The following is a 115,343-nucleotide window of genomic DNA, read 5'->3' as shown; positions in this document are numbered from 1 at the left end:
CGCCCTGATGGTTGAACATCACCTGGAACAGCGGGTTGTGGCTCGACTGTCGATCCGGTGCAAGCGCATGCACCAGTTGCTCGAACGGCAGATCCTGATGCGCTTGCGCGCCCAACGACGCCTGTTTGACCTGGGCCAGCAATGCCTTGAAGGGCATGTTGCCCTGCACCTGAGCGTCCAGCACCTGGGTGTTGACGAAGAAGCCGATCAGGCCTTCGGTTTCGACCCGATTACGGTTGGCCACCGGCACGCCGACGCGGATATCCGCCAGACCGCTGTAGCGATGCAGCAAGGCCTGGAACGACGCCAGCAAGACCATGAACAAGGTCATGCCTTCACGCTGGGCCAACTGTTTCAGACGTTCGCTCAGCTCGCTGCCAATGCTCAGATCCAGACGCGCGCCGCGATGACTTTGCACCGCCGGACGCGGACGATCCGTCGGCAATGGCAGAACTTCGCCGCCATCGCCCAGACGCTCGGTCCAGTACGCCAGTTGCCGCTCCAGCTCACCGGCCTCCATCCACTTGCGCTGCCAGATCGCGTAATCGGCGTACTGGATCGGCAAAGCCGCGAGGTTGGCTGGCTGGCCACTGCTGCGCGCGGCGTAGAGTTTGACCAGATCATCGACCATGATCTGCGCCGAAGCACCGTCGCAAATAATGTGATGTTGGGTCAGCACCAGCACATGATCATCCGGCGCGATTTGCAGCAGCTTGACCCGCAGCAACGGGCCTTGTTGCAGGTCGAACAGCGTGGCGATTTCAGCGTCGATCAACGCCTTGAGGCCTGCATCGTCGGGCGGCGTGTCCAGCACCTGCGGAGTCAGCGGCAGACTAAGTCGCGGCTGGACTACCTGAATCGGGCCGTCCGCGCCATCGACAAACACCGTGCGCAGCACTTCATGGCGTTCGAACAAGGCATCGAAACTGCGCTGCAATGCCGACAGATCAAGAGCACCGCGCAAACGCAACGCCGTCGGCACGTGGTAAGCGGCGCTGTGCGGGTCGAGTTTCCAGAGGAACCACTGACGCTCCTGCGCGAACGACAAGCCAATCGTTTCGAACTCATCGCGCACCGGTGGAATCGGCAACGCCGCAAAGCTCATGTTCTTGCTCTGCATTTTTTGCAGAAACGCTTGCCGTTGGGCGAGCGGCAAACGGATGAATCGCTGAACCAGAGACAGGTTATCGAGCTGAGTCATTTTCAAAGGGTCTCCAGGTCTGCCAGGAAATCATGCATCTCACTCAGGTCTTCGCTGGAGTGAGGGGTCAGGTGAACAGCCAGTTGTTCGGCGTACTCGCGCAGCGATGCGGTGCGGAACAGCAGATCCAGCGGCACCGCCGCCCCTTGCTCCAGTTGCAGGCGCGCGGTGGCCTGAGTCGCCAACAGTGAATGTCCACCCAGTTCAAAGAAGTTGTCGTCGCGCCCTACCCGGTCGAGTTTGAGCACGTCTTGCCAGATGGCGGCGACGCTGTGTTCCAGCGCCCCATCCGGCGCCACGTAGGCGCGCAGCAATTGGTTGGCGTCCGGCAGCGGCAGCGCCTTGCGGTCGAGCTTGCCGTTGGGGGTCAGCGGGAAACGTTCCAGCAGCATCCAGTGCGCCGGCATCATGTAGTCGGGCAGTAACGGTGCCAGCACCGATTTCAATGCGTCGCGCAGGGCTGCGAGCTCGGCTTCCTGTGGCTTCGCCGCAATCAGGTAGGCCACCAGTTGCAAGCCACCCGGCCCTTCCTGTGCCACCACCGCAGCTTCGCGAATCGACGGCTGCGCCAACAGGCAGGCTTCGATTTCACCCAGCTCGATGCGAAAGCCCCGAATTTTCACCTGATGGTCGACGCGCCCGAGGTACTCGATCACCCCGTCAGCGCGATAACGCGCCAGGTCACCGGTGCGATACAGCCGCGCACCGATGCCGAACGGATCGGGCAGGAAGCGCTCGGCGGTCAGCGCCGGCCGCTCGTGATAACCCCGCGCAAGACCATCGCCACCGATCAGCAATTCACCGATCACACCGGCCGGGTTTGGCGCAAAGTGTTCGCCGAGAATGTGCAGCGTGGTGTTGGCAATCGGCCCACCAAGGTAAGGCTGGCGCTGCTCGGCCGTCAGTTGATAAGCCGCTGACCAGATCGTCGTTTCCGTCGGCCCGTAAAGGTTCCAGACTTGCCCGGCGACCTCGAGCAGACGTGCGGCCAGATCCTCGGCCAGCGCTTCACCACCACACAGGCATTTACGCCCTGCAAGCCGCGCAGCCTGTGGATGATCAAGCAACATTCGCCAGGTCGACGGCGTCGCCTGAATCACGCTGACCTGTTGTTGATCGATGATTTGCAGCAGCGCCTGCGGGTCGTGCGCACTCTGCTTGTCCACCAGCACCACGCAAGCCCCGCTGAACAGCGCGCCGTACAACTCGAGCCCGAAAATATCGAAGGAGAACGTGGTCAGCGACAGCACGCGGTCAGTCGCCACAAGCCCCGGCTCACGGGCCATGCTCGCGACAAAATTGACCAGTGCCGCGTGGCGCACCATCACGCCTTTCGGCTTGCCGGTCGACCCCGATGTGTAGATCGCATAGCTGAGGTTATCGCCGTCGACCGCCACCTGCGGATTGGCCGCCTGTGCAGCGCTGATCGGCTCTTCGAGGGAGCCCGGCACCAGCGTCTGCACACCGGCCGGAATTGGCAGCACTTGCAGCAACGACGCCTGAGTCAGCAACAACTGCAAACCGCTGTCTTCGATCATGTGCGCCAAACGATCGCTCGGGTACTGCGGATCCAGCGGCACGTAAGCGCCACCGGCCTTGAGGATCGCCAGCAAGCCGACGATCATCTCCACGCCGCGCTCCAAAGCGATGCCGACCAGACGATCCGGGCCAACCCCTTGGGCAATCAGGCGATGGGCCAGACGGTTGGCCTGCGCATTCAGCTCGGCGTAAGTCAGACATTGCTCACCGAACACCAGCGCTGTCGCGTCAGGCGTCTGGCTGGCGCGCGTTTCGATCAATCGGTGGATGCAGCGCGACTCGGGCCAAGGCGCTGCGCTGGCATTCCACGCCAACAGTTGCTGATCGGTTTCGGCGGCGTCGAGCAGGTTCAATTCACCCAGTGCACGTTCGCTGCCGTCGATCATTTGCAGCATCAAGCGTTGCAGGTGCAGGCCCATTTGCTCGACCGAAGCGGCCGTAAACTGTGCGCATTGATAGCTGAATTGCACCGCCAGCTCGGCAGCGAGGCTGACCGACAGCGTCAGCGGATAGTTGGTTTGTTCCAGATTATCCACGGCACCGAAACGCAGGCCTTGCAGCGAGCTCTGTTCCAGCGCCTCGGAAATCGGGTAGTTCTCGAACACCAGAATAGTGTCGAACAGCGCCTCACCGCCCAATCCCGCCCAGCGCTGAATGTCGAACAACGCGGTGTGTTCGAACTCACGCAATGCAAGGTTCTGCGCCTGTACGCCGTGCAACCAGTCGCCGAGGCGCTGCTCCGGACGCGGGCTGGCGATGACCGGCAAGGTGTTGATGAACAGCCCGATCTGCTGTTCTACACCAAGCAGATCCGCCGGACGCCCCGACACCGTCGCGCCGAACGCCACGCAGGATTTGCCGCTGTAACGTTGCAACAGCAGCAGCCAGGCCGCTTGCACCAGCGTGTTGACCGTCACTTTCGCATCGCGGGCAAAGTCGCTCAAACGCTGAGTCTGTTCCGAATCCAGCTGCACCCGATGCTGCGCATAAGCGTGAGGCTCGACGTTTTGCGTCGGCGCCGCAAACACCTGCGCCAGACGCACCGGCTCATCCAGTTCACGCAATTGCTGGAGCCAGAAGGCTTGCGCGGCACCGGCGTCCTGTTTTTGCAACCAGCCAATGTAATCGCGATAACGCCCACTCGGCCGCGCCACCGCTTCACCGCTGTAATGCTGCAACACTTCGCCGAGCAACTGCGCGCTGCTCCAGCCGTCCATCAGGATGTGATGGTTGGTGTAAATCAAGTGATGACGATCGGCAGCAATGCGCACCAAGATCAGACGCAGCAACGGTGCCGCGCTCAGATCCAGACCTTGCGCGCGCTCGTCATCGGCGAGGGTTTGCAGCGTCGCGTCCAGATCAGCCTGCGCGCTCCAGTCGAGCACGCGGAATGGCACGTCGAGATGACGCTGCACAACTTGAACGGGTTGATCCAGATCGCCCTGCCAGAAGAACCCGGTGCGCAGAATGTCATGGGCATCGACCACCGCTTGCCACGCTGCGCGGAAGCGCTGCGGATCAACGCCGTCGACGTCCAGACGCATCTGGTTGATGTAGTCGCCACCGCCCTGTTCGAGCAGGGTGTGGAACAGCATGCCCTGCTGCATCGGCGACAGCGGGTAGATGTCATCGACGGACTGCGGCTGTTGCACCAGCACGTCGAGTTGCGCCTGCGTCAGCGTCGCCAGCGGGAAGTCCGAAGGGGTCACGCCACGATTGGCGCTGTCGCAGCAATGCGCGATCAGTGCGGTGAGTTCTTGCAGGTAATCGTCGGCCAGACGCTGGATCGTCGCCGGGTGGAACATCTCGCTGCTGAACGTCCAGCTCAGGTCGAGTTCGCCGCCGAACACCTTGCCATCCAGCGCCAACGGGCTGCCCAGCGGGCCGGTCATGTTGACTTCTTCGCCGCCGGACTCGCTGGTCGGCACGAACAAGGCGTCGTCGCCGGCATCGAAGCTGCCGTCGAACTGGCCGAGGTAGTTGAAGGTCAGGCGCGGTTTCGGCAAGGCTTGCAGCGCTTGCTGTGCAACGGCGTCGCCAAGGTGCGCGAGGGCACCGAAACCGATGCCTTTGTTGGGGATCGCGCGCAGTTGCTCCTTGATCTGCTTCAGCGAAGCGCCAAGGTCGGCGACCGGCGCCAATCGCGCCGGGAACACGCTGGTGAACCAGCCAACGGTGCGGGTCAGGTCAACGTTGTCGAACAGGTCTTCGCGGCCATGCCCTTCCAGTTGCACCAGCACACTGTCGTCACCCGTCCAGCGCACCATCACCCGCGCCAGCGCGGTCAGCAGCAGGTCGTTGACTTGCGTGCGGTAGGCCGCCGGGGCTTCCTGCAACAGCTGACGGGTCAGGGTTTTGTTCAGTTGCGTGCGGATCGATCGCGCCTGATTGTGTTGCTGACCGGCGTGCGGGTTGTCGCAAGGCAACTCAGTCGAGGCGCCTTGCAGTTGTTGTTGCCAGAAACCCAGCTCGGCCTGCAGCGGCGCGCTCGCGGCGTAGTCTTGCAGCGCCTCGGCCCAGGCTTTGACGGCACTGGTTTTGGCCGGCAGTTGCACAGTCGCACCCGCCAGAATCTGCCGATAAGCGCTCTGCAGATCTTCGAACAGAATCCGCCACGACACGCCGTCGACCACCAAGTGGTGAACCACCAATAACAAGCGTTGAGTGCCATCGGCGAGGTTTGCCAGCACCGCGCGGATCAGCGAACCGTCACTCAATTGCAGGCTGCGCTGAGCCTGATTGCCCAGCACCTCAAGCGCCGCCAGATCGGCGACCTCGACTTGCCACAGCACGGTTTCGCCCGCTTGCGTCGCGACATCGCGGTACTGCGCCGACCAGCCTTGCGCCTGTTCGGCAAAGTCCAGACGCAGACTGTCGTGATGCGCTACCAGTGCGTCCAGTGCTTGTTCGAGCACTTGCGCGTCGAGTGCCTGGTTCGGTTTGAGCATCACCGACTGGTTCCAGTGATGACGATCCGGAATCGGCTGGGCGAAGAACCATTGATGAATCGGCAGCAGCGCCGTTGCACCGGTCACCGGTTGTTGATCGATCAGTTGCAGCGGCTCGCCGGTTTGCACCACGGCGGCCAGCGCCTGAACGGTCTGGTGTTGGAACAGATCTTTCGGGGTGAAGCGCAAACCGGCCTGACGCGCACGGCTGACCACTTGAATCGAGATGATCGAATCGCCGCCCAGCTCGAAGAAGTTATCGCTGAGGCCGACGCGTTGCAGCTTCAACACGTCCTGCCAGATGGTCGCCAGTTGCTGCTCCAGCGCGCTTTGCGGCGCGACATAGACTTGCTGCAATTGGCTGACATCCGGCTTCGGCAGGTTCTTGCGATCGAGCTTGCCATTCGGGGTCAGCGGCATGCGCTCCAGACGCAAAACGTAGGCTGGTACCATGTGCGCCGGCAGCGTGGCCTTGAGTTGTTCACGCAGTTGCTCGGCGAAATCTTCGCGCGGCGAGTCGCTGACCACGTACGCGACCAGGCGTTTGCTGCCGGCGCTTTCCTGCGCCACGACCACCGCTTCGCGCACGCCATCAAGGGCTTGCAGACTGGCTTCGATCTCGCCGAGTTCGATGCGGAAGCCACGGATTTTCACCTGATTGTCGATACGTTCCAGGTAGTCGAACGTGCCGTCAGCGCGCTGGCGCACCAAGTCGCCGGTGCGATACAGCACGCCGCCGCTACGGCTGAACGGGTCAGCGACAAAACGCTCGGCGGTCATCGCCGGGCGGTTCAGATAACCCCGCGCCACACCACTGCCGCCCAGATACAACTCACCGGCCATGCCTTGCGGCAGCAGGTTCAGATCAGCGTCCAACACATAGGCGCTGCGATCACCGATGCGGCTGCCGATTGGCGCGTACGCGGCGCCACACGGCTCGTCGCGACCGGCCTTCCAGATCAGCGGCGTGACCACGGTTTCGGTCGGGCCGTAGCCGTTGATGATGTACTCGGGATTCAGCGCACGCTTGACCCGTTCAAAACTGGCGTTCGGTACCGCATCGCCACCGAAGCAGTAGATACGCACCTTGGGCGGATTGCCGACGCGCTCGGCGTGTTCGGCCAGTTGTTGTAGGTACACCGGCGGGAACGCGACCACGGTCACCCCGTGTTCAATCATCGCGTTGTAGGTCTGCTCCGGCGTCCACAAGCTGTCGTCGCGAATCAGCAGCGAGCCGCCGTGGGTCAGGCTGGTCAGCCAGCGCTCGTGGGCGCCGTCGAAGGCGAACGACATGAAATGGAATTCGCAATCGCTGTCGCGCATTTCATAGCGCTCACCGATTGCCAGACAGTGCATGGCCAGCGGGCCGTGGCTGACGCTGACGCCTTTCGGGTTGCCGGTGGAACCCGAGGTGTAAATCACATACGCAAGGTTGTGCGGATCCAGCGCCACGATCGGGGCCTGCGCCGGGTGCGCGCTGAGGTCGAGGTGATCGAGTTCCAGCACGGTCAGGGTGTCAGCGATCGGCAATTGCGCCGTCACCCGCGAATCGGTCAGCAGCAGCGCCAGACCGGAATCCTCCATCAGATACGCCAGCCGCTCGCGCGGGTAACTGGTGTCCAGCGGCACGTAAGCGCCGCCGGCCTTGAGCACCGCCAGCAGCGCGACAATCAAACCTTCGCTGCGCGGCAGCGCGACACCGACGCGCACTTCGGCGCCAACGCCACGTGCCACCAGCTCATGAGCGAGACGGTTGGCGCGGGCATCGATGTCGCCGTAGCTGAAGTGTTGGCCGTCGAAAATCACTGCGGTGCGATCCGGCTGTTGCGCCGCCAAGCGCGCGTAACGATGATGCACAGCGAGTTCGACCGGGTACGCCTGCGGCTGGTTTTCGAGGATCTGCCGCGCATGTTCGTCAGCGCTTGCCAAGGCAATTTCACCGAGGCGGCGTTCGGCGGATTCAGCGAATTGCTCCAGCAGATGCAGCAGTTGCGCGCTGAGACGCTCGACAGTCGCGACACTGAAATGCGTCTGATCAAAACTCATGTGCAGCGCGAGGGTTTCGCCCAGTGTCACGCCCAACGTCAGCGGGTAGTGCGTCTGATCCTGGTTGGCCACTTCGCCGAACACCACGCCTTGCGCGGTGCCGTGTTGCAGCGCTTCGGAAATCGGGAAGTTTTCGAACACCAGCAGCGTGTCGAACAACGACTCGCCGCCCTGCCCGGCCCAACGCTGAATGTTCGCCAGCGGCGTGTGTTCGAACTCGCGCAGGCTGAGGTTCTGCGCCTGCACCGCCGCCAGCCATGCGGCTACGCTTTGATCCGGACGCGAACCGGCGATCACCGGCAAGGTGTTGATGAACAAACCGACTTGCTGCTCGATGCCAACCAGTTCCGCCGGACGCCCGGCGACGGTGGTGCCAAACGCCACGCAAGCGCTGCCGGTGTAACGCTGCAACAACAGCAGCCACGCGGCTTGCACCAAGGTGTTGGCGGTGACTTTCTGCTGCCGGGCAAACTCGTTCAGGCGTTGCGTACGCGCTGCATCGAGCGCGTAATGCTTGAGCGCATGCCCGCGCTCGGCACGCACCTCACCGCCACCCGCCGCGGCTTGCGCCAGCACGGTTGGCTCATGGAAGTCGGCCAGTTGTGCCAGCCAGAACGCTTCGCTGACGGCGCCGTCCTGACGTTGCAGCCACTGGATGTAATCGGCGTAACGGCTCAGCGGACGCGGCGGTTGCTGGCCGGCATAACGCTGCAGCACTTCGCCGAGCATCTGCGCGCTGCTCCAGCCGTCCATGAGGATGTGGTGGTTGGTGAAGATCAGGTGATGACGCTGATCGGCGATTTGAATCAGCGTTACGCGCATCAGGCCGGCCGCGGTCAAATCGAAGCCCTGCGCCAGATCGGCAGCCGTGAAATCCTTCAGTGCCTGAGCGATGTCAGGGCGCGCGCGCCAGTCGAGCAAGGCGTACGGCAACTCGAGACGACGATGGATGATCTGCAGTTGTTCCTGCAATTCACCCTGCCAGATAAAGCCGCTGCGCAGGATGTCGTGGGCGTCCATGGTCGCTTGCCACGCCGCACGAAAACGCTCGGGGTCGAGGCCGTCGACATCGACGCAGAGCTGGTTGATATAAGTGCCGGTGCCCTGTTCGTACAAGGTGTGGAACAGCATGCCCTGCTGCATCGGCGACAGCGGATAAATGTCTTCGATGCCGGCGGCTGGCACTGCGATCGCATCCAGTTGTGCCTGAGCGATGTGCGCCAGCGGGAAGTCCGACGGCGTGATGCCCATGCTTTCCGGCAGGCAGCAATGGCTGATCAGCGCTTGCAGTTCAGCAGTGTATTCGTCGGCCAGACGGGCGATGGTCGCCTCGTTGAACTGCTCGCGGCTGAACGTCCAGCGCAGGTCGAGTTCACCGTCGTACACCTGGCCTTCGACGCCCAGCCAGTTGTCCAGCGGCGCATCGAGACTTTGCTCCAGCCCGGCGCGCTCACCGGCCGGACTGAACAGTGCGCCCTCTTCGGCATCGAAACTGCCGTCGAACTGGCCGAGGTAGTTAAAGGTAATGCGCGGCAGCGGCAGCGCTTTGAGCGAGGCTTGCGCCGCGTCGTCGCCGAGGTAACGCAGCACGCCAAAACCGATGCCTTTGTGGGGGATCGCGCGCAGCTGTTCTTTGATCTGCTTGATCGCGTCCGCCAGCGAATCCGCCGGGGTCAGGCGCACCGGGAACAGGCTGGTGAACCAGCCGACAGTGCGGGTCAAGTCGACGTCGTCGAACAGGTCTTCGCGACCGTGACCTTCCAGTTGAATCAGCGTGTCGGCGTGCCCGCTCCAGCGGCAGATCACCCGCGCCAGCGCCGTCAGCAACAAGTCGTTGACCTGCGTGCGATAAGCCGCCGGCGCCTGTTGCAGCAGTTGCTGGGTGAAAGTTTTGTCGAGGCGACTGTGCAGCACCTGAGCGTGGCGACTTTGCAAGCTGCCCTGCGGGTTATCGCACGGCAGATCCAGCGCCGCGCCGTCGAGTTGTTGCTGCCAGAAACGCAACTCGCCCTGCACCGCGTCAGTCGCGGCATGGGCTTGCAGATGTTCGCCCCAGGCTTTGTACGAACTGGTCTTGGCCGGCAGTTTGATGCTCGTGCCTTGCACTGCTTGCTGATAAGCCTGTTGCAAATCTTCGAGCAGAATCCGCCACGAAACACCGTCTACCGCCAAGTGATGCACGGCCAGCAATAGACGCTGACTGCCATCGGCGACGGTCGCCAGTACCGCGCGCAACAGTGGGCCGTTTTGCAGGTTCAGGCTTTGCTGGGCCTTGGCGTATAGCGCTTGCAGATCATCAGCGTCGAGACGGTCAGCCGTCCACAACAGCTCAGGATCCGTCGCGACCGGCGCCACTTCTGCACGCCAACCCTCAGCGCTTTCGACGAAGCGCGACCGCAAAGCATCGTGCTGCACCAGTAAGGCATTCAGCGCTTGCAACAGCGCCTCGGCATTCAGAAGTTGATGACTGCGCAGCAGCACTGCCTGGTTCCAGTGGTGACGCTGAGGAATGTCGTCGGCGAAGAACGTCTGCTGGATCGGTAGCAGCGGCAACTCACCGCTGAGCGGGCCCTGATCGATACTTACAGCGACGTTGCCTTGCTGGGCGACGCTGGCCAGACCTTGCACGGTCTGGTGCTGGAACAGGTCGCGCGGGCTGAAATGAATCCCGGCCTGACGCGAACGGCTGACCACTTGAATCGAGATGATCGAGTCACCGCCCAACTCGAAAAAGTTGTCGGTCAGACCGACCTGTTCGAGCTTGAGCACGTCCTGCCAGATGGCTGCGATTTTCTGTTCCAGCGCACTGCGCGGCGCGACAAACGCTTGCTGCATCTGGCTGGCGTCCGGCGCCGGCAGTGCTTTGCGATCGAGTTTGCCGTTCGGACTCAGCGGCAATGCACCGAGGAACAACAGCTGCGTCGGCACCATGTAATCCGGCAGGCTGTCCTTGAGTTGCGCTTTGATCGCTTCGCGCGCGGCACCTTGGGCTTCGGTTGAAGCGGCAACCACAGCGGTGTCTTTCGGCACCACGTACGCCACCAGTTGCAGGCTGCTGCCGCCCTGCACCGCCAGCACCACGGCTTCTTTGACGGCATCGAGTTCTAGCAGACGTGCTTCGACTTCGCCCAGTTCGATACGGAAGCCACGGATTTTTACTTGATGGTCAACGCGGCCAACGTATTCGATCTGGCCATTGGCGTTGAAACGCGCAAGGTCGCCGGTGCGGTAAAGACGCGCACCCGTGGTGGAAAATGGATCTGGGACAAAACGTTCAGCGGTCAGATCCGCGCGCTGGAAGTAACCCCGCGCCAGCAACTCACCGCCAATCAGCAGTTCACCAACCACGCCAATCGGCGTCGGCTGAGCGTCAGCATCCAGCAGATAGGCATGACGTCCCGGCAATGGCTGACCTATCGGCATGGTCAGTGGCAACGGCTGACGACCGAACACGTAATCGCTGCAATCCAGCGTGGTTGCGGTGACGGTGGCCTCAGTCGGGCCGTAGGTGTTGAGCAACTTGACGTGCTCCAGCCCTGCCAGGCGCCAGGCCTGCACACCTTCCGGCGGCATTGCTTCACCACCGCTGTGAACCTGACGCAGCGCGGCGTAATCACGCGGGCCGGCGGCGGCGAATTCCTTGGCAATCATGTTCCAGTAGGCAGTGGTCAAGTCCATGACCGTGATGCCGTGCGCGACGATATTTCGGTACAGGGTTTCGCTGTCCCAGACTTCGTTGCCGCGCAGCACCACCGAGGCGCCGCAGGTCAGCGGGCCAAACAGTTGCTCGCCGAAGGCATCGAAGTTGAACGTGGCAAATTGCAGCGCGCAATCGGCGGCGCTCAAGGCGTAGTAATGCTGCGAAGCGAAGGCGTGTTTGCTCAGCGCACCGTGGCTGATGCCGACGCCTTTAGGGCGGCCGGTGGAGCCCGACGTGAACATCACATAGGCGAGGTTATCAGCCCACACCGCGCGTTGCGGATTGCTGTCGTCGGTAAATTCCCACGCTTCGGCTTGATCGAGGCACAGGCTGCGCACGTTGTGCGGCACCGGCAGACGTTCGAGTAAATGGCTTTGCGTCAGCAGCAAACGACTGCCGCTGTCTTCGATCATGCACAGCAAGCGGTCGCGCGGGTATTGCGGATCCAGCGGCACATACGCGCCGCCAGCCTTGAGCACGGCGATAATGGCAACGATCAGCTCCAGCCCGCGATCAACCGCAACGCCGACCAGCACTTCCGGGCCGACGCCCTGCACCAGCAATGTGCGAGACAGACGATTGGCGCGGGCGTTGAGCTGTGCATAAGTGAGTTGCTGACCGTCGAAAATCAGCGCGATGGCATCAGGTGTTTGCGCGGCCTGCGCTTCGAACAGCTCATGCACCGGGCGCTCGCTCGGCCAGGTCGTGTCGTGACGCCCCCAGTCCTGAGTCAGTTGCTCAAGCTCCTGCGCTTGCAGCAAACCGATCTCGCCGACCCGTTGCTGTGGATCGCTGACGATGCTGTGCAGCAGATGTGTCCAGTGCCGCGCCATGCGTTCGATGGTTGCGCCGTCGAACAGGTCGCTGGCGTAGGTGAACGCAGCGTGCAACTGGCCGCCCTTTTCGTAGGTGTCCAGGCTCAGGTCGAACTGGGTGCTGCGACTTTCCCATTCGATCACGCCGAGTTCCAGACCGCTGCCGACCTTGAGGGTGGTGACGTCAGCGACTTCCGGCTGGTGGTTGTACATCACCTGGAACAGCGGGTTGTAACTCAGGCTGCGCTCCAGTTTCAGCGCCTCGACCAGCCGTTCGAACGGCAGATCCTGATGCGCCTGAGCACCGAGCGCGGTTTCCTTAAGCGCGCTGAGCAGATCCGCGAATGGTGTCTGGCCATCCAGTTGCACGCGCAGAACCTGAGTGTTGACGAAGAATCCGATCAGGCCTTCAATCTCGCGGCGATTACGATTGGCGATGGGCACACCGACGCGCAGGTCGGTCTGCCCGGTGTAACGGTGCAGCAGAATATTGAAGGTGCCGAGCAACAGCATGAACAGCGTGACGCCATGCTGCCGGGCGACGCCGCGCAATTGCTCGACCAGCGCCGCCTCCACTACGTGCTCATGGCGACGGCCGCGATTGCTCGGCAGAACCGGGCGCGGACGGTCGAGCGGCAGTTCCAGCACCGGATGCTCGTCACCCATTTGCGCCAGCCAGTAATCGAGTTGACGCTGCTGCTCACCCGCCTCCAGCCAACGCCGCTGCCACAGCGCGTAATCGCTGTACTGCACCGGCATCGGCGCCAGCTCGGCCACGTGCCCCTGATCGTGAGCGTCATAGAAGCGGCAGAATTCGTCGATCAACACGTTCATCGACCAGCCGTCGGAAACGATGTGGTGCAGGGTCAGCAGCAGCACGTGTTCCTGCTCGGCCAGATGCAACAGACGCACGCGCAGCAGTGGGCCGTTGGCCAGATCGAACGGCAGCAGCGATTGCTCTTCGGCTGCTGCTGCTACGCGCCATTCGCGTTCGGCAGCGGGTAAATCGCTGAGGTCGACGCGCTGGATCTCCAGCGGTCGTTGCAGCGGCACTTGCAGCAGGCTGTCGTCGGGCTGCTGCTGGAACACCGTGCGCAAGGTTTCATGGCGCTCGATCAGGCTGGCGAACGCTTGCTCCAGCGCCGGCTGATTCAGCCGCCCGCTCAGGCGCACCGCCGCCGGCAGGTTGTACGCGCCGCTCTGCGGATCCAGATGCCAGAGAAACCACATACGTTGTTGGGCATAAGACAGCGCCTGCCGATCCTCGGCCTCGACCCCGGCCGGAATCGGAAACCGCGAAAAATCCACCCCTTCCCCCTGCAAGGCAGCGAGGAACATCTGGCGCTTTTCCAGGGGCAACCCGATAAACCGGCGAGCGAGTTTCAGGGAGTCTTCTGCATTCATTTCTTGGCATCCGGATCAGTAGGCAGGCAGCACAAAGGCACGTCGTCCCTATAAAACGAATGCAGACCGGAAAAATTAGCGATTGAGAACAACTATCAGGCGGGAGGTACAGCGGGATTTCAAACCGCTCCTGTAGGAGCTGCGGCACGCTGCGATCTTTTGATCTTGATCTTTAAAATCAAAAGATCGCAGCGTGCCGCAGCTCCTACAGGAATGGGGTCAGGCGGTGGCGGCCATGGCGTGGCGGCGATGGTGTATGTCGAGCTGGTCTTTGATCACCTTGAGCACTTTGGCTTCGTGCTCATGGATGAAAAAGTGCCCGCCGGCGAGCATGTCTACGGAGAAACTGCCCGAGGTTTCCTTGCTCCAGCCGATCAATTGCTCGGTGGTGGCGCGGTCAGCCTTGCCGCCGAGCACGTGCACCGGGCAGTTGAGCAGTGGTCGCTGCTGCGGCTCGAATTTGCCGCACAGCAGAAAATCGGCGCGCAGGATCGGCAGGGTCAGGCTCATCAACTCGTCATTGGCCAGCACTTCTTCGCTGGTGCCATTGAGCGTGCGCAGTTGCTCGATCAGTTCGGCGTCGGTCTTGGCGATGGCAAATCCGCGATCGTAGTCGGCGCGCTGGGTCGGCGCCGCCGTGCCGGACGCGAACAACGCCACCGGCTCAGGGCAACCCAGGGCACGCAGCGCATGGGCCATTTCGCAGGCCAGCAACGCACCGAGGCTATGACCGAACAACGCATAAGGCGTCTTCAATGTTGGCTGTAACTCCCTGGCCAATTGCATGGCCAAGGCGCGCATGTCGGTCTGCAGCGGCTCGTCAAAGCGCGCACCACGCCCCGGCAGCTCCACCGGTTTGAGCTGCAGCCATTGCGGCAACTTCGGCCGCCAGCGGCTATAGACCATCGCACTGGCACCGGAATACGGCAGGCACAGCAAAGTCAGCTGGGTCACCACACTTCCCTCAAAAAATTCGTCTGTAGAGAGAAACGGTTCACTGTCCGGGCAAATTAGTCGACGCCGGCTAAATCGCCCACACAGGTGCTCGTTAACCGTTCAGATAAAACCAATAACGAGGGTTCACCGTGGATCTGCAGAGCATCCTGAGCAAACTGTTCGCCAATGCCGGCGCCGTCGGCATTGAAGGTGTTTTCCAATTCGTTTTTAGCCCGCAGCTGGCTTATTGGTCTGAGGTTAAGGCCAGCAGCCGCACCGAGGTCGGCCGCCATCCGAGCCCGGACGTGACCATCGAAGTCGCTGAAAAGGATTTCCTCGGGATCATGGCCGGCATGGCCAACGTCGAGGAACTGTTCGCCAGCGGTCGCTTGAAGATTGGCGGCAACATGGGGCTGGCGACGATGCTGCCGCAGATCATCGACCATGCTCGAAACGGTGGCGGTGCGGTCGCTGAAAAAGTCGACATGAACAAGCGCTATCCGACACCGCCGCGCTTCAGCGAAAAGCTCACCGCCAGCCTGCCGCCCCAGGTCAACGTCGAACGGCGTGCCCGCGAGGAGCTATCGGTGACTGAGTTCAAAAGCCGTTATTTGCCCCACGGCATTCCCGTGGTGATCAGCAACGCATTGCACGACTGGCCGCTGTTCAAACTCAGCCGCGAAGAATCGCTGGTGCATTTCGCCGAGCTGCAAGGCATCACCCGCCATGGCGATTACGTGAAGAAAACCTTCTCCACCAAACGGGATTTTCGTTCGACGTCGATGGCCGATTTCATCGCTTCGCTGGACAGTCCGGCGGTCAAAGGTGCGGACGGTGAGCCGCCCGCCTACATGGGCAACAACATCTTGCCGGCGGCGTTGATGCAGCAGATCAAGTACCCGGCCTACTTCGATACGTCGCTGTTTATTCCGCCGCGAATCTGGATCGGGCCCAAGGGCACACTGACGCCGCTACACCGCGACGATACCGATAATTTGTTCGCGCAGGTGTGGGGGCAGAAGACCTTCACCCTCGCCGCGCCGCATCACCGTGAAGCCCTGGGCACGTGGTCGACAGCACCGGAGGGTGGACTGGATGGCTGCGATTTCAACCCGGATGCGCCGGACTATCAGCGCTTCCCCAAGGCGCGCGACGTGAAGTTTTTGCGGGTGACGCTGGAGGCTGGTGATTTGCTGTTCTTGCCGGAGGGCTGGTTCCATCAGGTGGAATCGGTGTCGACGTCGTTGTCGGTGAATTTCTGGGTGAATTCGGGTCGGGGGTGGTAACCCAACAATCCACGCCTCTTACACCGTACTTGTGGCGAGGGGATTTATCCCCGTTGGGCTGCGAAGCAGCCCCTAATCCATGCAACTCATTTTTCCAGAAGTACCGAGCCCTCTGACTTCGGGGCTGCTGCGCAGCCCAACGGGGATAAATCCCCTCGCCACAAAGGCTCCCCCAACCATCCAGAGATCGCGGGGTTATTTAAGGTGGCGATAACTTTGCACGGCTGAGCCAAGCACCACCGCGCCCGCCGCAATCGCCAGCCAGAACCCGCTGCGCGCGCCAAAGGCATCCACCAGTGCGCCAGAACCCGCCGCACCAATCGCCACGCCGATACTCAACCCCGTCACCAGCCACGTCAGGCCTTCGGTCAACTTGGCCGGCGGCACGATGCGTTCAACCAAAGCCATCGCCACAATCAATGTCGGCGCGAAGAACAAACCAGCGACAAACACCGCCATGGCCAGCCCGACGATATTGCTCGCCAACAACAGCGGCAACGTCGTCACCGCCGTCGCCACGCCGCCGTACAAAAACAAGCGTGGCAGCGGCAGTTTCGAGCGCATCGCACCAAACGCGATGCCGGCCATGCACGAGCCAATCGCGTAAACCGACAAGACAATGCTCGCCGCCGCCGGCTGCCCCTGCTGCTGGGCAAACGCGACGCTGACCACATCGACCACGCCGACGATGATGCCCATGGCGATCATCAGCGCCAGCAACAATTGAATGTCCGTCGAACGAATGATCGAACCCTGATGCTGCGACTCACGCGGATGCACCGCCGGTTCAGTGCTGCGCTGAGCCACGAATGCGGTCACACCAATCGCCAGCGCCAACAACGCCGCCAACGGCCCGGCCTCGGGGAAGACCGCGACGCACAGACCAACTGAAAGCGGCGGGCCGACGATAAAACACACCTCATCCAGCACCGATTCCAGCGCGTACGCGGTCTGCAATTGCGGCTGACCGCGATAGATTTCGGTCCAGCGCGCCCGCACCATCGCCGACATGCTCGGCATGCAACCGGCCAGCGCGGCAAATACAAACAGCGTCCAGACCGGCGCCTGCAAGCGGGTGCACAGCAACAGCATCAACAGCGCCCCGCCGCCAATCAACGCCGACACCGGCAGAATCCGCCGCTGACCAAAACGGTCGACCAGCCGCGACACCTGCGGCGCGCAAAACGCCGTGGCCAAGGCAAACGTCGCCGCCACGCCACCGGCCAGCGCATAACCACCCTTCAACTGCGAAAGCATGGTGATCACGCCGATACCCGTCATGGAAATCGGCATGCGCGCGATCATCCCGGCCAGGACAAAATTTCGTGCGCCGGGGGCGTTGAACAATTCGCGGTAGGGGTTTGCCATCGGTTACAGCCTCATCAAGGGCCGCCAAGTTGCCATAGGGTCGGGTGGCGTGGAAGCAGGGAATTGTTGGTGGAATGTGAAGGCTTCGCAGCTCATCCCGAGCGCCGTTGGCACCTCGATCATTCGTCGCAAAACCGTGCGCACCTGTCAGGTCTGACAGGTGCGCTTCTCGGGCAAAAAGCGCTTTTATAAACGCTGCTCAATGACAACGACTGATCGCTTCCACCGCCGAAGGAGTTCGCCATGAATCAGTCCACGAACACAGCTCTATCGCGCGCCGCCGTACCGCCCTTTGTTGTCCGCACACTTGTTTGCCCGCCCCCGACACGCATTGATGAAGCGCTGGGCCGGGACGTCAACAAGCGTCTGATGGCATGGATAAAGCGCATAGGTATCTTTGCCGGCAAACAGGAAAAAATTTGCGCGAGCGACTTTGGGCGCTACGCAATGTTGTGTCATGCAGACACCGATGATCCCGACAGATTGCTACTGGCAGCGCAATGTTTCGCGGCGTTGTTCGCGGTGGACGATCATTATTGCGACGATCAATCGTTGGGTGGCTGCCCCGAAAAAGTCGCCGAGAAGTTGTCATTTGCCGTCACCGGAATAGACCCGGTCTACTTGCCTCCCCCCTACAAAAAAGAACTCCTGCAACAGCAAAGGAACGATCCCGTGTTGAGAGGATTGCTCGCGTACATGAAGCGGGTTGCACACTTCTGCACACCCTCGCAGGTCGCCCGCGTGCGACAAATCATCATCGCCATGTTTGTCGCCATGGCGGCCGAGGGGCCATGGCGTCTCTATGGCACAAAGCCAACCATCGCCGAATATCTGGCCAGCCGGCAGGTCAACAGTTTTTGGCCTTGTCAGGTGCTGATCGATCCCATCGGCGGCTATGAGGTGCCGGCCAATGTCTACGCCAAGCCAGAGATGCAACGCGTTTGCGCACTGGCGTCCCTCGCCACCACGCTGCTCAACGACTTGTATTCGGCTTACAAAGAACACCTCAACGAAACGGGCGATTTCAAACTGCCCTACTTGCTGGCGGCCAAACATGACTGCTCGCTGCAGGAAGCCATCGACAAAACTGCGGATATTCATGATGCGGTCATGCGCGAATACGTGGCGCTGGAACAACGGCTACTGAAAGGAGCCGACCCTTTAGTGCGGCGTTACCTGACAGGTTTGACCACGTGGATTGCGGGCAACCAGGAATGGCATAAACACAGCGCGCGGTATCGTATTCAGGCGTGAGGAAGGTCAAAAGTCCTGTAGGAGCTGCGGCACGCTGCGATCTTTTGATCTCGCCTCTGAACTCTCAACGCCCCAGACCAGTCAGCTAAATAGGCCCTCACTCAAGGCGCGCCATCGCATGCACATCTCCCTCACCGGACAAGTAGCCCTGATCACCGGCGCCAGTTCCGGCATCGGCCACGCGGCCGCCAAAGCCCTCGCCGCGGCTGGTGCTGCGGTGGTCATCAATTACAACCGTCAATCAGAGCCCGCTGAAGCACTGGCCCGGCAGATCATCGCCGACGGCGGTCAGGCGCTGGCCATCGGTGCCGATGTCTCGAAGGAAGCCGACGTCGAACGACTGTTCAGCGAGACCCTCGATGCCTTCGGCTCACTGGACATTCTGATCGCCAACTCCGGGATGCAGAAAGACGCGCCGGCGGTGGATATGTCGCTGGACGACTGGAACGCGGTGATTGGCGTCAACCTCACCGGGCAGTTCCTTTGCGCCCGCGCCGCGCTGCGGATTTTCAATCGTCAGGGCGTCCGCGAAGGCGTCTCCCGCGCCGCCGGCAAGATCATCCACATGAGTTCGGTGCACCAACGCATTCCTTGGGCCGGCCACGTCAATTACGCGGCGTCCAAGGGTGGCGTCGATCAGTTGATGCAAACCCTCGCGCAGGAAGTCAGCCATCAACGCATTCGCATCAACGGCATCGCGCCGGGGGCGATTCGCACGCCGATCAATGCGGCGGCAACGACCGGCGATGCTGAACAAGAGCTGCTTAAACTGATTCCTTACGGCCGTATCGGTGATGTCGAAGATGTCGCCAACGCGGTGGTTTTCCTCGCTTCCGACGCCTCCGATTACATCGTTGGCACCACCCTGTTTATCGACGGCGGCATGAGCCTCTATCCGGAGTTTCGCGGCAATGGCTGAGCATCACCTGGAACGACAAAGCCCTATCGACGCCCACGGCATCATCGGCGACATGCGCAGTGCAGCGCTGGTCAACGATCGCGGCAGCGTGGATTTTTTCTGCTGGCCGGAGTTCGACAGTCCATCGATTTTCTGTTCTTTACTGGACACGCCCGAGGCAGGGATCTTCCAGATCTCGCCGGATTTGCCCGATGCGCGTCGCGAACAGATCTACCTGCCCGACACCAATGTTTTGCAAACCCGCTGGCTGAGCGAACGTGCGGTGGTGGAAGTCACCGATCTGCTGCCGGTGGGCGACAGCGAGGATGATTTGCCGGTGCTTATCCGTCGGGTTCGTGTGGTCAGCGGCGAGGCGACTTTTCACGTGCGCTGCGCGGTGCGCCACGATTATGCGCGGGCCGACACACATGCGCGGATGGATGAGCAAGCGGTGATTTTCAGCGCCGAAGGTCAGCCGTCACTGCGCTTGGCTTCGGATCAAGCGCTGCAGATAGACGCCAATGCAGCGGTCGCTTCATTCACCTTGAAGCAAGATCAAACCGCCGCATTCCTGCTCGGTGGCGAAGACGATCCACGCTTCGAGGAAGGCGCCGCGCAACTGTGCATGGAGCGCACGCTGAAGTTCTGGCGCGACTGGCTTGGCCAGTCGATCTATCGCGGGCGCTGGCGAGAAATAGTCAACCGCTCGGCCCTCGCGCTCAAGCTGCTGACCTCGCGCAAACACGGCGCCATCCTCGCTGCTGCGACCTTCGGCCTGCCGGAAACACCGGGCGGCGAGCGCAATTGGGACTACCGCTACACGTGGATCCGCGATGCTTCGTTTACGGTCTACGCGTTCATGCGACTGGGCTTCGTCGGCGAAGCCAACGCCTACATGGGCTGGCTGCGCGGACGGGTCAGCGATTGCCACGGGCAACCGATGAAACTCAACATTTTGTACGCCATCGACGGTCAGCAGGAGTTGCCGGAAACCGAACTGGATCATCTGTCCGGGCACGGCGGCGCAAAACCGGTGCGTATCGGCAATGGCGCTTACGACCAGATCCAGCTCGACATCTTTGGCGAGCTGATGGACGCGGTGTATCTAGTTAACAAGTACGGTGACGCGATTTCCCACGAAGGCTGGAAGCATGTGCGCGAAGTGGTTGATCAGGTCTGCGAAACCTGGCAGACCACCGATGTCGGCATCTGGGAAATGCGCGGCGAACAGCACCACTTTCTGCATTCACGATTGATGTGCTGGGTGGCGCTGGATCGGGCAATTCGTCTCGCCTCGAAACGCTCGCTGCCGGCACCGTTCGCGCAATGGGATCAGACCCGGCAGGCGATCTACGCCGACATCTGGGACAACTTCTGGGACGAAGAGCGCGGTCATTTTGTCCAATACAAGGGCGGCACCGCGCTCGACGGCTCGATGCTGTTGATGCCGCTGGTGCGTTTCGTCAGTGCCAAGGATCCGCGCTGGTTGTCGACCCTTGAAGCGATTGAAAAACATCTGGTGCGCGACGGCATGGTTTATCGCTATCGCAACGATGACGCCAATATTGATGGACTGTCCGGCACCGAAGGCGCGTTCGCCGCGTGCTCATTCTGGTACGTCGAATGCCTCGCCCGCGCCGGGCAGGTGGAAAAGGCGCACCTGGAGTTCGAGCAATTGCTGAGATACGCCAATCCGCTGGGGCTGTACGCTGAAGAGTTCGACAGCCATGGGCGGCATCTGGGCAACACGCCGCAAGCGCTGACGCACTTGGCGTTGATCAGCGCGGCGAGTTTTCTGGATCGCAAGTTGAATGGGGAAAAGAGTGAATGGCAGCCGTGATGTTCGACGGGGGCTGTAGGAAGTTCCCCCATGCTTGTAGGACTGAAACGCAAAAACTGATGTTTCACCACCCCCTGTGGCGAGGGGATTTATCCCCGATGGGCTGCAAAGCAGCCCCAAAACCTTCCAACTCATTCCCCCAGAAGTAACGAGTTTTCTGACTTTGGGGCTGCTGCGCACCCCATCGGGGATAAATCCCCTCGCCACAAATTCGCATGGCTATGGACTACAGGAGCTCAACATCCGCCGCGTCATCCCTCCCCTACACCCCGCACTCACACCCTGAAATACCCTGTTGCCAGCCGTTACATCCCCCCCTACCATCAAACCCAACGGGCACAGCGGAGCTGTCCAACAAAACCCGAATTTCAAGGAACCGGAATGACCCAACACGTCCAGCGCCCCATCACCTCGCCGCTGCGCAGCGGCCTGACCCGCACCCAACTCTGGGAAGACGCCGACAAAGGCCTGATCAAATGCTGGGAAATCGGCCGCCAACGCGCCACCCGCTTCCCCGACCTCGTCGACAAATGCCTCGCCAACGAACTCCCGGTACTCGGCTGGAAAGGAGGCATCAGCCGCAGCCTGAAAAAACTCGAAAAATTCGGCTCACTGAAATACCTCGCACAGTGGCAAGGATTGCGTGGGGAGGATCTGGATATTGACCTGGGTGAGGAACGCGCGCTGACGTGCTCGCGGACGAAAATGGTGGTGACGTTTACGCCGGATCGGACGAAGTATTTCAATCAGGTGGCGGAAACTGAGGCTTAAGGAGAAGCATCGATGGTCGATTTACATCAGGAATTTCAAAACAGCCGTTTCTTTCACGAAGCGCGGATCGACAGGCGTTCGGCGGATGCGCTTGCAGGTGTTGCTGCAGGGCTTGCCGCCGACGGAAAGATTAACCAGCAGGAAGCCGAGTTTCTAAAAACCTGGATCGAAACGCACTTGGTGCACCTGGAAGATCCAGTCGTAAATATTCTCTACAGGCGTCTTGAAGGCATGCTTAGCGATGGCGTGCTGGATGCCGACGAGTCTGTGGAATTGCTGGAGACACTTCACCAACTCGCCGGTCTGTCAGTGGGCGCAGCACAAACCTTCAGCATGCCCAACAACCTGCCGCTCGATAATCCAGCCCCGCCGCTGGACTGTGCCGATCGCGTTTTTCTGTTTACCGGTGTTATGGCTTACGGGCCGCGCAAAGCGTGTGAATCATTGATCGTAGAACGCGGCGGACTGATTGGTGCAGGTGTCAGCAAGAAAATCCACTATCTGGTGATCGGCAGCATCGGCAATGAACAGTGGCTGCACAGCAGCTATGGTACGAAGATCAAAAAAGCCGTTGAGCTAAGAGACAGCGGCGTGCCGATCGCCATCATCAGTGAAGATCATTGGCAGAAGGTGCTGTTCGGATAACAGGAGCCCGGTATGAGTGGAAAAGCGATTCTGTTGTGCAAAACCGCCAGCCTGACCATTGCCTATGAGGTGCATGGCCCGGAAACCGGTGTGCCCGTGATCCTGCTTCACGGCTTCCCCTATTCCCCTCGCGCTTACGACGAGATCGCGCCGCTCCTCGCCGCTCAGGGTTACCGAGTCATCGTTCCGTACCTGCGCGGTTACGGGCCGACTCGCTTCAACGATGCAAAAACACTGCGCTCAGGCCAGCAAGCCGCACTCGCTCAGGATTTGCTGGATTTGATGGATGCACTCTCCATCGAACAAGCCACGCTCTGCGGTTATGACTGGGGTGGTCGCGCGGCATGCATCGTCGCGGCGTTATTCCCGGAACGAGTGCGCGGGCTGGTGACCGGTGATGGCTACAACCTGCAGGACATCCCGAACTCGATTCGACCGCTGGATCCCGAGACCGAACATCGGCTCTGGTATCAGTATTACTTCCACACGCCACGTGGCGTTGAGGGCCTGAAGCAAAATCGCCGGGAGTTTTGTGAATTGCTATGGAAGCTGTGGTCACCGACCTGGTCGCGCAGCGGCGAGCGTTATCCCCTGAGTGCGCCAACCTTCGACAACCCTGATTTCGTTGACGTGGTGATCCACTCCTATCGCCATCGCTTTATGTATGTCGCGGGAGATTCGGCGCTTGAGTCGATGGAAGTTTTGCTGACTCGACAACCGGCCATTAGCGTGCCGAGCATTTCTTTGTGCGGTGCCGACGACGGTGTCGGCCCTGCACCACAAGAGGATGAAGACGCGGAGCATTTCACTGGTTTTTATGAGCGGCGCGTGTTGTCCGGTGTCGGGCATAACATTCCCGAAGAAGCCCCCGAACAAACCCTCAAGGCATTACTGGATCTGTTGCAGCACTGACCGAAAACCGCTCGCGATATGCCTGCGGCGTCACGCCGATGGCGCGCAGGAAACTGCGGCGCAATGTCTCTTCACTGCCAAACCCGCAATTGGCGGCGATGCGTTTGACCGGCAAACCGGTGTCACTGAGCAATCGCCGCGCTGTCTCGACGCGGATCAATTCGATCGCCCGCGCCGGGGTCTGGCCGGTGTCGGCGCGGTAGTGGCGGACGAAGCTGCGTTCGCTCATCCCGGCTTGCTCGGCGAGGGTCGGGATGCCGAGGTCGCAGGTGAGGTTTTCGGCGATCCACGCGTGCAACTCATCAAAACGATTGCCCTGATTTTGCAGCGACAAGGTCACGCTGAATTGCGATTGCCCGCCCGGGCGTTTGAGGAACACCACCAAGTGCCGGGCAACGTCCAGCGCGATGTCGCTGCCGAGATCTTCTTCGACCATCGCCAGTGCCAGGTCGATACCAGCGGTGACACCGGCGGACGTCCAAACGGGGCCGTCGTTGATGAAGATCGGATTGGCCTCAACTTGCAGCTTCGGATGTTGCTGGGCCAATTGTTCACAACGAGTCCAGTGCGTAACCACGCGGCGACCATCCAGCCAGCCACTCGCCGCCAGCAGAAACGCGCCGGTACACACCGACGCTACCCGCCGGCATTTCGCCGCATGCTCGCGCACCCAATCCACCAGCGGCACGTCTTCGGCCGCAGGATAAATGCCCCAACCGCCGGCGATGATCAACGTGTCGCTCGCCTCTTGCGGCAACGGTTCGGCCAATACCGCCAGCCCCGCCGACGACATCACCGCCCCGCCGCCACTGGCGATCACCGTTGGTGCATAGGGAATCGGCAAGCCGCGCTGGCGGGCGATGTCGTTGGCCGAGGCGAACACTTGCAGCGGCCCGGTGACGTCGAGGATCTGCATGTTGGCAAACGCGAGTACGTGAATGGCTTTGGGCATTTGGCGTAATTCGTGGGGTTATTGGCGTATGCGCCAGAACCTACGCGCCTACAGTGAAGCCGTCCACCCCTTTTCATGGAGCAAGAACGATGACGCTGCAGATCGGTTTTCTGTTGTTTCCGCAGGTTCAGCAACTCGACCTGACCGGGCCTTATGACGTGCTCGCCTCGCTGCCGGACGTGCAGGTGCATCTGATCTGGAAGGATCTGATGCCAGTCACCGCCAGCACCGGTTTGCTGCTGAAACCGACCACGACATTTGAAGATTGCCCGGATCTGGATGTGATTTGTGTGCCGGGTGGTGGCGGTGTCGGCGTGTTGATGGAGGATGAAGCGACGCTGGAGTTCATCAAGCGTCAGGCTGCTCAGGCGAAATACGTCACGTCGGTGTGCACCGGGTCGCTGGTGCTGGGGGCGGCGGGATTGTTGAAGGGTAAACGCGCGACCACGCACTGGGCGTATCACGATCTGCTGCCGACGCTGGGGGCGATTGCGGTGAAGGATCGCGTGGTGCGTGACGGCAACCTGTTTACCGGTGGCGGGATTACGGCGGGGATTGATTTTGCCTTGGTGTTGGCGGCGGAACTGGTGGGTGCGGATACCGCGCAACTGGTGCAGTTGCAGCTGGAATATGCGCCGGCGCCGCCGTTTAATTCTGGCAGCCCGGAGACGGCGCCGAGCGCTGTTGTCGATGAGGCCCGCCTACGCGCTGCGCCTTCGTTGAAATTGCGCACGGAAATTACTGAACGTGCGGCGGCGAAACTTAACTTGCGCTGATCCCTAGCCCTACACAAATCCCTGTAGGAGCTGCCGAAGGCTGCGATCTTTTGATCTTGATCTTGAAAAGCCAAAATCAAAAGATCGCAGCCTTCGGCAGCTCCTACATGTTGTGTGTGGCGAGTATCTGTCCCGGTTTGCCGCCACACTTCACTTGTCCCCACGCCCTCGCCCGTGTAGAAAGCCCTTCCACAAAATGTGCACAGGGACTTTCGATGAAGGCTTTGCCATGGCTCTATCTGGCCCTTCTCAGCCTCGGCTACGGTTTGGCGTTGAGCCACGGCCAACTCGGCTGGCTGGCGTTGCTCTCGGTTGGGCTACTGCTATTCGCAGGTTTTGCCGTGCGCCAGCAACAGGTGCCGGTCGGGCGGTTTCTCGGTCACGGTCTGTTCATCGTGCTGGCGTTAGCATTGGCGCTCCATTGGTTGCCGGGCTTCTCCAGCGCTCGGGTTATCGATCCGCAACGTTTCACCGATGACGCCGTGCCATTCGCGATGTACCTCAATCTCGACAAACCGTTGATTGGCTTCTGGCTGTTGCTGGTCTGCCCATGGATTGTCGCGCGGCGCTCGTTGCGACTGACGGTCTACGCCACAGTCGTCGCCCTGACCTTGAGCGTGATCCTCGCCCTCGGCGGCGCGGTATTGCTCGGCGTGATCGCGTGGGCACCGAAGTGGCCCGATCAGGCCTGGCTATGGGTGCTGAACAATCTGTTGCTGGTGACGCTGGTCGAGGAAGCGCTGTTTCGCGGCTATATACAGGGCGGTCTCAGCCGTCGTTTGAAAAACCTGCCTTACGGCGAAAACCTCGCCCTACTGCTCGCCTCACTGATTTTCGGCCTGGTGCATCTGGGTGCCGGTTGGCCGTGGGTGTTGCTCGCGAGTCTGGCCGGTGTCGGTTATGGCCTGGCCTACCGTTTCGGCGGACTGGGCGCGGCGATTGCCACGCATTTCGGCCTGAATCTTCTGCACTTTGCGTTGTTCACTTATCCGATGCTTGCCGCTTGAAGCAATGGCCGTTTTGCGACGCCATTCTTGAATTTGAAAAATAATTTCAATAAAACGCCGCGACCGCCGACAACCTTTCAAAGCCTTGCGGATTGAAAAACCATGCGTAATAACCAGCCCATCACACAACGCGAACGGACGTTCCCGGCTCAGCAGCGGTTGATTTCCACAACCGACGCCAAGGGCGTGATCACCTACTGCAACGACGCTTTCGTTGAAATCAGCGGGTTTTCGCGTGAAGAACTGATCCGTGCGCCGCACAACCTGGTCCGTCACCCCGACGTCCCGGCCGCGGTGTTTTCGCACATGTGGGGCACACTGAAACAAGGCTTGCCATGGATGGGCATTGTCAAGAATCGCTGCAAGACCGGTGACCATTACTGGGTTAACGCCTACGTGACACCGGTGTTCGACGGCAATCAGGTTGTCGGTTACGAGTCGGTGCGGATCAAACCCACCGCCGAACAGATCCGCCGCGCCGAAGCGCTCTACCAACGCATCAACCAAGGCAAGTCGGCGATTCCTTCCAGCGATAAATGGCTACCGGTGCTGCAAGACTCGTTGCCGTTCATTCTGGTCAGCCAACTGAGCTTCGTGATCGGCGCGACCCTCAATTCGCACTGGGGCTTCGCCCTCGCCGCCGGTCTGTCGGTGCCGCTGGGCCTGATGGGCCTGCAATGGCAGCAACGCGGGCTGAAACGCCTGCTGCGTCTGGCCGAACAGACCACCTCCGACCCGCTGATCGCACAAATGTACACCGACAGCCGTGGCGCGCAGGCGCGTCTGGAAATGTCGATCCTCAGCCAGGAAGCACGCCTGAAAACCTGCCTGACCCGCTTGCAGGACACCGCCGAACACCTGACCGATCAGGCCAAACAGTCCGACGTCCTCGCGCACAACAGCTCCAGCGGTCTGGAACGTCAACGCGTGGAAACCGAACAAGTCGCCACCGCCGTTAACCAAATGGCCGCGACCACGCAAGAAGTCGCCAGCCACGTGCAGCGCACGGCTGACGCGACGCAGGAAGCCAATCGCCTGACCGGTCGTGGTCGTGACATCGCCGGGGAAACCCGCGAAGCCATTCAGCGCTTGTCGGTAGTTGTCGGCGAAACCGGCCTGACCGTCACTCAACTGGCCAAGGACAGCGACGAAATCGGCGGCGTGGTTGATGTGATCAAAGGCATCGCCGATCAGACCAACCTGCTGGCGCTCAACGCCGCGATTGAAGCCGCACGTGCCGGTGAGATGGGCCGTGGTTTTGCCGTGGTGGCTGACGAAGTGCGTCAACTGGCGCAACGCACCAGCGAATCGACCGGGCAGATTCACGCCTTGATCGCCAAGTTGCAGCAGACCGCGTCCAGCGCTGTGCAAACCATGGAAGCCGGGCATCGTCAGGCCGAAGAAGGTGTGGCGCGGGTATTGGAAGCGGATCAGGCATTGGTCGGGATCAGTGAAGCGGTGGCCAACATCACCGACATGACCACGCAGATTGCAGCGGCGACGGAAGAGCAAAGTGCGGTGGCGGAAGAGATCAGCCGCAACATCAGCAATATTTCAGAACTGGCGGATCAGACGTCGGAACAGGCGCACAACTCGGCGTTGCTGAGTGAAGAGCTGACGAAGACGGCGAATACGCAGTACTCGTTGGTGGAGCGGTTTAACCGCTAAAAGCAAAAGATCTCCGATCGCTCGTAGCTCACGAAAGCTGAAATTTTTTGATCTTGTTGCTCCTCCCAAAAACCCCCGGATAGCTAATGCGTCCGGGGGTTTTTATTGCATGTCCAAAACTGATGCCGCCCCTGGCAAACCACCCTCAGAAATTTTAGATGCTGTCTACCTGTCAGATTTTACAGTAGACGCACTGTTTCTCGAGTGACATTAATGAAAAGTAGGCCCGCCGGCATGATTGTCATCAATGCACGGAAGGTATCTACGCATGTGTGAAACAACTATTTTCATCCCGAATCAGAAAACCATTCAGCCTGCATCCAATAAATTCAACTGGAGCCTGGGGGGCGAACCGATCATCGCCGAGCAAAGTATGTTTTTTTCTACAGATACTTTATCCCTAGCAAAGAGGAAAGCTGGGTTTTTGCAGGCGTTACAGGATTGCCTGAAAAGGAAACCTATTTCAGCTTTATCTTCAGCGTTCCCTACCTCAATGAGGATCTAACGGAGCGCACGTACAAACTCGGTGATGGTCAAGGGCTGAGTTTCTCGCACTCCCATTCAGTTCCAGCGCCGTCAGGAGGGACGGCTTTCACTTCTATCAACGCCGATGAAGCGGAACTCACGATCCGACTCGACCGTACCAGCGGAACCGTCACTGGTGACTATTTCGCCACCTTCAAATCTCGGCGCTACCGCTTACGGCCAGAGGGAACGTTCCAACTGACCAGAACTGATCAGTAACTGATAATTTCCAATTCGCTGATCAGACCTCGGAACGGGGCCCATTACTCGGCGATATTGAGTAAGGCCGATCTCTACGCCTTTTAGAATTTGAGTACCGCTCGGTATCTCAAGTCGGCGCACCTCGCATCTTCACCTCAGTCCCCTCTCCCTCGGGGAGAGGGTTAGGGAGAGGGCTGCCATGGCCAGTGTTCAAAAAATGACAGACAGCGAGCAGTTGATTCAGACCTTCGCGAACTTGTCTAGCTGTCAGGTCTTACAGTAGACGCCTTGCACCAGAAGAACATCATGAACAGGCAGGCTGAACAGCCTGTCTTTCATCCATGTTCACGAGAAGGATTTCACTATGAGCGCACAGAGCGTTTTCATTCCGAAGCAAAAAAATATTGTGGCAACCACTGAAGACTTCCATTGGAGCTTGGGATCAGAACCAATCTATGCAGAGTCCGCTGCGGCTTACTACAGTAAATTTGAACTGACGGGCGAAGAAAGCTGGGTTTTCACCGCTAGCATCGGCTCGGACGAGGAAGAGAACTACTTCAGTTTTCTTTTGAGCGTTCCCTACCTCGATCAGGATCTAATGGAGTACACCTACAAACTGGGCGCCGACGACAGGTTTCATGTGTCCCACAGTCACTGGATTCCGGCGCCTCCCGGGTTTTCCGGTGTCCGGGTGGTCAAGGCGGATAATGCGGAACTGACAATCAGACTGAATCGAGCAAAACGAACGGTGACAGGTGACTTCGTTGCCACCTTTAAATCTGAAGGTTACCGTTTGGCACCCAGTGGCCACTTCGAATTGACGCTGCTCCATCCGTAATCTCTTCACATCCGCGCGCAAGACACTTAACCAATGCCCGCGATGCGTTTAGAGGACAGCGCTGCGCAGAAGTCATACTCCTGCGCAGCGATTGTCGGCAGTTAATCGCGTGGCACAACGTTTTCAAGTGCCTGATTGACCGCCAACTCCCCCAGCATCAAAACTTGTGCAATGCCCAACAGCGTATTGCGGCTGGGGCCTTCCAACACCCCGGCGAAGTCACCGAGCATGACCGTGGCCGAGGCCAATGACTCACAGGCATTCGCCAATAAGGATTCAGTGTCGGTTTGCGGATTGACCATGAACATGCTGCTGGGACTATAAGGCGTGGCCATGATCTGCGCGGGTGCGAGGTAATGGTCGAGGGCGCGTTCGGCGGCGGCGTGGAGCTTCCTTGAATCGAACGATTCGTACGGTGAAGCCGGATCTGTGACCAGCGGTTTTGTGGTTTCGGACATAAGCTGAAACTCCTCGAAGCACTGCGAAAAAATGACACCGTGTAGGAGCTGCCGCAGGCTGCGGTCTTTTGATCGGCTTTTGATTGTTAAAAAGCAGATCAAAAGATCGCAGCCTGCGGCAGCTCCTACAAGGGATCGTGGCGGGATCGCTAGTGCGGCAAGCGACGGCCATCCAAGACTCGATTGACCATGAGCTCACTGAGCATGATCACCTGATGCAGCATCAACAGGGCTCGGCGTTGTGTGTTGTCGACGACATCGCCGATTTCACGCGCCATGTCACTGGCGGCTGCTAGCGATTCGCAGGCCTCGACGAGTAATGTTTCTTCGTCCACGGCGGGGTCGATGAGGAAGATCTTGCTGGTCTTGCGGGAAGGGACTGAGAGTTTCAATGAACCGGGGTTGAGATAGAAGTTGATGGCGCGGTCGGTTGCTTCTTTTATCTTTTGTGGTTCGAGGGTTGGGTCGTACGGGATTGGTTCGACGTCCGGGGGGTTTGGCGTGGCTTTGAACATAAATATCTAATTCCTGAACAAGGGCCGCGACTTTTCTCTACTAAAAGAAGGGTGGCGGCTGTGCGCAGGTTAGTAGACCGGAGGAATTAGCAAGACCGGCGCGCTCGAAAGCGCCCTGAGCACAGCCACCATTGAGTGCAGTCTGATACGCCAGACCTAATGGGACTTATGCACCTACTAAAACCATGCGGGCTACTAAACCCGACCACTGATGGGCAGTGGCAGGGAAACGATATAGCCCGAGTCATGGTCGTGTATGCCGGCGGATTCTGGCGTACGCGTAGGTAACGGCGCAAGGCGTTGTAGGGCTTGTGGAGTAACGGTTTGTGTAATGTAAACGCACTCACAGGATTACGTTTAAAGACAGAAAGAGACGGAGATTGCTCTAGTAGTTTGATGTGGTTTGTCCGAACACTTTCGCGAGCAAGCCCGCTCCCACAGTGGGATTTGTTACACCGGTTAGGGATGGGTTGGCTGGTAGGTCGCTATTGCTGGCAAGCCAGCTTCCACACGGATTGAGTACATCTGATAGAGATTCGGCGGCTCATGGGTCGCCATCGCCAGCAGGCTGGCTCCTACAGTGGGATCCGGTGCGTTCAGCAAGAGACAGGTCGGCTATCAGGCCGCCTTCGCGAGCAAGCTCTGCTCCTACAAAAACAAAATCAAAATATCGCAGCCTGCGGCAGCTCCTACATGGATTCGCGGCGCAGCCGCCCCACTCAACAGGATGAGCGCAAGCTCGGCTGCTGCTTTTGATTTGGATCTTGATCCACGGGCGACATCGGAAGGCTGAGCGGAGGGATTCATCCGGGGGTGGGAGCGCAGCGACCGTTTGGCGCAGCCAAACACATCGAGAGGAGGTGCAGCGCAGCAAACCGGAGGCGATGCGCCCGGATGGATCCCGCAGCGAAGGAACCCCGAGCCCCAGCGAGCGGGCCGAACGTAGGAGCAAGCGTTTTTTGCTTACTTTTTTAGGCGCTTGTAAAAAAGTGAGTCGCCGTAAGGGCGAAACCGTAGGTGGCCGTTACCGCAGCAATGGATATGTACTCAAAAAATATGTCGCAGCTGAAATCGATCCCCCTCACCCCAGCCCTCCCGAAACGTCGGACCGCCCCCAAGGGGGCGAGGGGAAAGGGAGCCGATCTTTATCCGGTTCGGGATCTCGATTAACCCTTAAGAAACTCGACCACCTTCTGCGCGGCACTGGCCAAATGCTGTTCATGCGTAAAACCTGAAGCCTTGAGCGGTTTCAAATCATGATCCGCGGCCACCAGCCAAAACACCTTGATGCTCGGCGATAACGCATACGCCTCCACGGCTTCACGATTGCCAAGCGTATCCCGCTCCCCCTGCACAATCAACGTCCGCGTCTGCAAAGAAGCCAAATGCTCAACCCGAGGCTTCTCCGGCTTCCCCACCGCATAAAACGGATACCCCAGACACACCAACGCATCCACGCCCAATTCGTCAGCCAAAAGACTCGCCATCCGCCCCCCCATCGACTTCCCGCCAATCGCCAAAACCCCAGTGACATGACGTCGCACTACAGCAAACACCTCACGCCAGCACTCCAACAGCTTCGGCGCCGGATTGGGCGGACGTTTACCACCGTCAACCCGCCGCTGCGCCATATACGGAAACTCAAAGCGCAACACGTTAATCCCAAGAGCAGCAAGGCGCCCAGCCATGTCGTTCATCCAGTCGCTGTCCATCGGCGCACCAGCACCGTGAGCCAGGATCAACGTCGCCGCAGCTTCCCCATGAGCAGCATCCCAAAGCCACCCATGATCACGCACGCACTGCGCCCATTGATCCCCGTCAATACTGGCCTTGTGCTGTTTGTCCATGCTTGCCTCGCTTTTAGTCTGCCTATAACTCCAGACGAAGGATTCGCCGCGTCTTTTGCGCGGGCTCACTTCGGCTGAACCGTGGATGGGGAACCATGAACACTTCTATCAGTACCGCCTACAACTACAAGGTGGTCCGCCAATTCGCCATTATGACGGTGGTGTGGGGCATCGTCGGCATGGGGCTCGGGGTTTTTCTCGCGGCCCAATTGGTCTGGCCCGAACTCAACTTCAATTTGCCTTGGACCAGTTTTGGCCGCCTGCGCCCGCTGCACACTAACGCGGTGATCTTCGCGTTCGGCGGCTGCGCACTCTTCGCCAGTTCGTTTTACTCGGTGCAACGCACCTGCCAGACCCAATTGTTCGCGCCAAAAATCGCCGCGTTCTGCTTCTGGGGCTGGCAACTGGTGATCCTGCTGGCGGCCATCAGCCTGCCACTGGGTTACACCAGCTCCAAGGAATACGCCGAGCTGGAATGGCCGATCGACATTCTGATCACCATTGTCTGGGTCGCCTACGCCATCGTGTTCTTCGGCACGATCATGCAGCGCAAAACCAAACACATCTACGTGGGCAACTGGTTCTTCGGCGCGTTCATCATCACCGTGGCGATTCTGCACATCGTCAACAACCTTGAGTTGCCGGTGAGTTTCACCAAGTCCTACTCGGTGTACGCCGGTGCAACCGACGCGATGGTGCAATGGTGGTACGGCCATAACGCCGTAGGCTTTTTCCTCACCGCCGGTTTCCTCGGGATGATGTACTACTTCGTGCCGAAACAGGCCGAGCGCCCGGTGTACTCGTATCGTCTGTCGATCGTGCACTTCTGGGCACTGATCACCCTGTACATCTGGGCCGGCCCGCACCACTTGCACTACACCGCGCTGCCGGACTGGGCACAGTCGCTGGGCATGGTGATGTCGCTGATTCTGCTGGCACCGAGCTGGGGCGGCATGATCAACGGCATGATGACCCTCTCGGGCGCCTGGCATAAGTTGCGCAGCGATCCGATCCTGCGCTTCCTCGTGGTCTCGCTGGCGTTCTACGGCATGTCGACCTTCGAAGGTCCGATGATGGCCATCAAAACGGTCAACGCCCTCTCCCACTACACCGACTGGACCATCGGCCACGTCCACGCCGGCGCGCTCGGTTGGGTAGCGATGATTTCCATCGGCGCGCTGTACCACATGATCCCGAAAATCTTCGGCAAAGCGCAGATGCACAGCATCGGCCTGATCAACGCGCACTTCTGGCTCGCGACCATCGGCACCGTGCTGTACATCGCCTCGATGTGGGTCAACGGCATCGCGCAAGGCCTGATGTGGCGCGCCATCAACGAGGACGGCACGCTGACCTACTCCTTCGTCGAAACCCTGGTGGCCAGCCACCCTGGCTTCATCGTGCGGCTGATTGGCGGGGCGATCTTCCTCAGCGGCATGTTCCTGATGGCTTACAACACCTGGCGCACCGTGCGGGCCTCGCAGCCTGCTGACGTCGTCGCTGCCGCGCAGATGGCCTGAGGAGTCCGCCATGAAACACGAAACGATTGAAAAGAACGTCGGCCTGCTGATGTTGCTCATGGTGCTTGCCGTGAGCATCGGCGGCCTGACCCAGATCGTCCCGCTGTTCTTCCAGGACGTCACCAACAAACCGGTCGAAGGCATGAAGCCCTACACCGCGCTGCAACTGGAAGGCCGCGACATCTATATCCGTGAAGGTTGCGTCGGCTGCCACTCGCAGATGATCCGCCCGTTCCGCGCCGAAACCGAACGTTACGGACACTACTCGGTGGCCGGTGAAAGCGTCTGGGATCACCCGTTTCTGTGGGGCTCGAAACGTACCGGGCCGGATCTGGCCCGGGTCGGCGCGCGCTACTCGGATGACTGGCACCGCGCACACTTGTACAACCCGCGCAACGTCGTACCGGAATCGAAAATGCCGGCCTACCCATGGCTGGTCACGCAAGCGGTCGACAGCAGCCACACCGAAACCAAGATCAAAGTCATGCGCACCCTCGGCGTGCCGTACACCGACGATGACATCGCCGGCGCGGTGGCCAGCCTCAAGGGCAAGACCGAGATGGACGCGCTCGTCGCCTACCTGCAAGTGCTTGGCACTGCGATCAAGAGCAAGAGGTGAGCACGATGGTCTTTGAAATGAGCGCAGGGCTGATTCGTGGTTTAGGCACCGTTGTCGTGTTTGTCGCGTTCGTCGGTTTGACCTTGTGGGTGTTCAACCGCAAGCGCACCCCGGAGTTCGCCGAAGCACGTCTGCTGCCTTTCGCCGACGAGCCACAGCCCGAAACTACCCCGGCATTTGAAACAACCCAAGCACCTGAACCAAGGAGTACCCGGCCATGACCACCTTCTGGAGTACGTGGATCTGCGTACTGACCATCGGCAGCCTGATCGGCCTGACGTGGTTGCTGATCGGCACCCGCCGGGGCGAGACCAAGGGCAGCGTCGACCAGACCATGGGCCACAGCTTCGACGGCATCGAGGAGTACGACAACCCGCTGCCGCAGTGGTGGTTCATGCTCTTCGCCGGCACGCTGGTGTTTGCCGTGGGCTATTTGATTCTGTATCCAGGTCTGGGCAACTGGAAAGGCATCCTCCCGGGATACGAGGACGGCTGGACCGGTGTTCACGAGTGGGAAAAGGAAATGAGCAAGGCTGACGCCAGGTTCGGGCCGATCTTCGCCAGGTTCGCTGCCATGCCGGTGGAAGAAGTGGCGAAGGATCCGCAGGCGCTGAAAATGGGTGGCCGCCTCTTCGCTTCCAACTGCTCGGTGTGCCACGGCTCGGACGCCAAAGGCGCGTTCGGCTTCCCTAACCTCGCCGACAGCGATTGGCGTTGGGGCGGCGACGCCGAGACCATCAAGACCACCATCATGGGTGGCCGGGTCGCGGCGATGCCGGCGTGGGGCGAAGTGTTGGGCGAGGCCGGGGTGAAGAACGTGGCCGCGTATGTGCGTCATGATCTGGCCAAGTTGCCGTTGCCCGCCGACAGCAAGGCTGACCTGCAAGCGGGCCAGCAGGCGTTCAGCACCACCTGCGTAGCCTGTCATGGGGCAACCGGCCAAGGCACTGAAGCCATGGGCGCGCCGAATCTGACGCACCCGGCCGGGTTTATCTATGGCACCAGCCTGACCCAACTCGAGCAGACCATTCGCCATGGACGTCAGGGTCACATGCCGGCGCAAAACGAGCTGCTGGGCAACGATAAAGTGCAATTGCTGGCGGCTTATGTGTACAGCCTCAGCCACGGATTGAATACAGAAAAACTTATTACTGAAGACAACCAGAAGTAAGCATTGCGTACACCTCTGCCGCACGATTCTCCGTGCGGCAGTTTCCCACCCCTTTGCGACGCATTGTCGCACCCCTTAACAGCCTCGCCTTTCGGTTCCCCGAATTCGGGTCTAAGCTTGCTCGATGCGGACTGGCTCATGCCGGTTGCAGGTCGATCCTGAGCGTTGTGTTCGATGAATTGGCTGACAGATTCGCCGCAAAGGCCAGTAGATACCGGCTGTCGCGCCGATTGCCATTCGTCACCCAAACCGGCCGTTTGAACACACCTCGTTACAAGCGACCTGAACCCCTCGCTTTTTTCATCCGCAGCGACTTTTTTTTCGAGGGCATTTTTGTCCTTACGCGGCGCATGGAAAGGCCGCAGAATCAGCGTTGGAAAGCATTGACCCAGGTCATGGCGCGTTGCAATGACCCCCTGCTCTCTGCATACTTGCGGCCGATTTTAATCCTAATAAAACACCCAAACCGTGGAACCTTAGAATGAGCACAGCAATCAGTCCGACTGCTTATAACTATAAGGTAGTCCGCCAGTTCGCCATCATGACGGTGGTCTGGGGGATCCTTGGCATGGGGCTCGGTGTCTTCATCGCCTCGCAACTGGTTTGGCCGGAGTTGAACTTCGGTCTGCCGTGGACGAGCTTTGGACGCCTGCGCCCGTTGCACACAAACCTGGTGATTTTCGCCTTCGGTGGTTGTGCACTGTTTGCCACTTCCTACTATGTCGTGCAGCGAACCTGCCAGACGCGACTGATTTCCGACAGCCTCGCGGCCTTCACCTTCTGGGGCTGGCAAGCGGTCATTGTCGGCGCGATCATTACCTTGCCGCTGGGTTACACCACCACCAAGGAATACGCGGAACTGGAATGGCCGATCGCCATTTTGCTGGCCATTGTCTGGGTCACCTACGGTCTGGTGTTCTTCGGCACCATCACCAAGCGCAAAACCAAGCACATCTATGTGGGTAACTGGTTCTACGGCGCGTTCATCGTCGTCACGGCGATGCTGCACATCGTCAACCACGCGTCGCTGCCGGTGAACCTGTTCAAGTCCTACTCCGCCTACTCCGGCGCGACCGACGCGATGATCCAGTGGTGGTACGGCCACAACGCCGTAGGTTTCTTCCTGACCACCGGTTTCCTCGGGATGATGTACTACTTCGTGCCGAAACAGGCCGAACGTCCGATCTACTCGTATCGTCTGTCGATCGTGCACTTCTGGGCACTGATCACCCTGTACATCTGGGCCGGCCCGCATCACTTGCACTACACCGCACTGCCGGACTGGGCCCAATCGCTGGGCATGGCGATGTCGATCATCCTGCTGGCACCAAGCTGGGGCGGCATGATCAACGGCATGATGACCCTGTCGGGCGCCTGGCATAAGCTGCGCACCGACCCGATCCTGCGCTTCCTCGTGGTATCGCTGGCGTTCTACGGCATGTCGACCTTTGAAGGTCCGATGATGGCGATCAAGACCGTCAACTCGCTCTCGCACTACACCGACTGGACCATCGGCCACGTACACGCCGGCGCTCTTGGCTGGGTGGCGATGATCTCGATCGGCGCGATCTACCACATGATCCCGAAACTGTTCGGTCGTGCGCAGATGCACAGTGTCGGCCTGATCAACGCGCACTTCTGGCTCGCGACCATCGGCACCGTGCTGTACATCGCTTCGATGTGGGTCAACGGCATCACTCAGGGCCTGATGTGGCGTGCAATCAACGATGACGGCACCCTCACCTACTCGTTCGTTGAAGCGCTGCAAGCCAGCCACCCGGGTTACATCGTGCGTGCCTTGGGCGGTGCTTTCTTCGCCAGCGGCATGTTCCTGATGGCTTACAACGTATGGCGCACCGTGCGCGCCTCGAACGCTGTTGAAGCTGAAGCCGCCGCCCAGATCGCTGTCGTTGGAGCTCACTGATGAAGCATGAAGCTGTCGAGAAGAATATTGGCCTGCTGGCCTTCTTCATGGTCATCGCCGTCAGCATCGGTGGCCTGACTCAAATCGTTCCGCTGTTTTTCCAGGACGTCACCAACAAGCCGGTAGAAGGCATGAAGCCACGCCCCGCCCTTGAACTGGAAGGCCGCGACGTCTACATCGCCAACGGCTGTGTCGGCTGCCACTCGCAGATGATCCGTCCGTTCCGCGCTGAAACCGAACGCTATGGCCACTACTCGGTTGCCGGTGAAAGCGTCTGGGATCACCCGTTCCTGTGGGGTTCCAAACGTACTGGTCCGGATCTGGCCCGTGTCGGCGCGCGTTACTCCGATGACTGGCACCGCGCGCACTTGTACAACCCGCGTAACGTGGTGCCTGAGTCGAAAATGCCGGCGTACCCGTTCCTCGTGGAAAACAAGCTCGACGGCAAGGAGACGGCCAAAAAAATGGAAGTCTTGCGCACGCTCGGCGTTCCTTACACCGACGAAGACATCGCCGGTGCTCAGGATGCCGTGAAGGGCAAAACCGAAATGGACGCGCTGGTGGCCTATCTGCAAGGCCTGGGCACCATCATCAAAAGCAAACGGTGATTTAGATGGATATCGGGATGATTCGTGGCCTGGGCACCGTTGTTGTGATGGTGGCCTTCATCGGTCTGGCGCTGTGGGTGTTCAGCCCCAAGCGCAAGTCGGAGTTTGAAGACGCGACCTTGCTGCCTTTCGCGGATGATCCCGAAGCCATCAAGCACGTCGAGCAAGCTTCTAGGAGTAACAAAGAATGACTACATTCTGGAGTCTGTACGTCACAGTCCTCAGTCTCGGTACGATCTTTTCCCTGACCTGGCTGCTGCTGTCGACCCGCAAGGGCCAGCGCAGCGAGCAGACGGAAGAGACGGTCGGGCACTCCTTCGACGGGATCGAGGAGTACGACAACCCGCTGCCAAAATGGTGGTTCATGCTGTTCGTCGGCACCATCATTTTTGCCTTGGGTTACCTGGTGCTGTACCCGGGTCTGGGCAACTGGAAAGGCCTGCTGCCGGGGTACAACTACCTCGATAACGACAAGCAGACCGCGTTCGCCAACGGCCAGACCGGCTGGACCGGCGTGCACGAGTGGGAAAAGGAAATGGCTCGTTCGGACGCCAAGTTCGGTCCGATCTTCGCCAAGTTCGCCGCCATGCCGATCGAAGAAGTCGCCAAGGATCCGCAAGCACTGAAAATGGGTGGCCGTCTGTTCGCCTCCAACTGCTCGGTGTGCCACGGTTCCGACGCCAAGGGCGCTTACGGTTTCCCGAACCTGACCGACGCCGACTGGCGCTGGGGCGGCGAGCCGGAAACCATCAAGACCACCATCATGGGCGGTCGCCACGCGGTGATGCCGGCCTGGGCTGAAGTGATCGGCGAGCAAGGCGTTGCTGACGTTGCCGCGTTCGTGGTGAGCAACCTCGATGGTCGCAAGCTGCCGGAAGGCACCAAAGCGGATGTCGCCAACGGCCAGAAACTGTTCGCCGGCAACTGCGTGGCGTGCCACGGCCCGGAAGGCAAAGGTACGCCAGCGATGGGCGCACCTAACCTGACTCACCCGGCCGCGTTCATCTACGGTTCGAGCTTCGCGCAACTGCAGCAGACCATCCGTTACGGCCGTCAGGGCCAGATGCCTGCGCAGGAACAACTGCAAGGGAACGACAAGGTTCACTTGCTGGCCGCTTACGTTTACAGCTTGTCCCACGGTGAAAAAGCCCCGGAAGCGAACGCCGAGTAAGGCTTACGCTTGAAACAAAAAACGGCCCCGCCAACTCACATTGGCGGGGCCGTTTTGTTTGGTTCTTTCGGTGTTCGACCAATGGTGACGCTCTGCTGCAATTGAAGGTTGTCGGATCTCCAAGTCGGTAGTAACGTTCCTACAAAATCTTTCGGGAGAGGTCCTCATGATGGCCATCACCACCATTTCCAGCCGTGAATTCAATCAGGACACAAGCAGTGCCAAAAAAGCCGCGCTTCAGGGGCCGGTAATCATCACTGACCGTGGCAAGCCTGCCCACGTGCTGCTAAGCATTGAGGAGTACGAAAAACTGACCGGCACTAACGCAAGCATTGTCGATCTCCTGGTCATGCCCGAAGCGGCCGATATCGAGTTCGAAGCCGAGCGTGCCGTGATCACTCACCGCCCTGTGGATCTGTCCTGAATGTATTTACTCGATACCAATGTGATTTCCGAACTGCGCAAACCCAAGGCCGATAAAAACGTGGTGGCCTGGGCCAATACCGTGATTGCCCCTCGCCTGTTTATCTCGGCGATTACTTTGAAGGAGCTGGAAACCGGCGTCCTGCGCATGGAGCGCCGCGACCCGGTGCAGGGCAAGGTTTTGCGCAACTGGCTCAAGCGTCACGTCATGCCGGCGTTCGATGCGCGGATCCTGCCGGTGGATGCCGCCGTTGCCCTGCGCTGCGCCAGCCTGCACGTGCCGGACAGCGCCAATGAAAGCGATGCACTGATTGCCGCCACGGCATTGGTGCACGGGCTGACGGTCGTGACGCGCAATGTGGCTGATTTTGCTTCCAGCGGTGTGGCGTTGATCAATCCATGGGAATGAGTGACTGGCCGGTTGCCTGCTCATATTTGGCAATTGAAATTCGATGGGCACATTCGCCGACAAGCGATAACGTCTGGACTCAACTGCAGTGACGCAGTTAGTACCGCAAAAAATTCAGACAAGGATGCTGAGCAATGACCCAACAAGACGAAACCCTGAACACCGAACCATCGATCCCGGAAGGTGCACCCACACAACTGAATGACTCGGCGGGCACGACTGATAACCTGAACAGACAAAAGCGTTCCGTCGATAACGAAAGCGCTGCTGATAGAAAGCGCGGCAGTGGTGGCCTCGACAGCCTCGGCGGTGGCCGACTGCCTTGATCGGCGAGTGAAAACGGGGCAGTGCCTGTGCTGCCCTCCTCAGCTGTCACGATACCGGCAACAGCCATCGTCTATAGTCAATTGACCTGCATCATGCTTTGCTGCAATCGCTACACCATTCACGCTCTTCCCCCAACGCGACCAAAGGTCGCACCCTTGAGCTAGAGCGACAGGCGTATCATTGCGCCACTGCAATACCCCCTTTTGACCGCGGTTGGCACGTATCGACCGAGGCATTTTTCCACTGCCGTGGGATGCAATGATGAGCAACCAGATTCCGGTACACGACGTCACACCACCGAGCAAAAACGCGAACAACAGCGTTGACCTTTACGCCTCACGAGAAAAAATCTACACCCGCGCTTTCACCGGCCTGTTCCGCAATCTGCGGATGATGGGCGGCGCCGCACTGTTTCTGCTGTATTTCGGTACGGTCTGGCTGAATTGGGGCGGTCATCAAGCAGTGTGGTGGAACCTGCCCGAACGCAAATTCTTCATCTTCGGCGCTACCTTCTGGCCCCAGGATTTCATTCTGCTGTCCGGCCTGTTGATCATTGCCGCGTTCGGCCTGTTCTTTATCACCGTGTACGCCGGTCGCGTCTGGTGCGGTTATACCTGTCCGCAAAGCGTGTGGACGTGGATTTTCATGTGGTGCGAGAAGGTCACCGAAGGCGACCGCAACCAGCGCATCAAACTCGACAAGGCGCCGATGAGCGCCAACAAACTGCTGCGCAAAGCCGCGAAACACGCGATGTGGCTGCTGATTGGTTTTGTCACTGGCATGACCTTTGTCGGTTACTTCTCGCCAATCCGCGAACTGGTTTTTGAATTCTTCACCGGCCAGGCCGATGGCTGGTCGTACTTCTGGGTCGGTTTCTTCACCCTCGCCACCTACGGCAACGCCGGTTGGTTGCGCGAGCAAGTGTGCATCTACATGTGTCCGTATGCGCGCTTCCAGAGCGTGATGTTCGATAAAGACACGCTGATTGTTTCCTACGATCCGCGCCGGGGTGAAAGCCGTGGCCCGCGCAAAAAAGGCATCGACTACAAGGCTCAGGGCCTCGGTGATTGTATCGATTGCACCATGTGCGTTCAGGTCTGCCCGACCGGCATCGACATTCGCGACGGTCTGCAGATCGAGTGCATCGGTTGCGCCGCGTGCATCGACGCCTGCGACAGCATCATGGACAAGATGAATTATCCGCGCGGCCTCATCAGTTACACCACCGAGCACAACCTGTCCGGGCAGAAAACCCATAAACTGCGACCGCGCCTGATCGGCTATGCCGTGGTGTTGCTGGCGATGATCAGCCTGTTGGTGACCGCGTTCTTCATGCGCTCGCTGGTCGGTTTCGACGTCAGCAAGGATCGCGTGCTGTACCGCGAAAACGCTGAAGGCCGGATCGAAAACGTCTACAGCCTGAAGATCATGAACAAGGATCAGCGCGACCACACCTATGTGCTGGAAGCCAGCGGTCTGCCGGATCTGCGCCTGCAAGGCAAACGCGAGATCAAGGTGCCGGCCGGGGAGATTTTCAGCATGCCGGTCGAACTGTCGAGCGCCCCCGAACAACTGCCATCGAGCACCAACGAGGTGAAATTCATCCTCAAGGATGCCGATGACAACAGCGTCCACGTTGAAGCCAAGAGCCGATTCATCGGCCCACAAATCCGTTGAGAGAACTGAACATGCCCGCAGCAAACGCCGCAAGCCCTTGGTACAAGCACCTCTGGCCATGGATCATCATCGGGATTCTGGCCTGCTCGGTGACCCTGACCTTGTCCATGGTGACCATCGCGGTAAACAACCCGGACAACCTGGTGAACGACAACTACTACGAGGCCGGCAAAGGCATCAACCGTTCGCTGGATCGTGAGTTGCTCGCGCAGAACCTGAAGATGCGCGCCAACGTGCATCTGGACGGCGTTACCGGCGAAGTTGATCTGCGATTGAGCGGCGACAGCCAGCCGAAAACGCTGGAACTGAATCTGATCTCGCCGACCCAGCCGGAGAAGGATCGCAAGATCGTCCTGACCCGCAGCGAATCTGAAACCGGCCGTTACCTCGGACAACTGAACGACAAGGTTGAAGGGCGTCGTTTTGTTGAACTGCTCGGCAGTCAGGATGACCACGTGTGGCGCATGTTCGAAGAAGAACTGGTCAGCCACGACAAGGATCTGCTGCTGGGTGATGAACCCCTCCAGGGCGCCGAAGACCTGAAAAAATAAACAACTCCTGTGCCTGATCGTTCCCACGCTCTGCGTGGGAACGCAGCCAAGGACGCTCCGCGTCCCAGCCGAAGCGGACGCGGAGCGTCCGGGGAGGTATTCCCACGCGGAGCGTGGGAACGATCATCGGAACAAGTGCCATGACCAGCCCACTCCCCTGCTACCACTGCGCCCTGCCCGTTCCGTCGGGCAGCCGCTTCACCGCTGTCGTACTCGGGGAATCCCGCGAATTCTGCTGCCCGGGCTGCCAGGCCGTGGCCGAAGCCATCGTTGCCGGCGGCCTCGACAGTTATTACCAGCATCGCAGCGAAGCCTCGGCCAACCCCGAAGCGCTGCCGGTGCAACTGACCGACGAACTGGCGCTGTACGACCGCGCCGACGTGCAACAACCGTTCGTGCGCCATGCAGGCGATCTGGCCGAAACCACGTTATTGATGGAAGGCATCAGTTGCGCCGCGTGCGGCTGGTTGATCGAGAAACATCTGCGCACCCTGCCTGCCGTGGCCGAAGCACGACTGAACCTGTCCAACCATCGCCTGCACGTGAGCTGGGCCGACGCGCAATTGCCGCTGAGCCAGATCCTCACCGAACTGCGTCACATCGGTTACGCCGCCCACCCGTATCAGGCCGACCGCGCCAGCGAACAACTGGCCAGCGAAAACCGTCTCGCCCTGCGCCAGCTCGGCGTCGCTGGATTGCTGTGGTTTCAGGCAATGATGGCGACCATGGCCACCTGGCCGGAATTCAACATTGACCTCAGCCCCGAACTGCACACGATTTTGCGCTGGGTCGCGCTGTTCCTCACCACGCCGATCGTCTTCTACAGCTGCGCGCCGTTCTTCAAAGGCGCAATGCGTGATTTGCGCACCCGGCACCTGACCATGGACGTCTCGGTGTCGCTGGCCATCGGCAGCGCCTACATCGCCGGGATCTGGACGGCAATCACCGGCGTCGGTGAGTTGTACTTCGATGCGGTCGGTATGTTTGCGTTGTTCCTGCTCGCCGGGCGTTATCTGGAACGCCGCGCCCGCGAGCGTACCGCCGCTGCCACGGCCCAACTGGTCAATCTGTTGCCCGCGTCGTGCCTGCGTCTGGACGGTAGCGGCCAGAGCGAGCGCATTTTGCTCAGCGAGCTGCGCACGGGCGACAAGATTCTGGTGCAAGCCGGATCGATCCTCCCGGCCGACGGCAAGATCATTGATGGCCAATCAAGCATCGACGAATCGCTGCTCACCGGCGAATACCTGCCGCAACCGCGCACGCTGGGCGATGCGGTCACCGCCGGCACCCTTAATGTCGAAGGGGCGCTGACGGTTGAAGTGCAGGCGCTGGGGCAAGACACGCGCCTGTCCGCCATCGTCCGCCTGCTTGATCGCGCTCAGGCAGAAAAACCGCGACTGGCCGAAATCGCCGACCGCGCGGCGCAATGGTTCCTGTTGCTGTCGCTGATCGCCGCTGCCGTCATCGGCCTGCTCTGGTGGGAGCTGGATTCCTCGCGCGCGTTCTGGATCGTCCTCGCCATGCTCGTCGCGACCTGCCCGTGCGCGCTGTCGCTGGCGACGCCGACCGCCCTCACCGCCGCCACCGGCACCCTGCACAAACTCGGTTTGCTGTTGACGCGCGGCCATGTGCTGGAAGGCCTGAATCAGATCGACACAGTGATTTTCGACAAGACCGGCACCCTCACCGAGGGCCGCTTGGTATTGCGTTCGATCCGCCCGCTCGGCGCAATGGACAGCGAGCAATGCCTGAGCCTCGCCGCCGCGCTGGAAAACCGTTCAGAACACCCGATTGCCCGAGCTTTCGGTCGCGCACCGCTGGCGGCAGAGGAAGTTCACAGCACACCGGGGCTCGGCCTCGAAGGCTTGGTCGGCGAACAACGCTTGCGCATCGGTCAGGCGCAATTTGTCTGCGCCCTCAGCGGCGCGGCAGCACCGAGGATGCCGGACGAAGCAGGCCAATGGCTGCTGCTGGGCGACGCTCAGGGGCCGTTGGCGTGGTTCGTCCTCGATGACCGCTTGCGCGATGACGCCCCCGCCCTGCTCGCTGCGTGCAAGGCGCGCGGCTGGCGCACATTATTGCTATCGGGGGACAGCTCGCCGATGGTCGCCAGCGTCGCCGCCGAATTGGGCATCGACGAGGCCCGTGGTGGTTTGCGTCCTGACGACAAACTGCGAGTCTTGCAACAGTTGCACAAGGAAGGTCGCAAGGTGCTGATGCTTGGCGACGGCGTCAATGATGTGCCGGTACTGGCGGCGGCCGACATCAGTGTGGCGATGGGCTCGGCCACCGATCTGGCGAAAACCAGCGCCGATGCGGTGCTGCTGTCCAATCGCCTCGACGCGCTGGTTCAAGCTTTCACGTTGGCGCGGCGCACCCGTCGGGTAATCATCGAGAATCTGCTGTGGGCGGCGCTGTACAATGGCCTCATGTTGCCGTTCGCCGCCCTCGGCTGGATCACGCCGGTGTGGGCCGCGGTCGGCATGTCGATCAGTTCGTTGACCGTGGTGCTCAACGCTTTGCGCCTGACTCGTCTGCCGGGTTCGTCGCACGCCAGCACCCGTTCGGAAACCCGCCCGCTGCCGGCCTGAGCCGCGCGGGCATGGAGTACAGATGCCAGCTCTCTACGTGATGATCCCCGCCGCACTGCTGATCGTGGCCATCGCCGTTTACATCTTCTTCTGGGCCGTGGACAGCGGTCAGTACGACGACCTCGACGGCCCGGCCCACAGCATCCTGTTCGACGATCAGGATCCGCAACACACCGCTGCCGTCGACGAAGTCAACGCGACCAAACCGGACGACAAGGCCCCACCCCATGCTTGAACTGGCGCCACTGCTGGTCTCGGCGCTGATCCTCGGCCTGCTCGGTGGCGGCCATTGCCTGGGCATGTGCGGCGGCTTGATGGGCGCGCTGACCCTGGCGATTCCCAAGGAGCAACGCAGTCGGCGTTTTCGACTGCTGCTGGCGTATAACCTCGGGCGGATTCTCAGTTATGCCACGGCGGGATTGCTGATCGGTCTGGCGGGCTGGGCGGTTGCCAACAGTCCTGCGGCGATGTTCATGCGCGTACTGGCCGGTTTGTTGTTGATCGCCATGGGTTTGTACCTGGCCGGTTGGTGGAGCGGGCTGACGCGGATCGAAAGCCTCGGACGCGGGTTGTGGCGGCACATTCAGCCAGTGGCTAACCGTTTGTTGCCCGTGTCGAGTGTGCCGCGTGCGTTGTTGCTCGGCGCGTTGTGGGGCTGGCTGCCGTGTGGACTGGTTTACAGCACGTTGCTGTGGTCGGCGAGTCAGGGCAATGCGCTGGACAGTGCGTTGTTGATGCTCGCGTTTGGGCTGGGGACGTGGCCGGTCTTGCTCGCCACGGGCCTAGCGGCAGAGCGCGTCACTGCGCTGTTGCGCAAGCGCAGCGTGCGCATGACGGGTGGGCTGCTGGTCATCCTTTTCGGCGTCTGGACCCTGCCCGGCCCGCATCAACATTGGCTCATGGGGCATTAAGATCAAAAGATCGCAGCCTTCGGCAGCTCCTACAGAGTTACACATTCCAAAGTAGGAGCTGCCGAAGGCTGCGATCTTTTGATCTCCTGCGGTTGATGCAAATCAAGTGCCTCATCGCCGCACCCCGATAGACTCCCCCCACACTGCCAGCCTATTCGGGGGAATGCCCGCATGCTCGACGCCATTCGTTGGGACTCTGATCTGATTCGCCGTTACGATCTCGCGGGACCGCGCTACACCTCGTATCCGACGGCCGTGCAATTTCACAGTCAGGTCGGCTCGTTCGATCTGTTTCACGCTCTGCGCGACAGTCGCAAGGCCCTGCGCCCGTTGTCGCTGTATGTGCACGTGCCGTTCTGCGCGAACATTTGCTACTACTGCGCCTGCAACAAGGTCATCACCAAGGATCGCGGCCGCGCCCTGCCGTACCTGCAACGTCTGGAGCAGGAAATCCAGTTGATCGCCTGTCACCTCGACCCCGCACAAAAAGTCGAGCAACTGCACTTCGGCGGCGGCACCCCGACCTTTCTCAGCCACGATGAACTGCGTCAGTTGATGGCGCACCTGCGCAAGCATTTCAATCTGCTGGATGACGATTCCGGCGATTACGGCATCGAAATCGATCCGCGCGAAGCCGACTGGTCGACCATGGGCCTATTGCGGGAACTTGGTTTCAATCGCGTCAGCATCGGCCTGCAAGACCTCGATCCGGCCGTACAACGCGCCGTCAATCGCCTGCAAAGTCTGGAAGAAACCCGCGCGGTGATCGATGCGGCGCGCACCCTGCAATTTCGCTCGATCAACATCGACCTGATTTACGGACTGCCCAAACAGACCCCAGACAACTTCGCCCGTACCGTCGAGGAAGTCATCAGCCTGCAACCGGATCGGCTCTCGGTGTTCAACTACGCGCACCTGCCGGAACGCTTTATGCCGCAGCGGCGGATCAACACCAGCGAACTGCCGAGCCCGGCGCAGAAACTGGAGATGTTTCAGCGCACTACCGAACAATTGATCGCCGCCGGTTACCGCTACATCGGCATGGATCACTTCGCCCTGCCCGATGACGAACTGGCGATTGCTCAGGAAGAGGAAACCCTGCAACGCAACTTCCAGGGCTACACCACCCACGGCCATTGCGATTTGATTGGTCTGGGAGTTTCGGCGATCAGCCAGATTGGCGACCTGTACTGCCAGAACAGCAGCGATCTGAACGAATACCAGAACAGCCTCGCCGCCGCGCAACTGGCGACCAGCCGTGGTCTGGTGTGCAACGCCGATGATCGGCTACGACGCGCGGTGATTCAGCAACTCATCTGCAACTTCAGTCTGGATTTCGCCGAGATCGAGCAGCAGTTCAACATCGATTTTCAGGGTTACTTCGGCGCGCTATGGTCACAACTGCAAGGCATGGCCAACGATGGCTTGATCACTCTGGATCGTGACCGCATCGAGATTCTGCCGGCGGGACGCTTGCTGGTGCGTTCGGTGTGCATGGTGTTTGACGCTTACCTGGAGCAGCAAAACCGCCAGCGTTTTTCCCGGGTGATTTGAGCGCCCAGCAAAATAAATCAGTCCGGACAGCGAGACTTTGCCGGCAGGCCAGACGCGCCACACACTGGCCTGAACGTCCTCTTGTGGGTTACCCTTACGTCTTATGTGTGATTTCCCACAAGGATTAAAGAAATGTCCGAGCCAGTTAAACTGCGCGCTCATAACCAGGCTCATTGCAAGGATTGCAGCCTGGCCCCTCTCTGCCTGCCACTTTCTCTGAATCTGGAAGACATGGATGCGCTGGACGAGATCGTTAAACGTGGCCGCCCGTTGAAAAAGGGTGAGTTCCTGTTCCGCCAGGGCGACACGTTCGATTCCGTTTTTGCAGTACGTTCCGGCGCCCTGAAGACTTTCAGCCTGAGCGATTCCGGCGAAGAACAACTGACCGGCTTCCACTTGCCAAGCGAACTGGTCGGCCTGTCCGGCATGGACACCGAGAAACACCCGGTGTCCGCTCAGGCACTGGAAACCACCTCGGTCTGCGAAATTCCCTTTGAACGCCTCGACGAACTGGCCCTGCAATTGCCGCAGCTGCGCCGTCAGTTGATGCGCGTGATGAGCCGCGAAATTCGCGATGACCAGCAAATGATGTTGCTGCTGTCGAAGAAAACCGCCGACGAGCGCATCGCCACCTTCCTGGTCAACCTGTCCGCACGCTTCCGCGCTCGCGGCTTCTCGGCCAATCAATTCCGCCTTGCAATGTCGCGTAACGAAATCGGCAACTACTTGGGTCTGGCGGTGGAAACCGTATCCCGCGTGTTCACCCGCTTCCAGCAAAACCAGCTGATCGCCGCCGAGGGCAAGGAGATTCACATCCTCGACCCGATCCAGCTCTGCGCGCTGGCCGGTGGTTCGTTAGAAGGCTGATCTCGATCCGCGGTTGAGCGAAGCGTTTCAGCCGCGGGTATACTGCGCCGTTTGCAGCCCTGCCAGGACACCTCGACGATGGTCTTCGACTCCTTCGACATCAAATCCCTGATCCGCCCCGTGATCGACTTCCCGAAACCGGGCGTGATCTTTCGCGACATCACCCCGCTGTTCCAATCGCCCACGGCCCTGCGCCTGGTGATGGACAGCTTCGCCCACCGCTACGTGGAAGCCGATTTCACCCACATCGGCGCGATGGATGCGCGCGGTTTTCTGATCGGCTCGGTACTGGCCTATCAGTTGAATAAGCCGCTGGTGCTGTTCCGCAAGCAAGGCAAACTGCCGGCGGACGTGCTCGCTGAAGGTTACGCAACCGAATACGGCGAAGCGTTTCTGGAAGTGCACGCGGATAGCCTGTGCGAAGGCGATTCGGTGGTGATGTTTGATGATTTGATCGCCACCGGCGGCACGCTGATTGCGGCGGCCAACCTGATTCGTCGCATGGGCGCGCGGGTGCATGAGGCAGCGGCGATTATTGACCTGCCGGAGCTGCAAGGTTCGCAGCGTCTGCAGGACATGGGTATCCCGACCTTCTGCCTGACGCAGTTTGCGTTGACCGATAAGTAATCAAGAGCAAAAGATCGCAGCCTTAGGCAGCTCCTACATTGGGATGTGCGTTTCCCTGTAGGAGCTGCCGAAGGCTGCGATCTTTTGACTTTAAAGCCCCATCTGCTTGCTGATAATCTCGTTCATCACTTCCCGCGTCCCGCCGCCAATCGACAAGATGCGGTTATCCCGATACAGCCGCTCCACCAGACTCTCGCGCATATACCCCAGCCCACCAAGAATCTGCACCGCCTCCGTGGTAATCCGATCCGAGGTGTCCGTGGCAAAGTTCTTCGCCATGGAAATCTCCTTGATCACACTTTGCCCCGCCGCCATTTTCGCCGCTTGCCGGTAGGTGAATTCGCGCGACACTTCCAGCACCGTAGCCATCTCGGCCAGTCGATGTTTGATCACCTGAAACTTGCCAATCGGTTTGCCAAAGGCCTCACGCTCGCGCGCCCATTTCAGGCTCTGTTCCAGCGCTAGTTGTGAGGTCATGTTGGCCATCAGCGCCAAGGCCAGGCGTTCGCTCTGAAAATTGCCCATGATGCAGGCGAAGCCCATGTTCTCGGCGCCGATCAGATTTCCTACAGGCACACGGCAATCGTCGAAGAACAATTCAGCCGTGTCCGACGCCCACCAGCCCATTTTCTTCAACTGACGGCCCACGGTGAAACCGGGTGTGCCCTTCTCGATCATCAACAGGCTGATACCACCGAAGCCCGGCGCGCCGGTGCGTACCGCGACGGTGTAGAAATCCGCGCGCACGCCGCTGGTAATGAAGGTTTTGCTGCCGCTGACCCGATAGAAATCGCCGTCACGCACGGCGCGGGTTTGCAGGTTGGCGACGTCAGAGCCGCCACCGGGCTCGGTAACCGCCAAGGCGCTGATCTTTTCGCCGCTGAGCACTTGCGGCACGACGCGATCTCGCACTTCGGGGCGAGCCCATTTGACGATGGGCGGCAGACCGATATCCAGCGAGCCAAGCCCCGCTACAAGCCCGCCAGAGCCGCAACGCATCAATTCCTCACTGGCGGCGACCTTGGCGAAGAGATCGCCTTCATGGCTGCCACCGAGCGCTTCCGGGTAGCCGATGCCGAGGATGCCGGCGGCACCAGCCTTCAGGTACAGCTCACGGGGGAAGCTTTCGGTTTCTTCCCACTGGTCAACGTCCGGCAGGATCTCGCGCTCGACGAAACGTCTGACGCTGTCGCGGACTAATTGATGGCTTGGGTCGAAGTATTCCTGAAAGGCAGGCATGGGCGAGCTCCACGGAAGGGTTCGCCGAACTTAACCGAGCGCTTGCTTGGTTTTCAACAGAATTGTTTGAATCAGGTAGACCGAGGTGAGCCATTCGCGAGCAAGCCCGCTCCCACATTGGTTTTGTGTCGTTCGCAAATCCTCTGTGGGAGCGGGCTTGCTCGCGAAGGCGTCAGTACAGGCAACCCAGGATTCAGAGGGAAATCGGTTTCCGCCCGGCAAATGAATGCGCCAGCGTGCCGCCATCCACCAGTTCCAGTTCGCCACCCAACGGCACACCGTGAGCAATCCGCGAAGCGATCAGGCCTTTGTTCTGCAACAACTGCGCGATGTAATGCGCCGTGGCTTCACCCTCAACCGTAGGATTGGTCGCAAGGATCACTTCAGCAAACGTCCCCGCCTCTTCAATCCGCGCCATCAGTTGCGGAATACCGATCGCCTCAGGCCCGAGACCGTCCAGCGGCGACAGATGCCCCTTGAGCACAAAATAGCGGCCACGAAAGCCCGTCTGCTCAACCGCATAGACATCCATCGGCCCTTCGACCACGCACAGCAACGTGTCGTCGCGGCGGGTATCGGCGCATTGCGGGCACAAATCGTCTTCGGTCAGCGTGCGGCATTGGCGGCAGTGACCGACCCCTTCCATGGCTTGGCTCAAGGCCTGAGCCAGACGCAGACCGCCGCTGCGATCACGCTCGAGCATCTGCAACGCCATGCGCTGGGCGGTTTTCTGACCCACGCCGGGCAAGGTGCGCAGGGCGTCGATCAGTTGGCGAATCAAAGGGCTGAAGCTCATGGGTAAAAAGTCCGACAAAACAACGAGACGCGGTTTATACCCGCGCCTCTGGCCAGCGTCAAATACTCAGTCCTGAGCGACCCGCACCACCAGTTTGCCGAAGTTGCGACCCTCCAGCAGACCGATAAACGCTTCCGGCGCCTGCTCCAGGCCATCGACCACGTCCTCGCGGAATTTCACCTTGCCATCGCGCACCCACGGCACCATCGCGCTGATGAATTCCGGCTGACGATCGCCGTAGTCATCAAACACGATGAAGCCCTGAATGCGTACGCGTTTGGTCAGCAACGTACGCTGCAGCATCGGCAGACGATCCGGGCCTTTCGGGGCTTCAGAGGCGTTGTAACCGGCGATCAGGCCGCACAGCGGGATGCGCGCTTTGGGGTTGAGCAACGGCACGACCGCGTCGAATACGTGGCCGCCAACGTTTTCGTAATAGATGTCGATGCCATTCGGGCACGCCTTGGCCAGTTGCTCGGCGAAGTCGTCAGCCTTGTGATCGATGCAGGCTTCGAAGCCCAATTCCTCGACCACGTATTTGCACTTCTCGGCACCACCGGCGACACCGACCGCGCGCAGGCCTTTGATCTTCGCCACCTGGCCGACCACCGAACCGACAGCACCGGACGCGGCAGCGACGACGAGGGTCTCGCCTTCTTTCGGCTGACCGATGTCCATCAATCCCATGTACGCGGTCATGCCGGGCATGCCCAGCACACCGAGGGCCATCGACGGGCTCGGCAACCCGGACGGGATCGGGATGATGTTGCGGCCATCGCTGATGCTGTGGCTTTGCCAGCCTGTGGCACCGACCACCAGATCACCCTTATGAAACTTTGGATGACTCGAGTCTTCGACGCGACTGACAGCGCCACCGGTCATCACCTCACCGATTTCGACGGGCGCGGCGTAGGACGGTGCGTCACTCATGCGCCCACGCATGTAGGGGTCGAGGGACAGGTAGAGGGTTTTCAGCAGTATCTGGCCGTCCTGCAGATCGGGCAGCGCTTCGCGCTCGAGGCGGAAGTTTTCCGGGGTCGGCGCGCCCACCGGACGCGAGGCAAGGACGAAGCGTTGATTGAGGGTAAGAGGGTCGGACATGTCAGCGTCTCCTGTGAATGATGAATTCAGCGGGTATAGGGAGCAGACCGTTGAGGCGGTGGGGTGTTCGATGTTTCGCACTGCACGACATGATCGTTCCCATGCTCCGCGTGGGAATGTCTCAACGGACGCTCTGCGTTCGGCTCTGGAATTGGGACGCGGAGCGTCCCTGGCTGCATTCCCACGCAGAGCGTGGGAACGATCAGGCAGAAACAAAAATGCCAGGCGCAATGCCTGGCATTTTGTGTAGCTCATCTGCCGCCGATTGGCGAATCAGAATGGCAGTTTCATACCCGCAGGCAGGTTCATGCCGGCGGTCATGCCGCCCATTTTTTCCTGGCTGCTGGCTTCGATCTTGCGCACGGCGTCGTTGACGGCGGCGGCGACCAGGTCTTCGATCACTTCACGGTCGTCTTCGTCCAGACCCGGCAGCAGGGTCGGGTCGATGCTGACGCGCTTGAGGTCGTGACGACCGGTCATCACCACGGTGACCATATCGCCGCCGGCCTTACCGGTGACTTCGGCGTTGGCCAGTTCTTCCTGCATCTTGGCCATTTTTTCCTGCATCTGCTGCGCCTGCTTCATCAGGCCGGCCATGCCACCTTTCATCATGGGAATCACCTCAAAAGTACTTGGATCAAAACAGCGCCCGGCCATGGAGGCCGGGCACCTTCAGTTATTAGCCTTGGGCGACCAAGGCGTCGACAGGTTCAATAGTATCGTGTCGCACCACCGCGCCAAACTGCTGAACCATCTGCTGGATGAACGGATCGCCATGAATCGACTCCTCCGCTTCGCGCTGACGGTTGGCCCGGCGACGGGAGGCGGCCTGAGCCGGGGTCTCCTGCTCGGGTTTGATCAGCTCGATGGTCAGCGTCAGCGTGCGACCGTGGAACTGGTTCAACGCATCGTTCAGACGTCGCTGCTGCGTGGCGTTGAACAGCGCACTGTGCGCCGGATCGAGGTGCATCAGCCAATGATCGCCATCAACCGCGATCAACGTACAGTTGGCGGCGATGCTGCCGGTCATGCCGGAGATCGGCAGTTTCGGGAACAGCTCCAGCCATTGCAACGCCAGACCGGTGGCCGGCGCCGCTGCGGGCTCAGGTTCGGGTTCCGGCTCTGGATCAGCGGCGTGTTCGCTGGCCAGTTCGTCGAGGTAGCTGTACGCCGAGTCCATGTCCGGCTCGATGTAATCCTCGTCCAGCGGCGGCTCGTCGTCCATGTCGGTGCCCGGGGTAGCGGCATCGACGTCAGCGACTGACGGCTCTGGAATTGGCGCGGCGGCCCACTCTGGTGCGTCAGGAACGACGCTGTCCGGGGTCGGCAACGGCATCGGCGGCAACTCGGGTTGCTCGGCGGCGGTTTCCAGCATGGGCTCGACGGCAGGTTGCTGGGCTGGCTCGGGTTCTGGCTCGGCCTCGGCTTCTACCGGATCGTTCCACGGCAGATCGACAACGGCTTCGGCGACGACGGGCGTTGGCTCTGGCTCTGGCTCGGCAACTGGAGCAACTGGAGCAACTGGAGCAACCGGCGCAGGCTCTGGAGCCGGCGCAGGTGCTGTTACAGGAGCCGGCGTCGGGGCAACAGCCGCAGCAACCACCGGCGCAGGTTTAGGCGCGGCAGCCACTGAATTTGCGGAATCAACTGTGGCCTGGCTGATCCCCACTGGCTTTAGCGGTTGCCTCGGGGCGTCCGCCGTATCAGCCGGCCGGAAGGCCAGCATTCGCAGCAGCACCATTTCGAAACCGCCGCGCGGGTCCGGCGCCAGCGGCAAATCGCGGCGGCCGATCAGGCCCATCTGGTAATAGAACTGCACGTCTTCGGCCGGCAAGGCTTGCGCCAGCGCCAACACGCGATCGCGATCGCCATGGCCGTTGTCGACGCCTTCCGGCAGCGCTTGCGCGATAGCGACGCGGTGCAGAACGTTAAGAATTTCCGAGAGCACGCCGTTCCAGTCAGGGCCCTGCTCGGCCAGGTGGCGCACCGCTTCAAGCAATGCCTTGGCATCGCCTTCAATCAACGAATGCAGAACGTCAAAGACCTGACCGTGATCCAGCGTGCCGAGCATCGCCCGCACGTCGGTGGCGAGTACCTGGCCTTCACCGAAAGCAATGGCCTGATCGGTCAGGCTCATGGCGTCACGCATCGAACCGTCAGCAGCGCGACCGAGCAGCCACAGCGCGTCGTCTTCGAACGGCACGCTTTCGGCGGTCAGCACGTGGGTCAAATGCTCGACCACGCGCTCCGGCGTCATGTTCTTCAGCGAGAACTGAAGGCAGCGCGACAAAATCGTTGCCGGAAGTTTCTGCGGGTCGGTGGTCGCCAGGATGAACTTGACGTAGGGCGGCGGTTCTTCGAGGGTTTTCAGCAGCGCATTGAAGGAATGGCTGGAAAGCATGTGCACTTCGTCGATCAGGTAGACCTTGAAGCGCCCGCGGCTCGGCGCGTACTGCACGTTGTCGAGTAGCTCGCGGGTGTCTTCGACCTTGGTGCGGCTCGCGGCATCGATCTCGATCAGGTCGACAAAGCGGCCTTCGTCGATTTCACGGCACACCGAGCACTCGCCGCACGGGCTGGAAGTGATACCTGTCTCACAGTTCAGGCATTTGGCAATGATCCGCGCAATCGTGGTTTTACCCACCCCGCGAGTACCGGTAAACAGGTACGCGTGGTGCAGCCGCTGGCTGTCCAAGGCATTGATCAGAGCTTTGAGCACATGGGTCTGGCCGACCATTTCGCGGAACGAGCGCGGACGCCATTTACGTGCAAGAACCTGATAACTCATCGAAAACCGTCGCAGCGAAGGAAGCAGAAGCGGCTAATGCTAGCGGAGCAAGGGCAAAATTGCATCCGATGTCCTCGTCTAATGTGGCTAAGCTCCATCAGCAGAGGCTTTTATCGGCTCAGGACAGGGAATTACCGGAGCGTTTATGCGTTGGGCCGTGGGGGCACTGCTGGGATTCAGCCTGAGCGTGGCGGCCGCAGAGCCACCGCTGCGCTTTGCCATGCCCGACAGTTGGGCGATGCCGATGGTGCAATACGAACGCGGCCGCCCGACTCAGGGCATCCTCTACGACATCATGCTCAGCCTCGCCACCCAAGTCGGCGCGCCGGCCGAGTTTCACGTGCTGCCGCGCGCCCGGGTGCAGAGCGCCATGGAGCACGGCGAGATTGATGTGCGCTGCTATGCCGCGCAGTCGTGGCTGCCGAATCAGTCGGGGGATTACATCTGGAGTCTGCCGCTGTTGTTCCAGCGTGATCTGTTAGTCAGTCGCAAGGATCAGCCCGTCAGCATTAACCCTGCCACCCTGCCCCGCCAATCCATCGGCACCGTGCTTGGTTACATCTACCCTACCCTGCAGCCGTTTTTCGACACCGATCGCTTGCACCGCGAAGATGCGCGCAATCAGGAGCAGGTGTTGGAGAAGTTGCTGGCCGGGCGTTATCGCTATGCGGTGAGCAATCAGTGGACGCTGGACTGGTTTAATCAGCGCCTGACGCCGGAAAAGCAATTGCAAGCGGTGGCGGTGTTGCAGGAGCAGAAGGTCGGTTGCTACGTGAGGAATGACCCGAAGGTGCCGGTGCAACGGATTTTGCGCACGTTGTTGCGGATGAAAATGTCGGGGGAGATTGATGAGATTATCCGGTTGTATACCGGTAGCCCTGAAGCCACCCCATAACCCCTGTGGGAGCGGGCTTGCTCGCGAATGCGGTCAGGCATTCAAAATGGATACTGACTGACACGACGCCTTCGCGAGCAAGCCCGCTCCCACGTTGATCCACGTTGCTTGGAAAATCGCAGACACAAAAAAACCGCAGTGGGTGAAACCCATGCAGTTCTGGTTGAAGCGTTCGATTGTTCGTTAAGGTGGCGACCCCACCAGCCACACCCCGGCACACAATGTTCCCGCTGTGGCTGCTGCCTTCCGGCTCTGACCAGGTTCACGGGTAATCGTTGCGGGGGGACCGATGGGGTCACCATAACGACGCTTGCCTGTCGGCGAGCCGCGCCATTGTACCTATCTGAGACGAAGTTACAACCGTTGGTTTCAGATTAAAAATATGAACAAGGTCAAGGACATAAAGATCGCAGCCTGCGGCAGCTCCTACAGGGCCAGTACCTCGTCCGCTTTGCCGCCCGCCTGCTGGATCACCAGATGAATAAAGTGCAGCTTGGCAATCGCAGCCGCCGGCAGCACGAACGGGTAAAAATCCGGCTGGCCCATGCTGCGTGACAATTCATTGAGCATGCCGGCCAACTCGATCCACGCATTAACAAACGCCAGGAACGCCTCGCCACCGGGATGCTGCGGGTCGTACAGCGTGCTGCTCGGAAACGGCTGGTAATCGAAATCCATTTCCCGCGCGCTCATGCCAAACCCCAGCGCCGTGTCCACCGCGTCCATCATGTGCAGGTAATGCGCCCAGGTTTCCGCCCAGTCTTCCCACGGGTGCATGGTCGCGTAGGCGCTGACATAGTGCTGAGGCCAGTCGAGGGGCGCGCCTTGTTGGTAATGACGATCGAGCGCCTCGGCGTAACTGGCGCGCTCGTCGCCGAACAGGTTACGGAATGAATCGAGCCACGGGCCGTTGGCGATCAGCCGATCCCAATAGTAGTGCCCGACCTCATGCCGAAAATGCCCGAGCAGCGTGCGATACGGTTCATGCATCTGCGCCCTCACCCGCTCGCGGTGGGCGTCGTCGGCTTCTTTGATGTCGAGGGTGATCAGGCCGTTCGCGTGGCCGGTCATCGGCGCGTTGCCTTCGAGGTCGACGCCGATGAAATCGAAAGCGAGGCCGCTGTCTTCATCCACGGTTTTCGGGATGACCTGCAAGCCAAGAGTGATCAGTTGCGCGACGAGGCGGCGCTTGGCGATTTCAACCTTGCGCCAGCGCTCGGGATTTTCCGGATCGGACAGGTCGGGGATGGTGCGATTGAGGCTACAGGCGACGCACAAGGCATCGTCGACGTTGGCCGGCAGCAGCCAGTTGCACGCGGCGGGCGTGTCGAGGTTGGCGCAGCGGCGAAACAGGCCTGCGTCGGGATCAGCATCCAGCGTCCAGGTGCCGTTCTCCACACCGGGCGACAGGGAGGTGATGCGGCTTTCTTCCGGCTGGTATCCGAGCAAGGCATTGCAGGCCAGGCACTGGCTGTTGCGAAAGAACAACGACTGACCGCAGCGGCACGGCCAGACTTTGCTATTGCGCGAAGATTCGCCCATGAACGGCGCGATGATGCGAGAACTCAGTTGCTCGAAAAAACGGTGCATGGCGATCTCTCCCTGGGGCTTGCAGAGACTAGATCATTCTGGCGCGATGATCGTTCCCACGCTCTGCGTGGGAATGCATCCAGTGACGCTCTGCGTCACAGCGGACGCGGAGCGTCCAGGGCGGCATTCCCACGCGGGAGCGTGGGAACGATCAAGTGCAACCAAGTGATAGCACCATTGTGGCGAGGGGATTTATCCCCGATGGGTTGCGAAGCGACCCCAAATCCATACGACGCGGTAAATCAGATGTACCGAGCCGTATGGTTTTGCGACGACTGCGTCGCCGAACGGGGATAAATCCCCTCGCCACAGGGTTTTGTGTCAGACCTGAAGGCCATGGGCTTTGTGTCAGACCTAAAGGCCATGGGCTTTGTGTCAGACCTGAAGGCCATGGGTTTTGTGTCGGACTTGAAGCCCATGGATTTTGTGTCAGACCTGAAGGCCATGGGTTTTGAGGAAGGCGATAAAGGTTTCTTCGTCCATCACTTTTACGCCCAGCTCATTGGCCTTGGTCAATTTGGAACCGGCACCGGGGCCTGCAACAACACAATGAGTTTTCGCCGAAACCGAACCGGCAACCTTCGCCCCCAGGCTTTCGAGGTGATCTTTAGCCACATCCCGGCTCATCAACTCGACCTTACCCGTCAGCACCCAGGTCTCGCCGGACAACGGCAAGCCTTCGACGACTTTCTTCTCGCTCTGCCAGTGCATGCCGAAATCACGCAGCTGTTTTTCGGATGCCTCAGCCAGTTGCCGATTCTCCGCAACCGCAAAAAACTCGCGAACCGAATTCGCCTGTTTCTCCGGCAACGCCTGACGCATGTCTAGCCAGTCAGCGTTCATCACCGCTTCCAGCGAACCAAACTTGTCCGCCAGTTTCTGCGCGCCACCCGGGCCGACCGAAGGAATGTGCAGCTTGTCGAGGAAACCGCCGAGCGTAGTACTGGCCGCAAACTCTGCGCCCAGTTCGCCCTGATCCTGAATCTGCAAACCATGCCCCAGCAATTCGGTGATCACCTGCTGGTTATGCGCATCTTCAAAGAAGCTGTGAATCTCGTGCGCCACTTCCAGACCGACATCCGGCAGGTACGTCAGCACTTGCGGCAACGCCTGCTGCACACGCTCCAGCGAACCCAGGGAGCGCGCCAGCACCTTGGCGGTCTCCTCGCCGACATCGGGAATGCCCAGCGCATAGATGAAGCGCGCCAGCCCCGGCTGCTTGCTGTCTTCGATGGCCGCCAACAGCTTGTTACTGGAGACCTCGGCAAAACCTTCGAGATCGACGATGTCGTCGAACTTCAGCGCATACAGATCGGCCGGCGAACTGACCAGACCTTCATCGACCAATTGCTCGACGCTCTTATCGCCCAAGCCTTCGATGTCCATCGCCCGGCGCGAGACGAAGTGAATGATCGCCTGCTTCAGTTGCGCGCCACAGGCCAGTCGACCCACGCAGCGATACACAGCGCCTTCGCTGACGGTTTCCTTGCCCTTGCTGCGCTTGATCAGCTGTGTGCGCTCGACGTGCGAGCCGCACACCGGGCAGCTCTCGGGAATCGCCACTGGGCGGGCGTTGTCCGGACGACGCTCAAGCACCACCTGAACCACTTGCGGAATCACATCACCGGCACGGCGGATGATCACGGTGTCGCCGATCATCAAGCCCAGACGCGCCACTTCATCCATGTTGTGCAGCGTGGCGTTGGCCACGGTGACGCCGGCCACCTTGACCGGCTTCAACCGTGCGACCGGCGTAACAGCGCCAGTGCGACCGACCTGAAATTCCACATCGAGCAACTCGGTGAGTTCTTCCATCGCCGGGAATTTATGCGCGATCGCCCAGCGCGGTTCGCGGGCGCGGAACCCGAGTTCGCGCTGATCGGCAATGCTGTTGACCTTGAACACCACGCCGTCGATTTCATAGGTCAGCGCGTTACGGCGTGCGCCGATATCGCGGTAGTAATCCAGGCACTCGTCGATGCCCTTGGCCAGTTTCAGCTCGTGGCTGATCGGCATGCCCCACTTCTGCAACTGTTTGAGGTTGCCGATGTGGGTGTCGGAAATGTCATGGGAGACCTGGCCGATGCCGTAGCAGCAGAATTCCAGCGGACGGTTGGCGGTGATCTTCGAATCCAGCTGACGCAAGCTGCCAGCGGCGGCGTTGCGCGGGTTGGCGAAGGTCTTGCCGCCGACTTCCAGTTGCGAGGCGTTGAGGCGCTCGAAACCGGCCTTGGACATGAACACTTCACCGCGCACTTCGAGGGTCGCCGGCCAGCCTTCGCCGTGCAGTTTCAGCGGAATGTTGCGCACGGTGCGCACGTTGACGCTGATGTCTTCCCCTGTGGTGCCGTCGCCGCGCGTGGCGCCGCGTACCAGCACGCCGTCCTGATAGAGCAGGCTGACCGCCAGGCCATCGAGTTTCGGTTCGCAGCTGTATTCCACCGCCGCGCCGCCGCCGAACAAATCGCCGGCAGGGATATCCAGACCTTCGGTGACGCGGCGATCGAACTCGCGCATGTCGCTTTCTTCGAAGGCGTTGCCGAGGCTGAGCATCGGCACTTCGTGACGCACCTGAGTGAACGCGGTGAGCGCCACGCTGCCGACGCGCTGGGTCGGCGAGTCGCTGGTGATCAGTTCCGGATTGGCCGCTTCCAGTGCCTTGAGCTCGTGGAACAACCGGTCGTACTCGGCGTCCGGAATGCTCGGCTCGTCGAGGACGTGGTAACGGTAGTTGTGCTGATCGAGTTCAGCGCGCAGCTCGAGAATGCGGTTTTTGGCGGCGGTCATGGGTGTTCTCTCATAAAGCAAAAGAGCAGCCGAGGCTGCTCAATCTTTTAATCATTGTAGGAGCAAAGCTTGCTCGCGATGGCGTCCTTGAGATCGCTTCGCGAGCAAGCTCTGCTCCTACAGGTCTTAGCGCTTCTGGGTCAGGGCGCGGCGTTCGAATTCGACGATGCGCTGACGGTAGTGCTCGATCGTCTGTGCAGTCAGCACGCTGCGCTGGTCATCTTTCAGCTCGCCGTTGAGTTCCTGCGACAGCTTGCGGGCTGCGGCGACCATCACGTCGAAGGCTTGCTTAGGATGACGCGGGCCTGGCAGGCCGAGGAAGAAGCTCACCGCCGGGGTGCTGAAATGGTCGATGTCGTCCAGATCAAAAATGCCCGGCTTGACCGCGTTGGCCATCGAGAACAGCACTTCGCCGTTGCCGGCCATGCTTTCGTGACGGTGGAAAATGTCCATCTCGCCAAAACGCAGACCGCTTTCCAGAATGTTCTGCAACAGCGCCGGGCCTTTGAAGCCGGCGGCGTCGCGGCAGATCACGCTGATCACCAAAACTTCTTCAGCTTGCGGCTGATCTTTTTCGACCACGGCCGGTGCAGGCTTGCTGTCGTCGGCGAAATCATCGTCACGGCTGCTGAAGCTCGGGCCGTCATCCAGATCCAGATCGAGGTTCAAGTCGCCCTGCGCCGAACCTTTGCCGCCACGTTTGCCACGTTTGTTGCCGGAATCGCGAGGCTCGCGTGCTTCGCGGGCCGGCATGCTCACCGACGGCAAATCGTGTTCGTCCAGCTGCGGCTCTTTATGCGTGTCCAGCACGCGGGCCGGGCCCAACAGCTCAGCGCTGGTGTCCTCGTCCGGCAGGTTGGACAGACTTCGGTCAAGACGGAACTTCAGTTTTCCCTTGCCGCCGCGCATACGGCGCCAGCCATCGAAAAGAATACCGGCTATTACTATGATGCCGATGACGATCAGCCACTCGCGCAGACCGATTTCCATGTAATCCCGTGCCTCTATAAAAAATGCTGAAAAATAAGGGGTTTACACTGTGCAAACCGCTTTAAAACGTGGCGCCAACTCTATGTTCTGACAGGCGTTTTGCCCACGTATACGAAAATTTGACATTAAACTAGCACGACCAAAGGCAACTTTACACCGTCTGTCTCATTGGCTTGCACGAATATGTCGATTGGCCAGCAAGTCGAAGTCGGTAAAAAAGTCCTACAACCCTCTAATACCTTTCCGACAACACGCGGACTTACGCGTCTACCATTGCCATCGCCTCTTCGACATCCACCGCCACCAGTCGCGAACAACCCGGTTCATGCATCGTTACGCCCATCAACTGCTCGGCCATTTCCATGGCGATTTTGTTGTGGGTGATATAGATGAACTGCACGGTCTGCGACATCTCTTTGACCAAACGTGCGTAGCGTCCAACGTTAGCGTCATCCAGCGGCGCGTCAACCTCATCGAGCATGCAGAACGGCGCCGGGTTCAACTTGAAGATCGCAAAAACCAGTGCCAATGCGGTCAGGGCTTTTTCCCCGCCGGAGAGCAAATGGATGGTGCTGTTCTTCTTCCCTGGCGGCTGCGCCATGATCGTTACCCCTGTATCGAGTAGATCTTCGCCCGTCAGTTCCAAATACGCGCGCCCGCCACCGAAAACTTTTGGGAAAAGCGCCTGTAAACCGCCATTGATCTGATCAAAGGTATCTTTGAAGCGGTTACGGGTTTCCTTGTCGATCTTGCGGATAACGTTTTCCAGCGTCTCCAGTGCTTCGACCAGATCAGCATCCTGCGCATCCAGATAACGTTTACGTTCAGACTGCTGCGTGTATTCATCGATGGCCGCGAGGTTGATCGCGCCCAGGCGTTGAATCCGCGCATTGATGCGTTCGAGTTCTTCTTCGGCTTCGCGTTCACTGGCTTGCGCGGTTAATGTCGCAAGCACGCCGTTGAGATCGTAGCCGTCTTCGAGCAATTGATCCTGCAAGGCCTTGCGGCGCACGGTGAGGGCTTGCCATTCCATGCGCTGCTGTTCGAGTTGGCCGCGAATCAATTGCGATTGTTGTTCAGCCTGAGTCCGGCGTTTTTCCGCGTCGCGCAATTCGCGGTCAGCGTCTTCCAGGGCGATCTGCGCGGTCTTGAGTTCTTCGTCGACGGTCATGCGCTTGTCGAGCAGCTCTTCGAGTTTCAGGCGCAGCTCTTCCAGCGGCGCCTCGCCCTCCTCCAGGTTCAGACTCAACTGTTCGCGTTTTTCAGTCAGGCGCTCGGACTGCATTTCCAGACGCTCGAGCGCCTGACGCGTGGAGTCATGCTGCGCGCGCAACGAGCCGAGACGCACGGCCAATTGATGGGCGTGATCCTTATGCTGCCGCGCTTCCTGACGCACACGATCAAGGCGTTCGCGCAGGCTGTCACGCTGGGCCAGCAACAACTCGCGCTGTTCGGTGTCCAGCGCCATGGCATCCAGCGCTTCCTGCAAGTGCATGCGCGCTTCGCCGACTTGTTCGTGCTCAAGCTCACGCTGTTCGCCGAGTTCGATCAACTCTTCATCGAGACGCGTGCGACGCAAGGTCAACTGTTCGGCCTTGGCTTTGCCGGCGGACAACTGAGCTTTCAGTTCGCCTTGCTGGCGCGCTTCGTCTTGCAGCAAACGACGCAAATGTTCGCGACCGTTTTCTTGCTGACGCTGTTGCGCGCGCAGGGTTTGCAGACGGGTTTCCATGGCCTCGACGGTGGCTTCTTTCTCTTCGCGCTCGAGGTGCAGCGCTTCGATTTCCTGACCACGGGCGAGCATGCCGCTTTCCGCTTCGCTGGCCCGTCGTACGCGTAAAAAGTGTCGACCAATCCAGTAACCGTCGCGGCTGATCAGGCTCTCACCGGCGCTCAATTGCCCGCGCAAGGCCAAGGCCTGCTCGAGGCTATCGACCGGTTTGACCTGACCGAGCCACGGCGACAGATCAATCTGCGCGTCGACTTTATCCAGCAAGCTGCCCGCCACCCGCACGCCATCGCTGGCCGGGCTGAGCAGACGCAAATCGCCCTGAGTAAAACCGGACAAATCGAAGCCACTGAAGTCGTCGACCAGCACCGCTTGCAGATCGGCGCCGAGCACGGTTTCCACCGCCAGTTCCCAACCGGCCTCAACCTTCAAACCTTCAGCCAGACGCGGACGCTCGGCGAGGTTGTGCTCCTTCAGCCATTCGGCGGTGCCGGTGCCTGGATCGAGCGCGGCTTGTTGCAAGGCTTCAAGGGATGCGAGCCGACCATTGAGGCGCTGCAAATCGCCCTGCGCCTGCTGCTGCGCGGTCAGCGCTTGCTGCAATTCCTGGCGCAGTTGTTCGAGTTTTTCGACCTGCGCTTCTTCGCTGGTCTGCAAATCTTCGAGGGTCGCTTCGGACTCGGCGAGCTGCTCGTTGAGCTCCATGATCGCCGCGTCTTCCGGGTCGGCCGAGAGCAACGCGCGCTCTTCGCCGAGACGCTTTTGCCGATCAGCGAGGCGCTCCATGCTGCTTTCCAGCTGCTGGATGCGCGACTGCTGCACCTCGGCCTGACGGCGCGGTTCGGCGGCAGTCAGGTTGAAAGCGTCCCACTGTTCCTGCCAGCCGTGCATGACGCTTTCGGAATCTTCCAGCGCAGCGGCAGCTTCTTCGGCGGCCGCGCTGGTGACTTCCTGCTCGGGGGTGAGCATGTCCAGCTCTTCACCGAGGGTCAGCAGCAGCGTGCGGTCGTGGCCCAGATGCGATTCGGTTTCGAGGCGGGCGCGCTCGGCTTCTTTCAGATCGTCCTGCAACTGCCGCAGACGTTGCTGGCCGTGCTGGATGCTCTGTTCGACCCGGGCGATGTCACCGCCGACCGAATAGAAGCGCCCTTGCACCAGATTGAAGCGCTCGGACAGATCATGGTGACCGTCGCGCAAGCGTTCGATGGCCGCATCAGCATTTCGCTGCTCAGCGACCAAAGCTTCGAAACTGATTTCCTGGGTGCCGATGATCGACTCGCGCTGACCGACCTGATCATTCAGATCCTGCCAGCGCAGGGCCGACAGTTGCGCCTTGAGCTGACGCTCCTCGGCTTTGAATTCTTGGTACTTCTTCGCCGCTTCGGCCTGACGGTGCAGGCGTTCGAGTTGACGCTCGAGCTCATCGCGCAAGTCAGTCAGACGCGCGAGGTTTTCGTGGGTGCGGCGGATGCGGTTTTCGGTCTCGCGACGGCGCTCTTTATATTTCGAGATGCCCGCGGCTTCTTCAATAAAGTTACGCAGGTCTTCGGGCTTGGATTCGATCAGCTTGGAGATCATCCCCTGCTCGATGATCGAGTAGCTGCGCGGGCCGAGACCGGTGCCGAGGAAGATATCGGTGATGTCGCGACGACGGCATTTGGTGCCGTTGAGGTAATACGTGGTCTGGCTGTCGCGGGTGACTTTGCGGCGAATCGAGATTTCCGCGTAGGCCGCGTACTCGCCGAGCAAGGTGCCGTCGGAGTTGTCGAAGACCAGCTCGATGCTCGCCTGGCTTACCGGTTTGCGGCTGGTCGAACCGTTGAAGATGACGTCGGTCATCGACTCGCCACGCAGGTTCTTCGCCGAACTTTCGCCCATCACCCAGCGGACGGCGTCGATGATGTTCGACTTGCCGCAACCGTTCGGCCCGACGACCGCCGCCATGTTACTGGGGAAGTTCACCGTGGTCGGGTCGACGAAGGATTTGAATCCCGCCAGTTTGATGCACTTGAGCCGCACGCTTAAGCGCCCGTCAAGGCAGCAACCACCAGATCGCAGCTGCGCTGGCCGTAAGCCGTGAGCACGATGCGGATCTGCGGCAAATCACGGGCCAGCACGGCGGCCAGCAGGCGTTCGAACAGTTCGAGGAACTCGCTCATTTCTGCCTTGCGCTGTTCGAGGGCGAGGAAGTAGGCGCGGCTCATCGCCGGCTGCAGGTTCTCGACCGTTTCTTGCAGGTAAGGATTGTTGGCGAACGGATAGGCGGCGCGCATCACGCTGAAGCTGTCATCGACAAAGCTGCGGATGTCCTGACGCTCGTAGCTGGCGGTCAGGCGCTGCTGGATCTGCACGAACGGCGCCATGTCCGACTGGACTTGCCAGCCATTGGCCACCGAGTTGCCGAGCAGGATGTACAGCTCGCTCATCAGCGTGCACAGGCTCTGCACCTTATGCGGCGTCATTTCGGTGACGTGCGCACCACGGCGCGGCAGGATCGCGATCAGGTGGCGGCGTTCAAGGATCAGCAAGGCTTCACGAACGGAGCCGCGGCTGACATTGAGGGCCAGCGTGACCTTTTGTTCCTGGATGCGCTCTCCCGGCTTCATTTCGCCACGAATGATGCGTTCGGCGAGGTGGTGAGCGATTTGCTCGGCGAGGCTGTCCGGCGCCTTGAACGTCATGGTTGTCCTTCAAACTCTATCGATCTGCACAAGCGGCGCAGTGTAGCGCAAATGCGGGCTCATGGCGGAGTGCCCACTCAGCGGTTTTTGGCACGATTCCCGCAGTTTTCTTTAGAAAACCAAACAAAAAACCAGGCTGACCAATGAAGTTCAATACTGAATAGACACGTTGTTGATCGACGAAATGGATTTTCCTGACCTTTAAGTCAGAAAACCATTGACCGAAAAGTCAGACCTGCTAAATTCGGCTCAAGTCGGTTAACAACAATAATGAGTCTGCGAGGCCTTCCGTGATCCAGTTTTTACTTAACCAGGAACTCCGTAGCGAGCACGCCCTGGACCCGAATCTGACCGTGCTCAATTACCTGCGTGAACACGTTGGAAAATCCGGCACTAAAGAAGGTTGCGCCAGCGGTGACTGCGGCGCCTGCACTGTAGTGGTCGGCGAGTTGCAAACGGATGACGATGGCCGCGAACACATTCGCTATCGCAGCCTCAACTCGTGCCTGACCTTTGTTTCGTCGCTGCACGGCAAACAATTGATCAGCGTCGAAGACCTCAAGCACAAAGGCGAACTGCACAGCGTGCAGAAAGCCATGGTCGAGTGCCACGGTTCGCAGTGCGGTTTCTGCACCCCCGGTTTCGTCATGTCGCTGTTCGCCCTGCAAAAGAACAGCGATGCGCCCGATCACGCCAAGGCCCACGAAGCGCTGGCTGGCAACCTCTGCCGCTGCACCGGCTACCGGCCGATTCTGGCGGCTGCCGAACAATCCTGCTGCGGCAAGCAACCGGATCAGTTCGATGCCCGCGAAGCGGAGACCATTGCCCGCCTGAAAGCCATCGCCCCGACCGATATCGGCGAACTGAACAGTGGCGACAAGCGCTGCCTGGTACCGCTGACTGTCGCCGATCTGGCTGACCTCTACGATGCTTACCCACAAGCGCGCCTGCTCGCCGGCGGTACCGATCTGGCGCTGGAAGTCACCCAGTTCCACCGCACCCTGCCGGTGATGATCTACGTCGGCAACGTCGCGGAAATGAAGCGCATCGAAACTTTCGATGACCGCATTGAAATCGGCGCCGCCACTGCCCTCTCCGACTGCTACGAAGCGTTGAACGCCGAGTACCCGGACTTCGGCGAACTGCTGCACCGCTTCGCCTCGCTGCAAATCCGCAACCAGGGCACCCTCGGCGGCAACATCGGCAACGCCTCGCCGATCGGTGACTCGCCGCCGCTGCTGATCGCCCTCGGCGCGCAGGTTGTGCTGTGCAAAGGCGAAACCCGCCGCACCCTGAACCTCGACGATTACTTCATCGATTACAAAGTCACTGCCCGTCAGGAAAGTGAGTTCATCGAGAAGATCATCGTGCCGCGCGCCAGCGCCGAGCAGTTGTTCCGCGCCTACAAAGTCTCCAAGCGCCTGGACGATGACATCTCCGCCGTCTGCGCCGCGTTCAACCTGCGCGTGGAAAACGGTGTGATCACCGATGCGCGTATGGCGTTCGGCGGCATGGCTGCGATCCCGAAACGTGCCGCTCACTGTGAAGCCGCGCTAATCGGTGCGCCGTTCAACAACGCTGTGGTCGAACGGGCCTGCGCCGCACTGGCGGAGGATTTCACGCCGCTCTCGGACTTCCGCGCCAGCAAGGAATATCGCCTGCTCAGCGCGCAAAACCTGCTGCGTAAATACTTCATCGAACTGCAAACACCGCACATCGAGACTCGGGTGACCGCTTATGTCTAACCATCACGGCGTAGAGAAAACTCAAGCTGAACTGGCTGAATTGTTCGCCAAGGATCTGACCTCCGGTGTCGGCCGCAGCGTCAAACACGACAGCGCCGCCAAACACGTGTCCGGTGAAGCGCAGTACATCGATGACCGCTTGGAATTTCCCAACCAGTTGCACTTGTATGCACGCATGTCGGATCGCGCCCACGCGAAAATCATCAGCATCGACACTTCGCCGTGCTACGCCTTCGAAGGCGTGCGCATCGCCATCACCCACGAAGACGTGCCGGGCCTGAAAGACATCGGCCCGTTGATGCCGGGCGATCCGTTGCTGGCCATCGATGACGTGCAGTTCGTTGGTCAACCGGTGCTCGCCGTTGCGGCGAAAGATCTGGAAACCGCGCGCAAAGCCGCGATGGCCGCGATCATCGAATACGAAGACCTCGAACCTGTGCTCGACGTGGTTGAGGCCCTGCGCAAACGCCACTTCGTCCTCGACAGCCACACCCACCAGCGCGGCGACTCAGCCTCTGCGCTGGCCACTGCTGAAAACCGCATTCAAGGCACGCTGCACATCGGCGGTCAGGAACACTTCTACCTGGAGACGCAAATCTCCTCGGTAATGCCCACCGAAGACGGCGGCATGATCGTTTACTGCTCGACGCAGAACCCGACCGAAGTGCAAAAACTGGTCGCCGAAGTGCTCGACGTGTCGATGAACAAAATCGTCGTCGACATGCGCCGCATGGGCGGTGGTTTCGGTGGCAAGGAAACTCAGGCCGCCAGCCCGGCGTGCCTTTGCGCGGTGGTTGCGCACCTCACCGGTCAGCCGACCAAGATGCGCCTGCCGCGCGTTGAAGACATGCTGATGACCGGCAAGCGTCACCCGTTCTACGTCGAATACGACGTTGGCTTCGACAGCACCGGGCGCCTGCACGGGATCAACATGGATCTGGCCGGCAACTGCGGCTGCTCGCCGGACTTGTCCGCGTCGATCGTTGACCGTGCGATGTTCCACTCGGACAACTCGTACTACCTCGGCGACGCCACCATCAACGGTCACCGCTGCAAGACCAACACCGCGTCGAACACTGCTTACCGTGGTTTCGGTGGCCCGCAAGGGATGGTCGCGATCGAAGAAGTGATGGACGCGATTGCCCGTCACTTGAACGTCGATCCGCTGTCGGTGCGCAAGGCCAACTACTACGGCAAGACCGAGCGCAACGTCACCCATTACTACCAGACCGTCGAGCACAACATGCTCGAGGAAATGACCGCCGAACTGGAAGAAAGCAGCCAGTACTACGAGCGTCGCGAAGCGATCCGTCGCTACAACGCCAACAGCCCGATCCTGAAAAAAGGCCTGGCGCTGACCCCGGTGAAATTCGGTATTTCCTTCACCGCGAGCTTCTTGAACCAGGCCGGCGCGCTGATCCACATCTACACCGATGGCAGCATCCATCTGAACCATGGCGGCACCGAAATGGGTCAGGGCCTGAACACCAAAGTTGCGCAGGTCGTGGCTGAAGTGTTCCAGGTGGAAATCGATCGCGTGCAGATCACCGCGACCAACACCGACAAGGTGCCGAACACCTCGCCGACCGCGGCGTCCAGCGGCGCTGACCTGAACGGTAAAGCGGCGCAGAACGCGGCGGAAATCATCAAGAAACGTCTGGTCGAATTCGCTGCGCGTCACTTCAAAGTCACTGAAGAAGACGTTGAATTCCACAACGGCCATGTGCGGGTTCGCGACCACATCCTGACCTTTGAAGCGCTGATCCAGCAGGCGTATTTCAATCAGGTCTCGCTGTCGAGCACCGGCTTCTACAAGACCCCGAAAATCTACTACGACCGCAGCCAGGCGCGCGGCCGTCCGTTCTACTACTTCGCCTTCGGCGCGGCATGCTGCGAAGTGATCGTCGACACCCTGACCGGCGAATACAAGATGCTGCGCACCGACATCCTGCACGACGTCGGCGCCTCGTTGAACCCGTCCATCGACATCGGTCAGGTTGAGGGTGGCTTCATCCAGGGCATGGGCTGGCTGACCATGGAAGAGCTGGTCTGGAACAACAAAGGCAAGCTGATGACCAACGGCCCGGCCAGCTACAAGATCCCGGCCGTGGCGGACATGCCGCTGGATCTGCGAGTGAAGCTGGTGGAAAACCGCAAGAACCCGGAAGACACGGTGTTCCATTCCAAGGCTGTCGGTGAACCACCGTTCATGCTCGGGATTGCGTCGTGGTGTGCGATCAAGGATGCCGTCGCGAGCCTCGGGGATTACAAGCATCAGCCGCAGATTGATGCGCCGGCGACGCCGGAGCGGGTGTTGTGGGGTTGTGAGCAGATGCGGCAGTTGAAGGCGGTGAAAGCCGTCGAAGCTGAAACCGAGGTTGTTTGATGATCGTTCCCACGCTCTGCGTGGGAATGCAGCCCCGCGACGCTCTGCGTCGCATCCTGAACAGCGGACGCGGAGCGTCCAGTGATGCATTCCCACGCAGAGCGTGGGAACGATCTGAGAGGTGTGTATGTACAACTGGATCGACGCCCTCGCCGACCTGCAGAACCAGGGCGAGCCCTGTGTGCTGGTGACGATCATCGAAGAACTCGGCTCGACGCCACGCAACGCCGGTTCGAAAATGGTCATCAGCGCCAACCAGAGTTTCGACACCATCGGTGGCGGGCATCTGGAATACAAAGCCATGCAGATCGCCCGCGACATGCTCGCCAGCGGCAAGCAGGACACCCATCTGGAGCGCTTCAGTCTCGGCGCGAGCCTTGGCCAGTGCTGCGGCGGCGCCACCGTGTTGCTGTTCGAACCGATGGGCCAGGTGCAGGCGCAAATCGCCGTGTTCGGTGCCGGCCACGTCGGCCGCGCTTTGGTGCCGCTGCTCGCCAGCCTGCCCTGCCGGGTGCGCTGGATCGATTCGCGCGATGCCGAATTCCCCGAACACATCCCCCACGGCGTGCGTAAAATCGTGTCCGAAGAGCCCGTGGATGAAATCGATGACCTGCCCGCCGGCAGTTATTGCATCGTCATGACCCACAATCATCAGCTCGACCTTGAACTCACTGCCGCGATTCTCAAACGCAACGACTTCGCCTACTTCGGCCTGATTGGCTCGAAGACCAAACGCGTGAAGTTCGAACACCGTCTGCGCGATCGCGGTTTCGACAGTGGCGTCGTGCAACGCATGCGCTGCCCGATGGGCATTGGCGAAGTCAAAGGCAAACTGCCTGTGGAAATCGCCATCTCCATCGCCGGCGAAATCATCGCCACCTATAACGCCAACTTCGGCCAGCAGACTGCCAGCGCCGAACCGATTGCCAAACTGCTGCCGGTTTCACGGCGCAGTCAGGCCGCCAAACTCAAAGCCTCAAACTGATTAGAGAACCCTCATGCCTCTGACTCGCAAAGCCTACCGCGCCGCCATCCTGCACAGCATTGCCGACCCCGCCGAAGTCGGGATCGAAGCCTCCTACGAGTATTTCGAGGATGGCCTGCTGGTGGTCGATGGCGGCAAGATCAGCGCCCTTGGCCACGCCAGTGATTTGCTGCCGACCCTGCCGGCGGACATCGAAATCACCCAATATCAGGACGCCCTGATCACCCCGGGCTTCATTGACACGCACATTCACTTGCCGCAAACCGGCATGGTCGGCGCCTACGGCGAGCAACTGCTCGACTGGCTCAACACCTACACCTTCCCGTGCGAGAGCCAGTTCGGCGACAAGGCCCACGCTGACGACGTCGCGGACATCTTCATCAAGGAACTGCTGCGCAACGGCACCACCACCGCGCTGGTGTTCGGTAGCGTGCACCCGCAGTCGGTGAATTCGTTCTTTGAAAAGGCCGAGCAGCTCGACCTGCGCATGATTGCCGGCAAGGTGATGATGGATCGCAATGCGCCGGATTATCTGACCGATACCGCCGAATCCAGTTACGTCGAAAGCAAAGCGCTGATCGAGCGCTGGCACGGCAAGGGCCGCTTGCACTACGCGGTGACCCCGCGTTTCGCACCGACCAGCACCCCGGAACAACTGACCCTCGCCGGGCAACTGCTGACTGAATACCCGGATCTGTACATGCAGACCCACATCAGCGAGAACCTCAAGGAAATCGAGTGGGTCAAGGAGCTGTTCCCGGAGCGCAAGGGCTACCTCGACGTTTACGACCACTACAAATTGCTCGGCGAGCGCTCGGTGTTCGCCCACGGCGTGCACTTGTGCGACGACGAATGCGCGCGTCTGGCGGAAACCGGCTCGGCGATCTCGTTCTGCCCGACGTCGAACTTCTTCTTGGGTAGCGGCTTGTTCAACCTGCCGATGGCCGAGAAGCACAAACTCAACGTCGGTCTGGGCACTGACGTCGGCGGCGGCACCAGTTTTTCGCTGCTGCAGACGCTGAACGAAGCGTACAAAGTGATGCAACTGCAAGGTGCGCGACTGAGCCCGTTCAAGTCGCTGTATCTGGCGACGCTGGGTGGCGCGCGGGCGCTGCGTCTGGAAGACAAGATCGGCAACCTGCAACCGGGTTCCGACGCTGACTTCCTGGTGCTGGACTACAACGCGACGCCGCTGCTGAGCTATCGCTTGAAGCAGGCCAACAACATTGCCGAGTCGTTGTTTGTGTTGATGACGCTGGGTGATGATCGTACGGTGCAGCAGACGTATGCGGCGGGGTCTTTGGTGCATCAGCGCTAAGCTTTTCCGAGCCATAAAAAATCCCCCGGTGGTGTTTACCCCGGGGGATTTTTTGTTGCCTGTCAGATCGCCTTCGCGAGCAAGCCCGCTCCCACAGGGGGAATGCATTTCAAATGTGGGAGCGGGCTTGCTCGCGAAGGGGCGGACTCGGTATCACTTAGAGCTTGGCGCTCGAGCGCCCTGGCTTCTTGGTCTGCAACAAATGCGAGAACACCGCATGCAAATCATCCGACGCGCTTTCTTCGTCGAGGTTGAGCTTGCTGTCGATGTGATCCATGTGATGCATCATTAAACGCACCGCCAGATCGCCGTCGCGCTTTTCAATCGCGTCGATCAACTGGGTGTGTTCGTCGTAGGAACAGTGCGAACGGTTGCCGCTTTCATACTGGGCAATGATCAGCGACGTCTGCGACACCAGGCTGCGCTGGAAGCTGATCAACGGCGCGTTCATCGCCGCTTCCGCCAGTTTCAGGTGGAATTCGCCCGACAGACGAATACCGGCGCCGCGATCACCGCGCGAGAAGCTGTCGCGCTCATCGTTGACCATCTGCCGCAGCTCGGCGATCTGCTCGGCGGTGGCGTGTTGCACCGCCAGCTCAGTGATCGCGCGCTCGACCAGACGACGGGCGAGGAACACCTGACGCGCCTCCTCGACACTCGGGCTGGCGACGACGGCGCCACGGTTCGGCCGCAACAGCACCACGCCCTCATGGGCCAGACGCGACAGCGCGCGGCGAATGATGGTGCGGCTGACCCCAAAGATTTCCCCCAGCGCTTCTTCGCTCAACTTGGTGCCGGGCGCCAGACGCTGTTCGAGGATGGCCTCGAAGATATGCGCGTAGACAATATCGTCCTGGGTTCCGCTGCGGCCGGCTTTGCCTGCTCGCGGTTGTTTCTTGAGGGGTTGCAACTGTTCGTTCATGGGCACTCGAGTCGGGAGAACTGCGGCGAATAGACCGTGACTGTAATACGGCACAGTAGGTCGCTGGCAAGTATCGCGTAAAAAACACCGCGATTGTACACAATGGATGGTGGCAACACGACTGTACGGCTGTTTGTGAGTTCGGCTGTATTGCAACGATCCGTTACGATTGAGTTTAGGCTTGATCCCGAAATCCGCCGCCCGCCACAATTCCCCCCTGTGGGAGCGGGCTTGCTCGCGAAAGCGGTGTATCCGTCGCCATTTGCGTTGGCTGACACACCGCCTTCGCGAGCAAGCCCGCTCCCACAAGGGATCTTCATTGGTATAAGGAACACCGCCGTCATGAACGACGCCACGCACAATCAACTGCGCCCGCTGGCCGACACGTCACCATCAGCGATCGTCGCCGGTTTTATCGCGATGATGACCGGCTACACCAGCTCCCTGGTGTTGATGTTCCAGGCCGGGCAAGCGGCGGGCCTGACCAGCGGGCAGATTTCTTCGTGGATCTGGGCGATTTCGATCGGCATGGCGATGTGTTCGATCGGCCTGTCGCTGCGCTATCGCACGCCAATCACCATCGCCTGGTCGACGCCCGGCGCGGCGTTGCTGATCACCAGTCTGGGCGGCGTCAGTTATGGCGAAGCCATCGGCGCCTACATCACCTGCGCGGTGCTGGTGACCATTTGCGGGCTGACCGGCAGCTTCGAACGGCTGGTAAAAAAGATCCCGGCGTCCCTGGCGGCGGCGTTGTTGGCGGGGATTCTGTTCAAGATCGGCAGTGAAATCTTCGTCGCCGCACAGCACCGCACGGGTTTGGTGCTCGGGATGTTCTTCACCTATTTAGTGGTCAAGCGCCTGTCGCCACGTTATGCGGTGCTCGCGGCGCTGCTGATTGGCACCGCACTGTCGGGCTTCATGGGGCTGCTGGATTTCAGCGGTTTTCATCTGGAAGTGGCGACGCCCGTGTGGACGACGCCGCATTTCTCGCTGGCGGCGACCATCAGCATCGGCATCCCGCTGTTCGTGGTGGCGATGACCTCGCAGAACATGCCCGGCATCGCCGTTTTACGCGCCGATGGCTACACCGTCCCCGCCTCGCCACTGATCACCACCACCGGCATCGCCTCGCTGTTGCTGGCACCGTTTGGCTCCCACGGCATCAACCTCGCGGCGATCAGCGCGGCGATTTGCACCGGGCCGCACGCCCATGAAGATCGCAACAAGCGCTACACGGCAGCGGTGTGGTGCGGGATTTTCTACGGGATTGCCGGGGTGTTCGGCGCGACATTGGCGGCCTTGTTTGCAGCGTTGCCGAAAGAATTGGTGTTGTCGATTGCCGCGCTGGCGCTGTTCGGCTCGATCATCAATGGCTTGAGCATTGCGATGACTGAGGTGAAGGAACGGGAAGCGGCGCTGATTACCTTTATGGTCACGGCGTCGGGGTTGACGCTGTTTTCCATTGGGTCGGCGTTCTGGGGGATTGTTGCGGGGGTTTTGACGCTGCTGATTTTGAATTGGCGCAAGGCCTAAAAGATCGCAGCCTTCGGCAGCTCCTACAGGAGATTGAGCTCCCCTTTAGAAGCTGTCGAGTGAAACGAGGCTGCGATCTTTTGATCCACCCAAAAAAACGGCGACCCTCAGGTCGCCGTTTTTGTCAGTATCACTTAGCCGCGTTGATCGGCTTTTCCGGATACCAAACGTCCAGCAACGGGCTGACTTCATACTTGGTCAGCTCGGAGCGGGTTTTCAGCCAGGCTTCAACGGCAGCGCGCTGCTCTTCGTTGACCGAGCCACGCTTCTGCAGGCAAACCAGACCGAAGTCGTCGCCGCCAACATAACCCAGACCGTTGGCTTCCATGGCTTCTTTGATGAATGCTTCGAGGAAAGCGTCAATGGCTTCTTCGGACAAGTCTTCTTTGAAGTCCAGGTTCAGTTCGAAACCCAGCTCTTGAAATTCATCAACGCACAGTTTTTTGCGCAGACGCTGGGAACGGTTAGTCGCCATTGGAACAATCCTCTTAAGTAAATACGGCGGGCACTTTACCAGTTTCAGCAATCGTTTGCCCGCCTCTCTGGACACAGAGGCCGACCGCCTGTAAAAAAATCAACGAATCGCCACCCCGAGGGAGCCACAATCGGTTACACCTTGGGGCATAATGCCGACACTTTCGTGACCACTGAGGACCTTTTCATCCATGTCCTCGTCTTTTTCCCCTCGGCTGTAGGGTTTTATTTCATATGATCAAATCGTTGCGTCCACTGTTTCTCGCCGGCCTACTTCTGCCTCTGGCCCTGCCTGTTTCCGCTGCCACCATCAATACTTCCCTCACCCCGAACGTCGAAAAAGCCCTCAAGGCAAGCAAATTGCAGCCTAGCGCCCTGTCGCTGGTGATGGTGCCGCTCGACGGGCCGGGCACGGCGACCGTGTTCAACGCCGACGTGTCGGTCAATCCGGCCTCGACCATGAAACTGGTGACCACCTACGCGGCGCTGGAAATGCTCGGCCCCAATCATCAATGGAAAACCGAGTTCTACACCGACGGCACACTGAGCGGCGGCATCCTCAACGGCAACCTCTACCTCAAGGGTGGCGGCGATCCGAAGTTGAACATGGAAAAACTCTGGCTGCTGATGCGCGACCTGCGCGCCAACGGCGTGACGCAGATCACTGGTGATCTGGTGCTCGACCGCAACTTCTTTATCCAGCCGCAACTGCCGGAATTCAACGATGACGGCAATGATGAGAACAAGCCGTTCCTGGTCAAGCCGGACTCGCTGCTGGTCAACCTCAAAGCCCTGCGCTTCGTTGCGCGCAACGACGGTGGCCGTGTACTGATCTCGGTCGAGCCGCCGATTGCCAGCATCCACATCGAAAACACCGTCAAAGCCCTGCCGTCGAAGCAATGCACCGGCGGCGTGCGCTACAACCCGGTGCCGCAAGCCGATGGCAGCGTGACCGTGACCGTTGGCGGCCAGTTGGGCGAAGGCTGCAGCTCGCAGACTTATCTGTCGCTGCTCGACCACGCGACTTACACCGCCGGCGCCGTGCGCGCGATCTGGAAAGAACTGGGCGGCAGCATTCAGGGCCGCGATCGCCTGGCGACCACGCCAAGCAACGCCAAACTGCTGGCTCGCGCTTACTCGCCGGATCTGGCCGAGATCATTCGCGACATCAACAAATACAGTAACAACACCATGGCCCAGCAACTGTTCCTGAGCCTCGGCCAGAAATTCCGCAACGACGCCGACGGCGATGATGCCAAGGCTGGGCAACGCGTCGTCCGTCAGTGGCTGGCGAAGAAAGGCATCACCGCGCCGCACCTGGTGATGGAGAACGGCTCCGGTCTGTCCCGCGCTGAACGCGTCAGCGCCCGTGAAATGGCAAACATGCTGCAAGCCGCGTGGCACAGCCCGTATGCCGCTGAATACATCAGCTCGCTGCCGATCGCTGGCACCGACGGCACCATGCGTAAACGCCTGAAAACCACGGCAATGCGCGGCGAAGCGCACGTCAAGACCGGCACCTTGAACACCGTGCGGGCGATTGCCGGCTTCAGCCGTGACGTCAATGGCAATACCTGGGCGGTGGTGGCAATCCTCAACGACAAAGCCCCGTTTGGCGCCTCGTCGGTGCTCGATCAGGTGCTGCTGGATCTGTATCGCCAGCCGAAGCTGCCGCAGACTGCGTCAGTGCTCTAAAAGCAAAAGATCGCAGCCTTCGGCAGCTCCTACAGGTGAACATTTACCCTGTAGGAGCTGCCGAAGGCTGCGATCTTTTGATCTTTTGTAGGAGCAAGGGTTTAGCCGTTAGCTCATCTGTTCGACGCGATCGCGGCCGCCCTGTTTTGCCGCGTACACCCCGGAATCCGCACGTAGCAGCAGCGCATCCGCGCCCTCTCCCGTGCGCCAACTGGCGATGCCGAAACTCGCCGTGACCACGCCGACCACATCCACCGGCGCGCCCCGCAAGCCCTGCCACAGCTCAACCGCCAGCATGTGCGCGTGCTCGCCGTCGATGTCCGGGCACAGCACCATGAATTCCTCGCCGCCCAAACGGCAGAACACATCGGTGCGCCGCAACCGGTGGCCAATGCGTTCGCACACCGCCTGCAAAACCCGATCGCCCACGGCATGCCCGTACTGGTCGTTGATGCGTTTGAAGTGGTCGATGTCGAGCATGATCACCGACAACTCGCCGCCGCCACGCTCGACCCGAGCCATTTCAGTGGTCAGGCGTTCCTGGAAATAACGGCGGTTATGAATGCCGGTCAGCGAGTCCGTCACCGACAGCGCACGCAGTTCTTCCTCGACGCGTTTGAGGTCGGAAATGTCGGAGATGTAGCCATGCCACAACACTCCGCCGCCCGGCAGCTCTTCCGGCGTCGCCTCGCCGCGCACCCAACGCAGGCCGCGCTCGGGCAGTTGCACGCGGTATTCCTCGCGCCACGGGCTGAGGTTGTCCGCAGACTCACGGATCGAAGCGCGCACCCGCGTGGTGTCCTGCGGATGAATGCGGGTGAAGATCGCCTCGGCATTCAGTAGCAGAACATCCGGCTCCAGTTCGTAGATCTCTCGAATGCCGTCGCTGGCGTAGATCACGCTGAAGCGCCCGTCGAATTCCATCTTGAACTGGTAAATGCCGCCGGGTACATGAGCGCTGAGTTTCTTCAGCAACACATCCCGTGCCGCCAGCGCCTCGTGCACACGCTTGCGCTCGGTGATGTCGATGCAGATCGCCAGATGCCCGACCCAAAGCCCCTGCTCGTCGAGCACCGGGGTGGCGAGCATGTTCACTGGCAGATGACTGCCATCGCTGCGCACCAACGTCCACTCGCGCGCTTCATGACCACCGACTTCGCCGCCCTCAACCAGCATCGCGTGGCAAGTCGGAATGCTTTTGCCGTAACGCGCGCTCAACTCCGCCGAACGTGTGGCGAGTTCTCGCGGCAGATGCAGGTTTTCCAGGGTCATGTGGCCGATAACGTCAGCGCTGCTGTAACCGAGCATTTGCTCGGCGCCGGGATTAAACGTGCTGATCACGCCGCGCAGGTCGGTGGCGATGATTGCCACTTGTGTTGCCGCGTTGAGCACACCGCGCAACTGACCATGGGTGCCGCGCAATTCCTGTTCGCTGGCGTGCAGTTCCTCGGTGCGTTGCTCGACCATGCGCACCGCGCGCTGACGCTGACTGACCAGCACATACAGCAGCGCACTGAGCAAAACGCTCAACAGCCCACCGAGAATCACAATGCTGCCAACCGACGAATGGTTAGCCTGCATAAACGCTTCACTCGGCAGGATATCGACCTGATAGTCGTGATCGGCCATTCGCAACAGGCGAGTCGCGGACAAGTCACTCGGCGCCGGCTCATTGGTCGATTCGAACAACACTTCGTGCTGATCATTGGTCGACAGATCGAGAATGCGCACCGACAGATAGTCATGAAACGCGTCCGGCAAACCGTCGGCGAGCAGTTGGCGCATGCTGATCACCGCCGCGACATAACCGAACGACTGCTGCTCACCCTCATGGATCACGGGAGCCACCAAAAGCACCCCGCGCGCGTAGGAAGGTTCGGTGCTGACCAGGTGCAACGGTTGCGACACCGCCAGATTGTTCAACTGATCGGCACGCATCAGCGTGTCACGGCGCATCGGTTGCGCGAGCAAGTCGTAACCCAGCGGCGAGCCGAGCTTGCTCTGGGTCTGGCTGTACAGCACCGGCACGTACTGATCGCGAGGCGCGGCCAGTTGCAACTCGCCATGGGCATTCAGTTCGCGAATGGTGAAATCGCCCAAGCCGTCATCCCGCACGCGCTGCTCAAACGTCGCGCGCTCGGCGCCACTGACCTTGAGGGCGAACGAATAGGCTTGAGTACGCAGTAACAGAGGTTGGGTGTAACCGTCGAATTCGGCGCGGGACACCGATTCAGAATTGGAGAAGAAACGGCGCAGACCGTCGAGGCGTTGCTCTTGATCTTCAAAGCGTTCTTCGATGCGGCTGTAACGTTCATTGGTCAGCAGTTGGAAACGCTGACGCAATTGCTGGTGAAATTCGTTGAGGGTGGCCCAGGCGAGCAGCCCCGTGAGAATCCCGCCGGCGAGCAATACCAGCAGCGCGACCAGCCAGGCCGAGACTTCTTCGCTGATAAAACCCAGTATCTTCGGGCGCACGGGGTGCAACGACATAAGGACAACTCACTACGCCAATGTTCCGGGAAAAACCCCTTGGCCATGGGTTGAGTTATAGCTATTAGCCATTAATTTGGCTAGCGCTGACTGGATCCAAGAGCCTTTAAAAATCAAGGCTCTGTGGATCCAGTCTGGCGAAGCGTCAACGAGCCGTTATTTTCCAGGCGCGGTGGATCTTGGTGTTGCGGGCGAAATCCGGATCAATGGTCTGTGCGCTGATTTCCTCAACCGCGTAACGCTCGGTCAGGTTTTCTTCCAACTGGAACTTGCGGAAGTTGTTCGAGAAGTACAACACGCCGCCCGGCGCCAGACGCGCCATGGCCAGGTCGATCAACTGCACCTGATCACGCTGCACGTCGAAGATGCCTTCCATACGCTTGGAGTTGGAGAAGGTCGGCGGATCGATGAAGATCAAGTCGTACTCTTCACGGCAGCTCTCCAGCCAGACCATCACGTCGCCCTGCTCCAGACGGTTCTTGTCCGAGAAGCCGTTCAGCGACAGGTTGCGGCGCGCCCAGTCGAGGTAGGTTTTCGACAGGTCGACGCTGGTGGTGCTGCGCGCGCCGCCCTTGGCTGCGTGCACGCTGGCGGTCGCGGTGTAGCAATACAGATTGAGGAAACGCTTGCCCTCGGCCTCTTTCTGAATGCGCATGCGGATTGGGCGGTGATCAAGGAACAGGCCGGTGTCGAGGTAGTCGGTGAGGTTGACCAGCAACTTCACGCCGCCCTCGGTGACTTCATTGAACTTGCCCTGCGCGCTCTGACGCTCGTACTGCTTGGTGCCGCTCTGGCGCTCGCGGCGTTTGACCACCACGCGGCTCTTGTCGACGTTCAGCGCCTGCGGAATCGCCGCCAGCGCATCGAACATGCGTGCCGAGGCTTTTTCCGGATCGATCGACTTCGGCGCGGCGTATTCCTGCACATGCACCCAGTCGTGATACAGATCGATCGCCATCGCGTACTCAGGCATGTCGGCATCGTAGACGCGGTAGCAATCGATGCCTTCGCGCTTGACCCACTTGCTCATCGCCTTGAGATTTTTTTGCAGACGGTTGGCAAACATCTGCCCGCCTTCGCTCAAGCGCGGCTGCTCGATCACTGGTGCCGGGGCTGGCGTCGGTTTGATCGGGTTGCCGTTCTTGTTGAACTTGCGCTCTTGCGGCTCGTCCGGGGTTTGATCGTAAGCCGCTTGCTCACGCTCGGCCTGACGCTGTTCCGGCGTACGACGCTCGCCAGTGACGAACTGATCCGGAGTGACCTTGATCAGCAACAGCTTGCACGGCAACGCGCCGTTCCAGAACGAATACTGTTTGTGGCTGCGGATGCCCATGCGCTTGCCGAGATCCGGCGCGCCGGTGAACACCGCTGCTTCCCAGTTCAGGCAAGCCTGACGCAGACGCTCGCCGAGGTTCTGGTAGAGGTACAACAGGCTGGCTTCGTCACCGAGACGCTCGCCGTACGGCGGGTTGCAGATGACCAGACCTTTCTGGTTCTGATCCGGACGCGGCTCGAAAGTGGCGACTTCGCCTTGGTAGATCTTGATCCACTCGCTCAGACCGGCACGCTCAACGTTGTTGCGACCCGGTTGAATCAAACGTGGATCGGCTTCGTAACCGCGAATCCACAGCGGTGGCTTGGCCAGACCGGCAGCGGCGCGTTCAGCAGCTTCTTCATGCAGTTTTTTCCACAGCGCCGGCACGTGACCGAGCCAAGCGGTGAAACCCCACTGCTCACGACGCAGGTTCGGTGCCATGTCGGCGGCGATCATCCCCGCTTCGACGAGAAACGTTCCGACACCGCACATCGGGTCAGCCAGCGCGCCGCCTTCAGCGGCAATGCGTGGCCAGCCGGAACGGATCAGGATCGCCGCCGCGAGGTTTTCCTTCAGCGGCGCGGCGCCCTGCTGCAAGCGATAGCCGCGCTGGTGCAGGCTGTGGCCGGAGAGGTCGAGGGAGAGAATTGCTTCGCCGCGATCCAGACGCAGGTGAATGCGCAGATCCGGGTTGAGCTTGTCGATCGACGGACGGTCGCCCTGCGGCGTGCGCAGTTTGTCGACGATGGCATCTTTGACCTTCAGCGCGCCGAAGTGGGTGTTGTCGATGCCTGAGCCGTGGCCGCTGAATTCAACGGCCAGAGTGCCGTCGCTAAGCATGTGATCCTGCCACTCTACGTCGAGGACGCCGTGGTACAGGTCTTCGGCGTCCTTCATCGGGAAGCGTTTGAGCACCAGCAACACGCGGTTAGCCAGACGCGACCAGAGGCACAGGCGATAAGCGGTTTCCATGGTCGCCATGCCACGCACGGCGGAGGTGTGCTCGCGCGCTTCTTCAAGGCCAAGCCCGACGGCTTCCTCGATGAGCAGGCCTTCAAGGCCTTTAGGGCAAGTGAGGAAGAGTTCGAAACTGTCGGACATGGTATTTCCAAAGCCTTTGGCTAGTGAACCGGCAACGCATTGCCGATCCGGTTTTCAATCAGGCGCTTTTCTAAAAGAACGCCCGCGTGGCACGAAGGTGTGCCGTTCCATCCCCGCTGCTCGGGTTAAAAGAGCTTAGATGCAAGGACAGATAAAAAAGTTGGAGTAACAAAAAGTCTTAAAGCGACCCTTCGTCGAATAGTACCCCAGCGCAAACGTGGGTCATTCTCACTAAAGAATTAAGCCCATCATCCAGCGCGGGGCCGATCATACCGGGGTTTGCTCAATAAACGTTCAATAAATACGCGGTTACTTATCGCTATAGCACCCTTTTCGTTACGTCCTTATGACAAAACGGTCATTCCATCGCTGTGACTCATTGGTTAGAACTGACCACAGGTTGACGTCGCAACGGCGTCAACACCTTGGCTCGCCACGCCGGCAGCGAGCCGCACCACGGCAGAGTTTTTTCTGCCAGACCTCGATTGAGGTCGACGCGACACAAACAGTCAACAAGTGAGGGCAACACCCTATGAGAAGACTTAAGCGTGATCCGTTGGAAAGAGCATTTTTGCGCGGATATCAATATGGCGTTGGTGGCAAATCCCGTGAGCTTTGCCCATTTACTCTACCGTCGGTACGTCAAGCCTGGATTAACGGCTGGCGAGAAGGACGCGGCGACAACTGGGACGGTATGACCGGCACTGCGGGAATCCATAGACTCAACGAACTTCACGCCGTCGGCTGACACAGGGCACTTACTCCGACACGACAATCTGAATTTGTAACGACTTACCATGCACGTCCTTCCCGGACGGCGGGCTACGGCCCAGGGGCTCCTTCGAGGAGCCCTTTTTTATGCCCGAAAACTCGACTGTCACCCACCTTTCGATTGGCGGGCAACTACCCCTGTAGGAGCTGCCGAAGGCTGCGATCTTTTGATCTTGTTTTTTAGAATCAAGATCAAAAGATCGCAGCCTTCGGCAGCTCCTACATTGACCGGGTCGGGTCGGGTTATTTGCGCAGGGCGGCGATTGCGTCTACGGATTCACGGATCAGCGCCGGGCCCTTATAGATGAAGCCCGAATAAATCTGCACCAGGCTCGCACCCGCGAGAATCTTCTCCGCCGCATGCTTGCCTTCAGTAATCCCGCCAGCAGCAATAATCGGCAAACGCCCAGCCAACTCGCCCGCCAGCACTTTCACCGTATTGGTGCTCTTCTCACGCACCGGCGCGCCAGACAAACCGCCCGCCTCGTCGCCATGTTCCATGCCTTCAACGCCAACACGGCTCAGGGTGGTGTTGGTCGCGATCACCGCGTCCATCCCGGTGTCGATCAGCGCCTGCGCCACCTGCGCGGTTTCTTCGTCGGTCATGTCCGGCGCGATCTTGATCGCCAGCGGCACATGCTTGCCATGACGCAACGCCAGTTCGGCACGGCGCGTGGCCAGATCGGCGAGCAACTGCTTGAGCGAATCACCGAACTGCAAACTGCGCAGGCCCGGGGTATTCGGCGAGCTGACGTTGACGGTCACGTAGCTGGCGTGGGCGTAAACCTTGTCCAGGCAGATCAGGTAGTCGTCGACCGCACGCTCAACCGGCGTGTCGAAATTCTTGCCGATGTTGATGCCCAGCACGCCGTTGTATTTCGTCGCCGCCACGCGCGCCAGCAGGTTATCGACACCGAGGTTGTTGAAACCCATGCGATTGATGATCGCCTCGGCTTCCGGCAGACGGAAAATCCGAGGTTTCGGGTTGCCCGGCTGTGGACGCGGGGTCACGGTGCCGATTTCGACAAAACCGAAACCCAGTTGCGCGAAGCCATCGATGGCTGCGCCGTTCTTGTCCAGACCCGCCGCCAAACCCACCGGGTTGGGGAATTCCAGGCCCATGACGGTCACCGGGACTTTTGCCGGTGCCTTGCACAGCAAGCCGTTGAGGCCCAAACGTCCGCCCGCGCCGATCAGATCCAGCGACAGATCGTGGGAGGTTTCCGGGGAAAGTTTGAACAACATCTGACGGGCCAGGGTGTACATGGGCGGCTTTGACTCGGGCGGCGAAAAGAGGCGGCGATTATAGCCGGGCATCGCCCCACCGCGCGAGGCGCACGCGCAAATCGCGGCGAGTGGCATATGCCTTGCACCGCCATCGTTATCAGCTTGCAGGCCAATGGCGGCGTGCGGGCAAGGACAATGGCGTCGTCCCGGGTTTTGCCTGCGCAAAGTCCGCGGCGGCGTTTTTTTTCGAGGTAGCGTTGGATGAATGAACCTTCGGTAGGGCCGCTGGCCTGGGTCAACGGCAGCGATGCTCCGGAAAAGAGTGCAATCAACCTCGGCTTCATGGCCCTGAGCGATTGCGCCTCGGTGGTGGTCGCGGCCACGCAAGGCTTTGCTCAGCCTTACGGATTGACCCTGAACCTCAAGCGCCAGACCTCTTGGGCAGGTTTGCGCGACAAACTGGTCAACGGCGAACTCGATGCCGCGCACAGTTTGTACGGGCTGATTTACGCGGTGCATCTGGGCATCGGCGGTGTCGCGCCGACCGACATGGCGGTGCTGATGGGCCTCAATCAAAACGGCCAGAGCCTGAATCTTTCGCACGGTTTGCAGAACCTCGGCGTGACCAGTCCTGACGCGCTGGATCGCCACGTGCACCAAAGCCGCGCAAAACTCACCTTCGCCCAGACCTTCCCCACCGGCACCCACGCGATGTGGCTTTATTACTGGCTGGCGAGTCAGGGCATTCATCCGCTGCAGGATGTCGACAGCGTGGTGGTGCCGCCGCCGCAAATGGTCGCGCACTTGCAGGCCGGGCGCATCGACGGTTTTTGCGTCGGCGAACCGTGGGCCGCCAGCGCGGTGCAGCAGGATCTTGGTTTCACCCTCGCCACCAGCCAGACCATCTGGCCCGATCACCCGGAAAAAGTCCTCGGCTGCACCCGCGAATTCGTCGATCAGTACCCGAACACCGCACGCGCGTTGGTGATGGCAATCCTCGAAGCTAGTCGTTTCATCGAAGAAAGTCCGGAAAACCGCCGCAGCACCGCGCAATTGCTCAGTGCGCCGGAATACCTCGATGCGCCAGTGGCGTGCATCGAACCGCGTTTTCTCGGTGATTACGCCGATGGCCTCGGCAACCGCTGGCAGGATCCTCATGCGCTGCGTTTCCACGGCCACGGCGAGGTGAATTTGCCGTACTTGTCCGACGGCATGTGGTTCATGACCCAGTTCCGTCGCTGGGGCTTGTTGCGTGAAGACCCGGATTACCTCGCCGTTGCCCGCCAGGTTCAGCAGCTCGATCTGTATCGCGACGCCGCCACCGCGGTCGGCGTAGCGGCGTGGGGCACCGACATGCGCAGCAGTCAGTTGCTCGACGGCAAAATCTGGGACGGCAGCGACCCGGCCGCTTATGCGCGCAGCTTCAAACTGCACGCCATGAGCGACGACTCAGCCCTTCTCGCCCGCCGCTGACAGGAGACGCGAACATGTTGCGCATTCTGCTGATCAACGACACCGCGAAAAAAGTCGGACGCCTGAAAGCGGCGCTGACCGAAGCCGGTTTTGAAGTCATCGACGAATCCGGCCTGACCATCGACCTGCCCGCGCGCGTCGAAACGGTGCGCCCGGACGTGATCCTGATCGATACCGAGTCACCGAGCCGCGATGTCATGGAACAAGTGGTGCTAGTCAGCCGCGACCAGCCACGGCCGATCGTGATGTTTACCGACGAACATGACCCGGGGGTGATGCGTCAGGCGATCAAATCCGGGGTCAGTGCCTACATCGTCGAAGGCATTCACGCCCAGCGTTTGCAGCCGATTCTCGATGTGGCGATGGCAAGATTTGAGAGTGATCAGGCGTTGCGTGCGCAGTTGCAGGCGCGCGATCAGCAACTGGCGGAGCGCAAGCGTATCGAGCTGGCCAAGGGCTTGTTGATGAAGATGAAGGACTGCAATGAGGAAGAGGCGTACACGCTGATGCGGCGCCAGGCGATGAGCCGGCAGCAGAAGCTGATTCAAGTGGCGGAGCAGATTATTGCCATGAGTGAGTTGTTGGGTTGAGGTGTTTTCACCGCTGAAAAGCCCCTCACCCTAGCCCTCTCCCGGAGGGAGAGGGGACTGATCTAGGTGTCTGGCGTCAAACATCGACCTGAAAGACCGAGTCGATTATGGATTCACAACAGAAATCACAGGTCGACGTACTTCGCGAGCATCCCCCGGTCAGTCCCCTCTCCCTCCGGGAGAGGGCTAGGGTGAGGGGCTTTTGATTTCCCGCTGTTGGCACAAATCTCGCTAAGCATTCCCTCAGGTAACCAACGGCGGTTGCCCCACCCACGACAAAGACGTCGCTCACCCGTTCGCCACATCCGGCGCAGCAGGTAGCGGCGTTTTTGCGTTTTGGCCCCACAGACCGGGGCCGGTGGTGCGGCCGTGCGGCGCCCCACCTGCTGTTGCATGACTCCTTTCGAGACTCTTTTCAGCTGAGGTGCGCGATGAATTCAAGCTTCTGGAAATCCGGCCACACCCCGACATTGTTCGCGGCCTTCCTCTATTTCGACCTGAGCTTCATGGTTTGGTACCTACTCGGCCCTTTGGCGGTGCAGATCGCCGCCGACCTGCACCTGACCACACAACAACGCGGCCTCGTCGTCGCCACGCCGATCCTTGCTGGTGCCGTTCTGCGCTTCATCATGGGCATGCTCGCCGATCGACTGTCGCCGAAAACCGCCGGGCTGATTGGCCAGGTCATCGTCATCTGCGCACTGTTCGGGGCTTGGAAAATCGGCATCCACAGTTACGAACAAGCGCTGATCCTCGGCCTGTTCCTCGGCATGGCCGGCGCTTCGTTTGCCGTCGCCCTGCCGCTGGCCTCGCAATGGTACCCGCCGCAACATCAGGGCAAAGCCATGGGCATCGCTGGCGCGGGCAACTCCGGCACCGTGTTCGCCGCGCTGCTCGCCCCGGTGCTCGCCGCCGCTTACGGCTGGAGCAATGTTTTCGGCTTCGCCTTGATTCCGCTGATCCTGACGCTGGTGCTGTTCGCCTGGCTGGCGAAAAACGCGCCGGAACGGCCAAAAGCCAAAGCCATGACCGACTACTTCAAAGCCCTCGGCGACCGCGACAGTTGGTGGTTCATGTTCTTCTACAGCGTCACCTTCGGCGGCTTTATCGGCTTGGCCAGCGCCCTGCCCGGCTATTTCAACGATCAATACGGTTTGAGCCCGGTGACTGCCGGTTACTACACCGCCGCTTGCGTGTTCGGCGGCAGTTTGATGCGCCCATTGGGTGGCGCGCTGGCTGACCGTTTCGGTGGCATTCGCACCTTGCTGGCGATGTACACCGTCGCTGCGATCTGCATCGCCGCCGTTGGCTTCAACCTGCCAAGTTCCTACGCGGCACTCGCGCTTTTCGTCTGCACCATGCTCGGTTTGGGGGCAGGCAACGGTGCGGTATTCCAACTGGTGCCGCAGCGTTTTCGTCTGGAGATCGGCGTAATGACCGGGCTGATCGGCATGGCCGGCGGCATTGGCGGTTTCGCCTTGGCGGCGGGCATGGGTGCGATCAAGCAGAGCACCGGCAGCTACCAACTGGCGCTGTGGTTGTTCGCCAGCCTTGGCGTGTTGGCGTGGTTCGGCCTGCACGGCGTCAAGCGTCGCTGGAGAACCACTTGGGGCTCCGCAGCGGTGACGGCGGCGCGGGTCTGAGGCGTCGATGGTCCTGCAACTGAGTTTCGCCGAAGCCAGCGCCACCGGGCCGCGCACGGAGAATCAGGACGCTGTGCGCCTGGTCACGCCGGCCCCGGCGCTGGCGGCGAGCAAGGGTTACCTGTTCGCCATCGCCGACGGCGTCAGCCAATGCGCCGATGGCGGCCTCGCCGCGCGCTCAACCTTGCAGGCCTTGGCGCTCGACTATTACGCCACGCCGGAAACCTGGAGCGTGGCGCAGGCGCTGGATCGCTTGCTGGTCGCGCAAAACCGCTGGTTGCAGGCCAATGGCGGTGGGCAGCCGTTACTCACCACTGTCAGCGCTTTAGTCATGCGCGGTCGGCGCTTTACCCTCGCCCATGTAGGAGATTGCCGGGTGTATCGCTGGCACGCCGACACGTTGCAGCGCATCAGCGAAGATCACGTCTGGGAGCAGCCGGGCATGCAGCATGTGCTCAAGCGTGCGCTCGGGCTGGATCAACATTTGGTGCTGGATTTTCTCGACGGTGAATTGCGTGACGGCGAAAGCTTTGTGCTGCTCAGTGATGGCGTCTGGTCAACCCTGGGCGATACCGCGATTGCGGCGATCCTGCGTGATCAGCCGGATCTGCACAGCGCGGCGCAAACATTGGTCAACGCCGCGCATCTGGCCGGCAGTCAGGACAACGCCAGCGCTTTGCTGGTGCGGGTCGATGCGGTTGGCGAGGCGAGTTTTGGCGATGCACTGATGCATTTGCAGCAATGGCCACTGCCGCCGCCGCTGAAACCCGGTCAGTCGTTTGAAGGCTGGCAGGTGCAAGGCATCGTCGCGCAGAGCCAGCAATCACTGCTGTACCGAGTACTGGATAGTCAAGGTCAGACGTGGCTGTTGAAAACCCTGCCCACACGTTCCGCTGATGATTCCTGTGCCGGGCAAGCGCTGTTGTCCGAGGAATGGTTTCTGAAACGTGTGGCCGGACGGCATTTTCCTGAAGTCCATGCGTGCAATCAGCGTCAGCATTTGTACTACGTAATGCGGGAATATTCCGGCAAGACGCTGGCGCAGGTTTTTCAAAAAAACGGGGCGTTACCGTTGGCGCAGTGGCAAGACATTGCCGAACGCCTGCTGCGTGCAGTCGGGCTGCTGCATCGGCGGCAGATTCTGCATCGGGACATCAAACCGGAGAATCTGCATTGGGGGGATGACGGTGAGCTGCGGCTGCTGGATTTTGGCCTGGCGTATTGCCCGGGACTGTCCGAAGACGCACCGTCGACGTTGCCGGGGACGCCGAGTTATATCGCCCCGGAAGGCTTTCGCGGTGATCCGCCGAGTGCGCAGCAGGACTTGTACGCGGTGGGCGTGACCCTGTATTTCCTGCTTACGGGGCACTTTCCTTACGGCGAGATCGAAGCGTTTCAGCGGCCGCGATTTGGGCTGGCGGTGAGCGCCGGGCGTTATCGACCGGATCTGCCGGAATGGCTGGCGCAAAGTCTGCAGCGCGGCGTGGCGGCTGATCCGCAGCAACGCTTTGAAACAGCGGAAGAATGGTTGTTGGTGTTGGAACAGGGCGAGCGACGCAGTTTGAGCGTGCGGCCTCGGCCGTTGCTGGAGCGTGAGCCGTTGAAGGTGTGGCGGACGATGGCGTTGCTGGCATTGCTCGGGAATCTGGTGCTGCTGGTGTTGCTGTTTCACAGTTGAACCGCGCCGCGCCATTCGCGAGCAAGCCCGCTCCCACAGGGGATTTGTGAACGACACAGACCCCCTGTGGGAGCGGGCTTGCTCGCGAAGGCGTCAGCCCAATCACCAATAATCCACCCGCCTGAACGCCCCACGAACGAGCAACCCGCCTCCATTCAGTGCAAAAAATCACCTTCAAAACCTGCCACCCCCCAATAAACCCGCCCCCACCGCCACTTGGCACAACCACTGCATTACCCCACCCAACACACACATAAAGCCCAACCTTCAACGACGAAGGCTGCGCTTCCCGAGAGAACGGGACCAGGACAAAGGCGTCCTCGCTAGGCAACTAGCGGGACGCCTTTTTTTGTTTGCGCAAAATTTCTCGAGCACGGCCTGACTGCCCACAAGAGGCCAGCCGCAGCTCCCCGGAGAACCTGATGAAAAAACTCAAACTGGTGATGATCGGCAATGGCATGGCCGGGGTTCGAACCCTCGAAGAGCTGCTCAAACTGAGCAATGAGCTGTACGACATCACCGTCTTCGGCGCCGAACCGCACACCAACTACAACCGCATCCTGCTCTCGCCGGTGCTGGCCGGTGAGCAGACCTTCGAAGAGATCGTCCTCAACGACCTCGACTGGTACCTGGAAAACCACATCAAGTTGCTGCTCAACCGCAAAGTGGTGGAGATCGACCGAGTCAAACGTCGAGTGATCGCCGACGACGGCACCGAAGCGGAATATGATCGCCTGCTGATCGCCACCGGTTCGACGCCGTTCATTTTGCCGATCCCGGGCAACACCCTGCACGGCGTAATCGGCTACCGCGACATCGCCGATACCCAAGCGATGATCAACACGGCGAAAACCCACAAACACGCGGTCGTCATCGGTGGCGGTTTGCTCGGACTCGAAGCCGCCAACGGCCTGATGCTGCGCGGCATGCACGTCACCGTGGTGCACATCGGTGAGTGGTTGCTTGAACGGCAACTGGACAAAACCAGTGGCCAGTTGCTGCAAAGCGCTCTCGAATCCCGTGGCCTGAACTTCCGTCTGTGCGAACAAACCCAAGCCCTGCACGACGCGGGCAACGGTCGGGTCGGCTCGGTGCAATTCAAGAACGGCGACATCATCCCCGCCGATCTGGTGGTGATGGCTGCGGGCATTCGTCCCAACACCGAACTCGCGGAAAAGGCCGGCATCCCGTGCAATCGCGGGATCCTGGTCAACGACACCCTGCAAACCTACGACCCGCGCATCTATGCGATCGGCGAGTGCGCCAGCCATCGCGGCATCGCTTACGGCCTGGTTGCGCCGCTGTTCGAACAGGCCAAGGTCTGCGCCAACCACCTCGCACAACTGGGGTTCGCCCGTTATCAGGGCTCGGTGACTTCGACCAAATTGAAAGTCACCGGCATCGACCTGTTTTCCGCCGGCGACTTCATGGGCGGCGAAGGCACCGAGACCATCACCCTCTCCGACCCGATCGGCGGCGTGTACAAAAAACTGGTGATCAAGGATGACGTGCTGGTCGGCGCCTGTCTGTACGGCGATACGGCAGATGGCGGTTGGTATTTCCGACAGATTCGTGAGAATCACGCCATCGGCGAGATCCGCGATCACCTGATGTTTGGCGAAAATGCGTTAGGCGACGTAGGACATCAGGGCCAGGACAAAGCCATGGTCATGGCCGACACCGCCGAAGTCTGCGGCTGCAACGGTGTGTGCAAAGGCACCATCGTCAAAGCGATTCAGGAACACGGCCTGTTCAGCGTCGATGAGGTGAAGAAACACACCAAAGCCGCCAGCTCCTGCGGCTCCTGTGCCGGGCTGGTCGAGCAGATCCTGATCAACACCGTCGGCGGCGCGGCAGACGTCAAACCGAAAAGCGAAAAAGCCATCTGCGGCTGCAGCGACCTCAACCACGGACAGATTCGTCAAGCTATTCGCGAAGAACATCTGCTGACCATCGCTGGCACCATGAATTACCTCAACTGGCGCACGCCGAACGGCTGCGCCACCTGCCGCCCGGCGCTCAACTATTACCTGATTTCCACCTGGCCCGGCGAAGCCAAGGACGATCCGCAATCGCGTCTGATCAACGAACGTGCGCACGCCAACATCCAGAAGGACGGCACCTATTCGGTGGTGCCACGGATGTGGGGCGGCGTGACCAACCCTTCGGAACTGCGGCGGATAGCCGACGTCGCCGACAAATACAACGTGCCGATGGTCAAGGTCACCGGCGGGCAGCGCATCGATTTACTCGGCATCAAAAAGCAGGATTTGCCCGGTGTCTGGAAGGATCTCGACATGCCTTCCGGCCATGCCTACGGCAAATCCATTCGCACGGTGAAGACCTGCGTCGGCAGTGAGTTCTGCCGTTTCGGCACACAGAATTCGACGCAACTGGGCATTGAGCTTGAGCATGACCTGTTCAACATGTGGTCGCCGCACAAAGTGAAACTGGCTGTCTCCGGATGCCCACGCAACTGCTCGGAAGCGGGGATCAAGGACGTAGGAATTATCGGCGTGGATTCCGGCTGGGAGATGTACATCGGTGGCAACGGCGGGATCAAAACCGAGGTCGCCGAGTTCTTCGTCAAGCTGAAAACCGCCGAAGAAGTCCGTGAATACAACGGTGCCTTCCTGCAGCTGTATCGCGAAGAAGCCTTCTACCTCGAACGCACCGTGCACTACCTGCAACGGGTCGGCATGGAGCACATCAAAAAAGCCGTGCTGGAAGACCCGGAGCGCCGCAAAGCCCTGAACGAGCGCCTGCAATTCTCCCTGTCGTTCGAACAGGATCCGTGGAAAGAACGTCTGGCCGAGCCGCAATTGAAGAAAGAATTCGACGTGATCCCGGTGAAAAATCTGGAGGTGCCAGCATGAACTGGCTCGATATCTGTGCCCTTGAAGAAATCAACGCCCTCGGTTCGCGGATCATTGCCGGGCCGAAAGGTGACATCGCGATTTTTCGTACAAGCGACGACGAAGTTTTCGCCCTCGACGACCGCTGCCCGCACAAGGGCGGACCACTCTCGCAAGGCCTGATCTACGGCAAACGCGTCGCCTGCCCGCTGCACAACTGGCAGATCGACCTTGAATCCGGCGAAGCTCAGGCACCGGACATCGGCTGCGCGCACCATCACCCGGCGCGGATCGAAAACGGTCGCGTGCAGTTGGCTCTGCGGGACGCCATCTGATGAACCGCCAGACGACCGCCTCGACCTGCTGTTATTGCGGGGTCGGCTGCGGCGTGCTGATCGAGCATGACGGCGAGCGCATCCTCGGCGTCAGCGGCGATCCGGCGCATCCGGCCAACTTCGGCAAACTGTGCAGCAAAGGCTCGACACTGCACCTCACCGGCGACCTCACGGCCCGTGCCCTGTACCCGGAATTACGCCTGGGCAAAAGTCTGGCGCGCAGCCGCACCGGTTGGGACACGGCGCTGGAACACGCTGCCAATGTCTTTGCCGAGACCATCGCCGAACACGGCCCGGACAGTGTGGCGTTTTACATCTCCGGGCAATTGCTCACCGAGGATTACTACGCCTTCAACAAACTGGCGCGGGCCTTGGTTGGCACCAACAACATCGACAGCAATTCGCGGCTGTGCATGTCTTCAGCAGTGGTCGGCTACAAGCGCAGCCTCGGCGCCGATGCGCCGCCGTGCAGCTATGAAGATCTGGAGCTCAGCGATTGCGTGATGATCGTCGGCAGTAACATGGCCTACGCCCATCCGGTACTTTTCCGTCGACTGGAAGAGGCGAAATCCCTGCGTCCACAGATGAAAGTCATCGTCATCGATCCTCGGCGCACCGACACCTGCGACCTCGCGGATCTGCACCTGGCGATTCTGCCGGGCACCGATGTCGCTTTATTCCATGGGATTTTGCACCTGTTGTTGTGGGAAGACTGGATCGACCGCGACTTTATCAAGGCACACACCGATGGCCTGGCCGAACTGAAAAGTCTGGTGCGCGATTACACCCCGCAAATGGTTTCGCAACTGTGCGGGATCAGTGTCGAGCAATTGCAGCAATGCGCGGAATGGGTCGGCACTTCGCCGAGTTTTCTGTCGTTATGGTGCATGGGCTTGAACCAGTCCACCGCCGGCAGCGCGAAGAACAGCGCACTGATCAATCTGCACCTGGCCACCGGACAAATCGGCCGCCCCGGTGCAGGACCTTTCTCTCTGACCGGTCAGCCGAATGCCATGGGCGGAAGGGAAACCGGCAGCCTGTCCAATCTCTTGCCGGGCCATCGTGATGCCGCCAACCCTGAGCACCGCGCCGAAGTGGCGGCTTACTGGGGCGTGGAGCAGTTGCCGGAAAGCGCCGGCCTCAGCGCTATCGAACTGTTCGAGCAGGTGCGCAACGGCAAGATCAAAGCGCTGTGGATCGCTTGTACCAACCCTGCGCAATCCATGCCCGATCAAAGCTCAGTGCGTGCAGCGCTTGAAGCCTGCCCATTCGTGGTGTTGCAGGAAGCTTTTCGCACCACCGAGACGGCGGCTTTCGCCGACCTGCTGTTGCCGGCCGCCAGTTGGGGCGAGAAGGAAGGTTCGGTCACCAACTCCGAACGGCGCATTTCCCACGTACGCAAAGCCATTCTCCCACCCGGTGAAGCACGACCGGACTGGGCGATTACGGTGGATTTCGCACAGCGTCTGGAGAAACGTCTGCGCCCACAAGCATCGAGCCTGTTTGCCTTCACACAGCCTGCGCAGTTGTTCGATGAGTTCAAAGGGCTGACCCGTGGCCGCGATCTGGATTTATCCGGAATCAGCCATGCCTTGATCGACCAGATCGGCCCACAACAATGGCCCTTCCCCGTCGGCGCGCAGCAAGGCACGGCGCGGCTGTACGTCGACGGTATTTTTCCTACGGCAAATGGTCGAGCACAGTTCATCGCCGACCCGTATCGCGCCGCCAAGGAACAACGTGATGCACGCTTCCCGCTGACGCTGATCACCGGACGCCTGCGCGATCAGTGGCACGGTATGAGCCGCACCGGCACGGCAGCGCAGTTGTTCGGTCATGTCAGCGAAGCAGTGTTGAGCCTGCACCCCGACGAAATGCGTCGGCATCGCTTGCAGCCGGGTGATCTGGTCAATCTGAAAAGTCGGCGTGGCGCGGTGATCGTCGCGGTCGGCAGCGATGACAGTGTGCGTCCGGGCCAAGCCTTTCTACCGATGCACTGGGGCGATCGTTTTCTCAAGGGCGGCGTCAACAGCCTGACCTTGCCGGCGATCGATCCTTTGTCGAAACAACCGGAACTGAAACACAGCGGCGTGCGCCTGGAAGCGGTGAATCTGCCGTGGCAACTGTTCGCACTCATCGAAGGCAATGTTCAACAGCATTTCGAGACGCTACGACCACTCTGTGAGGCGTTTTCCTACGTGAGTCTCAGCCTTGTCGGACGTGAACGATCGGCGTTGCTGATACGCGCTGCCAGCAGCGAAGCACCGGATCCACAGTTGCTGGGTGAAATCGACCGCTGCCTGTCGCTGATCGATGGCCCGGTGCTGGCCTATGACGACCCACGCCGCGCGATCGGCAAACGCGTGCGCATCGAGAATGGCCGGATCACCGCAATTCGTCTGGCCGGCGAAACCCTCGCACAGCACTGGCTGCAAGGCCTGTGGCTGGAAGGTCGCGCCGACGAGCAACTGCGCCGCTGGCTGCTGGCGCCGATGAGTGCGCCACCGGGTAATGCCGGAGCACCAATGATGACGGCGAAAACGGTGTGTAACTGCAAAAACGTCAGCCTCGACGCAGTGTGCACCGGCATTCGCCAAGGTCTCGATCTGCAAGGTTTGAAAAATCAACTGGGGTGCGGCACGCAATGCGGTTCCTGCGTCCCGGAAATAAAACGTCTGCTGGCTGCCAATGTGCAGCCGGTCGCGCTCATCTGATGAGGAAAGATTCCATGAATGCAAAAGTCTGGCTGGTGGGCGCTGGCCCCGGCGATCCCGAATTGCTGACCCTCAAAGCCGTGCGCGCGTTACGCGAAGCCGATGTGGTGCTGATCGATGATCTGGTCAATGACGCGGTGCTGGAACACTGCCCGGACGCGCGGATTATCGCTGTGGGAAAACGCGGCGGCTGCCGTTCAACGCCGCAGGCCTTTATCCATCGTTTGATGCTGCGGTATGCCCGTCACGGCAAATGCGTGGTGCGGCTTAAGGGTGGTGATCCGTGCATTTTCGGCCGTGGCGGCGAAGAAGCGCAGTGGCTGCGTGAGCGTGGTGTTGAGGTGGAATTGGTTAACGGCATCACCGCCGGGCTGGCGGGCGCAACGCAGTGCGACATCCCGCTGACACTGCGCGGTGTCGCGCGCGGCGTGACGCTGGTGACGGCGCACACGCAAGATGACAGCGAGTTGAACTGGCAGGCGCTGGCGCAGGGCGGCACGACACTGGTGGTGTACATGGGCGTGGCCAAGCTCGACGAGATTCGTGATCAGCTATTGACCGGAGGAATGGCAGCGGATACGCCGGTGGCGATGATCGAAAACGCCTCTCTGCCTCATCAACGTGAATGCCGGAGTGTTCTGACGGCAATGAGCGAAGCGGCCTACAGATTTCAATTGAAGAGCCCTGCGATACTGGTCATCGGCGCAGTAGCTGGGTACGCGGAGGATCAAAAGATCGCAGCCTGCGGCAGCTCCTACATTGAGTCTGCATGCGCCCTGTAGGAGCTGCCGAAGGCTGCGATCTTTAAACCTGAAACTCAAATCGCAGACAAAGAAAAGCCCGGCCTAAGCCGGGCTTTCCTCAGAGCGGCAGCTAATTACTTAGCTTGAGCTTCAACCTGCGCTTCTACGCGACGGTTTACAGCGCGGCCAGCTTCAGTTTTGTTGTCAGCAACTGGGCGGGATTCGCCGTAGCCAACAGACTGAACGCGGGACGATTCAACACCGTACTGGTTGGTCAGAACTTGCTTAACGGCGTTTGCACGACGCTCGGACAGTTTCTGGTTGTAAGCGTCAGGACCGACGGAGTCAGTGTGACCTTCAACAGTAGTGGTGGTGGATGGGTACTGCTTCATGAAGTCAGCCAGGTTCTTGATGTCGCCGTAGCTGTTGGTTTTAACAACAGATTTGTCGAAATCGAACTTAACGTCCAGCTCAACACGAACAACTTCAGCAACTGCTGGGCAGCCGTCAGCGTCAACAGTTACGTTGGCTGGGGTGTCCGGGCACTTGTCAACGTTGTCGCAAACGCCATCGTTGTCGCTGTCGGAGCAAACTTCAGCTGGTGCTGGAACTGGAGCAGCAGCAGGCTTGGAGCCGCCACCGAAGTTCACACCGATACCGACGCTTGGAGCCCACTCGGTGTCGCCTTTGTCGATGTTGTACTGAGCTTCAACGCCAGCACGGGCGTAGAAGTTGTCAGTGAAGTACAGCTTGGCGCCGCCACCAACGTTAGCGAAGGTCGAACGGTCACGGCTGTTCGAACCGTTCTGGTCGATGCTCTGGTCGGAGAAACCGGCCGAGACGTATGGACGCAGCATGTCGCCTGGGTTGTTGAAGTGGTACAGAGCGTCCAGAGCGGTGTTAGCGCCTTTAACGTTCTTGCCGTCGTCGGAACGCACGTTGTGCACTTCGTCGTAGCCCAGACGCAGTTCAACGTCGTCGGTCAGGAAGTAACCGATCGAACCGCCGAACAGGTTGCCGTTGTTCTTGAAGTTACGAGCGCTGTCGAATTGTTCTTTCTTAGCGAAGCCTTCGATTTCAACTGCGCCTTGGCCTTGTGCCAGAGCGCCGAACGAAGTGGCAGCAATAAGAGAACCAATGGCCAAGCCCAAGGTGTTTTTCAGTTTCATCCGTTAAATCCCCATCTGGTGATTGTGAAGCAGTCCCGCAAACCGGGGGACAACTCGGCGGCAAGTCTATCAGAACTTGCCTACACGTAAGAGATATTTGCGCTGAACTAAGTTTCAGCAATGCCTGCAAATTTCTCACGCAATTTATCTAGAGCACGTTTGTAACGCATTTTTGTCGCACTCAAACCCATGTGCATTATGTCTGCGATCTCCTGAAATTCCAGTTCTGCGACAAATCGTAGCACCAGAATTTCACGGTCAATCGGGTTCACATACACCAGCCAGCGATCGAGTCCGCCCTTCTCCTCGGGTTTCGGCATCTTTTCTTCAGACGCTTCTTCCAGGGGGTCAAGACTCAAAGCATCCATCAAGCGACGCTTTCGCCGTTCCTTCCGATACTGCGTGATGCATTCGTTGTAAGTGATGCTATATAGCCATGTCTTGAACTTCGATTTCCCCTCGAAGTTCTTCAGGCCATACAGCACCTTCAGCATCACTTCCTGACAGACATCGTCTGCGTCGCGATCGTTCCCAAGATATCTCGCACAGACGTTAAATAATGTTCGCTGGTAACGCCGCATCAGTTCTTCATAAGCGCGCGTCACGTGAAAAAGCTCGGTGTGCGAGCGCGCGACCAACTCCTCATCAGAGAGCTCGCGGGGGTCGTAGCGCGTGGATAGCGTTTGGGCTTTATTCAAAACAAGTCGTGCCGACAGTCAGGTCAATGTCCGCCGCAGCCAGCATCAGCTGGCATTTAGCGGCGGCATACATTAGCAGGGTTTGCCGGATTAGCGGCTACTCACATGCTGTTCCAGCAGGATCCGATTGGAAAGAGAGACTAGCTCACCCTCATCGGTCAGCAATGTGGTTTTAACCGTGCCGATCTCTTCGATCTGCCCTTCGACCTCGCCAACACGCACTTGTTGCCCAACCTGATACAACTCACGCACATAGATTCCCGCAAGAATCTGACCGGCAATTTCCCGGCTTCCCAAACCCATGGCCAGCGCAACCGCCAGACCAACGGTAATCAACACAATGACAATCACATGGTTCAGCAGGTCGGTCTTGACCTCAAGCTGACTGATCGCCACCGAGATGCTGATAATGATCACCAGCCCCTGCGCAATCCGCCCCAGCCCCGAAGCGTAGTCGAGGCCTACGCCTTCTGCCGCCCCGCGCACCAGGCCATTGGCCAATTGTGCGAGCAAAACACCGACCAGCAACACCAGCGCGGCACCGAAGACCTTTGGCAAATACAGCGCAAGCATGTCCAGCGTAGCTGAAACTCGCTCAAGTCCAAGGGATTCTGCTGCAGAAACCAAAAATATCAGCAGAACGAACCAGTAAACAATTTTTCCAATCAGGGTCGAGATTGGTACTTGCAGGCCGGCACGCGACATCAACTTGGTCAGACCGGTGCCGCCCATCAGGCGATCGAGGCCGAGTTTGGCCAGCAGTTTGGACAACAAGGTGTCGAGCAGTTTGGCCACGACGAAACCCAACAGCAGCACCACCAGTGCGCCGAACAGGTTCGGAATGAAGTTAGCGACTTTGGTCCACAACGCAGTCATTGCAGTGACGAGGCTCTGAGTCCAGAGATCAAGTTCCATATTCAATCAGCCTTATCAGCAGTGCGAGCGGTAGGTTTACGAAGACGGGAAACCGGCGAGACATGCGCCGATCCATTATTCAGGGCGATCATCAGCGCGGGCAGCCAGCGGCCCAGCAGGCTGAAAAGATCACCGGCACCGACCTGGCGGTTGGCGGTTTTGAGTACGCGGCCCAAGCACGCATCGTCGTCACGACCGGACGGTGAGGCGTTGAGCATGTCGCGCAAAGACTGTTCAAACGGATCGTGCATACGCACCTCTCGTGATGTCTGTGAAAGACGCGGGCAGATTTGGTCGGGTCACATGTTGCATGGTCACACCCAGCGCAATCGGCGGAACAACCACCACTGACCGAAGGCCAGGGCGAGCACCGTCAAACAGGCGATCAGGAAGCCATAAGGGCTGCTGGAGAACGGAATTCCGCCGACATTTATACCCAGCAGACCGGTGATAAAACTCATCGGCAAAAAGATGCAGGTGATGATGCCGAAGCGGTACATCGTGCGATTCATGCGCTCGCTCAAACGCCGGTCTTCAGCCTCCAGCACCAGCCCCACGCGCTCCCGGGTCAATTCCAGCTCTTCGAGATATCGCGTCAGGCTGTTGTTCAATTCGTTCCAGTAGTCGGCATCATCTTCGACAAACCACGGCAGTTTTATCCGCGTGAGCTGTCCGAAAATATCCCGCTGCGGTGCAAGAAAACGCTTCAGTCCGGCAGCCCTGCGCCGGATGTGCAAAATCGCTCCGTGCTCGGGGGTATACCGTTCGTCGGCATCCATCTTTTCTTCTTCCTCATCGGCGATTTCTGAGAGGCAAGTGACCAGATCCTGCACCTTATTGGTGAGGAATTGCGCCAGATAAAGGATGAGTTCAGAAGCGGTTTTCGGGCCTTTGCCGTCGGCTAATTGCGCCAGCAACTCATCCGTGGCGCGCAGTGGACGCAAACGCAGAGAAATGACGCGCTGAGCTGAGGCGAAAATCCGCACCGAAACCATGTCTTCCGGCTCGGCGCCCGGATTGAGGTTGACCCCGCGCAAGAACAACAACAGCTCGGAATCCGGCAGTGGCAACAAACGCGGCCGGGTGTTTTCTTCCAGCAGCAGGTCGCAGGTGAATTCGTTGAGACCGCTGGATTTGCGCAACCAGGTCTGGGTTTGCGGATGGCTGCGATCCCAATGCAGCCACAGACTTTCATGCGCCTGCAGTTGCAAATCGTCGAGCTCAGTCCGGGCTATCGAACGCGCGCCGCCTTTACCGTCCAGCACGAGGGCATGCACCAGCCCCCATTGCGCGTTTTCTTCCTCGAACATCCGCATCCCTTTGTCGAAGCCTTATTCAGGCATTTGCAGCGGGCTCGGCGAGATGATCACGCCGTTGTTGTCCGCATAAATGTAGTGGCCCGGGTGGAACGTCACACCGGCGAAAGTCACCGGGACGTTGAGGTCGCCGAGGCCACGTTTTTCGGTTTTCATCGGGTGGCTGGCCAGCGCCTGCACGCCCAGATCGGTCTGCGCAATGACGTCGACGTCACGGATGCAACCGTAGATCACCAGCCCTTCCCAACCGTTCTTCGCGGCTTTCTCGGCGATCATGTCGCCCAGCAGCGCACGGCGTAGCGAACCGCCGCCATCCACGACCAATACTTTGCCGTTGCCCTTGAGTTCGGCTTGTTCCTTGACCAGCGAGTTGTCTTCGAAGCATTTGATGGTCACGATTTCGCCGCCGAACGAATCACGGCCACCGAAATTGCTGAACATCGGTTCCAGCACCTGCACCAGTTCCGGATAGGCGTCGCACAGGTCAGGCGTAAGGTAATGGTTCATCGAAAAACTCCTGTAAAAAGGAAGACGATCAAGGATGACGCACGCTATAGAGACGAGTTCCGGCGGCCGCTGTTTACCTTAGTCCATGCCATGGTCGCTGACTGAACCTGAACATACGCTGAAACGTAATAGCTAAACAGCCGCTAAAAATGACCAGAACCGCACAATGCGTCATATCTTAGCCGCAAGCCGACCTGAACGAAATGCCCTTTTCAGAGCCTCTGATTCAGACCGCAGCGGCCAGATCCGCCTTCTCGCCGAGCAACGGCGTCTGTTGATCCTTCAACCAACGCGCCACCAGCGGCCACACTTCAGCTTGCGCAGCTTTGCTCACCAACATTTCGACATGACCGAAATTGTCGTTGAAACCCTGCTCGCGACCGAGATTGATGAATTGTTTGTGCTCCGAGCCGAGCTGCTCGAACAGCTTGCGACACGCCCACGCCGGATCCTGGTGGTCACCAGCGGCTGTCACCGCGAGTACCGGCACCTGAACCTCGGCCAAGCCTGCCCACCAATCCTTGTCCTTGTCGCCAAATCGGCCAAACAAGCCGTACCAGCGCATGCTTTCAATGGCCAGACCGATCGGCTCGTCTTCCGGGCCGCGCTTGAGGCGTGAGCCGGACAACTGCGCGAAACGCTTGAGAATAAAGCGCCCGCTCCACTCCACCGGCGGGATTTTCAGCGGCCAATACGTGCGACTGACCTGCGTGCCGAAAAACGCCGCAGAGGCAACTGCCGGCTCGCCGAGGTATTCACCCCCGAGCGCAGCGGCCAAGGTGATGCCGCCGAGTGAATGGCCGATCCAGTGCGGAACCTGACCGCTCTGCTCACGCACGAACGCGGCAATCGCCGGCAGATCGTATTTGGCATAGTCGGAAACGCGATTGCGCCGATATTCCTCATTGCGCTGCGACAGACCGTGGCCGCGCATCTCCGGAATCCACACATCAAAACCCAGTCGCGTCAGATACGCGCCAAGCCCGAGGCCTTTTGGCGAAAACCAGAAGCGCCGATTGGAAAAGCTGCCGTGCAACAGAATCACCGGCACGCCACGGGGCGCGGTGTCGTCGGCCATGCCCAAACGGGTAACGGCGATCTCCACGGACCAGTCCGGGCTGTTGCCGGGTTTCAAACGATAAACATCTTCGCTCAGATCGCCGCGCCGCTCGGCGCTGATCAGGGCGACAGGAAATAGGTTGCTGCTGCTTTGCATAATGCTCTTGCACAAAAAAGGGCGGCATCTACAGGAGCCCGCCCTACTTCAATCTCAAAGCCCTGCCCTTTGTAGGAGTGAGCCTGCTCGCGAAAGCGGTGTATCCGTCGACATCGTTGTTGAATGTCAGTCCGTCTTCGCGAGCAAGCTCGGCTCCTACAAGGGGAGCGGGCCGCTTACATACTCATTAAGCCTGCGCTTGACCTTCGGCCAGGAAGAACCAGGTTTCCAGCACGGAGTCCGGGTTCAGCGACACGCTTTCGATGCCCTGCTCCATCAGCCATTTGGCCAGATCCGGGTGGTCGGACGGGCCCTGACCGCAGATACCGATGTACTTGCCGGCCTTGTTGCACGCGGCAATCGCGTTGGCCAGCAGCTTTTTCACCGCCGGATTACGCTCGTCGAACAGGTGCGCGATGATGCCCGAGTCGCGATCCAGACCCAGCGTCAGCTGAGTGAGGTCGTTGGAGCCGATCGAGAAGCCGTCGAAGAATTCGAGGAATTCTTCAGCGAGGATCGCGTTGGATGGCAGTTCGCACATCATGATGATGCGCAGACCGTTTTCACCGCGCTTCAAGCCGTTTTCAGCCAGCAGATCGACGACCTGGCTCGCTTCACCGAGGGTACGGACGAACGGCACCATGATTTCGACGTTGGTCAGGCCCATCTCGTTGCGCACACGTTTCAGCGCACGGCACTCGAGTTCGAAGCAATCGCGGAACGATTCGCTGATGTAACGCGACGCGCCACGGAAGCCCAGCATCGGGTTTTCTTCTTCCGGCTCGTAGAGCTTGCCGCCGATCAGGTTGGCGTATTCGTTGGACTTGAAGTCCGACAGGCGCACGATGACTTTTTTCGGTGTGAACGCTGCAGCGAGGGTGCTGATGCCTTCGACCAGTTTGTCGACGTAGAAGCCAACCGGATCGTCGTAACCGGCGATGCGCTTGTCGACGCTGTCTTTGATTTCCTGCGGCAGACCGTCGTAGTTCAACAGAGCTTTCGGGTGCACACCGATCATGCGGTTGATGATGAACTCCAGACGGGCCAGGCCCACACCGGCGTTCGGCAGTTGCGCGAAGTCGAAGGCGCGATCCGGGTTGCCGACGTTCATCATGATTTTGAACGGCAGCTCCGGCATGGCATCCACGGAGTTTTTCTTGATGTCGAAGCCCAGTTCGCCTTCGAAGATGTAACCGGTGTCGCCTTCGGCGCACGAAACGGTCACGCCCTGGCCATCCTTCAGCAGTTGGGTTGCGTTGCCGCAACCCACCACTGCCGGAATGCCCAGCTCACGGGCGATGATCGCCGCGTGGCAAGTACGGCCGCCACGGTTGGTGACGATGGCGCTGGCGCGCTTCATCACCGGTTCCCAGTCCGGGTCGGTCATGTCGGAAACCAGCACGTCACCCGGCTGGACTTTGTCCATTTCGGAAACGTCTTTGATGATGCGCACTTTACCGGCGCCGATGCGCTGGCCAATCGCACGACCTTCCACCAGCACGGTGCCGGTTTCTTTCAACAGGTAACGTTCCATGACGTTGGCCTGAGTGCGGCTTTTCACGGTTTCCGGACGGGCCTGCACGATGTACAGCTTGCCGTCGTCACCGTCCTTGGCCCATTCGATGTCCATCGGGCACTGGTAGTGCTTTTCGATGATCATCGCTTGCTTGGCCAGTTCGCTGACTTCAGCGTCGGACAGGCAGAATCGCGCGCGGTCAGCCTTGTCGACGTCGATGGTCTTGACCGAACGACCGGCCTTGGCCTCGTCGCCGTAGATCATCTTGATCGCTTTGCTGCCCAGGTTGCGGCGCAGGATCGCCGGACGACCGGCTTCCAGCGTGCCCTTGTGGACATAGAATTCGTCCGGGTTCACCGCGCCTTGTACGACGGTTTCACCCAGGCCGTAGGCGCCGGTGATGAACACGACGTCACGGAAACCGGATTCGGTGTCGAGGGTGAACATCACGCCGGCAGTGCCGGTTTCCGAACGCACCATGCGCTGCACGCCAGCCGACAGGGCGACCAGTTTGTGGTCGAAGCCCTGGTGCACGCGGTAGGAAATCGCACGGTCGTTGAACAGCGACGCGAACACCTCTTTGGCGGCGCGGATAACGTTTTCCACACCACGGATGTTCAGGAAGGTTTCCTGCTGACCGGCGAACGAAGCGTCCGGCAAGTCTTCGGCGGTGGCGGAAGAACGCACGGCCACGGCCACGTCAGGGTTGCCGGCCGACAGCGCGGCGAACGCGGTGCGGATTTCGGCATTCAGTTTTTCAGGGAATTCGGCTTCCATGATCCATTGACGGATCTGTGCGCCGGTTTTGGCCAGGGCGTTGACGTCGTCGACATCGAGCGCGTCGAGGGCCGCGTGGATCTGGTCGTTGAGGCCGCTCAGTTCGAGGAAATCACGATAGGCCTGAGCCGTCGTGGCGAAGCCGCCGGGGACCGAAACACCGGCGCCTGCCAGGTTACTGATCATCTCGCCCAGGGATGCGTTCTTGCCCCCCACATGCTCAACATCGTGTTTGCCGAGCTTATCGAGGGAAACTACGTACTCTACCAAGGTGATCTCTCCACTAACTGTGTTGGAAAAGCTCAGAAACCGGCTGCTCGGGGGAGCGTTGGCCGGTTATATGGCCTGGACCTGGAAAATAAGTGAGAATGCTGGCCACTGGCGGCCAACAAATCGCGCCTATCATATCCAGAAATGCTCATTAGCTTAAGGCCCAAGGTGCAAATGAAACGATCTGCTTTCTTTATCTCCGATGGCACCGGCATCACCGCCGAAACCTTGGGTCAAAGCCTTCTGGCGCAGTTCGAAAACATTACCTTCAGCAAATTCACGCGACCGTACATCGACAGCGTTGAAAAAGCGCGAGCCATGGTACAACAAATCAACAAAGCCGCTGACACCGACGGCTTTCGCCCGATCATCTTTGACACCATCGTCAATCAGGACATTCGTGAGATTCTCGCGACGTCCAATGGTTTCATGATCGATATTTTCTCGACCTTCCTCGCCCCGCTTGAGCAGGAACTGACCGAGCATTCTTCCTACACCGTCGGCAAGTCGCATTCGATTGGCCACAACTCCAATTACATGGAGCGTATCGAGGCGGTGAACTTCGCCCTCGACAACGATGACGGTGCGCGCACGCACTATTACGACAAAGCCGACCTGATACTAGTGGGCGTGTCGCGCTGCGGTAAGACACCGACGTGTCTGTACATGGCCATGCAGTTCGGCATCCGCGCAGCCAACTATCCGCTGACTGAAGACGACATGGAGCGCCTGACCCTGCCCGCCGCCCTGCGTGCGCACCAGCACAAGCTGTTTGGCCTGACCATCGACCCGGATCGCCTCACCGCGATCCGCAACGAGCGCAAGCCCAACAGCCGCTATTCGAGTTATGCGCAGTGCGAATTTGAAGTGCGCGAAGTGGAGAACCTGTTCCGCCGCGAGAACATTCCGCACATCAATTCGACGCATTTTTCGGTGGAAGAGATTTCGGCGAAGATTCTGGTGGAGAAAGGCGTGGAGCGGCGGTTCAAGTAGTTGTGTGCTGCCTGAGCTGACGCCTTCGCGAGCAAGCCCGCTCCCACACTGGAATGCATTCCAAATGTGGGAGCGGGCTTGCTCGCGAAGAACGATTACACGGTCTCGGTTAATGCCTGCGCCAGAGCCTCAAACCCACTCAGCAACAACCGATCATCCCCCACCGAATTACACACACTCACCCGAATACACTGCGGCACCGCCGCATGCCCGACCGCAAACGCCTCTGCGGTCGCCACCAGATAATTATTCTCCTTCAACTCCGCCGCAATCTGCGACGCCCGCCAGCCTTCCGGCACCTCGACCCAAAAATGCGGACTGTGGCTGTGCGTCTTGTAATTCAAGCCCTCCAGCGCCCCGACCACCAACGCCTTACGCCGGCCAATCTCGTCAATCTGCTCATCCAGCAAGCGCTCGGCCAAGCCGTTTTCGATCCACAGACTCGCCACCTCCATCGCCAGCGGATTGGCCATCCAGCATGTACCGCGAATGGCTGAACTCAAACGGCCGATCAACGCTTGCGGCGCATGCAGATAACCCACGCGCAATCCCGCCGAAACAGCCTTGCTCAAACTGCCGATCAACACCGAACGCTCCGGCGCAAAATAACTCAGCGGTAAAGGCCGCTGACGATCCAGCACGGCGTGGGCTTCGTCTTCGAGGATCAGCAGATTGTGCTGACGGCAGACCTCGGCAATCGCCTCGCGCCGTGGGACGGACATCACCGCCGCCGTAGGATTCTGGATGGTCGGCGTGCAATACAGCGCCGAAACGCGATGCTGACGGCAGATTTCCTCCAGCGCTGCCGGTAAAAGCCCTTCGTCATCCATCGCCGCGCCGATCAGTTTTATCCCGAGCTGGCGAGCGACACTGAGCAATCCGGGGTAGGACAAATGCTCGGTCACCACCGTGTCGCCGGCCTTGAGCAAACCCATCAACGCACACAACAGACCGTGCTGGCCGCCGTTGACGCACAACACCTGATCGGCGTGCGGCACAAACGCGTCGTGTTGCAGCCACACCGCCCCGGCCTGCCGATGCCGCGCCATGCCGCCTTCTGCGCTGTATCCAGTCAATTGCTGCAACACTCGCGAATCATTGGCCAATGCTTGCAGGCTCTGGCTCATAAACGCCGCTTCCTGCCCCGGAATCGGCTGATTGCGGCTCATGTCGAAACAGGCGGGCGGCTCATCGCTGACATTGCGAAAGCCTTTGTCCTGCGGCCGTTCCATCCCTCTCTGACGCACGTAAGTGCCATCGCCTACACGGGCGACGACCAATCCCACACGCTCCAGCTCACCGTAGGCGCGGCTGATCGTACCGATGGTGACGCCCAGACTATCGGCCAACAATCGGTGCGGCGGTAATTTGCAGCCAGCGTCAATCACGCCTTCAGCGATAGCCTTTTCCACTGCATCGGCGAGGCGCTGGTACTTCACGCCGACGCCATGAGTGAGGCCATCACGGAGGATTGACACCATGGCAATACTTACTTTGACAGTCATTCGCGCCCCGAATAGCGTGCTGAAAACAGGTTCAATCAGGGATAGACCTTTTCTGTGACCAGGTCAATTCAGCCGCTCGGAGCACACCGCATGTCGACCGCCGTCAGCACACCGATAAGCATCAGCAAACCCTGGCTTGCCGGGTTAATTACCAGCACGTTGTTTCTGATCGTCTGCCTGAGTTGGGGCACGACGTGGCTGGGGATCAAGATTGCTGTAGAAAGTGTGCCGCCACTGACCGCGGCCGGGCTGCGCTTTCTCATCGCATTTCCACTGTTTTTGAGTTTCGCGTTGCTGCGTAAAGAACCGCTGCTGTTCCCTCGGCAGAGCCGCTGGTTTTTTGTGTTCGTCACGCTGTCGTATTTCAGCCTGCCCTACTACCTGCTCAACTACGGCGAAATGCATGTTTCGTCAGGCCTGACTGCGTTGCTGTTCAGCTGCATGCCAGTATTTATCCTGCTGTTTTCCGCGCTGTTTCTGCGCGAGAAAATCTACCCGTCGCAGATGCTCGGCATTGCCATCGGTTTTGGCAGTCTTTTCATGATTATTCGCAGTCAGGGTTTGCATCTGGATCAGGCCGAATGGCTGGGGGTGCTGGCGATTCTCTGCGCCGCCGTGATGCATGCGCTGTGCTACGTGGTGACGAAAAAACACGGCAGCGCGATCAGCGTGATCACCTATAACACGCTGCCGATCGGCATTGCCGGGGCGATGTTATTTATTGTCGGATTGAGCGTTGAAACCCCGGTGTTCGAAAACATCACGGCACGCTCGTGGGGCGCGCTGTTCTACCTCGGACTGGTCGCCTCAGTGGGCGGATTTATCGTCTACTTTTTGCTGCTGAAACGCCTGAGCCCGATCATCCTGTCGTTCGTGTTTATCATTTTCCCGGTGTTCGCCGTGATCATCGGCGCCTGGTACGAGGGGCAAACCCTGTCCCGGGAGCTGATGATCTATTCAGCGATTTTGTTGAGCGGTTTTGCCATCACCAAATTGCCCATCGAAAAATGGCGTATGCGGTCCGTGTAGGAGCTGCCGAAGGCTGCGATCTTTTGATCTTGTTTTTAAACATCGACGTCGAAAGATCGCAGCCTGCGGCAGCTCCTACAGGGAGCGGGTTTGTACCTTCAAATCACGAACAGGTCGACGAAGCGGTTTACCGGGGTGGACTCGAGTCGGGTTTGATCTTTGCACAGTGTGAAGATCTCGCTGCTGCGCTGACCGGTAAAACGCGTGGCCAGATTGGCTTTGAACTTGTCTTCGAGCAACGGAATGCCCTCGGCGCGGCGGCGACGATGGCCGATCGGGTATTCCACGACGACGTTTTCGGTGCTGCTGCCATCCTTGAAAAACACCTGCACGGCGTTGGCAATCGAGCGCTTGTCGGGCTCCAGGTATTCGCGGGTGAAACGCGGGTCTTCGACGATGACCATTTTCTCGCGCAGCACATCGATGATCGGGTGCGCCTTGTGGAAATCGTCTTCGTATTGCTCGGCCACCAGATTGCCGAAGGCCAGCGGCACGGCGGTCATGTACTGGATGCAGTGGTCACGGTCAGCGGCATTGGCCAGCGGCCCGACTTTGGAAATGATGCGGATCGCCGATTCGTGAGTGGTGATGACGATGCGGTCGATTTCGTGCAGACGATTGCGCACGTGCGGGTGCAAGGTCACCGCCGCTTCGCAGGCCGTTTGCGCATGAAATTCGGCGGGGAAGCTGATTTTGAACAGGACGTTTTCCATCACGTAACTGCCGAACGCGCGCGAGAAACTGAAAGCGCGTTTTTCTTCCGGTTTCAACGCCAGATCGTTGTTGCTGTGGCTGAACAGCACCTCATAAAAGCCCCACTGTTTTGCCGTCAGCACCCCGGGAATGCCCATCTCGCCGCGCATGGCGATGTCGGCCAAGCGCACGCCACGACTCGATGCATCCCCCGCCGCCCAGGATTTTCGCGAGCCGGCGTTGGGCGCATGACGATAAGTGCGCAGCGCTTGGCCGTCGGCGAAAGCGTGGGACAACGCCGACAACAGTTGTTCGCGATTGGCGCCCATCAGTTTGGCGGTGACGGCGGTGGAGGCGACTTTCACCAGAATGACGTGATCAAGTCCTACGCGGTTGAAGGAGTTTTCCAGGGCGATCACGCCTTGAATCTCGTGAGCCATGATCATCGCTTCGAGCACATCGCGGATGGTCAGCGGCGCTTCAGCGTTGGCCACGCGCTTTTGCGAGAGATGATCGGCCACCGCGAGAATCGCACCGAGGTTGTCGGATGGATGGCCCCACTCGGCGGCGAGCCAGGTGTCGTTGTAGTCGAGCCAGCGAACGATGCAACCGATGTCCCACGCGGCTTTGACCGGGTCGAGACGATAGGAAGTGCCGGGGACGCGCGCGCCAAACGGCACGACGGTGCCTTCGACGATCGGGCCGAGGTGTTTGGTGCATTCGGGAAAACGCAGTGCGAGCAGGCCACAGCCCAGCGTGTCCATCAGGCAGTTGCGGGCGGTGTCGAGTGCTTCGGCAGATGCGGTTTTGAAGGTCAGGACGTAGTCGGCAATGTCCTGCAGGACACGGTCGTAGCCGGGGCGGTTGTTCAGGTCGACGTTGGCGCTCATGTTCGATTCACTCGTGAAGTGGTTCGTTGATGGGACCTCGGTTCAGGCTGTTTTGGATTTTTATTATCGAAATGCAAACCCTGTAGGAGCTGCCGAAGGCTGCGATCTTTTGATCTTGACCTTCAAAGACAAGATCAAAAGATCGCAGCCTTCGGCAGCTCCTACAGGGGTGGGTGTTGTGTCAGAAAGAATCTCCGGGGACGCGGACGTAGCCTTCCATGAGAACGCGAGCGCTACGGCTCATGATGGCTTTTTTGACGATCCATTCGCCGTTTTCCAGACTGGCTTCAGCACCAACCCGCAACGTCCCGGACGGATGCCCGAAGCGCACGGCATTGCGTTCAACGCCACCCGCCGCAAGGTTCACCAACGTGCCAGAAATGGCCGCCGCCGTACCAATCGCCACCGCCGCCGTGCCCATCATCGCGTGGTGCAACTTGCCCATCGACAACGCGCGCACCAGCAAATCGACCTCACCAGCGCCAATCGCCTTACCACTGGAAGCCACATAATCCGCAGGCTTGGCAACAAACGCGACTTTCGGCGTGTGCTGCCGTTTCGCCGCTTCATCCAGATTGGCAATCAGGCCCATGCGCAGCGCGCCATAAGCACGAATGGTCTCGAACATTTGCAGCGCTTTCGGATCGCTGTTGATCGCGCCTTGCAGCTCGGTGCCGGTGTAACCGATATCTTCGGCGTTGACGAAAATCGTCGGGATGCCGGCGTTGATCATCGTCGCTTTGAACGTGCCGACACCCGGCACTTCCAGCTCATCGATCAAGTTGCCGGTGGGGAACATCGAGCCACCGCCACCCTCTTCTTCCGCCGCCGGATCCATGAATTCGACTTGCACTTCGGCGGCCGGAAAGGTCACGCCGTCGAGTTCGAAATCACCGGTTTCCTGCACTTCGCCGTTGGTGATCGGCACATGCGCAATAATGGTTTTGCCGATGTTGGCCTGCCACACGCGCACCACCGCAACACCGTTGTGCGGAATGCGGCTGGCCTCGACCAAGCCATTGCTGATAGCGAACGAGCCGACCGCTGCCGAGAGGTTGCCGCAGTTGCCGCTCCAGTCCACGAATGGCTTGTCGATGGAGACCTGGCCAAACAGGTAATCGACGTCGTGATCGGCCTTGATGCTTTTCGACAGGATCACGGTTTTGCTGGTGCTCGACGTCGCGCCGCCCATGCCGTCGATCTGCTTGTCGTACGGGTCGGGGCTGCCGATCACGCGCAGCAGCAGAGCGTCGCGAACCGGCCCGGGAATCTGCGCCGCTTCGGGCAAATCCTTGAGGCTGAAAAACACGCCTTTGCTGGTACCGCCGCGCATGTAGGTGGCGGGGATTTTGATCTGTGGTGCGTGAGCCATATTGCTCCTTACCGAAGGCATGGGGCCTGAAACCCCATGCCCACATCAGTTGATTTAAACGGCAACCGCCGACTCTTCAAGGAAGTCCTGAGCGAAACGTTGCAACACGCCGCCGGCCTCGTAGATCGACACTTCTTCTGCGGTATCCAGACGGCAAGTCACCGGCACATCAACGCGCTCGCCGTTCTTGCGATGGATCACCAGCGTCAGGTCCGCGCGCGGTTTGCGCTCGCCGATCACGTCGTAGGTTTCGCTGCCGTCGATGGCCAAGGTGTGACGGTCGGTGCCTGCTTTGAACTCCAGCGGCAGCACGCCCATGCCCACCAGGTTGGTGCGGTGAATGCGTTCGAAACCTTCAGCGGCAATCGCTTCGACACCGGCCAGACGCACGCCTTTCGCCGCCCAGTCGCGGGACGATCCCTGACCGTAATCGGCGCCGGCAATGATGATCAGCGGCTGTTTGCGTTCCATGTAGGTTTCGATGGCTTCCCACATGCGCATGACCTTGCCTTCCGGCTCGACCCGCGCCAGCGAACCCTGTTTGACCTTGCCGTTTTCCACGACCATTTCGTTGAACAGTTTCGGGTTGGCGAAGGTCGCGCGCTGTGCGGTCAAGTGGTCGCCACGGTGCGTTGCGTAGGAGTTGAAGTCCTCTTCCGGCAGGCCCATTTTCGCCAGGTATTCGCCAGCGGCGCTGTCGAGCATGATCGCGTTCGAAGGCGACAGGTGATCGGTGGTGATGTTGTCGGGCAGCACCGCCAGCGGGCGCATGCCCTTCAGCGGACGCGCGCCGGCCAGCGCGCCTTCCCAGTACGGCGGACGGCGAATGTAGGTACTCATCACGCGCCAGTCGTACAGCGGCGTGACTTTCGGGCCGGTGTCTTCGTGGACGGCGAACATCGGAATATAGACCTGACGGAACTGCTCAGGCTTGACCGAAGACTTCACCACGGCGTCGATTTCTTCGTCGCTTGGCCAGATGTCTTTCAGGCGGATTTCCTTGCCGTCGACCACGCCCAAGACATCTTTCTCGATATCGAAACGGATGGTACCGGCGATGGCGTAAGCGACCACCAGCGGCGGCGAAGCGAGGAACGCTTGCTTGGCGTACGGGTGGATGCGGCCGTCGAAGTTGCGGTTGCCCGAGAGCACCGCAGTCGCATACAGATCGCGGTCGATGATCTCTTGCTGGATCACCGGATCGAGCGCGCCGGACATGCCATTGCACGTGGTGCAGGCGAAGGCGACGACGCCGAAACCGAGCTGCTCCAGTTCAGTGGTCAGCCCTGCTTCGTCGAGATACAGCGCAACGGTTTTCGAACCCGGCGCCAGCGAGGATTTCACCCACGGTTTGCGGGTCAGGCCGAGCTTGTTGGCGTTGCGCGCGATCAGGCCAGCGGCGATGACGTTGCGCGGGTTGCTGGTGTTGGTGCAACTGGTGATGGCGGCGATGATCACCGCGCCGTCAGGCATTTGCCCGGGGACGTCTTCCCACTGACCGGAGATGCCTTTGGCCGCCAGATCCGAGGTCGCGACGCGGGCGTGCGGGTTGCTCGGGCCGGCCATGTTGCGCACCACCGAAGACAGATCGAAAGTCAGGCCGCGCTCGTATTGCGCGCCTTTCAGGCTGTCTGCCCACAGGCCGGTCAGCTTGGCGTATTGCTCGACGAGCTGCACTTGCTGGTCTTCACGACCGGTGAGTTTCAGGTAATCGATGGTCTGCTGATCGATGTAGAACATCGCTGCGGTGGCGCCGTATTCCGGGGCCATGTTGGAGATGGTTGCGCGGTCGCCGAGGGTCAGCGCAGCGGCGCCTTCGCCGAAGAACTCCAGCCATGCGCCAACGACCTTTTGTTTGCGCAGGTATTCGGTCAGCGCCAGCACCATGTCGGTGGCGGTGATGCCCGGTTGCAGCTTGCCGGTCAGTTCAACACCGACGCTTTCCGGCAGACGCATCCACGAGGCGCGGCCGAGCATCACGCTCTCGGCTTCGAGGCCGCCGACACCGATGGCGATCACGCCCAAGGCATCAACGTGCGGCGTGTGGCTGTCGGTGCCAACGCAGGTGTCGGGGAACGCCACGCCTTCACGCACCTGGATCACCGGCGACATTTTCTCCAGGTTGATCTGGTGCATGATGCCGTTGCCCGGCGGGATCACGTCGACGTTCTTGAAGGCCTTTTTCGTCCAGTTGATGAAGTGGAAGCGGTCTTCGTTGCGCCGGTCTTCGATGGCGCGGTTTTTCTCGAACGCCTGAGCGTCGAAACCACCGGCCTCGACGGCCAGCGAGTGGTCAACGATCAGTTGCGTCGGCACTACCGGGTTGACTTGCGCCGGGTCGCCGCCCTGCAACGCGATGGCGTCGCGCAGGCCAGCGAGGTCGACCAGCGCGGTCTGGCCGAGAATGTCGTGGCAGACCACACGCGCTGGAAACCACGGGAAATCGAGGTCGCGTTTGCGTTCGATCAGTTGCTTGAGGGAATCGGTGAGCGTGGCCGGGTCGCAGCGACGCACCAGGTTTTCCGCCAGCACGCGGGAGGTGTACGGCAGGGTGTCGTAACTGCCGGGCTGAATCGCTTCGACCGCCGCGCGGGCGTCGAAATAATCCAGAGGGCTGCCGGGCAGGGTTTTGCGGAATGCTGTGTTCATCGGGTCAGGACTCGGGTCACGGTGGTTGCAAAGGGTGATGCCTTCTCGCCGATCCCCCCCTGTAGGAGCTGCCGAAGGCTGCGATCTGTTGATCTTGATCTTGAAAACAAAGATCAAAAGATCGCAGCCTTCGGCAGCTCCTACAGGGATTGCGATCAGGAGTTGGCACTCACCATTCAGCGACGTTCGATTGGCACGAACTTGCGCTGTTCGACGCCGATGTACTCGGCGCTTGGGCGGATGATGCGGTTGTTGGCGCGCTGTTCGAACACGTGCGCGGCCCAGCCGGTCAGGCGCGAGCAGACGAAGATCGGCGTGAACAGCTTGGTCGGAATGCCCATGAAGTGGTACGCCGAGGCATGGTAGAAATCGGCGTTCGGGAAAAGTTTTTTCTGTTCCCACATGGTCTTGTCGATGGCTTCGGAAACCGGGAACAACACCTTGTCACCGACTTCATCTGCCAGCTGTTTCGCCCAGCCTTTGATCACTTCGTTGCGCGGGTCGCTGTCCTTATAGATCGCGTGGCCGAAGCCCATGATCTTGTCCTTGCGCTCGAGCATGCCGAGGGTGCCTTTGATCGCGTCTTCCGGCGACGAGAAGCGCTCGATCATTTCCATCGCCGCTTCGTTGGCGCCGCCATGCAACGGTCCGCGCAGCGAACCGATGGCTGCGGTCACGCAGGAATACAGATCGGACAGCGTCGATGCACAAACACGGGCGGTGAAGGTCGAGGCGTTGAATTCGTGCTCGGCATAAAGGATCAGCGACACGTTCATCACTTTGACGTGCAGTTCGCTCGGCTTCTTGTCGTGCAACAGGTGCAGGAAATGGCCGCCGATGGTTGGCTCGCTGCTCACGCAGTTGATGCGCTTGCCGTCGTGGCTGAAGCGATACCAGTAGCACATGATCGCCGGGAATGCGGCGAGCAAACGGTCGGTCTTGTCGCGCTGCTCGGAGAAGTCCTTCTCCGGTTCGAGGTTGCCAAGGAACGAGCAGCCGGTGCGCATCACGTCCATCGGGTGGGCGTCGGCGGGGATGCGTTCGAGCACTTCCTTCAGCGCTTGCGGCAGGTCGCGCAGCTTGCTCAGCTTGCCTTGGTATTCGTCGAGTTGCGCCTGGGTTGGCAGTTCGCCGTAGAGCAGCAGGTAGGCGACTTCTTCAAATTGCGCATCGGCTGCCAGTTCGCGCACGTCGTAGCCGCGATAGGTCAGCCCGGCACCGGCCTGGCCCACGGTGGACAGTGCGGTTTGCCCGGCAACCTGGCCACGGAGCCCGGCGCCACTGAGTACTTTTGCTTCGGCCATTTCTATCTCCAATCTTGAATTTGTTAGGGAGTGTGGCGAAAAGATCGCAGCCTCGTTGCACTCGTCAGCTCCTACAGGGATCTATGTAGGAGCTGCCGCAGGCTGCGATCTTTTGATCTTTATTTCTTCGCAGCAAACAACGCATCGAGCTTCTGCTCGAACGTGTGGTAATCAATACGATCGTAAAGCTCCATGCGAGTCTGCATGGTGTCGATGACATTCTGCTGCGTGCCGTCGCGGCGGATCGCCGTGTAGACGTTTTCCGCAGCCTTGTTCATCGCGCGGAACGCCGACAGCGGATACAGCACCAGCGACACGTCGGCGCCGGCCAGTTGCTCGGTGGTGTACAGCGGCGTCGAGCCGAACTCGGTGATGTTGGCCAGGATCGGCGCTTTCACACGGTTGGCGAACAGCTTGTACATCTCCAGCTCGGTGATGGCTTCCGGGAAAATCATGTCGGCGCCAGCCTCGATGCACGCGGCGGCGCGATCGAGTGCCGATTCCAGACCTTCCACCGCCAGCGCATCGGTACGCGCCATGATCACAAAGCTGTCATCGGTGCGCGCATCGACGGCGGCTTTGATGCGGTCGACCATTTCCTGCTGGCTGACGATCTCTTTATTAGGACGGTGGCC

General features: G+C 59.9%; 86 protein-coding genes and 1 other RNA gene (2 of these 87 only partly in view). 49 read left to right on the top strand and 38 right to left on the bottom strand.

Annotated features, from left to right (window positions below; genetic code table 11):
* From KFS80_RS07400 to KFS80_RS07390, 3 genes are all read right to left on the bottom strand, one after another.
* On the bottom strand, positions 1-1,201 hold the start of the coding sequence (locus KFS80_RS07400; RefSeq protein ID WP_212544380.1) for a non-ribosomal peptide synthetase. Its footprint begins 9,872 nt before the window's first position; 1,201 of the gene's 11,073 nt are visible here — the first part of the coding sequence; its start codon is at positions 1,199-1,201; its stop codon lies off the left edge, out of view.
* 2 nt (positions 1,202-1,203) lie between these two features.
* On the bottom strand, positions 1,204-13,653 hold the full coding sequence (locus KFS80_RS07395) for a non-ribosomal peptide synthase/polyketide synthase (protein ID WP_212544379.1): 12,450 nt from the start codon (positions 13,651-13,653) through the stop codon (positions 1,204-1,206).
* A 219-nt stretch (positions 13,654-13,872) separates the two neighbouring features.
* On the bottom strand, positions 13,873-14,607 hold the full coding sequence (locus KFS80_RS07390; RefSeq protein ID WP_212544378.1) for a thioesterase II family protein: 735 nt from the start codon (positions 14,605-14,607) through the stop codon (positions 13,873-13,875).
* 131 nt (positions 14,608-14,738) lie between these two features.
* Here KFS80_RS07390 and KFS80_RS07385 point away from each other — a divergent pair, with 131 nt between their 5' ends.
* Entirely contained in the window at positions 14,739-15,875 is a 1,137-nt protein-coding gene (locus tag KFS80_RS07385) for a cupin-like domain-containing protein (protein ID WP_212544377.1), read from the top strand.
* A 195-nt stretch (positions 15,876-16,070) separates the two neighbouring features.
* Here KFS80_RS07385 and KFS80_RS07380 read toward each other — a convergent pair whose 3' ends face one another.
* On the bottom strand, positions 16,071-17,243 hold the full coding sequence (locus tag KFS80_RS07380; RefSeq protein ID WP_212544376.1) for an MFS transporter: 1,173 nt from the start codon (positions 17,241-17,243) through the stop codon (positions 16,071-16,073).
* A 243-nt stretch (positions 17,244-17,486) separates the two neighbouring features.
* On the opposite strand from KFS80_RS07380, the gene KFS80_RS07375 reads away from it, so the two are divergent.
* The 6 genes from KFS80_RS07375 (at position 17,487) to KFS80_RS07350 (ending at position 23,563) form a co-directional block, all read left to right on the top strand.
* On the top strand, positions 17,487-18,497 hold the full coding sequence (locus KFS80_RS07375; protein ID WP_212544375.1) for a terpene synthase family protein: 1,011 nt from the start codon (positions 17,487-17,489) through the stop codon (positions 18,495-18,497).
* 118 nt (positions 18,498-18,615) lie between these two features.
* On the top strand, positions 18,616-19,416 hold the full coding sequence (locus tag KFS80_RS07370) for a glucose 1-dehydrogenase (RefSeq protein ID WP_212544374.1): 801 nt from the start codon (positions 18,616-18,618) through the stop codon (positions 19,414-19,416).
* A complete protein-coding gene (locus tag KFS80_RS07365) occupies positions 19,409-21,235 on the top strand; it encodes a glycoside hydrolase family 15 protein (protein ID WP_212544373.1) in 1,827 nt (608 codons plus the stop codon). Before KFS80_RS07370 ends, KFS80_RS07365 begins: the two co-directional genes overlap by 8 nt.
* Before the next feature lie 381 nt (positions 21,236-21,616).
* Complete coding sequence (locus KFS80_RS07360; RefSeq protein WP_212544372.1) at positions 21,617-22,006, top strand: hypothetical protein; 390 nt, start codon at positions 21,617-21,619, stop codon at positions 22,004-22,006.
* A gap of 12 nt (positions 22,007-22,018) precedes the next feature.
* The gene (locus tag KFS80_RS07355) at positions 22,019-22,651 is read left to right on the top strand and encodes a BRCT domain-containing protein (RefSeq protein ID WP_212544371.1); all 633 of its coding nucleotides are present in this window, start codon (positions 22,019-22,021) and stop codon (positions 22,649-22,651) included.
* Between the two features lie 12 nt (positions 22,652-22,663).
* Entirely contained in the window at positions 22,664-23,563 is a 900-nt protein-coding gene (locus tag KFS80_RS07350; protein WP_212544370.1) for an alpha/beta fold hydrolase, read from the top strand.
* Here the strand turns inward: KFS80_RS07350 and KFS80_RS07345 are convergent.
* The gene (locus KFS80_RS07345) at positions 23,532-24,515 is read right to left on the bottom strand and encodes a GlxA family transcriptional regulator (RefSeq protein WP_159813764.1); all 984 of its coding nucleotides are present in this window, start codon (positions 24,513-24,515) and stop codon (positions 23,532-23,534) included. The two genes, KFS80_RS07350 and KFS80_RS07345, sit on opposite strands and share 32 nt — an antisense overlap.
* An 89-nt stretch (positions 24,516-24,604) precedes the next feature.
* Here KFS80_RS07345 and inhA point away from each other — a divergent pair, with 89 nt between their 5' ends.
* The 5 genes from inhA to KFS80_RS07320 all read left to right on the top strand — a co-directional run bounded on the left by inhA (position 24,605) and on the right by KFS80_RS07320 (position 29,530).
* On the top strand, positions 24,605-25,291 hold the full coding sequence (gene inhA, locus KFS80_RS07340; RefSeq protein ID WP_212544369.1) for an isonitrile hydratase: 687 nt from the start codon (positions 24,605-24,607) through the stop codon (positions 25,289-25,291).
* A 215-nt stretch (positions 25,292-25,506) separates the two neighbouring features.
* A complete protein-coding gene (locus tag KFS80_RS07335) occupies positions 25,507-26,298 on the top strand; it encodes a CPBP family intramembrane glutamic endopeptidase (protein ID WP_212544368.1) in 792 nt (263 codons plus the stop codon).
* Between the two features lie 102 nt (positions 26,299-26,400).
* Entirely contained in the window at positions 26,401-27,966 is a 1,566-nt protein-coding gene (locus tag KFS80_RS07330) for a methyl-accepting chemotaxis protein (RefSeq protein ID WP_212544367.1), read from the top strand.
* Positions 27,967-28,407: 441 nt separating this feature from the next.
* Positions 28,408-28,710, top strand: coding sequence for a hypothetical protein (locus KFS80_RS07325; RefSeq protein ID WP_212544366.1), 303 nt, complete (start codon positions 28,408-28,410; stop codon positions 28,708-28,710).
* Between the two features lie 346 nt (positions 28,711-29,056).
* Positions 29,057-29,530, top strand: coding sequence for a hypothetical protein (locus KFS80_RS07320; protein ID WP_212544365.1), 474 nt, complete (start codon positions 29,057-29,059; stop codon positions 29,528-29,530).
* Positions 29,531-29,631: 101 nt separating this feature from the next.
* On the opposite strand, the gene KFS80_RS07315 is transcribed toward KFS80_RS07320, so the two are convergent.
* The 3 genes from KFS80_RS07315 to KFS80_RS07305 all read right to left on the bottom strand — a co-directional run bounded on the left by KFS80_RS07315 (position 29,632) and on the right by KFS80_RS07305 (position 32,350).
* On the bottom strand, positions 29,632-29,988 hold the full coding sequence (locus KFS80_RS07315; RefSeq protein WP_212544364.1) for a DUF6124 family protein: 357 nt from the start codon (positions 29,986-29,988) through the stop codon (positions 29,632-29,634).
* A 149-nt stretch (positions 29,989-30,137) separates the two neighbouring features.
* On the bottom strand, positions 30,138-30,503 hold the full coding sequence (locus KFS80_RS07310) for a DUF6124 family protein (protein WP_212544363.1): 366 nt from the start codon (positions 30,501-30,503) through the stop codon (positions 30,138-30,140).
* Between the two features lie 1,166 nt (positions 30,504-31,669).
* Positions 31,670-32,350, bottom strand: coding sequence for an alpha/beta family hydrolase (locus tag KFS80_RS07305; protein WP_212544362.1), 681 nt, complete (start codon positions 32,348-32,350; stop codon positions 31,670-31,672).
* Positions 32,351-32,445: 95 nt separating this feature from the next.
* Here KFS80_RS07305 and ccoN (KFS80_RS07300) point away from each other — a divergent pair, with 95 nt between their 5' ends.
* From ccoN (KFS80_RS07300) to KFS80_RS07210, 19 genes are all read left to right on the top strand, one after another.
* A complete protein-coding gene (ccoN, locus tag KFS80_RS07300; protein WP_053118803.1) occupies positions 32,446-33,870 on the top strand; it encodes a cytochrome-c oxidase, cbb3-type subunit I in 1,425 nt (474 codons plus the stop codon).
* Positions 33,871-33,880: 10 nt separating this feature from the next.
* A complete protein-coding gene (gene ccoO, locus KFS80_RS07295; RefSeq protein ID WP_053118801.1) occupies positions 33,881-34,489 on the top strand; it encodes a cytochrome-c oxidase, cbb3-type subunit II in 609 nt (202 codons plus the stop codon).
* Positions 34,490-34,494: 5 nt separating this feature from the next.
* Entirely contained in the window at positions 34,495-34,710 is a 216-nt protein-coding gene (locus tag KFS80_RS07290; protein ID WP_053118838.1) for a cbb3-type cytochrome oxidase subunit 3, read from the top strand.
* The gene (gene ccoP / locus KFS80_RS07285; protein WP_212544361.1) at positions 34,707-35,660 is read left to right on the top strand and encodes a cytochrome-c oxidase, cbb3-type subunit III; all 954 of its coding nucleotides are present in this window, start codon (positions 34,707-34,709) and stop codon (positions 35,658-35,660) included. The genes KFS80_RS07290 and ccoP (KFS80_RS07285) overlap by 4 nt, the downstream gene beginning before the upstream one ends.
* Before the next feature lie 481 nt (positions 35,661-36,141).
* Positions 36,142-37,584 carry a cytochrome-c oxidase, cbb3-type subunit I gene (ccoN, locus tag KFS80_RS07280; RefSeq protein WP_053118794.1) on the top strand — a complete coding sequence of 481 codons (1,443 nt, stop codon included), beginning with the start codon at positions 36,142-36,144 and terminating at the stop codon, positions 37,582-37,584.
* Positions 37,584-38,192: a cytochrome-c oxidase, cbb3-type subunit II gene (ccoO, locus tag KFS80_RS07275; RefSeq protein ID WP_053118792.1), complete on the top strand. Its 609-nt coding sequence runs from the start codon at positions 37,584-37,586 to the stop codon at positions 38,190-38,192. The genes ccoN (KFS80_RS07280) and ccoO (KFS80_RS07275) overlap by 1 nt, the downstream gene beginning before the upstream one ends.
* 5 nt (positions 38,193-38,197) lie before the next feature.
* Positions 38,198-38,383 (top strand): CcoQ/FixQ family Cbb3-type cytochrome c oxidase assembly chaperone, encoded by a 186-nt coding sequence (locus KFS80_RS07270; RefSeq protein WP_003175465.1) that lies wholly within the window; start codon positions 38,198-38,200, stop codon positions 38,381-38,383.
* The gene (ccoP, locus tag KFS80_RS07265; protein ID WP_053118790.1) at positions 38,380-39,363 is read left to right on the top strand and encodes a cytochrome-c oxidase, cbb3-type subunit III; all 984 of its coding nucleotides are present in this window, start codon (positions 38,380-38,382) and stop codon (positions 39,361-39,363) included. Before KFS80_RS07270 ends, ccoP (KFS80_RS07265) begins: the two co-directional genes overlap by 4 nt.
* Before the next feature lie 169 nt (positions 39,364-39,532).
* Positions 39,533-39,787 (top strand): type II toxin-antitoxin system Phd/YefM family antitoxin, encoded by a 255-nt coding sequence (locus KFS80_RS07260; RefSeq protein ID WP_212544439.1) that lies wholly within the window; start codon positions 39,533-39,535, stop codon positions 39,785-39,787.
* The gene (locus KFS80_RS07255; protein ID WP_212544360.1) at positions 39,788-40,195 is read left to right on the top strand and encodes a type II toxin-antitoxin system VapC family toxin; all 408 of its coding nucleotides are present in this window, start codon (positions 39,788-39,790) and stop codon (positions 40,193-40,195) included.
* Positions 40,196-40,329: 134 nt separating this feature from the next.
* The gene (locus KFS80_RS07250) at positions 40,330-40,521 is read left to right on the top strand and encodes a hypothetical protein (protein ID WP_159813746.1); all 192 of its coding nucleotides are present in this window, start codon (positions 40,330-40,332) and stop codon (positions 40,519-40,521) included.
* A 262-nt stretch (positions 40,522-40,783) separates the two neighbouring features.
* Positions 40,784-42,199 (top strand): cytochrome c oxidase accessory protein CcoG, encoded by a 1,416-nt coding sequence (ccoG, locus tag KFS80_RS07245; protein ID WP_053118785.1) that lies wholly within the window; start codon positions 40,784-40,786, stop codon positions 42,197-42,199.
* A gap of 11 nt (positions 42,200-42,210) precedes the next feature.
* Positions 42,211-42,750 carry a FixH family protein gene (locus tag KFS80_RS07240; RefSeq protein WP_212544359.1) on the top strand — a complete coding sequence of 180 codons (540 nt, stop codon included), beginning with the start codon at positions 42,211-42,213 and terminating at the stop codon, positions 42,748-42,750.
* A 140-nt stretch (positions 42,751-42,890) separates the two neighbouring features.
* Positions 42,891-45,341 (top strand): heavy metal translocating P-type ATPase, encoded by a 2,451-nt coding sequence (locus KFS80_RS07235; protein WP_212544358.1) that lies wholly within the window; start codon positions 42,891-42,893, stop codon positions 45,339-45,341.
* A gap of 22 nt (positions 45,342-45,363) precedes the next feature.
* Positions 45,364-45,576, top strand: coding sequence for a cbb3-type cytochrome oxidase assembly protein CcoS (ccoS, locus tag KFS80_RS07230; protein ID WP_053118779.1), 213 nt, complete (start codon positions 45,364-45,366; stop codon positions 45,574-45,576).
* Entirely contained in the window at positions 45,569-46,252 is a 684-nt protein-coding gene (locus tag KFS80_RS07225; RefSeq protein WP_053118777.1) for a sulfite exporter TauE/SafE family protein, read from the top strand. Before ccoS ends, KFS80_RS07225 begins: the two co-directional genes overlap by 8 nt.
* Before the next feature lie 171 nt (positions 46,253-46,423).
* Complete coding sequence (hemN, locus tag KFS80_RS07220) at positions 46,424-47,806, top strand: oxygen-independent coproporphyrinogen III oxidase (protein ID WP_212544357.1); 1,383 nt, start codon at positions 46,424-46,426, stop codon at positions 47,804-47,806.
* Positions 47,807-47,938: 132 nt separating this feature from the next.
* A complete protein-coding gene (fnr, locus tag KFS80_RS07215) occupies positions 47,939-48,673 on the top strand; it encodes a fumarate/nitrate reduction transcriptional regulator Fnr (RefSeq protein WP_053118774.1) in 735 nt (244 codons plus the stop codon).
* 78 nt (positions 48,674-48,751) lie between these two features.
* Complete coding sequence (locus KFS80_RS07210; RefSeq protein ID WP_024012326.1) at positions 48,752-49,300, top strand: adenine phosphoribosyltransferase; 549 nt, start codon at positions 48,752-48,754, stop codon at positions 49,298-49,300.
* A gap of 90 nt (positions 49,301-49,390) precedes the next feature.
* Here the strand turns inward: KFS80_RS07210 and KFS80_RS07205 are convergent, their stop codons facing one another.
* From KFS80_RS07205 to dnaX, 5 genes are all read right to left on the bottom strand, one after another.
* Positions 49,391-50,539 (bottom strand): acyl-CoA dehydrogenase family protein, encoded by a 1,149-nt coding sequence (locus KFS80_RS07205; RefSeq protein WP_212544356.1) that lies wholly within the window; start codon positions 50,537-50,539, stop codon positions 49,391-49,393.
* A 193-nt stretch (positions 50,540-50,732) separates the two neighbouring features.
* Positions 50,733-51,335: a recombination mediator RecR gene (gene recR, locus KFS80_RS07200; protein WP_008088815.1), complete on the bottom strand. Its 603-nt coding sequence runs from the start codon at positions 51,333-51,335 to the stop codon at positions 50,733-50,735.
* Between the two features lie 66 nt (positions 51,336-51,401).
* Positions 51,402-52,436 (bottom strand): NADP-dependent oxidoreductase, encoded by a 1,035-nt coding sequence (locus KFS80_RS07195; RefSeq protein WP_212544355.1) that lies wholly within the window; start codon positions 52,434-52,436, stop codon positions 51,402-51,404.
* A gap of 273 nt (positions 52,437-52,709) precedes the next feature.
* A complete protein-coding gene (locus KFS80_RS07190) occupies positions 52,710-53,048 on the bottom strand; it encodes a YbaB/EbfC family nucleoid-associated protein (protein WP_053118768.1) in 339 nt (112 codons plus the stop codon).
* Positions 53,049-53,115: 67 nt separating this feature from the next.
* On the bottom strand, positions 53,116-55,224 hold the full coding sequence (gene dnaX / locus KFS80_RS07185) for a DNA polymerase III subunit gamma/tau (protein WP_212544354.1): 2,109 nt from the start codon (positions 55,222-55,224) through the stop codon (positions 53,116-53,118).
* 145 nt (positions 55,225-55,369) lie between these two features.
* On the opposite strand from dnaX, the gene KFS80_RS07180 reads away from it, so the two are divergent.
* Positions 55,370-56,119 (top strand): substrate-binding periplasmic protein, encoded by a 750-nt coding sequence (locus KFS80_RS07180; RefSeq protein ID WP_212544353.1) that lies wholly within the window; start codon positions 55,370-55,372, stop codon positions 56,117-56,119.
* A gap of 195 nt (positions 56,120-56,314) precedes the next feature.
* Here the strand turns inward: KFS80_RS07180 and ffs are convergent.
* From ffs to KFS80_RS07150, 6 genes are all read right to left on the bottom strand, one after another.
* An RNA gene (ffs, locus tag KFS80_RS07175) (signal recognition particle sRNA small type) lies at positions 56,315-56,411 on the bottom strand.
* Between the two features lie 134 nt (positions 56,412-56,545).
* The gene (locus tag KFS80_RS07170; RefSeq protein WP_212544352.1) at positions 56,546-57,709 is read right to left on the bottom strand and encodes a zinc-binding metallopeptidase family protein; all 1,164 of its coding nucleotides are present in this window, start codon (positions 57,707-57,709) and stop codon (positions 56,546-56,548) included.
* 429 nt (positions 57,710-58,138) lie between these two features.
* Positions 58,139-60,496 carry an NAD-dependent DNA ligase LigA gene (gene ligA, locus KFS80_RS07165; protein ID WP_212544351.1) on the bottom strand — a complete coding sequence of 786 codons (2,358 nt, stop codon included), beginning with the start codon at positions 60,494-60,496 and terminating at the stop codon, positions 58,139-58,141.
* A 126-nt stretch (positions 60,497-60,622) separates the two neighbouring features.
* The gene (zipA, locus tag KFS80_RS07160) at positions 60,623-61,486 is read right to left on the bottom strand and encodes a cell division protein ZipA (RefSeq protein ID WP_212544350.1); all 864 of its coding nucleotides are present in this window, start codon (positions 61,484-61,486) and stop codon (positions 60,623-60,625) included.
* Between the two features lie 259 nt (positions 61,487-61,745).
* Positions 61,746-65,234 carry a chromosome segregation protein SMC gene (gene smc, locus KFS80_RS07155; protein ID WP_212544349.1) on the bottom strand — a complete coding sequence of 1,163 codons (3,489 nt, stop codon included), beginning with the start codon at positions 65,232-65,234 and terminating at the stop codon, positions 61,746-61,748.
* Between the two features lie 2 nt (positions 65,235-65,236).
* A complete protein-coding gene (locus KFS80_RS07150) occupies positions 65,237-65,896 on the bottom strand; it encodes a GntR family transcriptional regulator (RefSeq protein WP_053118751.1) in 660 nt (219 codons plus the stop codon).
* A 290-nt stretch (positions 65,897-66,186) separates the two neighbouring features.
* On the opposite strand from KFS80_RS07150, the gene xdhA reads away from it, so the two are divergent.
* The 4 genes from xdhA to guaD all read left to right on the top strand — a co-directional run bounded on the left by xdhA (position 66,187) and on the right by guaD (position 72,330).
* Positions 66,187-67,641: a xanthine dehydrogenase small subunit gene (gene xdhA / locus KFS80_RS07145; RefSeq protein ID WP_212544348.1), complete on the top strand. Its 1,455-nt coding sequence runs from the start codon at positions 66,187-66,189 to the stop codon at positions 67,639-67,641.
* The gene (xdhB, locus tag KFS80_RS07140) at positions 67,634-70,027 is read left to right on the top strand and encodes a xanthine dehydrogenase molybdopterin binding subunit (RefSeq protein WP_212544347.1); all 2,394 of its coding nucleotides are present in this window, start codon (positions 67,634-67,636) and stop codon (positions 70,025-70,027) included. Before xdhA ends, xdhB begins: the two co-directional genes overlap by 8 nt.
* A 127-nt stretch (positions 70,028-70,154) precedes the next feature.
* Entirely contained in the window at positions 70,155-71,012 is an 858-nt protein-coding gene (gene xdhC, locus KFS80_RS07135; protein ID WP_212544346.1) for a xanthine dehydrogenase accessory protein XdhC, read from the top strand.
* 13 nt (positions 71,013-71,025) lie between these two features.
* On the top strand, positions 71,026-72,330 hold the full coding sequence (gene guaD, locus KFS80_RS07130) for a guanine deaminase (protein WP_212544345.1): 1,305 nt from the start codon (positions 71,026-71,028) through the stop codon (positions 72,328-72,330).
* Positions 72,331-72,487: 157 nt separating this feature from the next.
* On the opposite strand, the gene KFS80_RS07125 is transcribed toward guaD, so the two are convergent.
* Positions 72,488-73,252 carry a GntR family transcriptional regulator gene (locus KFS80_RS07125; RefSeq protein ID WP_212544344.1) on the bottom strand — a complete coding sequence of 255 codons (765 nt, stop codon included), beginning with the start codon at positions 73,250-73,252 and terminating at the stop codon, positions 72,488-72,490.
* A 342-nt stretch (positions 73,253-73,594) separates the two neighbouring features.
* Between KFS80_RS07125 and KFS80_RS07120 the strand changes: the two genes are divergently transcribed.
* Entirely contained in the window at positions 73,595-74,785 is a 1,191-nt protein-coding gene (locus KFS80_RS07120) for a benzoate/H(+) symporter BenE family transporter (protein WP_212544343.1), read from the top strand.
* Between the two features lie 130 nt (positions 74,786-74,915).
* Here the strand turns inward: KFS80_RS07120 and KFS80_RS07115 are convergent, their stop codons facing one another.
* Positions 74,916-75,260 carry a YggL family protein gene (locus KFS80_RS07115; RefSeq protein WP_007916365.1) on the bottom strand — a complete coding sequence of 115 codons (345 nt, stop codon included), beginning with the start codon at positions 75,258-75,260 and terminating at the stop codon, positions 74,916-74,918.
* A gap of 233 nt (positions 75,261-75,493) precedes the next feature.
* Here KFS80_RS07115 and dacB point away from each other — a divergent pair, with 233 nt between their 5' ends.
* Entirely contained in the window at positions 75,494-76,954 is a 1,461-nt protein-coding gene (dacB, locus tag KFS80_RS07110) for a D-alanyl-D-alanine carboxypeptidase/D-alanyl-D-alanine endopeptidase (RefSeq protein WP_053118738.1), read from the top strand.
* Between the two features lie 108 nt (positions 76,955-77,062).
* On the opposite strand, the gene KFS80_RS07105 is transcribed toward dacB, so the two are convergent.
* Together KFS80_RS07105 and rlmKL are read right to left on the bottom strand one after the other, a co-directional pair.
* Complete coding sequence (locus tag KFS80_RS07105; RefSeq protein ID WP_212544342.1) at positions 77,063-79,444, bottom strand: sensor domain-containing diguanylate cyclase; 2,382 nt, start codon at positions 79,442-79,444, stop codon at positions 77,063-77,065.
* Between the two features lie 145 nt (positions 79,445-79,589).
* The gene (rlmKL, locus tag KFS80_RS07100) at positions 79,590-81,860 is read right to left on the bottom strand and encodes a bifunctional 23S rRNA (guanine(2069)-N(7))-methyltransferase RlmK/23S rRNA (guanine(2445)-N(2))-methyltransferase RlmL (protein ID WP_159815720.1); all 2,271 of its coding nucleotides are present in this window, start codon (positions 81,858-81,860) and stop codon (positions 79,590-79,592) included.
* Positions 81,861-82,392: 532 nt separating this feature from the next.
* Between rlmKL and rmf the strand changes: the two genes are divergently transcribed.
* Positions 82,393-82,608 (top strand): ribosome modulation factor, encoded by a 216-nt coding sequence (gene rmf, locus KFS80_RS07095; RefSeq protein ID WP_003223300.1) that lies wholly within the window; start codon positions 82,393-82,395, stop codon positions 82,606-82,608.
* A 266-nt stretch (positions 82,609-82,874) separates the two neighbouring features.
* Here rmf and KFS80_RS07090 read toward each other — a convergent pair whose 3' ends face one another.
* Positions 82,875-83,897, bottom strand: coding sequence for a quinone-dependent dihydroorotate dehydrogenase (locus tag KFS80_RS07090; RefSeq protein WP_212544341.1), 1,023 nt, complete (start codon positions 83,895-83,897; stop codon positions 82,875-82,877).
* A gap of 222 nt (positions 83,898-84,119) precedes the next feature.
* On the opposite strand from KFS80_RS07090, the gene KFS80_RS07085 reads away from it, so the two are divergent.
* The 8 genes from KFS80_RS07085 (at position 84,120) to cobA (ending at position 95,928) form a co-directional block, all read left to right on the top strand.
* A complete protein-coding gene (locus KFS80_RS07085; RefSeq protein WP_212544340.1) occupies positions 84,120-85,331 on the top strand; it encodes a CmpA/NrtA family ABC transporter substrate-binding protein in 1,212 nt (403 codons plus the stop codon).
* A gap of 14 nt (positions 85,332-85,345) precedes the next feature.
* Entirely contained in the window at positions 85,346-85,921 is a 576-nt protein-coding gene (locus KFS80_RS07080) for an ANTAR domain-containing response regulator (protein ID WP_007916390.1), read from the top strand.
* Between the two features lie 431 nt (positions 85,922-86,352).
* Positions 86,353-87,564, top strand: a complete 1,212-nt coding sequence (locus KFS80_RS07075; RefSeq protein WP_053118728.1) for a nitrate/nitrite transporter — start codon at positions 86,353-86,355, stop codon at positions 87,562-87,564.
* A gap of 7 nt (positions 87,565-87,571) precedes the next feature.
* A complete protein-coding gene (locus tag KFS80_RS07070) occupies positions 87,572-89,242 on the top strand; it encodes a bifunctional protein-serine/threonine kinase/phosphatase (protein WP_212544339.1) in 1,671 nt (556 codons plus the stop codon).
* 422 nt (positions 89,243-89,664) lie between these two features.
* Entirely contained in the window at positions 89,665-92,118 is a 2,454-nt protein-coding gene (gene nirB, locus KFS80_RS07065) for a nitrite reductase large subunit NirB (protein ID WP_212544338.1), read from the top strand.
* Entirely contained in the window at positions 92,115-92,432 is a 318-nt protein-coding gene (gene nirD, locus KFS80_RS07060; protein WP_212544337.1) for a nitrite reductase small subunit NirD, read from the top strand. The genes nirB and nirD overlap by 4 nt, the downstream gene beginning before the upstream one ends.
* Complete coding sequence (locus KFS80_RS07055) at positions 92,432-95,146, top strand: nitrate reductase (RefSeq protein WP_212544336.1); 2,715 nt, start codon at positions 92,432-92,434, stop codon at positions 95,144-95,146. The genes nirD and KFS80_RS07055 overlap by 1 nt, the downstream gene beginning before the upstream one ends.
* A 14-nt stretch (positions 95,147-95,160) precedes the next feature.
* A complete protein-coding gene (gene cobA, locus KFS80_RS07050; protein WP_212544335.1) occupies positions 95,161-95,928 on the top strand; it encodes a uroporphyrinogen-III C-methyltransferase in 768 nt (255 codons plus the stop codon).
* A 95-nt stretch (positions 95,929-96,023) separates the two neighbouring features.
* Here cobA and KFS80_RS07045 read toward each other — a convergent pair whose 3' ends face one another.
* From KFS80_RS07045 to ppsA, 8 genes are all read right to left on the bottom strand, one after another.
* On the bottom strand, positions 96,024-97,058 hold the full coding sequence (locus tag KFS80_RS07045) for an OmpA family protein (RefSeq protein ID WP_212544334.1): 1,035 nt from the start codon (positions 97,056-97,058) through the stop codon (positions 96,024-96,026).
* A gap of 107 nt (positions 97,059-97,165) precedes the next feature.
* Positions 97,166-97,756 (bottom strand): RNA polymerase sigma factor SigX, encoded by a 591-nt coding sequence (gene sigX, locus KFS80_RS07040; RefSeq protein ID WP_053118714.1) that lies wholly within the window; start codon positions 97,754-97,756, stop codon positions 97,166-97,168.
* 90 nt (positions 97,757-97,846) lie between these two features.
* On the bottom strand, positions 97,847-98,671 hold the full coding sequence (locus tag KFS80_RS07035; RefSeq protein WP_007916401.1) for a mechanosensitive ion channel family protein: 825 nt from the start codon (positions 98,669-98,671) through the stop codon (positions 97,847-97,849).
* Between the two features lie 2 nt (positions 98,672-98,673).
* Positions 98,674-98,922: a hypothetical protein gene (locus KFS80_RS07030; RefSeq protein ID WP_053118712.1), complete on the bottom strand. Its 249-nt coding sequence runs from the start codon at positions 98,920-98,922 to the stop codon at positions 98,674-98,676.
* 63 nt (positions 98,923-98,985) lie between these two features.
* Complete coding sequence (locus tag KFS80_RS07025) at positions 98,986-99,981, bottom strand: zinc transporter ZntB (protein WP_053118710.1); 996 nt, start codon at positions 99,979-99,981, stop codon at positions 98,986-98,988.
* Positions 99,982-100,002: 21 nt separating this feature from the next.
* Positions 100,003-100,494 (bottom strand): ribonuclease E activity regulator RraA, encoded by a 492-nt coding sequence (gene rraA, locus KFS80_RS07020; protein WP_053118708.1) that lies wholly within the window; start codon positions 100,492-100,494, stop codon positions 100,003-100,005.
* Positions 100,495-100,720: 226 nt separating this feature from the next.
* On the bottom strand, positions 100,721-101,710 hold the full coding sequence (locus KFS80_RS07015; protein WP_212544333.1) for an alpha/beta fold hydrolase: 990 nt from the start codon (positions 101,708-101,710) through the stop codon (positions 100,721-100,723).
* A gap of 187 nt (positions 101,711-101,897) precedes the next feature.
* Positions 101,898-104,273, bottom strand: coding sequence for a phosphoenolpyruvate synthase (gene ppsA / locus KFS80_RS07010; protein WP_159815422.1), 2,376 nt, complete (start codon positions 104,271-104,273; stop codon positions 101,898-101,900).
* Positions 104,274-104,447: 174 nt separating this feature from the next.
* Between ppsA and ppsR the strand changes: the two genes are divergently transcribed.
* A complete protein-coding gene (gene ppsR, locus KFS80_RS07005) occupies positions 104,448-105,266 on the top strand; it encodes a posphoenolpyruvate synthetase regulatory kinase/phosphorylase PpsR (RefSeq protein WP_053118702.1) in 819 nt (272 codons plus the stop codon).
* Positions 105,267-105,361: 95 nt separating this feature from the next.
* On the opposite strand, the gene KFS80_RS07000 is transcribed toward ppsR, so the two are convergent.
* Positions 105,362-106,771, bottom strand: coding sequence for an aminotransferase-like domain-containing protein (locus tag KFS80_RS07000; protein ID WP_212544332.1), 1,410 nt, complete (start codon positions 106,769-106,771; stop codon positions 105,362-105,364).
* Positions 106,772-106,861: 90 nt separating this feature from the next.
* Here KFS80_RS07000 and KFS80_RS06995 point away from each other — a divergent pair, with 90 nt between their 5' ends.
* Positions 106,862-107,800, top strand: coding sequence for a DMT family transporter (locus tag KFS80_RS06995; RefSeq protein ID WP_212544331.1), 939 nt, complete (start codon positions 106,862-106,864; stop codon positions 107,798-107,800).
* 98 nt (positions 107,801-107,898) lie between these two features.
* On the opposite strand, the gene prpD is transcribed toward KFS80_RS06995, so the two are convergent.
* From prpD to prpB, 5 genes are all read right to left on the bottom strand, one after another.
* Positions 107,899-109,383: a 2-methylcitrate dehydratase gene (gene prpD, locus KFS80_RS06990; RefSeq protein WP_212544330.1), complete on the bottom strand. Its 1,485-nt coding sequence runs from the start codon at positions 109,381-109,383 to the stop codon at positions 107,899-107,901.
* Positions 109,384-109,564: 181 nt separating this feature from the next.
* The gene (gene prpF, locus KFS80_RS06985; protein ID WP_212544329.1) at positions 109,565-110,755 is read right to left on the bottom strand and encodes a 2-methylaconitate cis-trans isomerase PrpF; all 1,191 of its coding nucleotides are present in this window, start codon (positions 110,753-110,755) and stop codon (positions 109,565-109,567) included.
* Positions 110,756-110,809: 54 nt separating this feature from the next.
* Entirely contained in the window at positions 110,810-113,404 is a 2,595-nt protein-coding gene (gene acnD / locus KFS80_RS06980; protein ID WP_212544328.1) for a Fe/S-dependent 2-methylisocitrate dehydratase AcnD, read from the bottom strand.
* Between the two features lie 176 nt (positions 113,405-113,580).
* Positions 113,581-114,708, bottom strand: coding sequence for a bifunctional 2-methylcitrate synthase/citrate synthase (gene prpC, locus KFS80_RS06975; protein WP_212544327.1), 1,128 nt, complete (start codon positions 114,706-114,708; stop codon positions 113,581-113,583).
* A gap of 119 nt (positions 114,709-114,827) precedes the next feature.
* Positions 114,828-115,343 carry the 3' portion of a methylisocitrate lyase gene (prpB, locus tag KFS80_RS06970; RefSeq protein WP_007916432.1) on the bottom strand. The gene runs 375 nt beyond the window's last position, so only the last 516 of its 891 coding nucleotides appear in the window; its start codon lies off the right edge, out of view; the stop codon is at positions 114,828-114,830.

Source organism: Pseudomonas rustica (genome assembly GCF_018336155.1).
In the GTDB taxonomy this organism is placed as follows: Bacteria; Pseudomonadota; Gammaproteobacteria; order Pseudomonadales; family Pseudomonadaceae; genus Aquipseudomonas; species Aquipseudomonas rustica.
The sequence above is the reverse complement of the archived record's forward strand: the minus strand, read 5'-3'. Positions and strand labels throughout refer to the sequence as shown.

Coding starts and splice junctions, on each gene's coding strand:
- dacB (WP_053118738.1), top strand. CDS start 75,494: ATGATCAAATCGTTGCGTCCACTGTTTCTCGCCGGCCTACTTCTGCCT.
- KFS80_RS07315 (WP_212544364.1), bottom strand. CDS start 29,988: ATGTCCGAAACCACAAAACCGCTGGTCACAGATCCGGCTTCACCGTAC.
- inhA (WP_212544369.1), top strand. CDS start 24,605: ATGACGCTGCAGATCGGTTTTCTGTTGTTTCCGCAGGTTCAGCAACTC.
- KFS80_RS07090 (WP_212544341.1), bottom strand. CDS start 83,897: ATGTACACCCTGGCCCGTCAGATGTTGTTCAAACTTTCCCCGGAAACC.
- prpF (WP_212544329.1), bottom strand. CDS start 110,755: ATGGCTCACGCACCACAGATCAAAATCCCCGCCACCTACATGCGCGGC.
- ccoN (WP_053118794.1), top strand. CDS start 36,142: ATGAGCACAGCAATCAGTCCGACTGCTTATAACTATAAGGTAGTCCGC.
- KFS80_RS07235 (WP_212544358.1), top strand. CDS start 42,891: ATGACCAGCCCACTCCCCTGCTACCACTGCGCCCTGCCCGTTCCGTCG.
- KFS80_RS07035 (WP_007916401.1), bottom strand. CDS start 98,671: ATGGAACTTGATCTCTGGACTCAGAGCCTCGTCACTGCAATGACTGCG.
- KFS80_RS07350 (WP_212544370.1), top strand. CDS start 22,664: ATGAGTGGAAAAGCGATTCTGTTGTGCAAAACCGCCAGCCTGACCATT.
- nirB (WP_212544338.1), top strand. CDS start 89,665: ATGAAAAAACTCAAACTGGTGATGATCGGCAATGGCATGGCCGGGGTT.
- hemN (WP_212544357.1), top strand. CDS start 46,424: ATGCTCGACGCCATTCGTTGGGACTCTGATCTGATTCGCCGTTACGAT.
- recR (WP_008088815.1), bottom strand. CDS start 51,335: ATGAGCTTCAGCCCTTTGATTCGCCAACTGATCGACGCCCTGCGCACC.
- acnD (WP_212544328.1), bottom strand. CDS start 113,404: ATGAACACAGCATTCCGCAAAACCCTGCCCGGCAGCCCTCTGGATTAT.
- KFS80_RS07045 (WP_212544334.1), bottom strand. CDS start 97,058: ATGAAACTGAAAAACACCTTGGGCTTGGCCATTGGTTCTCTTATTGCT.
- KFS80_RS07355 (WP_212544371.1), top strand. CDS start 22,019: ATGGTCGATTTACATCAGGAATTTCAAAACAGCCGTTTCTTTCACGAA.
- KFS80_RS07105 (WP_212544342.1), bottom strand. CDS start 79,444: ATGTCGTTGCACCCCGTGCGCCCGAAGATACTGGGTTTTATCAGCGAA.
- KFS80_RS07345 (WP_159813764.1), bottom strand. CDS start 24,515: ATGCCCAAAGCCATTCACGTACTCGCGTTTGCCAACATGCAGATCCTC.
- KFS80_RS07190 (WP_053118768.1), bottom strand. CDS start 53,048: ATGATGAAAGGTGGCATGGCCGGCCTGATGAAGCAGGCGCAGCAGATG.
- xdhB (WP_212544347.1), top strand. CDS start 67,634: ATGTCTAACCATCACGGCGTAGAGAAAACTCAAGCTGAACTGGCTGAA.
- KFS80_RS07250 (WP_159813746.1), top strand. CDS start 40,330: ATGACCCAACAAGACGAAACCCTGAACACCGAACCATCGATCCCGGAA.
- KFS80_RS07380 (WP_212544376.1), bottom strand. CDS start 17,243: ATGGCAAACCCCTACCGCGAATTGTTCAACGCCCCCGGCGCACGAAAT.
- KFS80_RS07310 (WP_212544363.1), bottom strand. CDS start 30,503: ATGTTCAAAGCCACGCCAAACCCCCCGGACGTCGAACCAATCCCGTAC.
- KFS80_RS07030 (WP_053118712.1), bottom strand. CDS start 98,922: ATGCACGATCCGTTTGAACAGTCTTTGCGCGACATGCTCAACGCCTCA.
- KFS80_RS07360 (WP_212544372.1), top strand. CDS start 21,617: ATGACCCAACACGTCCAGCGCCCCATCACCTCGCCGCTGCGCAGCGGC.
- zipA (WP_212544350.1), bottom strand. CDS start 61,486: ATGGAAATCGGTCTGCGCGAGTGGCTGATCGTCATCGGCATCATAGTA.
- prpC (WP_212544327.1), bottom strand. CDS start 114,708: ATGGCCGAAGCAAAAGTACTCAGTGGCGCCGGGCTCCGTGGCCAGGTT.
- KFS80_RS07225 (WP_053118777.1), top strand. CDS start 45,569: ATGCTTGAACTGGCGCCACTGCTGGTCTCGGCGCTGATCCTCGGCCTG.
- KFS80_RS07055 (WP_212544336.1), top strand. CDS start 92,432: ATGAACCGCCAGACGACCGCCTCGACCTGCTGTTATTGCGGGGTCGGC.
- ccoO (WP_053118801.1), top strand. CDS start 33,881: ATGAAACACGAAACGATTGAAAAGAACGTCGGCCTGCTGATGTTGCTC.
- KFS80_RS07120 (WP_212544343.1), top strand. CDS start 73,595: ATGAACGACGCCACGCACAATCAACTGCGCCCGCTGGCCGACACGTCA.
- ccoS (WP_053118779.1), top strand. CDS start 45,364: ATGCCAGCTCTCTACGTGATGATCCCCGCCGCACTGCTGATCGTGGCC.
- KFS80_RS07290 (WP_053118838.1), top strand. CDS start 34,495: ATGGTCTTTGAAATGAGCGCAGGGCTGATTCGTGGTTTAGGCACCGTT.
- dnaX (WP_212544354.1), bottom strand. CDS start 55,224: ATGAGTTATCAGGTTCTTGCACGTAAATGGCGTCCGCGCTCGTTCCGC.
- KFS80_RS07025 (WP_053118710.1), bottom strand. CDS start 99,981: ATGTTCGAGGAAGAAAACGCGCAATGGGGGCTGGTGCATGCCCTCGTG.
- ccoN (WP_053118803.1), top strand. CDS start 32,446: ATGAACACTTCTATCAGTACCGCCTACAACTACAAGGTGGTCCGCCAA.
- KFS80_RS07395 (WP_212544379.1), bottom strand. CDS start 13,653: ATGAATGCAGAAGACTCCCTGAAACTCGCTCGCCGGTTTATCGGGTTG.
- KFS80_RS07330 (WP_212544367.1), top strand. CDS start 26,401: ATGCGTAATAACCAGCCCATCACACAACGCGAACGGACGTTCCCGGCT.
- ligA (WP_212544351.1), bottom strand. CDS start 60,496: ATGACCGCCGCCAAAAACCGCATTCTCGAGCTGCGCGCTGAACTCGAT.
- KFS80_RS07085 (WP_212544340.1), top strand. CDS start 84,120: ATGAATGAACCTTCGGTAGGGCCGCTGGCCTGGGTCAACGGCAGCGAT.
- KFS80_RS07365 (WP_212544373.1), top strand. CDS start 19,409: ATGGCTGAGCATCACCTGGAACGACAAAGCCCTATCGACGCCCACGGC.
- ccoP (WP_212544361.1), top strand. CDS start 34,707: ATGACCACCTTCTGGAGTACGTGGATCTGCGTACTGACCATCGGCAGC.
- KFS80_RS07150 (WP_053118751.1), bottom strand. CDS start 65,896: ATGACGTTCAAGGCGCCGGACAGCCTCGCCGAGCAAATCGCTCACCAC.
- KFS80_RS07075 (WP_053118728.1), top strand. CDS start 86,353: ATGAATTCAAGCTTCTGGAAATCCGGCCACACCCCGACATTGTTCGCG.
- KFS80_RS07270 (WP_003175465.1), top strand. CDS start 38,198: ATGGATATCGGGATGATTCGTGGCCTGGGCACCGTTGTTGTGATGGTG.
- nirD (WP_212544337.1), top strand. CDS start 92,115: ATGAACTGGCTCGATATCTGTGCCCTTGAAGAAATCAACGCCCTCGGT.
- KFS80_RS06995 (WP_212544331.1), top strand. CDS start 106,862: ATGTCGACCGCCGTCAGCACACCGATAAGCATCAGCAAACCCTGGCTT.
- prpD (WP_212544330.1), bottom strand. CDS start 109,383: ATGAGCGCCAACGTCGACCTGAACAACCGCCCCGGCTACGACCGTGTC.
- KFS80_RS07170 (WP_212544352.1), bottom strand. CDS start 57,709: ATGCACCGTTTTTTCGAGCAACTGAGTTCTCGCATCATCGCGCCGTTC.
- KFS80_RS07320 (WP_212544365.1), top strand. CDS start 29,057: ATGAGCGCACAGAGCGTTTTCATTCCGAAGCAAAAAAATATTGTGGCA.
- rmf (WP_003223300.1), top strand. CDS start 82,393: ATGAGAAGACTTAAGCGTGATCCGTTGGAAAGAGCATTTTTGCGCGGA.
- KFS80_RS07015 (WP_212544333.1), bottom strand. CDS start 101,710: ATGCAAAGCAGCAGCAACCTATTTCCTGTCGCCCTGATCAGCGCCGAG.
- fnr (WP_053118774.1), top strand. CDS start 47,939: ATGTCCGAGCCAGTTAAACTGCGCGCTCATAACCAGGCTCATTGCAAG.
- KFS80_RS07240 (WP_212544359.1), top strand. CDS start 42,211: ATGCCCGCAGCAAACGCCGCAAGCCCTTGGTACAAGCACCTCTGGCCA.
- ccoG (WP_053118785.1), top strand. CDS start 40,784: ATGAGCAACCAGATTCCGGTACACGACGTCACACCACCGAGCAAAAAC.
- ccoP (WP_053118790.1), top strand. CDS start 38,380: ATGACTACATTCTGGAGTCTGTACGTCACAGTCCTCAGTCTCGGTACG.
- KFS80_RS07305 (WP_212544362.1), bottom strand. CDS start 32,350: ATGGACAAACAGCACAAGGCCAGTATTGACGGGGATCAATGGGCGCAG.
- ccoO (WP_053118792.1), top strand. CDS start 37,584: ATGAAGCATGAAGCTGTCGAGAAGAATATTGGCCTGCTGGCCTTCTTC.
- KFS80_RS07180 (WP_212544353.1), top strand. CDS start 55,370: ATGCGTTGGGCCGTGGGGGCACTGCTGGGATTCAGCCTGAGCGTGGCG.
- rraA (WP_053118708.1), bottom strand. CDS start 100,494: ATGAACCATTACCTTACGCCTGACCTGTGCGACGCCTATCCGGAACTG.
- KFS80_RS07000 (WP_212544332.1), bottom strand. CDS start 106,771: ATGACTGTCAAAGTAAGTATTGCCATGGTGTCAATCCTCCGTGATGGC.
- KFS80_RS07195 (WP_212544355.1), bottom strand. CDS start 52,436: ATGTCCGACCCTCTTACCCTCAATCAACGCTTCGTCCTTGCCTCGCGT.
- ppsR (WP_053118702.1), top strand. CDS start 104,448: ATGAAACGATCTGCTTTCTTTATCTCCGATGGCACCGGCATCACCGCC.
- KFS80_RS07255 (WP_212544360.1), top strand. CDS start 39,788: ATGTATTTACTCGATACCAATGTGATTTCCGAACTGCGCAAACCCAAG.
- guaD (WP_212544345.1), top strand. CDS start 71,026: ATGCCTCTGACTCGCAAAGCCTACCGCGCCGCCATCCTGCACAGCATT.
- KFS80_RS07370 (WP_212544374.1), top strand. CDS start 18,616: ATGCACATCTCCCTCACCGGACAAGTAGCCCTGATCACCGGCGCCAGT.
- KFS80_RS07205 (WP_212544356.1), bottom strand. CDS start 50,539: ATGCCTGCCTTTCAGGAATACTTCGACCCAAGCCATCAATTAGTCCGC.
- KFS80_RS07260 (WP_212544439.1), top strand. CDS start 39,533: ATGGCCATCACCACCATTTCCAGCCGTGAATTCAATCAGGACACAAGC.
- KFS80_RS07335 (WP_212544368.1), top strand. CDS start 25,507: ATGAAGGCTTTGCCATGGCTCTATCTGGCCCTTCTCAGCCTCGGCTAC.
- rlmKL (WP_159815720.1), bottom strand. CDS start 81,860: ATGTCCGACAGTTTCGAACTCTTCCTCACTTGCCCTAAAGGCCTTGAA.
- KFS80_RS07375 (WP_212544375.1), top strand. CDS start 17,487: ATGAATCAGTCCACGAACACAGCTCTATCGCGCGCCGCCGTACCGCCC.
- KFS80_RS07070 (WP_212544339.1), top strand. CDS start 87,572: ATGGTCCTGCAACTGAGTTTCGCCGAAGCCAGCGCCACCGGGCCGCGC.
- KFS80_RS07125 (WP_212544344.1), bottom strand. CDS start 73,252: ATGAACGAACAGTTGCAACCCCTCAAGAAACAACCGCGAGCAGGCAAA.
- KFS80_RS07115 (WP_007916365.1), bottom strand. CDS start 75,260: ATGGCGACTAACCGTTCCCAGCGTCTGCGCAAAAAACTGTGCGTTGAT.
- KFS80_RS07210 (WP_024012326.1), top strand. CDS start 48,752: ATGGTCTTCGACTCCTTCGACATCAAATCCCTGATCCGCCCCGTGATC.
- xdhC (WP_212544346.1), top strand. CDS start 70,155: ATGTACAACTGGATCGACGCCCTCGCCGACCTGCAGAACCAGGGCGAG.
- KFS80_RS07080 (WP_007916390.1), top strand. CDS start 85,346: ATGTTGCGCATTCTGCTGATCAACGACACCGCGAAAAAAGTCGGACGC.
- cobA (WP_212544335.1), top strand. CDS start 95,161: ATGAATGCAAAAGTCTGGCTGGTGGGCGCTGGCCCCGGCGATCCCGAA.